This is a genomic window from Nostoc sp. ChiQUE01b, assembly GCF_034531255.1.
GTDB lineage: Bacteria > Cyanobacteriota > Cyanobacteriia > Cyanobacteriales > Nostocaceae > Nostoc.
Map to the genome: position 1 here is coordinate 1 of NZ_JAVRBM010000001.1, position 115,343 is coordinate 115,343.

Genomic DNA, 115,343 nt, shown 5'->3' on the forward strand with positions numbered 1-115,343 from the left:
GGAGTTCTGAGGTGGATTAACGAGTATCAAAGACTCATTAACGGAGTTCTGAGGTAGATTAACGAGTATCAAAGACTCATTAACGAGTGCTATTTTTACTAAATTTGTTAACTTACTACTTACTGACCCCTGCTACCCAATCCCCAATGCCCAATCCCCGCTTCCCTACACCATGAAACCAGAATTTTGAGCAATACTGGTACAAGAAGGAATATTTACACAAAAAAATCCCAAAATGACAATTCAACCTAGTGATAAGCCTTTACTAGAGTGGGCAGGCGATAGTTTGGCAATTGGATTATTTGAAGATGCAGTAGAGTTAACCGGAGAACTAGCTACTTTAGATCAAAAGTTTTCTGGGGTCTTAAAAGAACTGATTACTGAAGAAGAATTTAAAGGTAAAGCCAACAGTACAATCTTCACCCGTGTAAATGCTGGTAGCCCAGTGCGGAAATTGATTTTAGTAGGTTTAGGCAAACCAGAAGCGTTAAAACTAGATACTCTGCGCCGTGCTGCTGCGGCTGTAGCTAGGGTAGGAAAAAAGCAGAAAAGCAAAATTCTCGGATTTAGTTTTCCATTGTGGAACAACGATCCAGCCGCCAGTGCTCAAGCGATCGCAGAAGGTGTGGAATTAGCACTTTACCAAGATATTCGCTTTAAATCCGAACCAGAAGATAAAGGTTCACAAATAGAAACCGTAGATTTACTGGGTTTCGGTGGACAAGAAGCTGCCATTACCCGCGCCAATCAAATCGTTTCCGGGGTAAATTTGGCACGGCAGTTAGTGGCAGCGCCAGCCAACGCAGTCACACCAATTACTTTAGCGGAAACTGCTCAAGCGATCGCCAAGGATTATGGTTTACAACTGGAAATTCTGGAACGAGAAGACTGTGAAAAGTTGGGCATGGGTGCATTTTTAGGAGTAGCCCAAGCTTCCGATTTGCCACCGAAATTCATTCACCTAACTTATAAGCCAGAAGGTACACCCAAAAAGAAATTAGCAATTATTGGCAAAGGTGTAACCTTCGACTCCGGCGGACTCAACATTAAAGGTGCTGGTAGCGGCATCGAAACCATGAAGATGGACATGGGGGGTGCAGCTGCTACCTTGGGGGCAGCAAAAGCAGTTGCTCAAATTAAGCCAGATGTTGAAGTTCACTTTATTTCGGCGGCGGCTGAAAACATGATTAGCGGTCACGCCATGCACCCTGGAGACATTCTCACAGCATCAAATGGCAAAACAATTGAAGTGAACAACACCGACGCTGAAGGACGTTTGACCCTAGCAGATGCCTTGGTGTATGCCGACAAACTGGGCTTAGATGCGATCGTTGATTTAGCCACACTGACTGGTGCCAACGTCATTGCTTTGGGTGACGATATTGCTGGTTTGTACACTCCCGATGAAGGTGTCGCTTCCCAGCTCGAAAAAGCTGCCCAAACTTCAGGGGAAAAGATTTGGCGGATGCCAATGGAAGAAAAATATTTTGAAGGGTTAAAGTCTGGTATTGCGGACATGAAAAATACAGGGCCGCGTCCAGGTGGTGCAATCACTGCTGCCCTTTTCCTGAAGCAATTCGTCAAACAAACCCCTTGGGCGCACCTAGATATTGCTGGCCCAGTGTGGACAGATAAAGAAAATGGCTACAACGGCGCCGGGGCAACTGGTTACGGTGTTCGGACGCTAGTTGATTGGGTGCTGGGAAGCGGGGAATAAGGAGCAGGGGGAGATGAGGGAGATGGGGGAGATGGGGGAGCAAACAAATGATTATTATTCTTCCTCATCCTCCTCATCTTCCTCATCCCAATGCCCAATCCCCAATCCCCAATCCCCAAATTCGTGCTATCTTGAGCTTGCCAGCAAAAATTGTTGCAATAGTAACAGAATTAATTTGGCGGTCAGAAAATTAAGCTTTTTCGGGCATTGCCATCTGGTAAAATTTGTAAGGTTTCTAAAAGCTGTGAGCAATGGGATCGACTCGTGTACGGATCGCAATTGACGCAATGGGAGGGGATCACGCACCCGGTGAAATCGTTGCTGGCGCATTGCGAGCAAGAGAAGAATTGGGTGTAGATATATTTTTGGTTGGCGATCCCCAACAAATAGAAGCTGCCTTGCCATCAAAAACAAGTTTAGGGCAGGTAGAGATCGTGAATGCTGAGGAAGCGATCGCTATGGATGAGGAGCCTTTAAATGCAGTTAGACGCAAACGCAAGGCTTCTATTAATGTGGCGATGGATTTAGTCAAGCAGCAAAAGGCAGATGCCGTATTTTCTGCCGGCCACTCTGGAGCCGCTATGGCATCAGCTTTGCTTCGCTTAGGACGATTGCCAGGAATCGATCGCCCAGCTATTGGGACAGTTTTTCCGACAATTATTGCTGGTAAGCCAGTGCTGGTACTTGATGTGGGCGCAAATGTAGATTGCCGTCCCAAGTTTTTAGAGCAGTTTGGTGTTATGGGATCGGCTTACAGTCAGTATGTCTTGGGTACAACTGAACCGAAGGTGGGTTTGTTGAATATCGGTGAAGAAGACTCTAAAGGCAATGATGCAACCGTCCGCGCCCACCAACTGCTACGCGAAAATTCCCAAATTAATTTTATTGGCAATGCTGAAGGGCGTGATGTGCTTTCCGGTCGCTTTGATGTGATTGTCTGCGATGGTTTTGTAGGTAATGTATTGTTAAAATTTGCCGAAGCCGTCGGAGAAGTGATTCTGCAAATTCTGCGGGAAGAATTACCCCAAGGATTGCACGGTCAAATCGGTTCAGCACTCTTAAAACCCAACTTGAAGCGGATTAAGCAGCGAATGGATCACGCAGAACATGGTGGTGCTTTACTGCTAGGCGTGGCAGGAGTCTGTTTTATCGGTCACGGTAGCTCCCAAGCACCTTCAATTTTTAATGCAATTCGCATGGCAAAAGAAGCTGTTGACAACCAGGTGATACAACGAATTCAGTCGCAATATATCCTAGAGCGCGAGAGCGGTTAGTCATTGGTCATTAGTCATTGGTCATTGGTCATTGGTCATTGGTCATTTGCAAAGGATAACTGACAACTGACAAGGGACAAAGGACAAAAGACAAAGCGCAAAGTCTGAGCTAAGGCTTCCTTTGATCAGAACTTTGTAAGAGAGGATAAAAAGCTGAGAGCTTGGGAGATTAGGAGTGCAAAACTTAGGCGTAGCAATTACTGGAAGCGGCTCGGCAGTACCAGCAACTTCCCTACACAATCAGACATTGAGTGAACTAGTTGAAACATCAGATGAGTGGATTGCTACAAGAACGGGAATTCGTCAACGCCGATTAGCTCTGCCATCTGAGTCCTTGAGTGTACTCGCTACTGCTGCCAGCAGTCAGGCGATCGCCGCTTCAGGAATTAAACCAGAAGACCTAGACCTGATTCTGCTAGCGACTTCCACCCCTGATGATTTGTTTGGTAGTGCTTGTCATGTACAGGCGCAATTGGGAGCCACCAACGCAGTAGCCTTTGACTTGACCGCTGCCTGCTCCGGCTTTGTGTTTGGTTTGGTTACAGCAGCCCAATACATTAGAACTGGTGTCTATAGAAATGTATTGTTAATAGGGGCAGATATCCTCTCTCGCTGGGTAGATTGGGAAGATCGGCGGACTTGTGTATTGTTCGGTGATGGTGCCGGAGCAGTGGTGTTACAAGCTGCCAAAAGCGATCGCTTATTAGGATTTGCACTTAAAAGTGATGGTACTCAAAACCATTACCTCAACCTTGCTTATGCAGGTACTTCCCAAGAACTGCTGACTGATATAAATATCACCAAAGGCACTTACCAACCGATTACGATGAACGGCAAAGAAGTCTACCGCTTTGCTGTGCAAAAAGTGCCAGAAATAATTGATAAAGCCTTGTTTCAAGCCAACATCAGCGTTGACCAGATAGATTGGCTGATATTGCATCAAGCCAATCAGCGGATTATCGATGCCGTTGCCCAACGCCTGAATATCCCAGAACATAAAGTTATCAGTAATCTCGCCCACTATGGCAATACCTCAGCTGCTTCCATCCCTTTAGCTTTAGATGAAGCAGTACGACAAGGTAAAATTAAACCCAATGACATTGTTGCTACATCCGGCTTTGGTGCCGGTCTTACCTGGGGCGCGGCAATCTTTCAATGGGGAAGGTGAAGAGTGAGGAGTTAGGAGTTATGAGTTATGAATTTTAACTCCTAACTCCTAACTCCTAACTTCTAACTTCTAACTTCTAACTCCTCACTTTTCTGACTATTGACAAATGACAAAAACTGCATGGGTGTTTCCCGGACAAGGTTCCCAAACGCTGGGAATGGGAATGGACTTATTAGATATGCCGTCCGCTAAATACAAGCTTGCCAAAGCTGAGGATATTTTGGGTTGGTCTGTAACTGAAATTTGTCAAACTCAAGAAGAGAAGTTATCACAGACGCTGTATACTCAACCAATTCTTTATGTAGTTGAAAGCATTCTTGCTGACCTACTTCGAGAACGGGGACACCAGCCAGATTTAGTTGCTGGTCATAGTTTGGGAGAATATACTGCCCTTTATATAGCGGGTGTCTTTGAATGGTCAGCTGGTTTATATCTGGTGAAGCGTCGTGCAGAACTTATGGATAGTTCCGTCGACGGGATGATGGCAGCTTTGATGAACTTTGACCGCGAACAGTTAGAAAAAGTCATTTCTCAAACCCCTGATGTGGTGATAGCAAATGATAATAGTTCGGCTCAGGTGGTAATTTCAGGTACGACTGAGGCTGTACAAGCGGTGATGACTCAAGTTAAAGCAAAGCGTGCGATTCCCTTAAAAGTTTCTGGAGCATTTCATTCACATTTAATAGCACCAGCAGCTGCCGAATTCCAAGACATTTTAGAATCTGTGGAATTTCAGCCAGCTATCATACCAGTTTTGTCTAATGTAGAACCAATTTCCTCTATTGATGCCGAGATTTTAAAGGAACGCCTGAATAAACAAATGATTAGTTCTGTAAGATGGCGAGAAATTTGTCTGCAATTACCAGCTAATGGTATCGAGCGAGTAATGGAAATTGGCCCTGGTAAAGTCCTAACTGGCTTGATTAAACGTAATAGCCCTGATTTAATTTTACAAAACATCCAGAGGACTAGTGATTTACCTGTTTAATTTTTTTAGCTTCTATTGGGTAGGGTTGAGACACGAGAATCATTACTTGCAGTGCTATCTAGACCAGACAGATGTATATGCTACAGCGGTAGCTGAATCACAAATTCAGTACCCTCACCTGGTCTAGAGTCTACCTCGATCGCTCCTCCATGTTTTTCTGCGACAATCTGACGAGCGATCGCTAATCCTAATCCCGTACCTTTACCCACACCTTTCGTCGTAAATAAATTATCAAAAATCTTATGTTTGACTTCAGAAGTCATCCCATTTGCATTATCAGCAATGGTAATTTTCACGCCTTCATTTTCTACTAAGGTTTTAATTATAACTCGGTTCGGATTGGTCTTTATTTCTTCCAAGCTTCGCCCCATATTCGATTCTTCTAACGCATCAATAGCATTTGCCAAAATATTCATAAAGACCTGATTCAATTGTCCAGGAAAACAATGAATTTTAGGGAAATTACCATACTCAGTTATCACTTCAATTGCTGGACGTTGTTCATTAGCTTTCAGGCGATGTTTAAGAATTAAAATCGTACTATCGATACCTTCATGGATATTAAATGGTACTTTGTAATCCTTATCAGCACGGGAGAAAGTGCGGAGACTGGTGCTGATATTTTTCAGGCGATCGCAGGCCATTACCATTGAATCAATAATCTTGGGTAAGTCTTCTAAGCTATAATCTAAGTCGATTTCTTGGGCATGGTCGGTAATTTCATCACCTGGATTGGGGAGACTTTCTTGATAGAGTTTCAAGTGTTCAACAATATCTGTAAGGCTAGGTTTTGCTTGTTGAAGACTGGCATAAATAAACCCCAAAGGATTATTCATTTCATGGGCTACCCCGGCAACTAAGTTACCCAATGCAGACATTTTCTCACTTTGGACAACTTGTAATTGAGCTTGTTGTAAGTCTTCTAATGCTTGCCCTGCTTGTTGATAAAGTTGAGCATTTTCTAAAGATATTGCTGCTTGGGAAGAAAGCAGATTAATAACCCTGAGGCGATCGCTAGTAAACACTCCTGGAGTCAGTTTATTTTCTAAGTAAATAATCCCTACTAAATGCCCTTGATTAATAATCGGGGTACATAATACACTCTGGGGTTTTATTCGGTACATATATTCCCCAATTACACCAGGAATATCTGTTTGCAAGTTATTGATCGCAACTGTTTGTTGGGTGTTTTTGACGTAATTGATAATTGTTGTGGGAATATCTTGAGAAGTATCGAGTGCTTGTGAATTTAAAATGGTTTGTATGTCAATATGAGAATTTAATCCATGATTAATAAAGGTAATTGCCCTAACTTGCCAAGTATCTCCTTGAGGAAGAATTAGTACAGATTTTTTCGCGCCAGAGTTTTCTAGGATAATGCGAGTGAGACTGGTAATAAGTTGATCTATTTCTAAAGTACTGGAGATAGCTTGAGAGGCTTTGAGGACAGAGGTAAAATCTAGAACATCGGAAATATTAGTGTTACTAGTCTGAGTAGATGAAAAAGTCCCAGAAAAGCCAATAGTTTCTAGGGGGTTGAGGTTAATTCTTTGCTGTTGCAGGATGGGTTGCAACAGTCTGGGATAGTATTTTGCTAAGTCATCAGTTTTGGCTTTTGCACCCCAGCGGGCATAGCAGTAGTATGCTTCTTGCATATATGCTTGGGCGATTTTTTCTTTACCCCAGTCGAGGTAGAATTTGGCTGCGAGTTCGTTGCTCAGTCCTTCTTCTTGGATGTAGCCGTTTTGTTTAGCAAGAGAAATTGCCAGGTCATAATTTTTCATTGCTTCTAAATATTCACCAAAAACTCGATTTCGTTCTGCCTCTACTAGATAAAATTTGTGTAGATGATTCGTCGGGTTATGACTTGTCCATTTCTGCATATTTTTCTGATTAGCTGCGACTTGTTGCAGGATATTTTCTTGCTCAGATTTAGGATAGTTAGGCAAAACAGTTAACCAAGCCAGAGAAGCATAAAAATAGAATACAGGAATATTAAACATTCCTTTTCCCGCAGATGCATAATGTTTTGCCTGTTCGATATATTCAAGCGCTGCCTCAAATTCTTGAAAAAAATAACACAGAATTAACTTGTTCAAAAAGAAATGCCATAATCCTGTTTTGTCATCTGTCTGCTGATATCGTGCTAACAGTTCCTGTTCTTTATTTGCTTCACCAAGCAATAGAAATGGACTTGCCGTTTGACCAAGCAAATTGAGAATTGCCTGTCGATAAAGTTCATTGTAGTTGAGCTGCGTTTGCTGATTAATTTGTGACAATGCCTTGCTATAGGCTGTCATTTCTTGTTCTAGCTCGGATAACTCATAACCCATGAAATAGGCGTGGAAACCGTAACCCATAGCTGCGTAGCCCAAGTCCATTAAACTTCCACTTTCCCAACCACTAGAGTAAGCATTTTGCAGCAGCTTTAAGGTTTCTCTGGCATGAACTTTCCAATGAAGTATAAAAATAGACGTGACAAATAATACTCTAGCTTCGATCTTTTTTTCTTTGAATTTAGATAATAAATTCAACGCCAATTGACCAAATTCATAGCCTTGCTCAATATCGTCAGCAACAGCACAAAGAAATAATCCGTACTGAGAGTAACCTAATACAGAAATAGACGCATTTCCATAAGTCATTGACAAATTCATCTGCGTCATGATTATCAATGAATTGAGATTTGGTTTTGTCAAATAAGCAGGGACAGATATTTCATTGAGAATTTGCATCACTGCCAAAATTTGAGGGTTCGTCATCTCTGGCAGATTTAGCAGAGCCGTAGGTTTCTTATTACCTAAAAGAGCTTGTGTTTGTTGACTCACCCGTGCAACATCTTCTAAATCTGGTGATTCAGGGAGATCGATCTCAAATTGCTTTAATATCATCAATCCAGTGTTGATGGCTTTGAGTAGCTGACCCTGTGATGTGTACGCATTAATTCTCACACCATACACTTTGACTGTATCCAATGCTGTTTTTGCCTGTTGCAGTATCACTTCTGCAAGCTGTTCCATCTCATCTATATCAGTATTGAGATAGGCTGCCTCCACTGCTTCTACATACAATGCTAGTGTCAGGTTATACTGATTTTTCCAGCGATCGCCTGCTAAGAGATTGCGCCCGACACCAAAATATTTAACCGCAGCATTATAAGCAGTAGAATTTTTAGCTTTGCGCCCAGCGATTAAATTCAACTTTGCTAATTCCTCTCGTGCTGTCGGCTGTGCAATTAATTCAACAGCAATATTGATTTGATTAACAATCTCAAAAATTCGCTCTTCTTGTTCACTATCAGGTGTATTCTTCAATAACTGTTGACCAATCCGATGATGAGTTGTTTTCTTTTGCTCATCTGGAATCAGAGAATAAGCAGCTTGTTGGACGCGATCGTGCAAAAACTTGTATTTGACAGTCTGAGAAATTTCTTGAGTAACGGCTTGACTTTCTTGCCCGACATAAAATTTATAAATATTACCAGTAGGCAAAATCAACCCTTCTTGTAAAGCTTTCCACAAACAAGCTGCTGTTTCTATCTCTAATGTTTCCGAAACAATAGCCAAAGTTCCTAAATCAAAATGATTCCCAATACAAGCAGCTAATTGCAATATATTTTGAGTTGATGGCGGCAGTCTTCGCAATTGAAATGCCATAAAAGCAACAACATCATCTGTTAATGCTTGCTGAGTTACTCGTGTAATATCACATTTCCAACAGCCTGACTCAAAGCTGAACTCAATCAGTTCATCTTGATACAATGCTTTGAGAAATTGTGTAGCGAAAAACGGATTACCTTGAGTTTTCTGAGATACTAGTAAAGAAAGAGGCAAAGCTACATTTTCTGAACACTTAAGTGTGTCAGCAACTAAGTAGTTCACTTGCATTTGACTCAGTGGTGCTAAAGTAATCGTATTAATCGTGAAGAGTGCTTTTTTAATTTCACTCAAGGTTAACATTAACGGATGTGCTGGATTGACTTCGTTATCACGATATGCACCAATGATGAAAAGATACTCTGTATCAGTCATTAATAGCTGCATTAACTTCAACGATGCTGAATCTGCCCATTGCAAATCATCTAAAAATATTACTAATGGATGTTCGGCAATAGTAAAGACTTGGGTGAATTTTTGGAACAATAAATTAAAGCGATTTTGGGCAGCAGTTCCTGATAATTCGGGGGCTGGTGGTTGGATACCAATAATTTTTTTTAATTCTGGAATTACTTCAATAATTACCTGTCCATTTTCACCGACAGCTTCTAAAAGCTTACTTTTCCATTCCTGAATTTGAGCATCGCTTTCTGTAAGCAATTGCCCCATTAAATCTCGGAATGCTTGCACAAATGCTGAGAAGGGAGCATTTTGCTGAAATTGGTCATATTTACCTTTGATAAAATAACCACGTTGACGAACAATAGGTTTATGAACTTCGTTAACAACCGCAGTTTTACCAATACCCGAAAAACCTGCCACCAGCATTATTTCAGTTGCACCCAAGCTAACTCGCTCAAATGCTTGGAGTAGAGTTTCTACTTCTGTTTCTCGTCCATAGAGTTTATCGGGGATAATAAAACGCTCGCACACATCTGTTTGTGCAATTGGAAAACTTTCAATTTTACCAGTTGACTGAAGTTGAGTTAAACAAGTTTCTAAATCATATTTCAGTCCTAATGCACTCTGATAGCGTTCTTCAGCATTCTTCGCCATCAATTTCATCACGATATCTGAAATTGATTTAGGAATATTGAATAGCTCCAAAGGAGCAGGAAGTTTTGCAATATGACAATGCACCAACTCCATCATATCCTTGGATTGAAAGGGTAACTCTCCTGTGAGTAATTCGTAGAAAGTGATACCCAGTGAATAAAAATCAGTCCGATAATCAATCCCCCGATTCATTCTTCCTGTTTGTTCTGGAGAAATATAAGCGAGTGTCCCTTCTAACACATTGGGACTGATGAGCGTTTGAGTTTCCCGTGGTAGCAAGGATGCAATACTAAAGTCAATTAATTTAATTTGTTTTGTTTGTGGATTAATTAAAATATTCGCGGGTTTAATATCATTATGAATAATGCGCGAGCGATACAGTATATCTAAGATATTGCATAGGGCGATCGCTATCTGTAAAAACTCCATCAGAGATTCTACGCTTCCCTTCACTCCCCACTCCCTGCTTCCTACTCCCCATTCCTTCAAGGAAATTCCTCCAAAGTCTTCCATCACTAACATATAGCCATTTTGGTAAGGTTCTAGGCAGTAGGTTTGGATGATTAGGGGTGAGTTGAGATTTTTAGCAATGGTGTATTGATTACGAAACGACAAGAGTTCGCTGAAACTCGGATAAGGATTTTTCAGCAGTTTGATCGCTACAGGTAATGAGTCAGTTTCTCGATACCCCTGATAAACTAGGGTTCTCGAACCATTGTACAGTTCCTCGCTAATTTGATATCCGGGAATGCTCACTTTAGTGCTAACCATACTGCTAAATTTTTAAGACTTACAGATTTAGTGTTCCCGGATATATGCAGTTGTTTACCAACAATAGCAAAAGTTCATAGTGGAATTTCAATAAAAAATTCTGTCCCCTCACTCGGAACAGAGTTAAAACTCAATTTACCGTTGTGGATTTCTTCAACGATTTGACGAGCGATCGCCAACCCCAACCCCGTGCCTTTACCAACAGCTTTTGTCGTAAATAAATGGTCAAATATTTTGAATTTGACTTCTTCATTCATCCCCTTACCATTATCCATAATGGCAATTTTAACTAGATTATTTTGGACTGAGGTTGTAATTGTAATACAGTTAGGATTGACTTTAATTTCCTCAAAGCTGCGTCCGGTGTTAGATTCATCCAAGGCATCAATAGCATTAGCGAGAAGATTCATAAATACCTGATTTAATTGACCAGGGAAACATTCAATTGGAGGTAAATTACCGTAATTTGTAACAACTTCAATGGCGGGACGCTCAGGGTTAGCTTTCAGACGATGTTTGAGAATGAGAATGGTGCTATCAATGCCTTCGTGGATATTGAAAGGTACTTTGTAATCTTGATCGGCACGAGAGAAAGTACGTAAACTAGTACTGATATTCTTTAGCCTGTCGCACGCCATAGACATAGAATCAATCATCTTGGGCAAGTCTTCTAAGCTATAATCCAAGTCGATTTCTTCGGCGTGGTCAAGAATTTCCTCATTTTTGTTGGGTAAACTTTTTTGATATAGTCCGAGATGTTCAACAATATCAGTAAACGTTGGTTTAGCTTGTTTTAGACTGGCAGCAATAAAACCAAGGGGATTATTCATTTCGTGAGCTACACCAGCCACTAAATTTCCCAATGCCGACATCTTTTCGCTTTGAATCATTTGCAATTGGGTTTGCTGCAAGTCATGTAAGGCTTGCTCTAGCTGCTGGGCATAGGTTTGTGACTGCTCATAAAGTCGGGCATTTTCCAGAGAAATTGCCGCCTGAGCGCAGAGCATATTCAGGAGTTCAACGCGATCGCTCGTAAACGCCCCCGTCGCCAAATTATTCTCTAGATATAAAATGCCCATCAACTTCCCTTGATGCAAAATCGGGCTACACAAGATACTATGAGGCTGCTGACGAATGATATAGGGGTCACTGGCTAAAGTCCGATTTGTCGTCACATCCAGCAGCACAACAGTCTGCCTTTCGTGCTTCACTTTGTAAATTAGTCTGAGGGGAATGTCCTGGCTGTCCTCAATGGGAAGGCGCTGCAACACGACTGGCTCCGACCCCTGAATAATTGACCCTTTAATCAGCAGGCGTTCACCTTTGGTGTCGCGTAGCGAATCGTCTTGCAAGAGCATTAACACGCATTTATCAGCCCCCGCATTTTCGATGACGATCAAAAGTAATGATGAGAGCAGTTTTTCCAGTTCGATAACGCCAGAGATAGTTTGGGAAGCTTTGAGAATGGTAGCTAAATCTAAAGCCACAGAAACAGTGCTGCTGGAAGTGGCAAAACTGGTCGAGGTGGCACTCTCCCATGTGAAGATAGTTTCGTTAGTTGAAAACGGAGAACGGGTTTGTTGGAGGATGGGGGCGAGGAGTTGGGGATAACGAATTTCCAGATCGGCGACTTTGGCTTTGGCACCCCATCGGGTATAACAGTAGTAGGCTTCTTGCATATAACCAGCAGCAACTTTTTCTTTATCCCAGTTGAGATAAAACTTGGCAGCAAGTTCATTGGCAAGGGCTTCATCTTGAATGAAGTTGTTAGCTTTGGCGCTGCTAATAGCGCGATCGTAAACTTCAATGGCATCGGTTTTGTTTCCTAGCACGCGATATTGCTCGGCTGCTACCAGTTCCCAGCGATGCTGATGATTACTAGGAGCGAAGGTTGCCCAATTGTGCAATTTGTCTTGATGCTGTTGCACTTGGAAAAGAATTGTCTGACGCTTTTCTCTTGATGCTGCTGGATACTGGGTTAATTGAATCAGCGCATCAAAAAAGGAGTAGAGGGGAATCATAAACAGCCCCACGCCACCATCTAGGTATTGGGCAGTTTCAGCAGAGGTTTGAGCCGCCTCCCGCTCTTGTCCAAAAAGATAATAAAGAACGGCTTGGTTAATGTGCCACATGAACAATGCGCAGCGTTGATTAGCTGCTTGCAATTGGGAGAGAGATTTTTCCTGGTTAAAGATTTCTCCAGTCAGGAGATAAGGAACCTCAGCCTGCCCCAATAAATTAAGTACAGTTTGTTGATAAATCTCTTGATAATGGCGGGAAGCTGCGTGTTTGTATTGATAAATAGCTTGACGATAGGTATCTATTGTCCGAGCCAGTTCTGCTAATTCCTGCCCCGCATAATAAGCGTAATAACTGTAGGATGTCGCACTTAGACAAGCTGTCTCAATATCTCCGGTTTCTATCCCACTGCGGTAGGCTTCCTGCAAGCCAGGAACGATTTCAGATAGGGTGATTTTCCAATGTTTGATGAAGACGTGAACCACATACCAGTTGCGACTTTTGAAGGGTGTTAGTTGGAGTCGTTCTCGCAGGCTTAATGCTAATTCCCCAAACTCGTAACCGTTTTCGAGATCGCCAATGACACCACACAGGATTAAGCCATAATCGCCGTAGGCAAATACGGAAATGGGACTATTGCCAGATTGAATGGATAATTCGACTTGTTTGAAAATCAGCAATGGCATTAAGTTAGGATCTACGGTGTAGGCAGCAGGCACCAAAGCTGTCAAGATTTCCATCGCCGCCAAAAGCTGGGGATCGCGCATGGTTGGTAAATCTAGCAAACTGCTGGGTGCTTTATCTACCCATAGCCATCGCGTTACACCAAATGCTTGCCCAATATCTTCTTGGGTGGGTTGTTCTGGAAATTCAATCCCCAAGGAGTTTAACACCGACAACCCAATCTGAATCGCCTCTCGGAGTTGCCCTTGGGCTTTCGCTCCCAAAATCCGAGTTTGCTGAACTTCGCTCGTGTCTAGGAGGGTTTTGGCCTGTTGCAACACCACGCTCACCCACCGTTCCATCTGCTCAAAATCGGTGTTGAGATAGCTCGTCTCGGCAATGCCTTCATGGAGTGCCAGAGTTAAGGAATAATGGCTCTCCCAAGCATCTTTGGGTAAAAGCTCGATTCCCGTTGTAAGATAGGCACTTGCCACACTATAGGCGGTGGCGGTTTTCGCTTTGCGCCCTGCGGCTAGATTTAACTGTGCCAGATTTTCTCGCTCCTGGGGTGGTGTAATTAGGGCAATGCCAATATTTAAATGATTGACAATTTCAAATAATCGCTCTTCGCGATCGCTGGTGGAAGAATCGCGTAACAATAGCTGCCCGATTGACAGATGGGTGAGTTGTTTTTGCTCGCCTGGAATCAGAGAATAAGCAGCTTGTTGAACGCGATCGTGCAAAAACCGATAAATTGGATTCGCTGCGGCATCAGAAACCGAGGCACTGTCAGATTGAATAAAAAACTTATAGACTTCTGTATTCGGAATAATCAAACCTTCTTGCAAGGCTTTCCACAAATCAGTTGCGGCTGCTTCTAGGGACTTTTCTGAAACAATTGCCAATGTATTCAAATCAAACTGCGCCCCAATGCAGGCTGCTAATTTGAGAACCTCCTGAGTTGGGAGCGGCAATTTCTTCAATTGCACAGCCATAAACTCCACCACATCATCGGTGAGTGCTAACGCTTTGACTTCAGCAATATCGCACTGCCAATGTCGGATCTCCCAATCAAAGGTAATCTGTCCATCTTCATACAATGCTTTGAGAAACTGCGTGGCAAAAAATGGATTTCCTTGGGTTTTTTGGGACACCAATTCAGTTAATGGTTGAGCTAGGGATAATTCGCAATTTAGCGTATCCGCAACCAACTGATTCAGATCGACTAGACTCAACGGTTGCAGTGTAATCGTATTGACTACAGCCCCTGTTTTGACTATCTCATCGACTGTTAAGATAAAAGGATGAGCGAGTGACACTTCGTTATCCCGATACGCACCCAATATTAATAAATACTTGCTGTCCTGCATCAATAATTGCAGTAAGTTCAGAGAAGCCGAATCTGACCACTGCAAGTCATCTAGAAACATCACTAATGGATGTGATTGACTCGTGAATATTTTCACAAATTTCTGCATCAGCAGATTGAAACGATTTTGGGCAGCACTTCCCGATAGTTCCGTAGCTCTTTGTTGAGTGCCAATAATCCGTTCGAGTTCTGGAATCACATCAATTAAAACTTGTCCGCTGTCTCCAACAGCCTCTAAAATTTTAGTCTTCCATGTTTGCAATTGGGCATCACTTTCTGATAATAATTGCCCCATCAAATCTCGAAAGGCTTGGACAAAAGCAGAAAAGGGAATGTTGCGCTGAAATTGATCGTATTTGCCTTTGATGAAATAACCCCGCTGACGGGCGATCGGCTTGTGTACTTCGTTGACAACGGCGGTTTTTCCAATGCCTGAGAAACCCGCCACTAGCATTATTTCTGTATTACCAAGACTGACGCGATCAAAAGCATCCAGTAAAGTCTGTACTTCAGTTTTTCTGCCGTAGAGTTTTTCGGGGATGGTAAAGCGATCGCACACATCCCTACACGCAATTTCAAAGCCCTCAATCGAACCCGTTTCTTGGAGTTGAAATAAACAATTTTCTAAATCAAACTTCAACCCCAAAGCACTCTGATAGCGGTCTTCGGCATTTTTCGCCATCAATTTACTGACAAGATCACAGAGAACTTGGGAAATCTCTTTTTCCTTTACCCTTTCCCTTAAATTGGATGGAAGTTTTGCAATATGACAATGCACTAACTCCATCGGGTCGTTTGAATTAAATGGTAATTCACCGGTCAGTAACTCGTAGAATGTCACACCTAAAGAATAAAAATCAGTTCGATAGTCAATCCCCCGATTCATTCTGCCTGTTTGTTCTGGAGAAATATAAGCTAGTGTCCCTTCTAACACATTGGGATTGATTAGTGTTTGCGTTTCCCGTGGGAGTAAAGATGCAATACTAAAGTCAATTAATTTAACTTGTTTGGTTTCGGGATTAATTAAAATATTGGCGGGTTTGATGTCTTTATGAATAATCCGCTCTCGGTAGAATATATCTAAGGTATTGCATAGTGCGATCGCTATTTCTAAAAACTCTTGCAGGGACGCGATATATCCCCTCTCTACGGCAGCAAAATATTCTTTTAGGGAAATCCCCCCAAAGTCTTCCATCACCAGCGCATAGCCATTTTGATAGGATTCCAGGCTATAGGTTTGGATAATTAGAGGTGAGTTGAGATTTTTGGCAATGGTGTACTGATTGCGAAACTGTACCAGTTCGCCCAAACCCGGATAAGGATTTTTCAGCACTTTAATTACTACAGGTTTGTGGTCAGCTTCTCGATACCCGCGATAAACTAGGGTTCTCGAACCATTGTATAGTTCTTCGCTAACTTGATACCTGGGAATAGTAATTAAATTGCTAACCATACTGCTAAATCCTGATAGTTTCCAGATTTAGTGTTCCCAGATGGGTGAAGTAATTCATATCTATAGCTTTTTTGCGTTTGATCTGGGTGTTGCGATCGCTTATGCTAAATTCAGTTTGATTTGCATTATCTTCTGTGGACAAAAACCGCGAACCGTCGATCAGTCTGGCACTTTACCACGCCTTTAAATGGTCAGTTGTCAGCCCCATGCTTCACGCTTACTTTCGGGGCCAGATTTATGGTGCGGAAAATGTCCCCAACTCAGGGCCGCTACTAGTAGTCAGTAATCACGCTAGTTACTTCGACCCGCCGATTGTCTCTAATTGTGTACGTCGTCCAGTGGCGTACATGGCTAAGGAAGAGTTATTTAATATTCCCATTTTGGCGCAAGCGATTAAATTGTATGGTGCTTACCCAGTGAGTCGGGAAAATGCCGATCGCAATGCCATCCGTGCCGCCCTAGAATATCTCGATAATGGTTGGGCTGTCGGTGTTTTCTTGCAAGGGACTCGCACCCCAGATGGTCGAATTACAGACCCCAAAAGAGGCGCATTGCTGCTGGCGGCGAAAGCAAAAGCGCCAATATTGCCGGTGAGTGTCTGGGGTACTGAGAAGATTTTACAAAAAGGAGCGTCCCTACCTCGCGCAGTTCCGATCACAGTCAGAATTGGTAACTTGATTGATGCTCCTAGTTCCAGTAATAAAGAGGAATTGGAAGGGTTGACACAAAAGTGTACCAAGATAATTAATGAGATGCATGATTTAGGAAGATGAGTTAGACACGCAAGAGATGTATGCTTTAGGGAGGTAGCGATCGCTATTAGGTTACTCTAATCTTAAAGTCAATTCACTCTAGCAATCAACTAAGGGACTTCCAACAAATAAATCATCCATCTTACAGGGTGGGCAACTTTCTGATGCTACACAACTAGCTTTTTTACGTCTTAATTATGAATTACGAATTATTATGAGCGGCTTTGAAGCCAAGAATTTTTGGCAGCGATTAAATAATCTAGCATTAGTTAGATTTTTGCTTTTAGTTGCTTCTGGCTGGGCAATTGTACAACTTTTAGCTTACTTTGAAGCGGTCATTGTTATTTTTACCTTTGCGGCAATTTTAGCTTTTTTGCTCAGTTATCCTGTACAAGGGCTGCGGCGTTTTTTGCCCCACGGTATAGCTGTTGGTGTCGTTTTCTTGCTCAGTATTGTAATTATAGGCGGTGTGATAATTACTGTGAGCTTAACGGTTTTATCTCAAGGACAACAATTAATTGATAGTATCACTGCATTTTTAAATTCTTTAGTGCCTTTATTAGAGGGACTAGAAGGTTTGTTAAAAAACCGTAATTTACAGATAGATTTAAGTTTTATTCAAGAACAATTGCGGAATCAAGCTGTATCAAGTCTTGTGACTAGTTTAGCTATTTTACAAGGGTTTATGACGAACTTTGTAACTTTTATCTTGATTGCAGTTGTGGCTTTTTTCATGCTATTAGATGGAGATAAACTATGGAATTTTATTTTAAAAATAGTACCAAGACAGCGCCGTAATAGATTTACAAATATAATCAGAAAGTCTTTTTTAGGATTTTTTAGAGGTCAATTGTTATTAAGTGGATTTTTAACAACTTCGACATTCCTAGTTTTTGTAATATTAAAAGTACCTTTTGCTTTGATATTGTCAATAATAGTCGGAATTGTTGATATCATTCCTGGCATAGGGGCGACATTAGGAGTAAGCACAGTTACTCTATTTGTTTTGTCTCAAGGTGTTTGGTTAGCAGTGAAAGTATTAATAGCTTGTATCATCCTTCAGCAGATACAAGATAACTTGATTGCGCCCAGAATTATGCAAGGGGCGCTAAATCTTAATCCTGTAGTGGTATTTTTTGCTTTACTAGTAGGGGCTAGAGTAGCAGGATTATTAGGTGTTTTTATATCTATTCCCATCGCTGGAGTAATTGTGTCTTTATTTGAAATTGATGAAATGAAATCTGAAGTTTAGTTAGGAGTTAGGAGTTAGGAGTTAAGAAGTAGTAATTAAGGTAAAATAGTTTGTTAGCCAATAAAAATTGGGAAATGATGTCGGATTTAAGAGCGGAATTAACAGAAATTTTGGATGAGGCAGAGTGGGAGTGGCTAATTCCTCATGTACAACGAGATGCAGTAATTTTGGTGGCGCTTGAGCTAAATTTGGTGGATGTTGGAGTAGCGATCGCCAGCGATAACATACCATCAGTGGAACAGTGGATTGATAAACAATTGATTACCAAACCCACAACAGTACAAGTGGGAGAATGGAATGGCGATCGCAGTAAGCGATTTAATACTCTCATCGTTCAACCTTACGTTCTGGCACAAGAAATAGCCGCCACTTAATTAGTTTATGTGTTGTTTTCGATACTGTACTTCGTGGTTAAATTCATTTTGGTTAGACTTAACATTTTGAAAAAAAGTCGAGCTTACAAATCCCAACTTATGCAATAAAGCAATAGAACGATGATTTTGGACATCAACGTAAGCACAAAAATCCAGAATTTGGTATGTCTCAACTAAATAATTAATCATACACGTCACAGCTTCGCGTGCATAACCTTTTCCCCATGAATTAGGGAAAAACACATAGGCAACGATTGCGCTTTTATTTACAGTAATTGTTGCTTGAACGTATCCAACGTAGTATTTCTCTACAAGTGACCAGACAGCCCAATTCAACCAAATCTCCGTTCCATCTGGTGATTGACGACGCGTCAATACCATGTAGCGTTCGCGGAGCAATTCAACACTTTGTGGCGGCACATCTTCGATAAAGTCGTATATATTGGCACTCTGTAATCCATCAAAGAGCAGTTCGGCATGATACGTTTCTAGTGGTTCTAAACAGAGTCGTTGAGAGTACATTTTCATTTTGTGATCTAGCCCTACACTAAACAAGTCGCACCGAACACTTTTGACTAACTCATCTTCAACATGAACTTTTATATCTGAAAGTCTGTTCCAAGATCCGGAGAGTGCGTCGGCTTAAGTGTCGGCGCAAGTATCAGACTAAAATCCAAAATGGATTGACTATTGACTAAAGGAAAATTTTCTCCTATAAGATTTAGCCATCTAGGAGCTAGAATTGTTACCATAATTTCAGATTAGATGTTGAAACCTTGATCCAATCTGAAACCTTAGAATTATTAGAATGGCATCGCCTTTGCCAGCACCTTGCTACCTTTGCGGCAACAAAACTGGGAGCGACAGCTGCGCGTCATCTGAAAATACCTGATTCTCAGACCCAAAGCGAACAGTTGTTAGAGCAAACCAAAGAAATCTACCAATTGGAAAATCGCCTGACCACGGGACTCTCATTTGAAGGAATTCAAGATATTGGCGATTCCTTAGAACGGGCAGAACGCAGTGGAGTTTTGGCAGGAGATGAACTGTTAGCCATCGCTACCACCCTCGCTGGTGCCAGAAATTTGCGCCGTGTCATCGACAATCAAGAAGATTTGCCGATATTGACTGATTTGGTTGCCGATTTGCGAACTTATCCAGAACTAGAGCAAGAAATTCACCGTTGTATTGATGAACGGGCCCAGGTAACTGACCGCGCGAGTCAAAAACTGGGCGAAATTCGCACAGACTTGCGGCGATTACGTAGTCAAATTACCCAAAAACTGCAAAATATCTTACAAGCCAAATCTGGAGCAGTTCAAGAACAGCTGATTACGCAACGGGGCGATCGCTTTGTTATCCCTGTAAAAGCACCCCAAAAAGATGCCATCCCCGGTATAGTCCACGATACCTCTACCAGCGGTGCCACCCTGTATGTGGAACCGAATTCAGTAGTACCTCTAGGCAACCAACTGCGGCAGATCATCAGAAGAGAGCAAGCCGAAGAAGAAACGATTCGCCGCATTTTGACAGAACTTGTAGCCGCAGTCAAACCAGATTTGGAGAGATTATTAGCGATCGCTACCACTTTGGATTTGGCAACCGCTAGATCGCGATATAGTTATTGGCTAGGAGCGAACCCCCCACGATTTATCCAGCGAGAAGACAGGGAAATCATTACCTTACGGAATTTACGGCATCCTTTGTTAGTCTGGCAGCAACAACACGAACAAGGGCAACCAGTAGTTCCTGTAGATTTACTGATTAGTCCGCAAATTCGGGTAGTGACAATTACCGGGCCTAATACTGGCGGTAAAACTGTAACCTTAAAAACTTTGGGTTTAGCAGCATTAATGGCCAAAGTAGGTTTATTTGTCCCTGCCCGCGAACCAGTAGAAATACCTTGGTTTGATAAAGTGTTGGCAGATATTGGTGATGAACAATCCTTACAGCAGAGTTTATCCACATTCTCTGGACACATCCGCCGGATTAGTCGGATTTTGGAAGCATTGGGGGATGAGGGAGATGAGGGAGATGGGGGACAATCCAATGCCCTATGCCCCATGCCCAATTCCCTAGTTTTACTTGATGAAGTCGGCGCAGGAACCGATCCAGTAGAAGGTAGTGCTTTAGCGATCGCTTTGTTGCAATATCTCGCCAACCATGCCCAGCTAACTATTGCCACCACTCACTTCGGCGAACTAAAAGCCCTGAAATATGAAGACGATCGGTTTGAAAATGCCTCTGTAGAATTTGACGAAAGTACTCTCTCACCTACTTACCGTCTCCTGTGGGGCATTCCCGGACGTTCTAATGCCCTGACAATTGCCCTGCGCTTGGGATTAAAACCAGAAGTGGTACAACAAGCAAAAACCCAAGTTGGAGAAGCCACAGATGAAGTTAACCAGGTAATTGCTGGCTTAGAAGCGCAACGCCGCCGCCAAGAAACCAAAGCTGCGGAAGCCCAAGTTTTGGTGCAGCAAGCTGAACGTTTATACAAAGAAGTATCCGCAAAAGCCGCAAGTTTGGAGGAAAGGGAAAGCAGTTTGCGGGCTTCACAGGAAGTAGCAGTGCAACAAGCGATCGCTCAAGCAAAAGGTGAAATTGCCCAAGTAATCCGCCGTTTGCAGAAAGGTACGCCCACAGCCCAAGAAGCGCAGCAAGCAACCAATGCTTTAAATCAAATCGGCCAGCAATATCAGCCAGCAACGCCAGCAAAACCAAAAGCTGGGTTTATGCCCAAAGTAGGCGATCGCATCCGCGTTCCCAAACTGGGACAGATAGCAGAAGTGATCGCCGCCCCCGATGAAGATGGTGAGTTAAGCGTTCGCTTTGGGCTAATGAAGATGACTGTGAAGTTGCAAGACGTAGAATCTCTAGATGGTCAAAAAGCCGAACCAATCGTCAAACCCAAACCAGCCCCAGTAGCAGTAGCCCCGCCATCGCAAAGTGTCCCAGAAATTCGGACTTCCCAAAATACCATCGATTTGCGTGGTAAACGGGTGGCTGATGCCGAATACATTTTAGATAAAGCTATCTCGGAAGCTACAGGCCCAATCTGGATTATTCACGGGTACGGTACTGGTAAGCTGCGACAAGGAGTTCACGCCTTTTTGCAACAGCATTCTAGAGTGAACAACTACGAACCAGCAGAACAAGCAGATGGCGGCAGTGGTGTTACCGTCGCTTACATAAAATAAAGAGCAGGAATGCTATAGGACTCCTATTTGATTGCGTGAAAAAACTCGGTACAACTCGAAAAGGCTGATTCCCTACTCCCTACTCCCTACTCCTTACTCCCTGCCTATCGTATGTTACTTGAACTCAATCAACTAATTGTTAGAGCCGGTCATCAGTTGTTGATTAAAGATATCTCCTGGTCGGCATACAAACGTATTTTGGCAGAATTGGGGGACAATCGCAGTTATAGGATAGGTTACAATCAAGGGGTGCTGGAAATAATGGCTCCATTACCAGAGCATGAAGTAGCTAAAGTTCTTATTGGAGACTTGGTAAAAGTTTTATTAGAAGAACTCGATCTGGAATTTTGGAGTTTAGGTTCTACAACTTTTGATAAGGAAAGTATGGATGCTGGGGTAGAACCCGATGATTGTTTCTATATCCAAAATGAAGCTAGAATTAGGGGCAAAGATAGAATCAATTTAGAAACCGACCCACCTCCAGATTTGGCTATTGAAATTGATATTACCTCTCGGACTCGTTTTAATAATTATCAAGCTTTGAGAGTACCAGAACTATGGCGGTGGAATGGAAGTAAGTTAGAAATAAACGTGCTTTTCGATGGTAAATATGTAGAATCAAATACCAGTTCTATTTTCTCCAATCTCCAAATTTCCCAAGTGATTCCAGAATATTTGATGCTTAGTAAAACCAATGGCAGAAATGCAACAATGAAAGCATTTCGTGCGTGGATAAGACAGCAAATTAGTAGCCCGATTTAGTTGAAATTGTCAGAAATAGCTACTCAAAAATGTTGTAGTTAATGGGAGAAAAATAGTGATTTTTTGCACAGATAAAATAAAGTGGTAATAAATGTAATACCAATTTGAAAAAAGAATGCGACAAATAGACAATTTGTAAAGACGCGATTCATCGCGTCTTTACCGAAGGATGTGTTGCTTTATTGAATGTACTATCAGATTGATTTGAATCAGAAACAAACAAGATTAGGAAGTTTTCTACCTGTGGTAGTTTAATTTAATTAATTGCTTTTTATTCAAGATAAAAGCTACACCTACCGCCATTAAAATTCCACCCGCACCTTGATGTTCGGGAATAGAAGTAGAGGCGGCGCTAAATCCATACTTAGCCAAAATTTCTTGCCCTTTTTGTGACAGGATATATTCAGCTAATTTTTCACCATCAGGATCGGCGTTTTTCAGTGTAGTCAATCCATAATTAGCTTTCGTTGCTAAATAGTCGGGTAACTCTACTATTTGCAGATTGTCACCACCTTCTGTTGCTTGGGCAGTCTTCGCACTGGTGTAATAAGCTAAAAATATATCTACCTGCTTTGTTTCTTGGAGAAAATAGACTAAACTATTTTTGCCATTAGGAACTATAGGAGCATTCGGATTACCACCTACTAACTGTAAAGCTTTATTCTTCAGAATTTGGGAATTACCAGGTGTCACCCGATCAGACTTGTCAAATATTTGCCATGCATAATCACCAGATGGATCTGCTATAGGCGTTGAAGTTCCCACCTTGATTTCGGGTTTTAGCAAAAAGTCCAACAAATTATCTGATGTGATACCAAGTCCTAATCTGACAACAGCAGTCATGCGGTTGCTGGTGAAGTTGACTACAGGTTCACTTAAACCTTCTTCAAACAATGTCTGAGGATTACCAATATCTGCACTGGCAAAAACATCTGCGGATTTTCCCGTTTTGGAAAATTCTTGTTCTATAAATTCTCGTGTTAGACCAGATGGGCCAAAGCGCGTTTCTACTGGAATTCCATATTTTTCGTTAAAAGATTCAGCTACTTCTGTGAGACTATCACGCAAACTTCCAGCAGCGTATAGCTTAACTGCAAATGCCTGAGTTGGTAAAGTCACACCGACAGCACAAGCTATCAGTGAAAAGGCAAAAAAATGCTTTTTCATAGTTGTTATATTATTGCGTTGCTATTCCTACTGAGTGAATTATCTGTAACCCACACTGAAGCATGGGTTTTGGTAAATATCTAAAGTATTACCTCTGCCCATTAACTTTATAAATGAGTTCTGATATGTGCGTAGTTTGCGGTTAGAGTTATAGTACCAACTAAGTTGGAATAAATCAATCGCCCAACATCTTCAAAGGCTGACTTTATCAAATTTTTAAGTTTGTCATCAGTTTTATTCATGGAGGCGTCAATCGTCCTGATGTTGCCCAGCCTATACTGAAATAACAGGCTGCACAATTAAAACTAAGTTGGGATAATGTCCAGCAGCAAAAAGTACCTTGAGCAAACAGGTAAAATATTTGTAGAGTAATTATGTATACATTAAGACCAAGTAATAAATATCAAGAAATTTCAAAATTTAAAACTGCGAACAAATTAGGAGGTATTCTACATAATTACTTAGCGATCGTTAGCGGTTAGCATTTAAAACAATAGTTTATTTATACTCTGATACGGAGTTAACAGCGAAAGTCGGGAAAACCTTAATTAGAATTGATAATTTTTTACTTTGTCGAAAATAAATTTTCCTCTAGAGTAGGACAAAGATACCTACTGTTTACCACATAAAAAAGCTAGCTGAAGCCTCTGGCTCGTAGCTATGGGAAACCAAGCTTGATTCTTAAGAGTCTGGTTTCAAAATGGGTAACAGCAACATCCTCTATCAGCTCGATCACCTATGCTAAAAGTTATGCACTCGGCCGCCAACTCAGCCACTCCAAATTCCCAGTGGGAGGATTTAATCAAGCTTCCAGCCCCAAACACAGTTCAATGGGACAATATCAAAACCCAATTAGACTTGGTGCTGTTGGCGCTAGAAACCTTAACTGGGATTGGTTCAGAGGCAATGCTTTCGGCGGCAACCGATCTGAATTTAGAGTCAAGAGTGCCAGACCGCGTAGCTTTATGGCGATTGCGCCAATCAAATCCTCTACGCAAAGGTCAAGGAGGGCGAAAAAAGCTAGATGTCGAAGAAGCGCGATCGCTTGTTTTGATTATCTGCTATCTAGCCAAACAGCACCAGGAATTGATTCGCCGTGCTGTCGGTCTGTTAGAACAAATGGCAGAAAATAACCGGGAACCTCACCAGGCTGCTTTACTTGGAGACTATATTGATGCTTTTTGCAACACCTACCAAGAGCGGATGGAAGAGGACGAGCAAATCTCAACGGATTTACTAACCAACCTGGCCCTAAAACTGCTTGTAGATTTACTTTTTTACAGCGCTCCTGGTGGGCATCGCCGTCTCTGGCTAGCACTTATAGACCGTTCAACAAAATTTTAGATTTGAAATTCTTCAACCAAAATTCGTTTTGAAAAGTTTGCTAGGTAAGGATTCCTTTTTGATGGTCATTAGCTCTTGGCAATGCACTATCAGCAATGCTTCCTCCTTGCACGCCAGTTTGAATAACGGAAGGAACCTGACAAATTTCTGAGTGGAAAAATCCACCGTTCCAACTTTTCTTTGCAAGCAACTGGCTCAATTTTTGCAAAATCCCAATATAGTCTTCTTCGCAGTTCCTGTCATGCCTCTATCAAATTCTGTTATTCGTTGCTACACACCACCGACTTGCACGCTAGAAGTATTCGCGCAAAGCTCATCTCTGTCTCGTTGGATGGGGAAAACTGTCCTCAAACATCTGAGTTTTGAGCTACGTTTTGACGATCCTCGACTACCAGAAGAACACAGAGTTCCAATTCGGGGCGATCGCGAGCAACTCGAAGCTTTATGTGATGCTGTCACCAACTATGTACAGCAATTCCTCCAACAGTCTCCAGAAAGCTTTTGGGTCAGTTTCTCCAGTACCCAAAAGTCAAGCACAGCACTGGATGAGCCGGAATTAAAGTCTTCAACAAAAACATTAAATGCCTTTAGTGACCAGATTCCAGGGGCAAATATCTACCTAGAACCAAGCAGCTATTTAACTCACAACCTATTTCTCGGTTCTCTTGCCAACCATTCATCTGGCCCCGTAATTCAACTCAGTTTGCTGCAACTATTCGATTTGGCAAGTGCTTTAGATGAATACTCAACTGATGTCATGGCACTTCCAACTCTCAACAGCACGAGTTCGACTCTGAGGTTCCCTGCTTGGGCACCTGTTGCCGCAGTTTTAGTATTAGGTATAGGTTTTTTACCAGTTACTTGGCAATATGCTAACAATATTAGAGAAAAGCAACAGCAGACAGCCAAAACATCAGATTCAGCAGTAAAGACTGCTCTAGAACCTTCATCCTCACTAAACTTTCCCACGCCTGAACCTGGGCTAACCTCTCCATCAAATAATTTGCTAGGTTCTACCCCTCCACTTTCCACATCCATTTTACCCCAAGCACCTCTAACAGCCCCTAGTTCTAGTAGTTTCTCTCCACCGCCACCAAATACATTGACAATACCTCAAGGGACGACTGCAACCCTTCCTAGTAATCGAGCGATTGCACCATCCAGCAAAATGCCAGGCCAGGAAATTGCCATATTACCAAATCCTGGACAGAATCCAACCGGGTCAAGTCCCCAAGCCGGTGCTATCCCTCAACTGCGGAATTTGCCACCCAGACTATCTTCTAACGCCAGTAGCTTACCAACTAATATCTCACCAGTCCTTCCTCCATCTCTTGACACCATACCCAATAATAATCGTGTCAATACCCCAACCCAACCCTCCCCACTAACCTCACAACAGCTAGACGAAAGAATCCGCTCCTTACAGCAATCTTCTGTTGGAGAGAAACCTACTTCACAACTTCCCTCCTCTAGAACTGCTGCTAATAATCCATTTATCGATCAATTAGGGGACACAGGTAAAAACCCCACATCTAGAGAAGTAGCTACTGGCACATTATTTGACACACCTCAAATAGCAGAAGCTAGAGAATACATAACAAAGCGTTGGCAACCACCTACTGGACTGGGACAAACATTAGAGTACAGTTTGATAGTTGGTGTTGACGGCGCAATTGAACGAATTTTTCCCCTTAATAAGGCAGCAAGAGAATTCGTTGATAACGCTGGGATGCCTGAAGTTGGTAAACCTTTTGTTTCCGCCAATAAAAGTGGACAAAATGTCAGAATTCGAGTTGTTCTCAGTCCTGATGGCAAGGTACAGACTTTTCCAGATGAATAAGTAAACTTATCTTTTTAATGCCACTTGTAAAACTGGTACAGATATTGTGCCAGTTTTTACTTATAAAATTGCTCTTAAGCTTACCTGTTGAAGTCCAGTTATGAAACTGGTCTTACTATTAATACCAGTAAACCTACCAATAAATATAATTACTCTTAATATCAATTCTCCAAAACTAAATTATAGATATAAGTCTGGAAACTCAGATGAAATCTTACGCTTTTTAATTACAAATCAAGAATTGATCTTAATAAATCATATCAAAGGTAGGAAATATGCAAACAATTGGTACCCAAAAAGACAGTGCAGCTTGGGTTATTCAAACTTGGGCAGCTTTTGTGATTTCTATTTCTATGACCACCTTCGGCATTGTAAACTTACCTGTAAATGGCTGGGTGAAAGGCTTTATGGGTATGGGTATGGCTTTCTCTGTTGGCTCAACTTTTACTTTGGCAAAAACTACTAGAGACTTGCATGAAACTAGAAGATTAACTGCTAGGTTAGACGAGGCAAAAGTAGAAAAATTACTTTCACAACACGATCCTCTAAATTTCAAATGAAGCAAGTTAACCCTTACAGGGAATTTCAAATTCCAAATTATCCCTGCATCAGAAATTAACTACATAACCAAAAACAAAAGGACTGGATATACCAGTCCTTTATTATATTGATTTAACGTTTTTATCTTAATAACGGGATTTTTTGTTTTTTAACTTTTGCTTTTTACGCCGATATTCGCTAGCAGCAACTGCATATTCCACCGGATAACCCACTATAGGAATTACCTGATATTTGCGCTCGTCTTCTAACTTTCTCAGTTCAGTGTAATCAACCCAATGAATGCAATCAACCGGACAAGTGTCAATTGCTTCTTGGATAATTTCCTCAGCGTCCCCATCTTGCCGAACCACGCGCGATCGCCCGTAATCTGGTTCAATATAAAAAGTGTTACGGGCAACATGAGCGCAATGCTTGCAACCAATACAGGTGATTTCATCAACATAAACACCATTTTGGCGTAGTACACCACCCAATTCCGGTTCTAAACCAGAACGTTCTGGGGCATCCCGTAAAAAACCCCCTAATTCTGGTTCCAAACCGGAACGGTTATCTTCTTGCTCTTCCGGCGACGGCAGAAAATCAGACATTACGCACTCCAGCGCTGTACTACCAGGCGAATTGAACCATCTTTATTTTTTTGTTGTTCAGAGACTTGAAAACCAACACGAGCGGTTTCTTTCACAACTGTTTGATAAGCATAGCGCTGTGTTACTTGGCGCAAAAATCCATCTACAGAAAGGTTTTGCTGCCAATATTGCAAGTCAGCCACCAATTCATATTCTTTGCCATTCCATCTAAAACCGATGTCATAGCCATTTTCCTGCTCAATACTAACTTCCGCAGGATGGGTTTGACCGCGATAGCCACGGACTTCGCGTGGGCCGGGTTTCCAGTCTACGCCCAATTCAGTCAAAGCATCTTTCAAAGAATCAAGGTTACGGATTTGAGTCTTAATTTGGCTAAAGTGTGACATGGTGGTTTGAATTAAATGACACTAAACTACTGTGAAAACTTACCAATCGCTGTAAGTGGTGTGCGTATTCGCCACGTTCGATTGCTGCACCTTCGCGGCGAAGTATTCTGAGGTTGGCTCATTTTTAAGTACTTGCCCCAGCTGCGCCTCTATTGCTGCTGTAACCTCAGCGCAAGAAGCACCCACAATGCCAGTGACTTTCTCTTGTACCCGACCGTCTGGATAGATTATGAACTCTAATGTCTCCATTCTTTTGGCCAACCAGGATAAGTACGCTTAAATTGTACTGCCTTAGCAGAAGGCTACAAATATAGCCGTAGGAACATATTTAGATACAAACTTGCCATTTGTTAACTAATGTTCCATGTTTCAACATATATATCTCATAATCTTTACAAAACTTATTAATATTATAAGTACAGACATCAGTATTTAGTTAGTTTCTCTTAACCTCATTGATTAGTCAAGCTAACAACTGGAGTTAGCGAAGTAAGCTGCAAAAGTCCTAAAAATAAGCATTAGAGGTCGTATGGCCAGCAAAGCAATTCACAAAAATATAAAATTTATTGAAAAACTTTATTCTTAGCATTCGATCTACCTTATTATTCTCCAGGTAGGTTTGATGTAGCGCAGTCTCAGCCGACAACAAGATAGTGGGGTATACCTACGTAGGCATTGCATTAAGTGTTTGATTAGTAACTTTAGCTTGTATTGGGTGTAAAGGGATTTTTAGACTGCGTTCGCCCAAAGCGTTGGCGCAGCCATCGCTATTTTCTGCCATTGGTGAGATTTACGAACCTTGACTCTAGACAGTTAAATATGTACAAGTTTGCCCCCGCGTGGGAGAAAGAGCAAATAGTCTTTGGTGCTGCGCGACCTGGATACACTGATAAGAATGTTCAGGATTGGATAGAATTCATGAAGCGCCAAAATATCAAGGGTGTTTGCTGTCTTCTTGATGAACAACAGCTAGCTTTTTACTCCGATCTTCTAAACATATATAAAGATGAATTTGGGAATAAGCTAGTTTGTTGGGCACCAATTAGAGATTTCCATTTATCTGATTTAGAAACCCTCACACAAAAAATACTTCCTTTATTAATAGAAGCTGATAAACAAAATGAGAAAGTTGTTGTACACTGTTCTGGTGGAATTGGACGTACTGGACATGTGTTAGCGGCATGGCTAGTTAGTGTCCGAGGATTATCAAATCAAGCTGCAATAAATGCTGTAAAAAGAACAGGTAGAAATCCTTACAAAGCTGCGATCGCTGCTGTGTTTAGAGGTAGAAATCCCTTGACAGTTGTAAAAGAACTTGACGTGCTTCTGAATGATTGCGGTTTCGCAGTGAATAAAACATTTTAAGTTACTCTTATCCTCTTTAATCAGTCTATTTACGAGGTAAATCTATGGCAATGATTTTAGATAAAGTAGTTCCTTTTGGGAGGTCAATGGATGAATATATAAAAATATTCAATTTAACAAATGCAGATTTAAATAAAAGCATCATTGGGATTGGGGATGGGCCAGCAAGCTTTAATGCAGAAATGACACGTCAGGGTAAAAGTGTTATTTCTGTTGATCCACTGTACCAATTTTCCGGTGATGAAATATTGCAAAGGTTTAATGAAGTTGTAGATAACATCATTAACCAAGTCAAGGCTACATCGAATGATTGGGTATGGAGCTATCATAAATCCCCAGACGATTTGCGATACAATAGAGTCAAAGTTATTCAAGAATTTCTGTCTGATTATGAAACTGGCAAAAATAGCAACAGATACACAGTCGGTGAATTGCCAAAATTGGCTTATGATAATCAAGAATTTGATATAGCTCTTTGTTCGCATTTATTATTTTTATATTCAGACCATCTTGATTACGATTTTCATCTAAATTCAGTAGGTGAGATGTTGCGTATTGCTAAAGAAGTCCGAATATTTCCCCTTTTAACTTTAATGTGGAAACATTCACAACATTTAGATGAAATAGTTAAATATTACACTTCAAAGGGTTATAACATAGATATTCAAAAGGTTGAATACGAACTACAGCCTGGTGGAAACAAGATGTTAAAGATAACCAGAGATATTATATAATTCGAATTCATATAGAATTGGTATAACCATTGCGATGGAGTCTCATAACCATCAGGTGTATAGAATTATTAAGCATATTATTCAGCAAACATTTCAGCTAAGGTATCTAAAACTGCTTTTTGTTCGTCAGAGTCAATCTGACATAGCTTTTTGACTAATAGATTTTTGTCAACTGTACGAATTTGATCCAGAACTATTTGCCCATCCTTGCCCTGAAATTGACAAGCAACACGAGTCGGATAAGACTGTCCTTTAGTTGTCATCGGAGCAACAATAACCGTGGCAATATATTTGTTCATCTCATCTGGTGAAATTACTACACAGGGTCTTGTCTTCTGAATCTCACTGCCAATTGTCGGGTCGAGATTAACCAAAAACACATCAAATCGATTGACTACCACTCCCACTCTAAATGCTCCCACTCTGTAGTTATCGGATCATTGAACAGTGTATCGTTGTGTTGCTTCGCCATAGTTGCAAATGCTTCCTCCCACCCCTGACGCGATTGAGAGGCAGCACGGACAATTAGGTGACAATCTTGAATTTCAATTTCTACCTCTTCACCAATACCACTTTGTTCCAACAGAAGTTTTGGAATACGGATACCTTGAGAGTTCCCGATTTTAACAATACGGGTTCTAATTGCTGTTCTCATGAGGATATTTATCCTTTTTTGTAATTACATTGTGATTACTAAAAAGGATTTTGTCAACAAATGCTCAATTTTTGGATCATCTTTAATGCGATGCCGAAGGCAGTAAACTACGCGCTTTCAAGTATATGTGTAGTATGCGTAGGCTTAGATAAATCCAAGCATTCCTCTCAGCATGACCATCGCTGATGCTCCGTTTCTGCAAGGATAATCTGAGATAAAAAACAATAAATAGCTTTAGTATAGTCTTGAAGTATGCCAACAATTTTAAGAATTGGTGTCTACCGCTTCTACTTTTACAGCCATGATCTTAATGAGGTGTCGAAACTACATTCCGTCCCTGGAAGAAAGGCGATCCGATTATCGAATCTACTGGTGTCTATCGGCTGAATAATGGGCAGTTGCTATTAAGTCAAAAATGTTCTTAATTTTGGATAAAGTCGAGCTAAAATCATGACGGAAAGAAGCCTATAACTCCTAAATATGTGTCTTTATACAAGATGCATACATGGTTCACACACATGATAAAAATTACAAATTTCAACAGTGCCGGTAAACTGACCGCTTTTTTGTTCCTGATAACTCTCTTTCTCACCCCTTGTGTGATTGTAAATGCAGGAGAACGTGGTGTATTAATGAAATTTGGCGAAGTACAAAACCAGATATTAGGAGAAGGACTTCACTTAATTATTCCTGTAGTCAATACTGTGAAAAAGTTGAGTATTCGAGTCCAAAAACAGGAAATTTCTGCTGAGGCTTCTTCTAAAGATTTACAAAATGTTTTCGCCGATATAGCCCTCAACTGGCATATTATTCCCCAGGAAGCAAATGCCCTTTTTCAGGAAATTGGAGATGAACAAAATGTAGTTATTCGGATTATTAGCCCAGCCGTTGAAGAAGTACTCAAAGCAGTAATAGCAAAGTATACTGCTGAAGAAATTATTACTAAACGAGGAGAAGTCAAAAGTGGAGTAGATAATGCATTGTCCACACGACTGGGTAGCTATCACGTTACTGTTGATGATATTTCTCTAGTCCATGTGCATTTTTCAGAACGATTTGGTGAGGCGGTGGAGGCAAAACAGATTGCTGAACAAGAAGCAAAACGAGCAGAGTTTATTGCACTGAAAGCAACAAAAGAGGCTGAGGCAAAAGTTAATTTAGCCAAAGGAGAGGCTGAGGCACACAGATTATTACGTGATGGTTTAACTCCAGAAATTCTACAAAGGCAAGCAATAGAAAAATGGAATGGTAAGTTGCCATTAATTGTAAGTAAGGAGCCTCCAAAATTGTTGAATTTAAGTGAATTTTTAAAATTTGACGAAAATTGATCTTCTTGCTAGCTGATTTGCTCTCCATCCAAAGACTTAGAACCAAGATTTCTTGAATAAGTCAGTTTTTTTGGTCGTAACTCCTCCATCTATTGCTATATCTGCTATAGCAATCCGATTTGATTCAGAGAATTACTCGTAGAGACCGGGGACTGGGGACTGGGGATGGTGGGGCCCCCTCTGGGGATAAGGGGTAATGGGGACTGGGAAGAAGGAATAAAGGTGTACTGAGTGTTTTTCAAAAATCAAATATGAGTCCTATATATCTATATATATAGTATAGGTGGATAGATATGCACCCATACTATCGATTCCTTGTAGAAAAGTGATAAACTAAATTAACTGTTGAAGAATAAAATAGGAGAATCAAGAATCTTCAACTGGATCAACAGCATAATCAATAGGGTATAAACTGTCGAAGAAATTAAACCTGTGAATAATTCTTTTTTGAGGTTATGCTCTTGAGGCTCTTTTTGAAAAATGTCCTTAGAACCGAATTGCATCAAGAGAATTCCCACAATATTAGAGAGCCAGTATCCGATAATTGAACAAGGTAGAAGCAATTTTGGGGAAAGTAAACTACATGCATACCCCAAACCATAAGCTATTGGCAAATTGAATAGTAAGTCATTCCACCAACATAATGGTGATAATAAATATCCTAGTACTAGAAAAAATCCACCTCTGAGTTTTTTGAAAATGTCTTTTTTGATCTCTACTGGTGTAAACTGTTGTAATTGCTCTAGTCCTGTGTCTCTTGTTACATTCAACTCTTGACTAACGTTTTGGACGCTTTCCATAAAAAAACCACTATTCCTATCGTCTTAGTGTAGTTTAATATATAAACTAAATTAATGTCTAGTACACGAGTGATGACATTTTGGCTTTTTAATGCTGAAAGTTTTACCACTGCATAGTCTCAGCAAAATTGTAAAAAGCAAAATTGAGTTTAAATCAACTGCAACTTCACGATATCTGAATTTCTGCTAGAGACACATCAGTTAGTTCGCTTCTTGCAGAATCTAGGTTTTTCCTTGAATATCTGAGTGAGATAGAACAATTTATACACAATTGAGACAATCAACGCTATTTATCTGCTAAATGAGTTTCAAAATAAATATATATCTTCGTAAATCATAGCACACGATGAGTTCCAAGACCGATACTGCAATAGCCAGAGCCTTATTAGGTTGGGGTGAATATTGAGTTGCAAAATTTTTATGTTTTTGCATATCGCAGGGGCAGAAATTTGAACTAATAATAGCTACAATAAAAGTGCTGAGGTATCTTAATCGAAAAATGACAGATTTAACTCCAAACAGCACCTTTTTAATAGTAGGAATTGTTTTTATAACGATTGCTGTCATCGGGCAATCTAAATTAGCTTTTATTGAAATCAATCCTGGTTGTTTTGGGAGAATTTTGGCTTTAATTATTGGTATTTCGATCCTATTATATGCTTTAGGACTACTCAATTTTTCAACAGTAAATCTGGATTTATTAAGAACTTCTCTGACAGAACAAATAAAACAGAGTGTAAGTTCAATTAATGACCTTTTGCAAGGTTCGTAATAGATCATAAATGGATGCAAAATTTGCTCAACAATCGCTGCCAAGCTAGTTCTTTTGTTGCTTCATCCCAATGCCACCGCAATAAATTAGCGGCTTGACTCTTGGCAATTCTAGGCAAACCAATCGCTTGTCTAGGTGCATCTGTAGCTAGTAAAATAGCGGTCTCTACATCACAAATCCCCCATTTTACCAAATTCTGCACTCCCACTAATAAGGGTAAAGTCGTCCCCGATAAAGTGCCATCGGCTAGTCGTGCTGTACCGTTTTGAACTCCAATTTGCCGACTGTCCCAAGGATAGATGCCATCGGGTAGCCCTAGAGGTGAAAGAGCATCGCTAACGAGGAACAGCCCTTTTTCTTGATAACTAGCGCGGAGTAATATTTGTAGCATCGTGGGCGAAACGTGTTCACCATCAGCAATAAAACCACACATGACATCAGGATGGGTAATTGCTGCGCCTAATAATCCTGGTTCGCGGTGATGCAATGGTGGCATGGCATTGAAAGCATGAGTTACCATCGTTGTACCGAGTTCAAAAGCAAGTTGCGCTTGGGCTGATGTTGCCTGAGAATGTCCTAAGCTAACGGTAATCCCTAAAGAACGCAAATATGGAATTACTTCGTTTGTGGGATCTAACTCCGGCGCTAGGGTGATGACTTTTACAACATGGGCATAATCACCCAAAACCCGCTTTACCTCGTCAATTGTTAAGGGTAACAAGTACTCTGCTGGGTGTGCGCCGCGCTTTTGGTAATTCAAAAATGGGCCTTCTAGATGTACGCCGAGAATCTTGGCAGATGATCTTACCCCCAACCCCTCTTTGTTGAGAGAGAGGGGAGTAAAATTAGCAATGACTGCTAGCGATCGCTGAATCTTTTCTACTGAAGTTGTCACAAGTGTCGGTAAAAATCCATCTACCCCGACATCCCACAAAAATTGTGTTATTTTCTGGAGTACATGAGCATTTTCAGCCGTTAAATCAGGAAATGCCAAACCCAACGCACCGTTAATTTGCAAATCAACGCCACCCAATGAAATCCAGTCACCTGCAACATCTATCACGGATGCACAGATGTCCTTCTCTACTGTACCCATTGGCAAGATTTGCTCAATTATGCCCTCTTGATTAACCAAGAGCATCTGCAAATCTTTGTAACCAGGTACTCTAGCATTGATAATATCTACAGGATTTTGTGTTGCTTGGGTCATCACACTGACGAGAAGATAGCTAAATCTGATTTTAGATGCAACTAACATCAATGAATCAATTCAAACAACGCCAATAGATGAGATGATGATCCGCATTACCTAGCTTCCATAAGCTAGCTCAAATAATTTTGAATTTTAAATTTTGAATTTTGAATTATTATGACTCCCCTAGTTGGTATTATCATGGGCAGCGATTCCGATTTGCCCACTATGAAAGATGCGATCGCAGTTTGTAAAGAATTTGGTGTTGAGAGCGAAGTGGCGATCGTTTCAGCTCACCGTACCCCAGAACGCATGGTACAATATGCTCAACTTGCACATCAACGCGGTATTAAGGTAATTATTGCAGGTGCCGGTGGTGCTGCCCATCTACCTGGAATGGTAGCGTCTTTAACTCCCCTTCCTGTGATCGGTGTTCCTGTACCCACTCGGAACTTACAAGGTGTAGATTCTTTGTATTCTATTTTACAGATGCCTGGTGGTATTCCTGTGGCAACAGTAGCGATCGGTAATGCCAAAAATGCCGGACTTTTAGCAGTACAAATCCTCGCAACTCATCAACCAGAATTGCTAGAAAAAGTGCAACAATATCGCCAAACCTTATGTGAATCTGTAATTGCCAAGCAAGCAAAACTAGAACAACTAGGCTATGAGCAATATTTACAGCAGATGTTTTAATAAATATTAATACCAGAGCAGCAGAAGAACAGAGGAGCAACGAAAGAATTTCTAACTCTTGACTTAAATGACCAATGACAAATGACAAATGACAAATAACAAATGACAAATGACAAACCAAACTATTCGCGTAGCTGCCCGTGTTATTGCTTTGCCTAACAAAGTAGAACAACTAAAAGCTGTACTGTTGGAATTGATTGAACCAAGCCGTCAGGAACCAGGTGCGATCAAGTATGAACTTTTGCAAAACCAGGACGACCCAACAGACTTTACTTTTGTAGAGGAGTGGACTTCTCATGAAGCCCTGAATACTCATCTAGATTCACCTGATTTCCAAGCGGGAGCAGCTAAACTTGAAGGTTTAGTGACTACTGCACCAGATATCCGCCGCTACCATCTTTTGGCATAGTGTCATCTTGCTAACTAGAAGCAGACTCTTTATGAAAAGAATAAGGTTGAAAACCTCGCCCCTTGTAGGCGATAGCTCCCTTGCTCCCTTGCTCCCTTAGTTGAAGCTTCACCCGCAAGTGGCGTGGTTTTTCTCCCCTGCTCCCCTGCTCCCTTGCTCCCCTGCTTTTCACTTTTGGGGATCATTTGGAATATCTCAGCCTTAAATTCTCAGATTGAAGCGATCGCTCCAGAATCAATGCAGCATTGTGAAGTATCTTGATCTTGAGACCTTAGTCAAAAATTGAGAGCTAATGTGCCAATTGCTCGGAATGAATTGCAATGTTCCAACGGATATTTGCTTTTCTTTTGAAGGGTTTTCTGCACGGGGAGGAAAAACGGATGACCATCGCGATGGTTGGGGTATTGCTTTCTTTGAAAGAAAGGGATGTCGAATGTTTTTAGATGCCCAACCTTCTGTTGCTTCTCCGGTAGCGGAGTTTGTGCGGAGTTATCCCATCCACTCAACCCATGTCATAGCCCATATCCGCAAAGCTACTCAGGGTGAAATTGCCCTGCACAACTGCCATCCTTTCCGCAGAGAATTGTGGGGTCAGTATTGGGTGTTTGCCCACAACGGTAATTTGCCAAATTTTGATCCAGAAAATTTGGGTTTTTATCAAGCCGTAGGTGACACCGATAGTGAAAAAGCATTCTGTATGATGCTAGAAACATTGCGATCGCGCTTTCCGAAAGGTAAGCCTGATATAAAGGAACTGTACTCTGTGCTGCAAGAAATTACTGCTGTAATTGCGAAAGTGGGTATATTTAATTACTTATTATCAGATGGAGAATACTTTTTTGCTTATTGCTCAACTAATCTCAGCTACATTATTCGCCAAGCGCCCTTTGCCGCTGCCCATTTAATTGACCAAGACATGACCGTAGATTTTCGGGAAGTGACTACTGAACGCGATCGCGTTGCTGTCATTGCTACCACACCCCTGACTGACAACGAAGTATGGACGAAAATCCAACCGGGAGAATTACTAGTTTTTCAGGATGGACTGCCCCTGAAATATGCATTCACTTAATAATAAGTAGTTAGTCGATTTCTCCCATTTAGATAATTTCTAGATGGGTTTTATTTTTTATGGTGTTCATATTGAGTAATTTATAGCTATTTCCAGATAAATAGGACTGTTAGAGCAAGTCTATTAATTTGCTTTTTCGTGAGAGGATCAGATCCTCGACTTCTTGAAGAAGTCGGGGATCTTTTTGTTACAGATGTATATCACTTTTGTAATTTACCAATTTATATAATTTTTTCCAACTTAGTTGTTACAAACTTATATAAAATACCGATTTTTTTGGTATAAAATTTATACCTTTACACTGAACTCTATCTATATTAAGATAGCCAATAAAATGCTGTAACTTATGCTAAACAAGAATTTCAGATATTTTTGTTTACTGCAAACATCATTACAAAAAATGTATTGCTAACAACATAAAAATAAAATTCTCTGATGAATGCTATCCAATTACTCCTCCTCATTGCAATTTTCTTTCTCACAAGTATCATAAGTGTCATTACAGGAAGTACTTCTTTAATTACCGTCCCTGTAATGTTGCAATTGAGTATTGAACCGCGTATTGCTCTTGCCACTAATATGTTGGCATTAACCTTTATGAGTGTTGGTGGTACATTACCTTTTATTGGTAAAAAAACAATTGACCGCAGTCGTTTGCCAATCCTGATTTCCCTAACGCTTTTAGGCTCAATTATTGGTGCATTACTTGTTTTAGTTGTACCATCAAAATCAATGCCTCTAATTATCTCAATTCTGATGATTGTGGTTGCCGTGTTTTCAATCACCAATCGGAAAGCTGGAATAGTTTCAAGAATAGGGAAACCATCACCAATAGCAGAAATTGGTGGATATGTGGCAACTTTTGTGCTTGGTGTTTATGGTGGTTTCTTTAGTGGTGGCTATGTCACTATGCTCACAGCAGCTTATGTCAGCCTATTTCGGATGACATTTGTACAGGCGGTAGCAAACACAAAATTTATCAACATTTTTTCTTCGCTGATTGCCACTATTATTTTCTTTACGCAGGGAATAGTTGATTACAAACTAGGTATTATTCTGAGTATCACTATGTTCATTGGTGGAATTGTCGGATCGCAGGTTGCCCTCAGACTTAGCAACTTCTGGTTACGGCGTATATTTCTCACCACAGTAATTGCTCTTGCACTCAAGACTTTATTTGATTTTGCTGTATATTCACCAAAAATCTAAATACTTAACAAGCTGTTCATAAAAATTGCACTTATGAACAGTTGTTGAATAAAAATCTAGATCAGAAAGGCGATATTAGCGTTGCCCACTTTGTATTTTGTCGAAGATTGCGCCGTCATCAAAAAACTTCTTCTGAACAGTATCCCAGCCTCCCAAGCTCTGAACGTTATAAAGCTTAGAAATTTTGGGAAATTTATTCTGTACTTCTTTTGTTACAGCAGAATTAACAGGTCGAAAACCAACTTTGGCAAACTCACGTTGAGCTTGTGAAGTAAAAAGAAACTTGACAAAAGCTTCCGAAACCTCTCTGGTGCGGTGCTTATCAACATTTTGATCCACAACTGCTACTGGGGCATCTATAGAAATGTTTACCTGGGGAACCACATAAGAAGGTGAAGTTTTTCCTTGTTGTGCTGCTAAGATAATCTCGTTTTCGTAGTTAAGCAGAACATCCCCTTGACCTTTTTTGTAAAAGACATCGCTTGATTCCCGCGCATCTTTAGGTAATATAACACAGGGACATTGCGAAAGACTTGGGTAACATAGTTAAGAGCTTGGGCTTCACTTCCACCATTTTTGGTGATTGCACCCCATAAAGCCAGGAAGTTCCACCTTGCACCTCCTGAAGTCTTGGGGTTGGCTGTAATCACCTTGACGCCTGGTTTGCTTAAATCACTCCAAGTTTGGATCTTTTTCGGATTACCTTCACGCGTTTCTAGGGCAACTACTGAGTGAGTCACAATTGAGTTATTTGGTGCTTTCTTCTCCCAACCTGGTTGAATCAGTCCGGCTTTTTCAATTTTTTTGGTATCCAAAGCCAGCGCCAAAGCTACAACATCTGCTTCTAACCCGTCAATTACTGCACGGGTTTGAGAGCCAGAACCACCATAGCTTTCCCGAATCGCTACATTTTGACCTTTTTCGCGTTTCCATTTCGCTACAAATTGAGGAATGATTTTCTGGTAAGCAGCTTTGGTGACTGCGTAGGAAGCTAGAGTTATTTCAACTGTCTTACCGCCTTGACTAATCAATTGAGGCTTCTGGTTAACAGAAATAGTTTTATTAGCGCTGCCCGCAGCATAAGCAGGAATAAGGACACTTAAGCTCAAGCCAGTTGCTAATAATAACGCAGAGGTTTTAGTTGAGGTGAGCTTTAATTGCAGAAATAGCTGTCTGCCTGGGCGGGAAACTTGTAACTTTTTGGCTTGCAGATGTGTCATGGAAGCTGAATGTTGTGTAGTTGCTTGAGCAAACAACGGTAATCCGGTCTAATTACCGTTGTTTAACTTGAGAAAGAGATTATCAGATTAATTCTCAAAATTCAACTATTTTTTATACTAAAAAGTTTTATTTCCACTCGGAAAACTCGTACTCAAAATATGTAATACCGATTATCTGTGAGCTTGTATAGAACCAGTTGCTCAAGCCTATTGTCTTACCAAGGTTGATTTTGTACAGTTTCAGACAGAACTGGTATAAAGTATCTGACTACTGTTTCATTGGAGCACGAGAGCAAGGGGAAATAAGCTATTAAATAGCAAGTTGCTTGATGTAATAGGTATCGAATTGCGATGCCTATGGCGGGCTGCGCCTACGCAACTTGATAGTTGAAAGTAAAAGTATTTGTAATTCCTCACAAAACTGGTAAAATCACCATATTCTTGATAAAGAATGTGAGGTTTTTTGGTGTTTGCAACTAGATACACGGAATCATCCAGTATTATAAACACTATATAACTGTATTCCCATCAATTATTTGTAGATTTAGTGGAGGAAGGAGAATGAGTTTGTGGCAACGCCCACTGAAAAGATTACAAGCGATGTCTTACGACAAGCTGCTAGCCTACGGCAACGCCAAAGGCGAACGCATCTACGCGTTCAATAGAACGTATCGGTTCAGACTAAATTCGCTCAAAGGCTTTGTATCACTCTTTTTGGTAGGTACTGTATTGAGTGTAGCCCTTGCCGCCTGCTCTGGTGGAGGAACTGGGAATAATTCTGCCTCTGAAACCCCTGCTGCTAGTGCCAGTCCTGTGGCTGTAAGCAAAGATAATGTTGAATTAACTCTAGTTTCCTTTGCAGTTACTAAAGCAGCTCACGAAGCAATTATTCCTAAGTTTGTAGAACAGTGGAAGAAAGATCATAATCAAGCTGTCGTCTTCAAGCAAAGCTATGGCGGATCTGGTTCCCAAACTCGTGCTGTTATCGATGGTTTGGAAGCAGATGTTGTTCACTTGGCACTAGCTGGAGACACCACAAAGATTGAGAAGGCTGGATTGATTCAGCCAGGATGGGAGAAAGAAGTTCCCAACAATGGTATTGTTTCCAAATCTGTTGCAGCATTAGTCACTCGTTCCGGCAATCCTAAAGGCATCAAGAACTGGCAAGATTTAGCCAAAGATGGTGTGAAATTGATTACTGCTAACCCCAAAACTTCCGGCGGTGCTAAGTGGAATTTCTTAGCACTATGGGATTCTGTAATTAAAACAGGTGGCGATGAGGCTAAAGCTACTGAATTTGTGACTAAAGTTTACAAAAATGTGCCAATCTTGCCTAAAGATGCGCGGGAAGCTACTGATACATTTGCCAAGCAAGGGCAGGGAGATGTCTTAATCAACTACGAAAACGAAGTTATTTTGGCACAGCAAAAGGGCGAGAAGGTTGAGTATGTCGTTCCTGATGTGAATATATCCATCGACAATCCCATCGCTGTGGTAGATAAAAACGTCGATAAGCACGGAACCCGCGAAGTTGCTGAAGGTTTTGTGAAATACCTCTATAGCTCAGAAGCACAGCAAGAGTTTGTCAAATTGGGATTCCGTCCTGTGGATGAGACTTTAGCTCAAACCAAGGAAGTCACAGACAAATTTCCCAAGCTGAAAACTCTGGGTACAGTTGCAGACTTGGGCGGTTGGGAAGCAATTGATAAGAAGTTCTTCGCAGATGGGGGCGTGTTTGACAAGATTCAAGCCAAAAAATAATTCGTAATTCTTAATTCGTAATTCGTAATTATGACTTCACAACTTTCTTTTCTCCAGAATTAAAAGTAGTTGGTCTGTGCTGGAATTACGAATTAGCAATTACGAACACTAGCAAAAAGCTCCTTGTGAATTTTAAATTTTGAATTTTTCACTATGACAACTGTATCTCCTTCTGTGGAAGTTGAACGCAAAACGCCATTCTGGAAGAGATTGGGGCGAGTTCCTTGGACTTGGCGAATCACCATTGCATACCTGACGGTGATGTTGTTTGTCCCGATAGCTGCTATGTTTCTGAAAGCAGGTACAGAACCTCCATCTAGGTTTTGGGCGATCGCAACCAGTGATATCGCATTGGCAACCTATAATGTCACTTTTGTGACGGCAATATTTGCTGCCTTACTCAATGGGATTTTTGGTACTTTGATTGCCTGGGTCTTGGTTCGCTACGACTTTCCCTTAAAGCGCTTGATTGATGCCACAGTAGATTTACCCTTTGCACTACCAACTGCGGTAGCAGGGCTAACCCTGGCAACAGTTTACAGCGATAATGGCTGGCTAGGTTCGCTACTAGCACCACTGGGAATTAAGGTATCTTTTACCCGCACGGGAGTAGCGGTAGCAATGATATTTATCTCACTACCTTTTATTGTGAGAACTGTGCAACCCGTACTTCAAGAAATGGAACATGAGATTGAAGAAGCTTCCTGGTGTCTGGGTGCTTCTCAATGGCAGACCTTCTGGAAAGTGATTTTGCCACCTTTATTTCCCACGATTTTGACTGGTATTGCCTTGGGTTTCTCTCGTGCAGTTGGAGAGTATGGTTCGACTGTGATTATCTCTTCTAATACACCATTCCAAGATTTGATCGCACCTGTGCTGATTTTCCAACGGCTAGAGCAGTACGACTATTCTGGTGCAACAGTAATTGGCATAGTTTTACTATCAATTTCGTTGGTACTGTTATTGGCAATTAATTTTTTACAAGCATGGGCAAGGCGGTATGACAGTAGATAAACCAAGTTTTCACTCATCTACATCTGTATCAGATACAGCCAAGCCGAAAGAGCAGAAGAGTTGGGTGCCAATAGTTTTGATTGGGATAGCGATCGCCTATTTAGCCCTAGTTCAATATATCCCGGCAATCAACGTTTTTTTCCAAGCCTTCAGCAAAGGTGCTGGGCCGTTTTTGTCCAACCTGACGCGACCAGCTTTTCTTCATGCAGCTTGGCTAACGCTGTTGTTGGCTGTGATTTCTCTACCTTTAAATACGGTATTTGGTTTATGTGCAGCTTGGGCGATCGCTCGTCATAAATTTCCTGGACGCGCCGTAGTTTTGAGCATTATTGACTTGCCCTTTTCAATTTCGCCCGTAGTTGCAGGATTAATGATTGTGCTACTTTACGGCCGGAATGGGTGGTTTGGCCCTTGGCTTTTGGCCCATGATATCAAGGTTATCTTTGCCTTTCCAGGTATGGTGCTAGCTACAGCCTTCGTGAGTATGCCCTTTGTGGCGCGGGAAGTGATTCCGGTTTTAGAAGAATTTGGTAAGGATCAAGAAGAAGCTGCTAGAACTCTCGGTGCGAAAGATTGGCAGATATTTTTGCGCGTCACCCTACCTAGCATCCGTTGGGGTTTACTCTACGGTTTAATTTTGACCAATGCCAGAGCAATGGGTGAATTCGGCGCGGTTTCGGTGGTATCTGGCAACATTGCTGACCAAACCCAGAGCCTACCACTGTTTGTAGAAGATGCTTACAAACAATACGAAACTGAAGCGGCTTTCTCTGCGGCTGTATTGTTAGCGTTGCTAGCAGTAGTAACCTTGGTGCTAAAGGAGATTCTAGAACGGAAAACCCGCATTAAAGATGTTGAATAAAATCCCCAGAGAGTTACTCGCTGAAGCAAGAATCAGTCAAAAGAAGCAGGGGAGCTCTTAGCAGGGAGCAAGGGGGAAAATACCAGACTTGAAAGATCCCTCAATCTCCTCCCCTTGCTAAGGGGAGGTTTTGCGTCAGCAAAGCCGGAGTGTGGTAAAACGCTTGTGGGACAACGGTTTGAGCTTAAGTTGACACCAATGAGCAATGTTCCCTACGATAGAACTTTACTGGCTCGTACTAAATCATGAGGAATAATCACAATGGTTCAATCAGCCCCAAAAATTATAACCGTTGATGAATTTATTAGCTGCTACAGTGAGTGCGATCGCTATGAATTAATTGATGGTGAATTAATTGAAATAGAACCAACTGGGCCACACGAGCAAGTATCTGCATTGATTGGGCGAAAACTGAATGTAGAAATTGATCGTCATGATCTAAGCTACTTTATCTCCCATCGTTGTTTAATTAAACTATTAGGAACAGAAACAGCTTTTCGTCCCGATGTGATTGTGTTAGACCAAACTCAATTAATTAATGAACCATTGTGGCAACAAGAACCTGTAATTACATTAGGAAACTCAATCAAACTGATTGCTGAAGTGGTCAGCACAAACTGGCAGAACGATTATGCCCGCAAAGCTGAAGATTATGCCTTGTTAGGAGTGCCTGAATATTGGATTGTTGATTATCTGGGCATTGGTGGCAGAGAATATATTGGCAAACCCAAACAGCCAACGGTGACGATTTGTACACTAATAGAGGATGAGTATCAAAAACAGTTGTATCAAAACAACGATCAACTTATTTCCTCAATCTTTCCCAACTTGCAACTAACGGCACAACAAGTTTTTACGGCTGGGCGATCTATCATTCAGTGAAATTGTATATATAGCAGTCCGATTTGATTTCTAAAAAAATCTCACTATCTGTAGGGTGGGCTATGCCCACCATTACCGAGATATGGTGGGCATAGCCCTGATTATTCCGTAGCGGTAATTCATGAATTACCACTACTTTCGTTATGTTTTGCGTAAGTCCTATACCCCTTTGAGTCGTTCTTGGGTGTCAACGGTAAGCCAGTTATTGAATATAGGACTTACGCACACTCTACGAATTCTTCTCTACGAGACGCTGCGCGTTGGCAGAAGCCTCTCCAAGAGTTGGCGGTTCGATAAATTACAGCGTTTTTCAAGTAATTGAACCACACCACGCCCTACTCCCTTATCTCCCTCATCCCCCTCATCTCAATTGTGATCTAAATACCTAAAAACTGCTGTAAGCTTTTGGGCGATTTTTGCGTAAGTCTTACTTATGCCGAATTAGCCTGTGGCAGTACGTCTTAACCGACGTGGAAACCGACATGACAGATGTTAATCCACCGTTGAAATCCTCAAAGTCTGTATTTGCTTTCAACTGTGAAAACGCTTAATTAGTAGCAGCTTATATAATCAATAGCTGCATAACCGCCGCGAGAAGTACTCCAAGTAATCGAACAGGTTTTTCCTGATGAATAACCCTCAAGAAGTAAATTAGTAACTTCTTGGTACAAAGCATTATCCTTCCACAAACATAGCCAACCGCTAGCAGTTGGTAATGTAGGGTTCATTTTAATACATACACCCCTTTGTGCTACCTGACTATTTAGATGATATTCACTAATTGTACCAGATGCACTTGCAGCCAGAGATGGTGTATTGCCTAGCATAACTAAAGCACAAGGTAAACCCAAAAATTTAAAAAGTTGTGCTTTCATGAACTTTCACTCTCTTGGTATGTAATTAAATGTCTAGAATAGACAAAACAAACGTTTAATTTTAGACCCAAAGTAGCCTTGGTTACGCAAATCAAGCCAGATGAGAGGATGTCTGAAAAGCAAAAAAGGTATCCCGTAAAACTACTAAACTAGTCTGAGAAAGTTGCTAGAAAATTTACTTTTTCAGATTACAATGCCGATAAAAAACAAGTAAATATTATCAGAGAATGTTTTAAAAGTATTGGGGTATTGGGCGAATCTAATTCTCTACTACACAACAGAAGTCCACTTTTGTGGACTAATGCAAAATCAAGAGTTTGTTAATCTGCAAAGACAGGTTTCAGCAGAGATTTTTATATTCAGCACCTAATTATTATCATCTTTACGCTTATCGTAAGGTTCACCTGTAAAAGGTTGTACGCCTGTAGCAGGATAAGCGTCATCATTAGGCCCAAAAATCCGCATTGCAGCTTCAGAAATATACTTGGTTATGTTCGCAATGATGTTGGAAATAGCCATGATATTTGACTCCTTATTTTCGAGTCGCTATATAAGTGATACCTATTACTTTAATGCTGATATTCTTTGGTGGCTTGTGTTCTCAATATATTGAGATTATATGCAATGTTTATTCAGATAACTTCGCAATACTTTAGCTTGTCAGAAAGCCAAATTTTTCTTATTAATTCTAATTGTAACTTAGCCGTTTTTTCAACCCCAGTCTGGGAAAGAAACTCGTAAATAAACTTGCCTGACAGGATATTATTTCTTTTCATTAGCCGCCTTATCCCATTAACATTATTGCTAGCTATTACTATTAAAAAATGTTAAATATTTTATAAAGTTAGTATTAATTTGCCGATAAATCTACTGTGATACGGCAATTTCAGAAAATATACTTGCCGATAGTTGACATTATTTATGGTAAATATTACCATAAATAGCAGAAGCATCTTGTAAGGAAGCTCTTGCATGACAACTTTGGCAGATTTGGACTACGTACATAAACAGCAAAGCCAGCAGAACCAGGAACTAAACCTATCTGCCGATGACTACAGCTTGCTGACCGACCTTTACCAGTTGACGATGGCAGCTTGTTACACAGGCGAAGGTATAGAACAACGACGGGCAAGCTTTGAATTGTCTGTCAGGCGATTGCCAGAGGGTTTTGGTTATTTAATTGCAATGGGGCTAACGCAGGCATTAGAATATTTAGCCAAAATCCGCTTTAGTTCCGCGCAGATTGCGGCATTACAAGCAACAGGAATTTTTGCTCATGCTGGCGATCGCTTTTGGTCACTTTTAGCTGAGGGAAAATTTACGGGTGATGTTTGGGCAGTACCAGAAGGGACAGCTGTGTTTGCCAATCAACCACTGTTGCGAGTAGAAGCACCCCTTTGGCAAGCGCAACTAGTGGAAACTTACCTCCTAAATACGATTAATTACCAAACTTTGATTGCCACAAAAGCAGCCCGGTTGCGGGATGTAGCGGGGGAGTCAGCAACACTTTTAGAATTTGGCACAAGACGAGCATTTAGTCCTCAAGGGTCTTTGTGGGCGGCGCGGGCGGCGTTGGCAGGTGGATTAGATTCCACTTCTAATGTGTTAGCAGCGCTACAACTGGGACAAAAGCCAAGTGGTACAATGGCACACGCCTTGGTGATGGCATTGTCAGCAATAGAAGGCACTGAAGAACAAGCTTTTAGTGCATTTCATCGATATTTTCCGGGTGCGCCATTGCTGATTGATACTTACGATACCATTGCTGCTGCCCAGCGCTTGGCCGAAAAAGTAAATTCCGGAGAAATGCAATTAACAGGAGTGAGATTGGACTCAGGAGATTTAGTTACCTTATCAAAACAGGTGCGATCGCTCCTTCCCGGTGTGCCAATTTTTGCCAGTGGCGACTTGGATGAGTGGGAAATTGCCAGATTAAAAGCTGCTGGCGCCCAAATTGATGGTTACGGACTGGGAACGCGACTAGTTACAGGTTCGCCCGTAAATGGAGTTTATAAACTTGTAGACATTGATGGTATCCCAGTCATGAAGCAGGCGAGTGGTAAAGTTACTTATCCAGGGCGCAAGCAGATTTTTCGCTCGTTTACCGGAGGTAAGGTAAAAGCAGATAGGTTGGGACTTTTAGATGAAAGTTCTGTGGAAGAAGAACCTTTGTTGCAGTTGGTAGTGCAAGAAGGTGAACGGATACAGCCTTTGGAGTCGTTGGCAACAATTCGTCAGCGTACCGCCGCCTCAGTTGCCAGTTTGCCACAACAAACACGGCGTTTGGATCATCCTGTCTCGGTGCAAGTGGAAATTTCCGAGGGATTACGGGTGTTGGCTGAAGAAACTAAGCAACGTAGACGCCCTAGCGGCTTGCCGCAGGCTACCGCAGAGGCGCTGAGTACACAGAGGTAATAATTAATCTTTCGATATCTCTTAATTACGAACTACGAATTACGAATTACGAATTATTATGAGAGTTGCTTTGTTTGGAACTAGTGCCGATCCGCCAACTGCTGGACATCAAAAAATTCTGAGTTGGTTGTCTGAGCGTTATGATTGGGTAGCGGTTTGGGCGGCGGATAATCCATTTAAGTCTCATCAAACACCCTTAGAACATCGGGCGGCAATGCTGCGACTGTTGATTGCGGATATAGACGCGCCACGGCATAATATTGCTTTGGAACAAGAATTAAGTAGCTTCAGAACGCTGGAAACAGTAGAAAAAGCCAAACTTACTTGGGGTGAGGATGCTGAATTGACGTTGATTATTGGTTCAGATTTACTGAGTCAGCTACCACGTTGGTATCGCATTGAAGATTTGTTACAGGAAGTGCAACTACTGATTGTACCGCGACCGGGATATGCAATAGATGAATCTAGTTCAGAGGTAGTGCAAAAGTTGGGAGGGAAGATTGCGATCGCTAGTCTGACCGGTCTAGATGTTTCCTCAACAGCGTACCGCGAACATGGAGATCCCCAAGCCCTCACAGCCCGTGTAGTTGCCTATATTAATCGAGAGCATTTGTACGAATGCCAGGACGTTCACCAAAAAAGATACCAACTCCGTTAAACCAACAACCTTTGGCCGATTTCAAGGTTGGTGTTGATAATGTAATTTTTTCTGTAGATACTGTACAAAATCGGCTGTTAGTTCTACTAGTAATGCGACAGCAAGAACCATTTTTAAATCATTGGAGTCTTCCCGGTACTTTGGTACGTCCAGGAGAGTCTTTAGAAGATGCCGCCTATCGCATTATGGCGGAGAAAATTAAGGTCAACAATCTCTACTTAGAACAACTATATACATTTGGCGGGCCGAATCGCGATCCACGGGAAGCAACTGATAGTTATGGTGTGCGTTATCTATCAGTTAGTTACTTTGCCCTAGTGCGATTTGAAGAAGCCGAATTAATTGCCGATCGCATGACTGGCATTGCTTGGTATCCAGTCAAACAAGTGCCACAATTAGCTTTTGACCATAATGAAATTTTGGCTTATGGCCATAGGCGGTTACGAAATAAATTAGAGTATAGCCCAGTGGCTTTTGAAGTCTTGCCAGAAATGTTCACCTTGAATGATTTATATCAGTTATACGCCACAGTTTTAGGTGACAATTTTTCCGATTATTCTAATTTTCGAGCGCGTCTACTCAAGTTAGGTTTTTTATGCGATACCGGAATTAAAGTATCACGGGGCGCTGGTCGTCCAGCTAGTTTGTATAAGTTTGACGCCGAAGCTTTTGCTCCCTTAAAAGATAAACCCTTGGTGTTTATTTAATCAATTGTTACCCAAAGTCCAGAGTTAAACCAATTCGCAATTCGCAATGACGCTCTCTACGAGACGCTGCGCGAACGCGGACTCGCTCTAAGCGAAGCCATGCCGAAGGCTTTACGCTGCGCTAACGCAATTCGCAATTAAGTTTTGTAATGGGGATTTAGACCCCACCACAAAACTTATTGGTTATAGAACCGGGGGACTTAAACCCACCGAATTTGTTAAAAGTCTCAAGTCCAGAGTAAGTTATTTGAACATTTACCAATGACTCTTGACAAATGACAAATGACAAATGACAAATGACAAATGACAAATGACAAATGACAAATAATATGAAAATTGCGATCGCTCAAATTAATCCGACAATTGGTGATTTGCTTTTAAATGCCCAAAAAATCCTGGAGGCGGCACAACGAGCAGCATCTAGCGGTGCGCGTTTGTTGTTGACACCAGAACTTTCTTTATGTGGCTATCCGCCAAGAGATTTATTACTAAATCCTAGTTTTGTGGAAGCGATGGGCATCACTTTACAAAACTTGGCTCAGGATTTACCACCAAATTTAGCTGTATTGGTAGGAACTGTTGAACCGAATATCAAAGCACATATTAGTGGCGGTAAAACTTTATTTAACAGCATGGCTTTGTTAGAGAATGGCCAGGTTAAGCAAGTTTTTCACAAGCGACTTTTGCCTACTTACGATGTCTTTGATGAACGCCGCTATTTTGAAGAAGGCTTGCAAGCTAATTATTTCACTCTCGATAATATCCATATTGGCGTAACTATTTGCGAAGATTTATGGAACGATGAGGAATTTTGGGGCAAACGTAGTTATACAGTGAATCCGATTGCTGACTTAGCAATTTTGGGTGTAGATTTGATTGTAAATTTGTCTGCTTCGCCCTACACTGTAGGCAAGCAGCAGTTCCGCGAAATCATGCTCAGGCATAGTGCAATACGTTTTCAACAACCGATGATTTACGCTAATCAGGTTGGCGGAAATGATGACCTAATTTTTGATGGACATAGTTTTGTCTTAAATCGTCAAGGTGAAATTATGTCTCGCGCTCGTGGTTTTGACACCGATTTAGTAGTTGTTGAATTTGACGAGATACAAAGGGATTTTCAATTAGGTTCTGTAGCACCTGTCTATGAATCAGAAGATCAAGAAATTTGGCAAGCGTTGGTTTTGGGAGTGCGAGATTATGCTCGTAAGTGCCGCTTTTCTAAAGTAGTGTTGGGTTTAAGTGGCGGGATTGACTCTGCAATAGTAGCAGCGATCGCCACCGCTGCACTTGGTAAGGAAAATGTCCTCGGTGTTCTCATGCCTTCCCCTTACAGTTCTGAGCATTCCATCAGTGATGCTGTGGCATTAGCTGAAAATTTGGGGATTAAGACTAATCTTTTACCAATTGGCGAGTTAATGCAAGGCTTCGATCGTACTTTAGATGATTTGTTTGCGGGTACAGAGTTTGGACTGGCTGAAGAGAATATCCAATCTCGGATTCGCGGTAATTTGTTAATGGCGATCGCAAATAAATTTGGCTATCTGCTTTTATCTACTGGTAACAAGTCAGAAATGGCAGTTGGTTACTGCACTCTCTACGGCGATATGAACGGCGGATTAGCAGTGATTGCAGATGTACCTAAAACCCGTGTGTATTCACTTTGCCATTGGTTAAATCGCAATAATGAAATCATCCCGGCAAACGTCTTGACTAAAGCACCCAGCGCCGAACTCAAACCAGGCCAAGTAGATCAAGACTCTCTACCGCCTTACGAAATTTTGGACGATATTTTGCAACGCCTGATTCACAATCACCAATCAGCAGCCCAAATTGTTGCAGCCGGTTACGATGCGGTGATTGTAGACAGAGTAATTCAAATGGTGGCGCGGGCTGAATTTAAACGGCGACAAGCACCCCCTGGCTTAAAAATCACCGATCGCGCCTTCGGAACCGGTTGGCGAATGCCAATTGCTAGTAACTGGGTTGGTGTCAAAAATGCTTACCAGACTAAAAGCATAGCTACACCTACCTTAGTCTGTTGGGATGGACAAGATGCCCGTCCGCAAATCAAGTAATTAATTATCAAACCTCTTCCTACTTTAAACCGCTGATGACACAAATCACGTATAAAATTGAAGCATTTTGGGATTCAGATGCAGAAGTTTGGGTAGCAACTAGTGATGACGTACCTGGATTGGTAACAGAAGCTTCTACGATTGAGGTTCTGACGCAAAAGCTGCGAGAAATAATTCCAGAACTGATCATTTTGAATAAAATTGTCCCTCCTGACTATGTGGGTTCTATCACCTTTGAGTTAACCAGCCATCGACAAGAGTTGATTAAGGTGGCTTCATAGATGGGTGCGTCGTTTACTCCTGAGTTGAAAAAGATGCTTTCAGAAGTTGGGTGCTACTTTGAACGGCAAGGCAAAGGAGATCATGAAATCTGGTACAGTCCAATCACAGATCATCGGTTTGTTGTAGACGGAACCATCAAGTCACGCCATACCGCTAACGGAGTTTTGAAACAAGCTGGACTTCCCAAAGCCTTTTAGGGGGATAAAATTACATATCAATGTATTGGAAATGGGGCTTTAGACTATTAATTGTATTCTTTGGGCTGTGGCTACTCCTGGATCTGGGTTCTCGTCTGGGAGCAGAAATTTTTTGGTTTCGGGAAGTCGGCTATCTCCAAGTATTTTTGTTGAGGCTGCTGACTCGTGGTATTTTGTGGCTAGTCGTGGCTGGAATAACTGCTGCCTATCTACTACTAAACCTGGCTTTAGCACAACGGCTAAAATATTCCCAGTCTCTAAAGATTGAGCAAGCAGAACTCAACAGTGAATTAACAAATTTTCTCAGTCCTAATTATCCAAGACGCAACGAAACCCCGATATTTGGGCCACAACGTTTTCAATCATTAAAATTGCGCTGGTTATTACCCTTAACTGTGGTTCTAAGCTTGTTGATTGGGTTAATGCTGGCTCACTATGGTCAAATTGCTCTTTTCTACTGGCATTCTCCAGTTAATCAGGCTATTCTACCTGTTCCCGCCCTATTCCGACCGGAGACAATCTGGCAACTCTTGAGGCAGATTGTCTCTCAAGTCTGGTATCTCGGTTTAATTGGGGGAGTAGCGATCGCCATCTTAATCTATCCTCAATTTTTACTCACTGCGATCGCAATTCTCTCCAGTCCCATTTTTGCCTTCATCATATTCCGACACTGGCCCAAGGTACTGCAATATTTCCACCCCACCCTTTTCAACAGCACTGAGCCTTTATTTGGTCAAGATATCAGCTTTTATGTATTTTCCTTACCCTTTTGGGAACTGTTAGAACTCTGGCTGATGGGATTATGTTTGTATGGCTTCGTCGCCGTTACCCTCACTTATCTCTTGTCGGCAGATAGTTTAAGTCAAGGAATTTTCCCTGGTTTTTCGCCCCAGCAACAGCGTCATTTATTCGCTATGGCTGGCTTGTTGATGCTGGTAGTAGCTTTGAGTTATGGGCTAAGTCGCTATGAACTCGTGTATTCTAGCCGTGGAGTTAGTTATGGTGCTAGCTATACCGATGTGACAGCCCAGTTGCCAGCTTACACCGTTTTGGGCATTGTGGCAGTTGCGATCGCCTTTTATCTACTTTGGCGAACGTTTTTCTGGAAACCCAAATCTCAGTATCGTCGCTTTGTATTTTACGGGTTAGGAGTTTATCTAGTATTAGTTGTAGCTGCTGATGTTGTTTTACCTACTGTGGTGCAATATTTAATTGTTCAACCTAATGAGTTGCAACGAGAGCAACCCTACATTCAACGGACTATCGCCTTAACTCGCCAAGCATTCGATTTAGAGGCGATGGATTCTAGAAGCTTCAACCCGCAAGGAACATTGACTGAAGCTGATATTCAAAAGAATGACTCGACAATTCGGAATATTCGCCTGTGGGATGAGCGACCACTGTTAGAAACTAACCGTCAATTGCAACAAATTCGCCCGTATTATCAGTTCCCCGATGCCGATATCGATCGATATACTCTCAAAACAGATGAACCTTCACCTCGACCACCTGACCCCCAAAAGCCGCCACTCACGCAACAGCAAGCAGTTGAATCAACAGAACGGCGGCAGGTACTGATTGCCGCACGAGAATTAGATTACAGTGCCGTACCACAGGAAGCTCAAACATGGGTTAATCGCCATTTAATTTATACCCACGGTTTCGGGTTTACTGTTAGTCCAGTTAATACAGTTGGGCCGGGTGGGCTACCAGAATATTTTGTTAAAGATATTAGCGGTAATAGTAGCGCCCTCACAACTTCTAATGAAGCCGTTCGTCAAAGTATTCCGATTGGGCAACCCCGGATTTATTACGGTGAGATTACTAATAGTTATGTAATGACTGGCACAAGAGTTAGAGAGCTAGACTATCCTAGCGGTAGTGATAATGTTTACAACTCTTACGAGGGTCTAGGTGGTGTTGAAATCGGTTCGGTATGGCGACGGTGGCTATTTGCGATGTATTTGAAAGATTGGCAGATGGTGCTGACGCGGGACTTTTTGCCAGATACAAAAGTGCTACTGCGACGAAATGTCAAGCAAAGAATTCAAGCGATCGCACCCTTCCTAAAATTTGACAGCGACCCTTATTTAGTGGCTGCTGCTGCTAATCAAGATTTGCCAAGTAATCCCAGTTATCTTTACTGGATTGTAGATGCTTACACAACGAGCGATCGCTATCCCTATTCAGACACTGGTAGCGATGGTATCAACTACATTCGCAATTCTATCAAAGTAGTGATTGATGCCTATCACGGCACTGTGAAGTTTTACATTGCCGATCAAAGCGATCCAATCATTACCACTTGGTCAGCGATATTTCCCGATATGTTCAAACCACTCAGTACAATGCCAGTCAATCTCCGCAGTCATACCCGATATCCAGAGGACTTTTTCAAAATTCAATCTGAGCGGTTGATGACGTACCACATGACCGACCCCCAAGTATTTTACAACCGGGAAGACCAATGGCAAATTCCGAATGAAATCTATGGTAGTGAACCCCGTCCAGTAGAGCCGTATTATTTGATTACTAGTTTACCCACCGTAGACTTTGAAGAATTTCTTCTGTTTTTACCCTATACTCCCAAACAACGGACTAATTTAATTGCTTGGTTAGCAGCGCGATCGGATGGCAAAAACTACGGTAAGTTGGTGTTATATGTCTTTCCTAAAGAACGCCTGATTTACGGAACAGAGCAAATCGAGGCGCGGATTAACCAAGACCCAGTAATTTCTCAGCAAATTTCCTTGTGGAATCGCCAGGGTTCGAGAGCTATTCAAGGTAATCTACTAGTAATTCCCATTGAGCAATCGCTGCTGTATGTCGAGCCAATCTATCTAGAAGCCACACAGAATAGTCTGCCAACCTTGGTACGGGTAGTAGTGGCTTACGAAAACCGGATTGTGATGGCGCAAACCTTAGAACAAGCCTTGCAGGGAATCTTTAAACCAGAAGTTACACCAGCCCCGGCAATTATCCGTCCCTTTGAAGAAGCAGCCCCACCAGGTTAAGCGATTTTAAGACTAAAAAGTTATACCAATTTCAGTAGACCGAAAAGTTTTGCGATCGCTAAAGTTTAAAGTGTAATATCGTGTCCGGTGAAAGACTTATCATTAAGACTGCAAGGGAGCAGGGGGAGAAAGAGTTTTCAGGTTTTTGCACAGATGTGGAAATTATAACTAATTAGGCGGACATGATATGAGCGATCGCCTTGAGCAAGAAAATTGGAAAAAAAACTGAATTTTGTTGCTGAAATTTCTTCAAGCTCGATATCCAAACGCTGAAATTGAGGTTTGGAGCATGGACGAACTAGACGCCAAGGGCGAACGAGCGTCATTGCGAATTGCGAATTGGTTTAATCTCTGGTCTAACTTGCTACCGCTGGCGGCCAAAAATAAGGGCATCTTAATTATAAGTGATTATCCGAACTTGATATTACGTAAAAACCCTCAAACTTTTATTCCTCCGTGTCCTCTGCGCCTCTGCGGTTTGATTTTCCATTATTTATTTGTTTATAAGTCCTGTTAAACAATCTAAAATCTAAAATCTAAAATCTAAAATCTAAAATCTAAAATGGTATGACTTATGAATGCATTTAGAATAGGGGTTGCTGGCCCGGTGGGTTCGGGGAAGACGGCTTTGGTGGATGCTTTGTGTAAGGGATTGCGTGAGCAGTATCAGATTGCGGTGGTGACGAATGATATTTATACTCAGGAAGATGCTCAGTTTTTAGTGCGTTCTCAGGCGTTGGCTAGCGATCGCATTTTGGGTGTAGAGACTGGTGGTTGTCCTCACACTGCTATCCGCGAAGATGCTTCGATGAATTTAGCAGCAATTGAACAATTAGAAGAACGTTTTATCGATTTGGATTTAGTATTTTTGGAAAGTGGCGGTGATAATTTGGCTGCTACCTTTAGTCCAGAATTGGTGGATTTAACAATTTACGTCATTGATGTTGCGGCTGGTGATAAAATTCCCCGCAAAGGTGGCCCCGGTATCACTAAATCTGATTTGTTAGTGATTAACAAAACTGACCTAGCGCCGTATGTCGGTGCAGATTTAAGTGTGATGGAACGAGATGCTAAAAAAATGCGCGGTGATAAACCTTTTATTTTTACTAATTTGAAAACTCAGTCTGGACTTGCAGATATAATTAATTTTGTTTGCACAAATATCTGTTGAAAAGAATTTTATAACCCACAGAGGTGGGTTTTGCCTATGTAGACGCGATTTATGAGCCTTTGAACTCGGCAGTTGAGCCTTTGAACTTGGAAGTTGAGCCTTTGAACTCGGAAGTTAATGCTTAATTAATATCATGTCCGCCAAATTACCCATAATAAAAGAACCCCTCCCCTTAGCAAGGCAGGGCTGTTTCATTCGATCTCTTAGATATTTTGTCAAGAGTATGAGTCAGAAATTTGCTTGATTTGGTCATCGAAAAGCTACCACCTCAACGAGTAAATTTCAGTGCGTTGGCGTTGGCGTAGCCTCTCGTAGAGAAGCCTTGCCGAAGGCATCACGATTTTCTTGGCCAATCAGATTTTTTAGTCACCTGACTTTTTTGCTTGAAACGCTTGTAAATCAGAGCCTTTTAGGGAATGAAATAGCCCTGCCTTTTTAAGGGGTTGGGGGATCTTTTGTGCGTAAGTCCTAAGAAGAAAGAAATACTTAACTGATCTGTATTGGTTTCTAACCGCCCTTTCTATAAAGCTTTCTGATGACGACTTCGTACACGTTCAGCACTACCAGTAGGAATCGCAGCAATTAATTTTTGTGTGTATTCCTCTTTGGGTTGTTGGTAAATGCTTTCGGCTGTACCTTCTTCAACAATTTGACCGCGATTCATAACTAAAATGCGATCGCTCATAAATTTCACTACACTTAAATCGTGAGAAATAAAAATATAAGTAAGCTCAAAGGCTGACTGTAATTCTTTGAGAAGATTTAATACCTGCGCCTGTACTGAAACATCCAACGCTGAAACTGATTCATCGCAGATGATAAACTTAGGATTCAATGCCAAAGAACGAGCTATGCAAATCCGTTGGCGTTGACCGCCAGAAAACTGATGAGGATAGCGGTTAATCGCATCTGCACTCAACCCCACCCGTTCTAAGAGTTCGACTACTCGCTGGCGTCGTTGTTGTTTTGTTTTCCCAACAGCGTGAATTAACAACGGTTCCATTACCGCGTCCCCAACCTTCATCCGAGGATCGAGGGAACTAAAAGGATTTTGGAAGACTATTTGCATTTCCCGCCGCAGTTTTTGCAACCGTTCTCCTTTGAGGCTAGTAATATCTTGTTTCTCAAAGATAATCTGACCACTCATCGGTTCAATTAATCGCAGCAAGGTTCTGCCAAGGGTAGTTTTACCGCAACCAGATTCTCCCACCAATCCTAGAGTTTCCCCTGGTTTGACATCAAAGGAAACGCCATTAACTGCCATATTGTAGCGTTTTGTCCCACCAAACACCCCGCGCACCGGAAAACCAACTTTTAGGTTACGGATTTGCAGTAGGGGTTCCTTTTCATTGAAGTTTGCCAATCTTTCAGCAATTTCTTCAGTAGTGACTTCTGTGGGTTGTGCGGGTTCTTTTGGCTGAATTACTACTTGTCCCGTGGGTGTCTCTTCTGCACTCATATAGTCAGAAACGGTAAGTAATTTTTGGGGACGACGGTTGAGTGTGGGGCGACAAGCTATCAAACCTTTAGTATATGGATGCTGGGGATTGCTGAAAATTTGCCGAGAAGTACCAGATTCGACAACTTTACCTTTATACATCACCGCTATTTGGTCAGCAATTTCTGAAATAAGCCCCAAATCGTGGGTGATGAAAATCATTGCCATATCACGGCTTTGCTGCAATTCTCGCAACAAGTCCAAAATAGTCGCTTGTACGGTAACATCCAAAGCTGTCGTTGGTTCATCGGCAATTAAAATTAATGGGTTACAAGAAATTGCCATTGCAATCATCACCCGTTGCAACTGACCCCCAGAAAGTTGATGAGGGTAGCGTTCCAGCATGGCTTCTTTGTGTTCTTTAACCAACTGTGCCAACTTTGATGGATCTGGTTTCGATGAATTGGCGTTGTTTTGATGCCAATTTTCGATATACTGCTGTTGGATCTCTTCATCGTTAGGTAAAAGTTTTACCTCTTGCAGACCTGCGATCGCAATTTGTCGTGCTTGGGCTGCTGAGACATTTTGATGCCGCATAATCGCTTCTGTTAGCTGAAACCCGATGTTATAAACCGGATTAAGCGAACTCATCGGTTCTTGAAAAATCATGGCGATGTCACCACCCCGGTGTAACTGCATTTGTTCACGAGGCAATGTTACCAAATCGATGGGGTTGCCATTCTCCTGCGGACGAAACCAGATTTCACCGCCAGTAACTATACCAGGAGTCTGCAACAAACCCATCACAGCTAAGGCTGTCACTGATTTACCACTCCCCGATTCTCCTACTATTCCTAGAGTTTCACCTCGACGCAGCGCAATGGAAATACCATCCAAAGCTCTGTTAATGTTGCCATCACCGGGAAATTCAACTTGGAGATTGCGAACCTCTAGGACAGTTTCTCTCATAGGAGTTGGGTATGAATATTAACTTAAAATTATTTGGATTTTAACAAGAGTTTTGATGTATGTGTGGGTAAATTTGGTTTTTACACTTCTTGGCAGTTTTTCACGTACTTCCACAATATACACGCATTTGCGATATGGAACTGTCTGTGATCTCTGCAAATTGCGATCGGCTCATGGTATCCTCTTTTTTCAGAGTTCCAGTCTTTACATAACAGCATTAACTACAAAAAATTGCCACCACGAACAAAACAGCCAGGAGAACAAATCCGTAAATTGGTTAAGGAGCGTCGCCAGTCTGCAATGCTGAGTTATGCTTTTGCAGTGCTTGTTTTAATGGGAACAGTACTGTTATTCAGTATATTCAGTACTTCTTTTGTGGGGATGTTGCTCTCGCTGGGGGCATTGGTAGGCTCATACTACCTGTATAGTAATGGGCAACACTTAATGAAAAGAGCGGGTGATGCTCAACGTGGTGCTACAGCCGAAACTGAAGTAGCTATATTATTGTGCCCTTTGGAACATCGAGGATGGCAAGTAGAATACAACCTCCGAATTAGGAGATGGGGAGATGCAGATGTGGTGCTGCATTCTCCTCAAAATAACTGGTATGTAGTCGATGTTAAATCCCATAGCGGCACTAAAGTTTACGAAAGTCGTCGTCTGCGTAAACGCTACGGCAGAAATACCTTTGATTTTAACGAAGGCGATTTGATACGCAAAGTTAAAGGTCAAGCAACAGAAGTAAAACACTTAAAAAGTGCGCGGTGGGTGACTGCACTGCTTTGTTTTACAAAAGGTAATGTCGATATTCCTAGCAATGAGGTTGGCGGTGTTTATGTTGTAAATGCCAGTGATTTAGTTAATACTTTGTTACATTTAGATAAATAATAGATATTCTCTGTAAAATCACTTAAGCATCACTTACATACATGGAGTTAAATGAAAGTGAGCGATAAATTTACTCACGGTTATGCACTATTAATTGGTGTAGGAGAGTCTAAATATAGTAAGCTTTCGCTGCCAGTAACAGTAAAAGATACTCAAGCAATTTATGCTGCTTTAATTGACCCGCAACTATGTGCCTATCACGATGATAAAGATCATATTCGGGTGCTGAATAATCAAGAAGCAAATAAAGCCGCGATTTTAGATGGATTGAATTGGTTAAAAGAAAAATCAGCTGCAGACCCACATGCAACGGTATTTGTTTATTATTCAGGACATGGCTGGATAGATAAAAATACACAACATTATTATTTACTACAACATGATGTAAAGCCAAATAAACTTCCTAGCTCTGCACTTGCAGCTGAAACTTTCACTGATGCATTAAGGCAAATAAAAGCAGAACGTTTATTAGTTGTGATTGATAGTTGTCATGCAGCAGGAATGGCAACTTCTAAAGAGGCTGATTTGGAATTAGAAGAAGAATTTGAGGATTTTATTCGAGTTGCTCCATCTAAAGATTTGATTAATGATTTGAAACAAGGCAAAGGTAGAGTAGTTTTTACTTCCTCTGAAGGTGAGCAACAATCTTGGATAAAAGATGAATCAAGTAGCATCTATACTTATCACTTTCTCGAAGCTTTGCAAGGTGCTGGGAATCAGCCAGGAGATACAGAAATTCGAGTTTCTAATTTAATGAATTATCTGGGCAAAACTGTACCTGAAAGTGCCTGTAAGCTTTACTACAATGCTGAACAAATTCCGCATTTTGACATGGATGCAGGAGATTTTGTAATTGCCAAACTTAGGGGTGGTAAAGGTTTACCTGATAAGGGATGGGATGAAATCAAGCCCCAAGCTACACAAAATATTAATAAAATTGCCGAGACGATAAAACAGTATGGAAAGTTTATCACGAATATTAATAAAGCTAGTGATATCCATATTGGTGATATTTACAATAAATAACTGCTGCAAAACTATAAAGGGATAATTGATGACTACCCCAAATGAATTGAAGGATATTTTTGAAAAGATTGCAGTCGGTACTCCTATCTTATTAGACTAATAATAATACATAGAAAACTCAAGCTTGCATCACAACCTGGAGGTACTTTTGAACACAGCCAGCAAGGTAGATAAAATTCTCAATGCGTGGTTCGATTACATTGCATTGGATGATTACAGTAATGCCAGAATTGAAGCTAACAGTGATAAAGTCAAACAGCGTGGTGTCAAGCTAGTATGCGACCATATATTAATTGATATAACCACTTTTTCAGAACTACAAAAAAAAGTTAAACAAAGGCAAAAATTTCAACAAGAAGCAGCGTGGGTTTTATCTTTTCCACAAGTTTTAGATGTAGAAGAGAGGAAATCTTATCTTTGTCCTCTGTTTAGCTTGGATGTTACATCCATCCTCAAGGGAGAGTATCAAGAGCAAGGATGGAACTTAGATAGCTTGACACTCATAGAAGCCGGAGACAACTTAGCCACATTCCTTAAATTAGATGATGAACAGTGTGAACAATTGATTACTAAAGATGGGCTACGACGGTTTCTTGAAACAACTTTTGGGCTAATATTTAATAGCTATCAGGATTGGATGGAGCGAATTATTATACCTCGTCGCTCTCGTGACCCAATTCAACGTCAGCCCTACTTATTTGAGTTTACAGGCGGTAGATTTACTGGTAATCTCCGGCAAGACTTGAAAGATATTAAATTAGGCTCGAAAAATTGGTCAAAAGGACATCCAGCTTATGAATATTTGTTCGGTGTGCCTAACTCTGCAAAAGATGAACTTATTTACATGGGAGCTTTCCCAACTCATGCACCTACTAATTCACAATCAACAGCACTAAAACACGCTCAAAGTGAACCTATAACAGCTGTACAAGGGCCTCCTGGTTCGGGAAAAACTACTCTTATTCTTCATCTTATTGCTCAACAGGTAGTCAACCGCGCACTCAGCTTAATTGAAACTGGTAAGAACATCAATAACCTGACAGTAGTGAGTAGCACGAATAACAAAGCAGTTGATAATGTTATTGAAAAGCTAGATAAATTTTTCAAAAATGAATTATTTTATCTAAAAGGAGGAAATAAAAATAATATTCAATCATCTAGTGGAGCCATTGAGCAACTGCGGCAAGCTATTGATTTTTTACAAAAAAACAGCTTTGATGAACAACTATATAATTCCTTAAAACAGAGTATTAAAGCAATTAAAGTTGAAATATTAGCAGAAGAGTCTAAATATTTAGAACTACGTCATCAACGAGATTTAGATGAAAAACGACACCAACATCTTTCCGAGAAAATTCAAACACTGCAAAAGTATTTAGATGAAATTATAGCTGCCATAACCCCCTTTCAAAGAGGAGCAAGAGCTTTATCAGAGTATAATCAACTACCAATCCAAGCTTATCGGACAATAGAGAAGCACTTTAATAAGGCTGAATCACTGCTATCTGAAGGAAGATTAATTTGGTGGGTTCGTCTATGGCGTTGGCTGACTGGTAAAACAGAAGAACGTATTTTACGTGATGTCAATTCAGCTTGCCAATCAGCAATAGCACAAACATCTGGAACTAGTTTTCCTATAAAACCACCTAGCACTCGTGCTGATTTAATTCAACAAGTGCGATTAGTTAGAGAAAGAATATATAAGGCAGATGAGTTAAAAAATGTACAACAAATATTAGAGCAAAAGTATAACGATAGAGACAACACAAAGCGACAAAGTGATGATGCTTTTAAGGAATTCCAAATATTAGAAGTTAGCTTGGCAACTCCACTAGAAAATTTTTATGCTTCGTTTCATCAAAATTTTCATGACAAGCACCAAGAGCTATTTAAGTTATCGTCGCAATTTATTATTCAGCAAGCACTATACAATAAAGACAGAGGAAAACAGACTTTAGAACTATATTCAAGTGTTCTCTCAGGATATAGGAAAGATAAAGATAGGATGGCAGAAAACTTAGATGAACATATCAAATATCTGAGTTTAATTTTTCCTGTCATCACTACTACCTTACCCTCAGTGCGAAATATGCTTCCGTGGATTGGGGAATGTGTTGACCGTACAATTGTAGATGAAGCTGGAATGATTGATCAGCATAAGACTTTTCCGTTATTGGTGCGATCGCGCAAAGCTATTATTGTTGGTGATCCTCTACAAATTGAACCTATTATCACTCTAAGTCAGCAGAGACGCGATAATTATCGCCAAACAGCGTTTCTTGGCAGAGGATTAACTGAAATTGATTACCATCGTTACAGTCCAGAAGAAGAGTATAGCGCTACTACTTATCATCGCGCCGCTGGAGCAAGTGGAGAAAATAATGATCGGGGCCACGGAATTTTTTTGAAGGAGCATTATCGTTGTGAGCCTAGTATTATTCAATATTGCAACGCTATTACTAACTATGATTTAGAAGTAAAAACAGAGTCAGTAAATTCTTTAGTAGATACACACTTAATTGCTTATGATGTTGAGGGAAATATCCACAATAGTGTAAATGAGGAAGAAGTTACTGCTGTAGGTGAGATAATTCAGCATTTGGTTAAGCAAGGTTATTCATTAGAAGATATAGGTGTTATTTCACCCTTTAATGTTCATGCTGCTGTTTTAAAAGAACGATTAAAAAATAAATTCCCTCAACTAGACTCAAAATCTGTTGGAACAATTCACAAATTTCAAGGTTCTGAGAAGAGAGTAATTATCCTGTCTACAAAAGTATGCCGGCCGCAAGATAATGTTTACTGGATTAACAAACGCCCAAATCTTTTGAATGTGGCTGTATCGAGAGCAAAAGAACTATTTATTTTGGTTGGCAATCTTTACAAACTAGAAAAAGGAAATCTGACGCGTCAGCTAGTTGAACATATTCGGGAGCATGGGGTTGTTTTGGAATACAAATCTGAGGCTGAAATTCCCAAGGCTGAACCTGGAAATGTTCTAATCTATGATTGTGAGCATTTACAGATTTTTAGAGAAGCTATTGAGCAAGTTGAAGAAGAATTGATCGTTGTCACGCCTTGGATTCGAGGCTCTGAATCAAAACGGTTTGTTAATGATGTTGTTTCAGCATTGGAAAGAGGAGTGAAAGTAACCGTAGTTTATGGAAATAAAGGCAGCGAGGAAAATGATTATAATGATGCTGTTATTGAGAATAATTTGAGAGATTTATTCTCACAATATTCAGGTTCACGATTCAGTCATTTAGGTGAAGGAATACATATAGAAAGTAGGGGAACAAATGCAAGAATTTTAGTTTGTGATACGAAACTTGCTGTTATGGGCAGTTGGAATTGGTTGTCTCATCCTTACAGAAAGCAGTGTAGCAGGTCATCAATGAATATTAAGCCTCAAATTCGCCAAGAGACAAGTATAAAAATTTCTGACATATCATCTATTGAAGATGTCAAAGCAAGTATTTCTCGACTAATTACACCATAATAAAAAAATTATGTCAAATTACAAACAACCCGAAAACCAAATCTACTATCAGTAACGCTTGCCATTTCAGAAAAGCGAGATGCAGAACGACAGCAGCTTGGAGAAGAATCCCAAGAACCACCGCGCAAAATTCGATATTCTTCATTGCCATCATTTAACCATACACTCCCATCTAAGGGTGCGCCTTGATAGTCTTCGTGTTCGTAGTCATCACACCACTCCCAAACTAGCCCGTGCATATCGCATAATCCAAAAGCATTCGCTGGAAAATTACCAACCTCTATTGTCTGCTGGTGATAAAAAGCATGAATATTTTCTTTGTGTCCACAATAATTTGCTAAATTAGTCGTAATTATTTTGCCAAAATGGAATGGAGTTGATGTTTGGGCACGACAGGTATATTCCCATTCAGCTTCGCTAGGTAAGCGGTATTTTCTTCCTGTTTCTCGTGAAATTCGCTCACAAAACTCTTGTGCATCATACCAAGATACTCTTTCTACAGGTAAGTTATCTCCTTTAAAACAAGATGGTTCTAGTTCAAGACGGCGTTTAATTTTTGGAAGCTTTGCAATAACTCTCCACTGTGCTTGAGTAATAGGATACTTACCTATAAAAAAGGGATTTAAAGCTACTATGTGCTGGGGACGTTCATCTTCAAGTGATTCAAATTCATCTTGAGGTGCGCCCATTTGAAATTTACCACCAGCAATAGAAACCATTTCCAATATGATGCCATCTGCTAAATTTTCTATAAAAGACTCAGCTTGTTTAAGACAACGCTTAGTTTCTATTCCTTGAGTATCTATAGTTACAACTTCAAACTCGAATTTTGTGATAGCTGGTATTGTTGCAGGAGGAAGCAGTGGTGTTTGTGCGTTAGTTGTAACTATAAACTTTTCATTTGTAGCCGGAGGAGAAATGTTAGATATAAGAGAAATCTGGGAATTTGCCTGTGTGGCTGTTTCAATGCCGATTTTCTTGAGTATTTCTTGTATCTGTCGAAGAATTGCGATCGCTTCTTCATTAATGCCTTCGTTGACGATGTTATCGCCGATATGAATATTGTTGCTATCAGGGGTATTAACTATATATTTAGCCGACTGCACCAAATTTTGATTATTACTATTTTCTAGCCATTGTCGCAGTAGAGCAATATCCTTTTTATCTTTTTTACCATCTATGATGCGGTCAAGTATCGTGATTAACTCGTAAGGTGTAGTCATTCAATACCATCAAGTCTTACAAACATTTATTAAAAAAAAATAGTGTAACTTTCTCTATCTCTAACTCACTCGATAGCCAAACTAAGTGATGTAATGTATTACGACAAGATGCAAAACATCAACGCAGACAAAAAAATAGCACACCCTAAAGAATGGCTATTTGTAAAAATTCTCTAATCGTAATGTTAATTAGCAAATTGAATTGTTAATTAGCAAATTGAATACACGCTCAACTACCAACTTTAGAACGGAATATCATCTGGATCTGGTTCTTCCTCTTTCACTGCTGGATAAGTGGTTCGCTCATAATTTGTGGGTTGGGGTACGGGTTCGTAAGTTTTCGCTTGGGGAGCAACGCCAACAGGATTTGTAGCCGGGGTAGGCGCTGGACGTGGTGACTCGTAAGTGGGAACGTCTTTCTGTGCCGGACGAGATGCTGAAGATGGTTGTTGGGGAGCAGTTTCAGTGAATGATGGAGTTATGGTTGCTGAGGGTAATGGATCGGTATTAAAACTACCTCCAACAGATTGAATTTGTTGCACTGTCAATTCAGCGCGTTTTTCTTTAAAACCTTCTTGACGATCAACAGTATTCATAGTTAAACGTCCTACCAGGATGACGCGATCGCCTTGGTGGTAGTTTTGCTGAATTTCTGTTGCTAAATTCCCCCAACCGACAACTTTCAGGGTGGCTGGCGGATCTTCTGGTTTCTGAGAATTGGGAAACTGTACCAGCATTTCCGTAACTCCCAGATTATCGGCTGTATAGCGGAGTTGCGGCTCGTTAATAATTTCCGCCATCAAAACGCAGCTGTTCATTAAAATTACTCCTGACTGCAAAAAGTACTGATTGAAAAAGAGGGGGTTTTTGTATGTAGTGTCAATTAATATCTAGATATGTTTAATTGTTTGCATTTTTTAATAATGCCTGAGTTTTTAGTCCTTTCTAGCATAAAAGCCAAGCGATCGCTTTGAACAGCATTGAGTATACTGTTCGCCACCCTCGCTTGACTAAATTGAGCATTCAATTCTGCATAGAGTAGTATAATTGTACCATCTATTGATTAAATAGAAAAAATTCTTGGCAAAAATTAAGCCTTGACGTGAACTGGAAAAACACCCAAGGCGATCAACCTGGCTGGAAGGTCGCGCAAGATGGGTAAGCGCAAAAACGCAGGTGGTACAAAGGGGCGATTTGAGGTGAGAACCGGGGCCAATATCCGCTTTTGGATCAAAGTTTGAAACGCCTGAATGATGCGTGTGGGCAACTCGCGTTGACGCTGTACTTTTGCTAGGTCGCTAAGTTCTACTTGTCGGTTCTTGAGCGGTTTGCTGAGTATATTCGCCGCAACTACAGCATCTTGAATTGCGTAGTTAATGCCAACTCCACCAACGGGGGACATTATATGAGCTGCATCACCGATGAGTAACAGTCCCGAACGATACCAACTTTTGACACGGCTGGACTCGACTGAGAGAAAAGCTATTTGTGACCAATCATGTAAATTTTGAATGCGTTCCTGGAATTCTGGCACTACTTCGACAACAGATTTTTTTAATTCCTCCAAACCCGCAGCCCTTAGTTGTTGATAGCCTCCTTTAGGAATAATATAGGCAACTTGCCACTCATCACCACGGTCAAGCATAGCAATGATGTTACCTTGCCCAAACCGCCCCATTCCCCCCTCTGAGTCTTCTGGCTGACGCGGTAGGCGAAACCAGAGGACATCCATTGGCGGCGAAGTTTCGATGGACTCAAACTCACCCAAGTGGCGTAAACGTGAGTGGCGACCGTCTGCACCCACTGTCAGTATTGCTCGGATTTCATGCCAACCACCGCCTCCCCGATAGCGGACACCTTGAATTACATCATTTTCGGTAATTAATTCCTGTACATTCGCACCCATCACCAGATGGAAACTAGGATATTTTTGGGCTTCTTGGGTGATGAACTCCAGGAATTTCACCTGGGGAAGCATTGTAATGTAGGGATAATGGGTTTTCAGATGGCTAAAATCTGCGAATGTGACAGTATCTTGAGGAGTTTGAATACTAATTTGGCGCATTTTGGTATGGGGGAGTTTTAGCAAGCGATCGCTAAGTCCCAATTCTTCCATAATTTCCATCACCGATGGATGAATCGTATCGCCACGAAAGTCGCGATCGAAGTCTTTGTGTGCTTCCAGCAGCATCACCGAAATGCCTTGACGCGCTAACAACAGCGCCAATACTGCTCCTGCTGGCCCCCCACCCACAATGCAACAATCTGTGGTTTGTACGTCTACAATGTCATGAACAGGGTTAATGCTTGGGTCTTGGGAAAGATTTTTAGGTACATTGGTAGTCATAACAACACCTCCTAACAGCCCTAAAATTTAGAATAGTTTGCTTTTTATAGTGAAAGCTATTTTTTTAACTTTTCGTATTTACATAGAACGTGTATTATGATGGGCGCTAAACTGTCATTGGTCATTGGTCATTAGTCATTAGTCATTAGTCATTGTGTCCCAAGTTGTTTTAGAAAACGTTTATAAAAGTTTTTCCCCGCGTAAAGGGGAAAGTGTGACTTCAGACAACCAATCTTCCCTCACGTCTGGGGAGAAAACTGATGCAGCGCAAGAACGTGGGGGAAGTGTAAACGTCTTGCGGCGGATTAACCTGACGATCGCAGATGGTGAGTTTATGGTGCTGGTAGGCCCTTCCGGCTGTGGTAAAAGTACCCTGCTGCGGTTAATCGCTGGTTTAGAAGTGATGACTGGCGGTAATATTTGGGTAGGCGATCGCTTAATCAATGACCTACCACCCAAAGAACGCGACATCGCAATGGTGTTTCAAAATTACGCCCTCTATCCTCACATGACGGTGTATGACAACATCGCCTTTGGGTTACGCCGCAGGAAATTAGGGAATAGGGAATGGGGAATAGGGAATAGGGAAAATCAGCATTCCCCACTCCCCACTCCCTACTCCCCACTCCCCTACTGGGCAGAAAATCTCTTCGTCGGGGCGACCAGAAAGTTACCTAAAGGATTACGCTACATTTCTGACAAAGAACGGGCGGTGAATGAACAGGTGCGTAGTGTTGCTCAATTGTTGCAAATCGAAACATTGCTGAATCGCTTACCCAAACAGCTATCTGGGGGACAAAGACAACGGGTTGCATTGGGGAGGGCGATCGCGCGTGACCCTCAAGTATTTTTAATGGATGAACCGCTTTCTAACTTAGATGCCAAACTGCGGGCGGAAACCCGCGCCCAAATTGTCAAATTGCAGCGCCAATTGGGGACAACGACAATTTACGTTACCCATGACCAAACAGAAGCGATGACAATGGGCGATCGCATTGCGATTATGTCTGAGGGTAAAATTCAGCAAGTCGCTTCTCCTCTAGAACTTTACAACCGCCCTGCCAATCTTTTTGTCGCAGAGTTCATTGGTTCACCACCGATGAATTTTATTCCTGTAGAATTTCATGCCCCACAGTTGATTACTCGTTCCCAGTTTCGTTTCACCCTCCCAGAAGTTTGGGGAAAAGCTTTACAAAAATATGATGGGAAAACTCTAATTTTAGGCATTCGCCCAGAACACTTAAATTTGAGTATGCCTGCAACCAAAAATCTACCAGTACAAGTAGATTTAGTAGAGAATTTAGGTAACGATTCCTTTCTCGCTGTTCAGATTGCCGAACCAGGATCTCAAAGAGCTGCTACAGCTAATTACCTACAAGTGCGAATACCACCAGACCGATTTGTACAACCTGGGGAGCAACTTTGGTTATCGCTAACTCCAGAGAAAATTCACTTTTTTGATCCGGAAACTGAGTTAGCGATATTTCCTTAAGAAATCAATTGCCTAGTTGATATTTTCAGAAGTAGCAAAGTGGCGTAGGCGTAGCCCGTCGTAGACATCGCTTGACTTACCATGAATCCCTTGAACGTAGACGCACATTGGCTTCCCATATATCCTCAAGAGAGAATAAAGTATGCCAGAAATTAGGCGTTTTTTTGGGATGATTGTCACTATGTATTACAATGACCATCCGCCTCCACATTTTCACGTAAGATACAACCAACAAAAAGCTATTATTAGCATTGAAACCTTAGAAATTTTAGAAGGTAAACTTAGCTCCAGAGCTTTTAAACTTATATTAGAATGGGCGACTTTACATCAAAATGAATTGATGGAAAACTGAGAACTAGCTAGAGACAATCAAATCCTCAATAGCGTCTTACCATTGGAGTAGTAAAATATGTTAAAAGACATTATTGCAGTAGAACTAAGGGAAAATTATCAACTATATATCCGTTTTGAAGACGAAGTGGAAGGAATAATTGATGTTAGTAAGCTGATTAAATTTACAGGTGTTTTTGCACCTTTACAAGATCAAAAATACTTTGCTCAAGTTGAATTAAACCACGAATTAGGCACAATCCAATGGCGATCAGGAGCCGACCTCGATCCAGATGTTCTCTATGCAGTGATTAGCAATCAGCCTATTCCTAAATATAAGTCACTACGGTTCACTTAAGGATAATTGTAGCGACTGTCTTGATTGTCAAGTGCGTAGCTTGCCGCCGTAGGCATCGCCTGATGTTGTAGCGACCCGTTAAAAGTCAAGCGACGCCGAATAGCCCGTCGTAGACATCGCTTTGTTTGTGGAGATTTATGAAAGCGATCGTACTGTGTACTTGATCGCGGTGCGACTAAGTTTGAAGTACCTCAACACGACTTTGAAGTACCTCAACACGACTTTAAAGTACCTCAAAACGACTTTGAAGTACCTCAACACGACTTTGAAGTACCTCAAAACGACTTTGAAGTACCTCAAAACGACTTTGAAGTACCTCAACACGACTTTGGAGTACCTCAACACGACTTTGGAGTACCTCAAAACGACTTTGGAGTACCTCAAAACGACTTTGGAGTACCTCAAAACGACTTTGGAGTACTTCAACATGACTTCGAGGTATCTGTTGCTTATATAGCAGTCCTAAATCATTCGTGAGAATTTGAGATCGTTTTAACCCCCTTGTAGTCCTGTTTTGTTAAGGGGGGACGGCTCAGACATTGAGATCAAAAGTGCGATGCCTGCTCTGGGCTACGCGATCGCTTGATATTGTAGATTGGGTTGTAGCTTGCTTCTCCTAATTGCTAAATCAAAATTTTCATAAACTTATGAGAGAAACTCCAGCCTTTAAGCCGTATATTGTGTCTTAATTGACATATTACCTGAGTATTGCCCATGTAGTATATAATTATGAACTTGCCTGTTCCCCAAGATTATCAATATCAATTTGGTGGTAGTCTTCCTGCAAATGCACCTACCTACGTCACACGCAAAGCTGATGCAGATTTGTATCAGGCTGTAAAAGCTGGAGAGTTTTGTTTTGTCCTCAACTCTCGACAAATGGGTAAATCCAGTCTGCGTGTCCGCACAATGCAAAGCTTACAGGGTGAAGGAATTGCTTGTGTATCTATTGATTTAACTGCAATTGGGACATCAGAGCTAACGTCTGAACAATGGTATTCTGGGATTATTGATACTATTGCTGGTTCTGAAAGTTTAAAGTTAGGTGAGCAGTTTGATTTAGATGAGTTATGGGAAGAAAATTCCCGATTTTCTGATGTGCAGATTTTTGGAAAGTTTATTGACAAATTACTAAAATTAATTTCCACACAGATTGTTATTTTTATAGATGAAATTGATAGTGTTCTCAGTTTAAAATTTCCGGTTGATGATTTTTTTGCTTTAATTCGAGCTTTCTTTAATCAAAGAGTTGATAATTCTGAATATCAACGTATTAATTTTGTGCTTTTGGGAGTCGCCACCCCTTCTGAGTTAATTCAAGATAAAAAACGTACTCCTTTTAATATTGGTAAAGGAATTGAATTAACCGGATTTGAATTTGCAGAAGCTTTACCTTTAATTAACGGATTATTTGGACAAACTAGCAACCCCGAAGCCGTACTAAAAGCGATTTTAGACTGGACTGGGGGACAGCCCTTTTTAACTCAGAAAATCTGTGAATTTGTCCGTAAATCTGCAACTGTAATTTCCCCAAGTAAAGAAGCTATTTTTGTAGAGAATTTAGTCAGAGATAAAGTGATTCAGAATTGGGAATCTCAAGATGAACCGGAACATTTTAGAACCATTCGGGATAGAATTTTAAAAAGAGATGAACAGAAAGCAGCATACTTATTAGATTTATATCAACAAGTATGGCACTCAGGCGGAATTGATATTGATAGTAGTATTGAACAGAGTGATTTACAGTTAGCGGGAATCGTTGTTAAAAAGGAAAGTAAATTAAAAGTTTATAACCTGATTTATCAAACTATTTTTGACAGCTTATGGATTGAGAAAAGTTTAGCCAGTTTGCGTCCTTATGCAGAAAATTATCGTCAGTGGATTTTATCAGGAAAACAGGATGAGTCTCGGTTATTGCGGGGGAAAGCTTTAGTAGAAGCGTCAACTTGGACAAAGGATAAAAATTTAGGTTTTCAAGATTTAGAATTTTTAGCAGCTAGTCGTAAACGAGAGCGAGAAGAGGAACTAGCAGAAACAGAAGTACAGGCAGAATTAGAAAGAGAAAGGAAAGAAAAGGAAGCAGCAGAAAAGGCTAGACAAATTGAAGCTGAAGCTAAACAAGAAGCAGAAAAACAATTAGTAACTGCTAGGAAAAGAATACGTTTTGGAGTAGTGGTTTTATTTGTTACTTTAGGTGTATCTATAATAGTGGCATCTATAGCTGGTAAGCAAGCAATACTTGAAGAACAAAAAGCTAAAAAGGCTCAAGAAACTGCTAACAATGCTCAAGAAGAATCTCAAAAAGCTACCCAAGAACTTAATCAAACAAAAGGCGAATTAGCAAAGCAGCAGCAGAAATCAGAAAACTTCAAACAAGAAGCAAATACTGCTCAAAGACAAGCTAAAAAAGCTAAAGCAGATTTAGATAAAGCTCAAAAAGATAAAAATAGTTTGGAAGTAGAAAAAAACAAATTAACTAATGATACTAACAAACTACAAGGAAAACTAAAATCTAAATCTGAAGAAATTAGTCAGGTTGAACAGCAAGTTAGAAAAAAGCAACAAGAACTTGAAACTGCTGACAGAAATACAAGTGAACTTAAAAATTCTATTGCTAAAATTACAGAATTATCAGCAGTTGCTTCTCAACTGCAACAAAAAGGGAAAACAAACGAAGCGAATCAGTCCTTGAATATTGCAGGGTTGGTTTTGCAAGATAAAATTAAGAATCTCAAGCTAAAAGAGGTTTTATTAGATAGTGCGTTGGTTTTAGGGTATCAATACCTAGCTGATGAAGAAAAAGAGCGAAATCAAACTTATTTTAGAAAGAAAACCGAGATTTTTGCTAGAAGTATAAAAGAATTATCAAAAATAGAAACCAAAATTGATAACGCTCCAACCAATTTGGCTACTTTAGTTTATATATACTATGTTAAAGGTCGCTTAGATAAATCTAAGGCTTTAGAAGATTACAAGAAAGCATTTGAGCATCTCAAAATTCTAAAATCTAAGTTTCAATCTAATGTTGATTTATTTACCTTAGACCTAAATATTCTCTACAATCGCAATGCTGATATTGTGGCTTTGCTTTATCGTAAACTTAAAGGATTAGACGGCTCCAATCCAGTTTATGATGAATCTTTAAAGAAACATTTCTTGAATGAATTAGAGTATTTGATGCAGCAGCAAAGATGGAGGGAAGCAGATGATAAAAATTGGCAATTTCTTCTCTATTCAGCAGGAAGCGAAACAGAAGGTAATCTAGATTTAACTAATATCAAAAACTTTAGTTGTAATGAATTGAAACAACTAGATACACTTTGGGTAAATAACTCTAAGGGGTATTTTGGTTATAGTGTCCAGAAAAAAATATATTTGGCTACTGGCAATTCTCTCGATTTTGATTGGGAGAAGGGAGAATGGAAAAATTGGAGCGAGAAAGGGTATAATGATTTTACGAAAAGAGTGGGATGGAAAGGACAGGACGGGGAGTGGAGAAGATATGAGGAATTACCCATGAACCTGAAGGATGAGGGAGGAGTATCTATATCTAAGAAGGGAGAACTCCCGTTAAGGGAGGTTACAACGGTTATTTTAAAGGAGACGGTGTGGGATAATGCGATTTGGCGACGAAGCTCTCTTGACGCGGAAGAAACGGCGAACTCTTATAAAGGTCATCTTCTCTTCTTGCAGAGACTTGTAAATTGTACTAAAAAAGACATTTTTACTGATAAATAGAGACACTGCTCCTATCTTCATCTCAAATTATTGACTGCGATCTCTAAAAATCATCCCTGCAACTTGCGGATTGTAACAATTAGCAAAAATAAATTTCTCAGCCACATCAACAATTTCTGGATTACTTGCTTCCCAACTATCCCAAGGCAATCGCATCTGTCCTGATGATGTTTTTTTACCTTTGCCTTTAATTACTTTAGGCAAAAATTGATTACCCCAAAAATACCGTTTTTCTGTTTTCGCTTTTGTTTTGTACTTCTTACAAAAAAACCGATATTTAGCAGCGCATTCATTTAAAGTTTTACCCAACGCTAAAAAAGCCGGATGCCAAGTTGTTAAACCATCATCCCCAAGTCGGTCATAGGTTCCATAATTACTAAAATCATAGAAAAAGCCTTCTTGCATTCCCGCCGCTTTCGGATTCGCATGAATATACCGCAGCGTATTCAATGCCCGTTGATAGTCACTTTGCTCAAATCCTGTGCTGTGATAACGTTTTTCCCAAAAATGTCCTGTACGGTTCAACATTCGGTTAAAACACATTGCTGTGTACCAATTTATCCAGTGCATGATTTTGGGTAAATCGTTCGGTTGTGCTGGCTCAAGTAGATAATGGACATGGTTAGACATAATACATAGGGCATAAAGCTTAAATTGGAACTTAGCCAATGCCTTTTTTAGAGCATAGAGAAACACCTGACGGCATTCGTGACGCGTTAATTTAAACTCGCGGTTATTGCACCGAGTAGTGACGCGATCGCTGTATCCTAGTTTTAAGTCGCGCTGTGGCCGTGGCATAAGAAGAATTTGTCATCCTCTAATTCTCCCCATAATATCTATGCCCTTTAAAAATTTTTTTAACATTTTTTTTGGTAAAACCCCAAAACTTCAACCCGCAGAGATGACTGGTTTAATCAAAATATCAGGATGTGACAACCCTAAGCGGTGCGGGGATGTGATTTTTATTCACGGGTTAGGTGGTCACGCACGAGGAACTTGGCATCCACAAGAACGACGCGACGATGATAATTTCTGGTTAACGTGGCTTGCACAAGAAAGGCCAGATTTAGGTATTTGGTCTTTTGGCTACAAAGCTGAACCCTTTGAGTGGAGAGGGTCAACAATGCCACTCTTTGATAGAGCTAGTAATTTACAAGAATATTTAGAAGTTTCTGATATTGGAAAATACCCAATAATTTTTATCGCTCATAGTATGGGTGGATTATTAGTCAAAGAAATGCTGCGTAATGCTCAGACTTTTCAAAAAAAAGCAGTTATTCAACAGACAAAAGGCATTGTATTTCTCTCGACTCCTCACACTGGTTCTCATCTTGCTAACTTAGTCGATAAAATTGGTATTTTGGCACGAAGCTCTGTTAGTGTTAATGAATTGAAATCACATATTCCCCAACTGCGTCAACTTAATGAGTGGTATCGGCAAAATATTGATTCTTTGGAAATTACTACAAAAGTTTATTTTGAAACGAAACCCACTCAAGGTTTTTTAGTTGTAGACCCAGATAGCGCTAACCCAGCTATCAAAGATGTTCAACCTACCGCTACAGATGATGACCATCTTTCTATCACCAAGCCAACATCAACAAATAATTTAGTCTACAAGGGAGTTAGTCAGTTTATTAAGCAACAATTGCTAATTAATCTAGGCATTGTTGAACAATCAACACCAAAAGTAAAACAGAACAACTCCTCAGTGATTTTTGAAAATACTGATGGTCAAGTTCCTCTTAACTCTCCCTTTTATATCGAGCGTCCAGAGGTGGAAATTAAATGTTATGAGTCCATCCTGCAACCAGGGGCGTTAATCCGCATCAAAGCGCCGCAAAAGATGGGTAAAACTTCTTTAATGAGCCGCATTCTTGAGCATAGTAAACAAAAAGGTTATCGCACAGTTTCTCTTAATTTATGGAGTCAAGAAAATCTTACCGATCTCAATAATTTCTTACAAGCATTCTGTGCAACTCTGAGTTATGAATTAGAGCTAGAAGATAAAATAGATCAATCTTGGAAAAGACGCTTAAGCAGTCAAGTTAACTGCACTAATTATTTAAAAGACTATTTATTAAAAAATATTGATGTTCCCCTAGTATTAGGCTTAGATGATATTGATAAAATTTTTCCTTATTCCGAAATTGCTCAAGAATTTTTTGCTCTACTCCGAGCTTGGCATGAAAACGGTAAAAACGAAGAAATCTGGCAAAAATTACGTTTAGTAATTGCTCATTCTCAAGAAGTATATGTTTCTTTAAATGTCCATAAATCACCATTTAATGTGGGTTTACCTATTGAAATAGGAGAATTCAACGCTACACAAATAAAAGAATTAGTCGAACGACATAAATTAAATTGGTCAGATACAGAAATCGGACAATTAAGGGGAATGATTGATGGTCATCCTTATTTATTAAGAACTGCTCTTTATCAAATTGCCACAGGTAATTTAACTTTAGAAGAATTTCTGAAAGTTGCTGCCACTGATGAGGGATTATTTAGAGGCTTTTTACATCCCTATCTTTCACTGCTGGAAGAAGACAAATTGTTAAAAGCAGCGTTTCAAAAAGTTATCAAGAGTCATATTCCCGTTCAATTAGACTATACACAAAGTTTTAAATTACGCAGTCTGGGCTTAATTAAATTTAAAGAAAATAAAGTTCAATGTCTTTGTAATTTATATCGCTTTTATTTTCGAGAACGCCTATCCGAATGATTACACCTAGCTTGAAAGGATGAAGCATCAATCATTAGTGGTAAAATGATTAGCGATGTCTACGACGGGCTATGCCTACGCAGCGCCAACACCAAAGGCGATCGCACTCTTGTATCTCACTGAACGATTAATCATTTTACTAATTTGTAGAAGTGCTAAAAGATAATGCAGATGCTTCTACCAGATGCGGATGGTGGTGTTGCCAAAAACTCAAAATCTCTTCGCCAACCTCTTGAGGATAGAAATAGTGAAAAAAATGATACCCTTGTGGGCACTCCCAGAGTTTATCTTCTGGCTTGAACCAATTCAACCAATCATGTAATGCAAGTGGATTGACTACAGGATCGCTCTTGCTACCACATACCATCATTGGCATAGAAACTCCACCCTTGGGTAAATAAACCAACTTAAATAAAGAATGTGATGATGGAGATTGTTCTAAATCTTTATCTAAGGCAGCTACTAACTTTTTAGTGGTATGAGGTGGTTGATTTCCAAAAAGACTGCGAACGCTGCTTGCCAAAACTAACTCACGGCTAATGCTAAAAAGTTGTCGTTGAAAGTAATAGTGAGCTTGCCAATTGTTTGCAGGTTGAGCTGCAACAGCCAGCAGGGTAAGCGATCGCACTTTTTGCGGAAATCGGCGAGCAAAGGTTAAGGCGATCGCACCACCCATACCATGTCCTGCTAAATGCACGGGGCGATCGCGCGATTTTAAAAAGTCATACACCAAATCCACAGCTTGATCTATGGAACTGGCTTCATCTTTGGTTTGCTGGTATTCCCACTGGGCGACATTTATATACCTAGATAAATGTTCAAGTAATGGTTTATCAAAACGCTGTAAAACAGGACTGGCACTTAACCATAAAATATCAAATGAATCACACATAAATACCTATAACTTCTAAATTATCAATTGCAGTAAGGGTACACAGATGTGCATTGGTGTCAACTTCAGCTGAAATCTTCTGACTGGATAAGTTTTTTTCTCACTCTCAGCCTCTTTCCCAATTTTGGCAGAGAGGAAAGCAAATTCTCCAGTTCCCCTTCTCCCAGCTTGGGAGAAGGGGTTAGGGGATGAGGGCAATAGAACGCTTTCTCTTACCTAACTTCTACGTTAAGTTGATGCCAATAACAGCTCTGCGCCCTTAATCTCTACAAACTAAATTCTGTCTTCAACTGAGCAACCCAAGTTTTAATTCGCTCATCTGTTAGCTCAGATTGACTACCTTCATCGAGTGCCAATCCGACAAACTTGCCATTTCTTAAAGCTCTAGAATTCTCAAAGTCATATCCCTCAGTTGGCCAGTAACCAACAGTTTTACCACCCCGCTGGGAAATTTTTTCTTCCAGAATTCCAATTGCATCCTGGAAGTTATCGCTATAGCCATATTGGTCTCCATCACCAAAATAAGCAACCAGCTTCCCACTAAAATTTATGTTATCGAGATCGGAGAAAAAGCCTTCCCAATCGCTCTGAAGTTGACCAATATCCCAAGTAGGAGAGCCAATAATCAGCAAGTCATACTCATCAAAAGTGCTGGTATCCGCTTCGTAAATGGGATGTAATGTCACAATATCATCACCAAACTCATCCCGAATTTTTTCAGCATCAGATTCAGTGTTGCCAGTTTGAGTACCGTAAAACAAACCAATTTTTTTTGACATATTGACACCTGATAAATAAATAGTTGTGTGCTCTGCTGAAAAGTCGCCTTGAGAGGTTGGTTAATCCAGCGTTCCCTGCCCATCAAGGCATCGACTCCAGTGTTTGAACAGCCACGCTTGCTTGTCATGGCGTTATCTTTTCAGAAAGTTTGCAAATAGCTGAAATACATGTCCCACTTAAATGAGTATTAGTCTCAATAACTCTGAAGATATACTACCAGACTTATTGAGAGTCTTTTTCATTTATTTAAGTAAACTTTTGTTAAGTATTTCAGAAAACAAACTGAAAACTAGACGAGGAAGCAACAATTCTCGTACCTTGATTGGTCAAAAACCTTGCACTTACTCGAATAGGAGTAGTGAGATGAACGCCTGAACAAAAAGCATTTCTCAGTTACTGGAGTTTAGACTAAAAACGATACAAGACTTGATCTTGGAAGAGTTATGTGATATTTCTCTTTGGCTGATTTAAATACGGTAATTCTGTCGATTTACCGTATTTTTATATTAAGAGTGAACAACTCACTTTGCAAGAGGATAGTTTAAATCAAACGGAAATTGCCCCTTATCCCGCTGCGCCGCCTGTGGGGTGCTTCTGAGAAACTCTTTGCTCCACACTTACAGGTTAGAAACGCTAAAAATGGTGAAAATTTCTATATTGCATAAATTTTCACACATCAAAATTGCCTAGAATTAATCTGAACTCTAGGGTTAAATCATAATGAGATCCCTGACCTGGGCTGGTTTTATTAGATAATCTTCTGAACGGGATAGTGGCTTTGGCCACTTCACCAATATAGTAACCATAAAAGCCCAGAACCACGCTTTCAAGCAGGCTTAAAAGCACTACTGAGGATTCGGTTTTAGCTGTCAGGGTACTTTTCATTATAAAAGTTTCTCTACATCAGTAACGGGTGGCGATCGCTGCCGGTGGGGCGCTTTCAAGAAACACATTCGGTGGGCTGAGAAATGGGAATAAGTTCCAAACCAAGAGCCTGAGCTTTTTGGCTGCGTCCTTAAGAGTTAATTTCATTTTTTCGCTTAACATTGCTTTAATGCTCACTCTACTCACGCAGTTGTTCCTATTTAGCCTAACTGGTATCTTATTTCTCTGCTGTTTTATTAAAAATTCATATACTTTTTGCTTTAGTTAGTTAAATATGCGAGTGAGAGTTGATGTTATCTAAATCAGTTTTTTAAAAACTTCAGTAATATTCCTCTTTTCTGAGAAAGTTAAATATAAATAGAATATTAATAGTTGTGCTGGCTTAGTTGATTAAAAAACGTTAATTATTCCAGGTGTATCTATTTGCTAATTCTCTTTTAGTCAGATTCAGTAGTCTTAAAATAACCACTCTCTTTCTTTTTAAAAAATAGAGTTTAGCTTCCTCTTGATTGAGAGAAGTTAGATTGTTGTTAGCGAATTAATGTACTAAGCATTAATATTCTGTTCATTTGGAAATCGCTGTGTTCAAGTTTGATTGGACAACAGCGTCATGATTTCTATGGGAAAATTGCAGTTTTATTTCTAACTGAGAACAAACACAACTTCTTTAAGCTTTGAATATTTATCAATCCATTTTACCAATCCCTATGCAACACTATATTTCTCATTTGCTGGTACTGGTTTTAGGAACAAGTTCAACTTTCCTAGTTACTCCATCTCAAGCTCAAACTCCGGTAAAAACCAATAGTCAAAATCCTGAGAATGTTATCTCCATATCTTCAAGTTCACCTTCGGCTACCCAATTGAGTGATTTTGCCAATTCTACTAATAGCAAACCACCTCTCCTTTCTGAGGTAACTAATAACTCTTCCGTTACTAATGCCAATATAACAGCAAATAAACCTCGTGCACGGGTTCCTATATTCAGCAGAATTTTTGCCACACCTTCGATGCAGCAATAATTAGTCGCATACTAAAAGCCTCACCTTATACCAATTCGCAATTCGCAATGACGCTCGCGGACTCGCTAACGCTGCGCTAACGCAATTCGCAATTAATAAATTCAGATGGTGTCTGGGTTTCAAAGTTTTAATCTGTTGCCGGATTTTAGAGAATTGGTATTAAATCCCTCTCCCAAGCTTGGGAGAGGGATTTTGAAATTGGCTCCCCTTCTTCCAAAATTGGGAGAAGGGATTGGGGGATTTAGCAAGATCCCGCAGGGTGAGCAAATTTTGCATTTGTGCAAGAGACTCCATGAACAGAGTCCACAACGAAGTAATAAAAATATCTCTTTCTCAGTCCTCATTACCCCTTATCCCCAGAGGGGCCCCACCATCCCCAGCCCCTATTTTCAAGCTAGGTCTAATGCTTTATGCTTGCAGCTGACAGAGCATTAAGCCAAACCATTGATTTGGATCTCTCCACACATGAAGAGGTAATAAACCTTGTCCAGTTAGTTGCTGTTTGATATTATTAAGGTCAAATTTGCGGGAAATTTCAGTGAGGATAGTCTCATCTCGTGCAAAATTAACCTTAAGATTAAGAGCGCGTAATTCTACAATTTGCGATCGCAGGCTGCATAAATGCATTTCTATTTGATGCTCGCTTTCATTGTAAAATGCTTGGTGTTCAAACTGGGTTGTGTCAAAGTTACCCTCAAATCGCTGATTTAAATGTTCCAGCATATTGAGGTTAAATGCAGCTGTCACTCCCTGGCTGTCGTTATAAGCTGGTTCCAAAATCTGTTTTGGCTTTTGTAAATCTATCCCCAATAAAAAATACTCACCTACTTGTAGAGCATTGGTAATCTGAGAGAAGAACACATCACACTCATCAGGGGTAAGATTACCTAAACTGCTACCAATAAAACAAATCATCCGACTGGGTAATTGCGTCGGTAGGAGTTTTGCAAGGGCTAATTCATAGGTTCCCGCTAGTGCATAAACTTGGAGTAAGGGATAATCTTCTAATAACTGCTTGGCACTACTTTCCAATATACCTGCACATACATCAATTGGTAGGTAATGCAGAGGATAGCTTAGTTGCTGGTAAGCATCTAGTAAAATGCGGGTTTTACTAGAACTGCCACTGCCAAGTTCTACCAATTCACAAACGCCAGTTATCTCGGCAATTTCACCAGCATACTGCTGTAAAATCGTTGTTTCTGTGCGTGTAAGATAATATTCTGGTAAATCACAGATTTGCTCAAATAGATCGGAACCACGGTCATCATAAAAGTAACAAGGGGGTAGAGATTTAGGTGTTTGAGTTAATCCCTTCACTACATCACTCCCAGCACTAGGCGCAACTATTTGAGTTGCTTCTACCAAACGCTCTATCAACAAGCGTTTTTCAACGCTGCTTTGAGAAGTAACGTTGCTGTTAACAGCTTTGGATATCGACATGAAACCTCCGTTTGCTCGGCGTAATAGGTTACTTTGATAGCAGACCTTTACTCCAATCAGTGAAACACATAGCCATAGTTAATAAAACCATGCCTGAGCAATATAGCTCAAGCTTTAAAGCTATTTTTCACCATTTTCCCCTTAGAATAATAGCAAGTAAGCACCTAAGTGCTATGTTCTAGCAGCGATAAAGACTCGATATAGGCAATATGCCCCAAGTGCCAGCCAACAGGACTAAAGTCAGGATGAGGTTGACTAAAGAATGTGGCTTCGTCCATATCTTGCAACAGTGCAAAAGTTTTCGAGCGGCATTTATGGAAGACTTGAGAAATAGCCTCTTTTATACTAGATTTGCTCAATTTTGATCTCACAGTCTGCTCCCACACTAATGATGCTATTTTCTGGGCAAGCAATCCAATTACCTATAAATAGAGGTTCGGACGCAATAATTACGGATTTTGGGAAAGTCGGATCATCTCGTATCCAGTAAAGAGATGGAGGCCGTGAAGTGGTAGCAAAACGAGAGGCTATTAAGCGATGTCCGTCACTAGAGATTATATTGAGTGAGGCTTCTACTTGATAGCGTTTTGCCATCTCTAAAAGCGTTAATAATGTGGTGCGTAAAGCATACTCTGGAGGTCGATGTTTGTTAATTTGACTTTGCGAAAGTAACAATGCAAAAATGTGTTCGGAGTCAGTACTGCCATTAATTTTTTCGTAAAAATCTTGGGTTAAAGTGCTGCGGATTTTTCTGTGTAATGTTTTCTGGAAATTTTCGATTCGTCCATCATGAATAAATAGCTGTTGTTGATGGCTAAAAGGCTGACAATTAGCAAAATCTAGGGCTTGGACTGGTCTAGCACTGCGGACATAAGCAAGTACGCACTTCGATTCAACGTAACGACTGAGACTGGGTAGGTTTATATCATTCCAAATAGGCAGGGTATTTTTGTAGATAAAAGGGCTAGTATCTTTTTGAATATGATACCAACCCACACCAAAGCCATCTGCATTTACTACCCCAGAGGTCATTTCACGGGGTTGATAACTCTGGACTATCAATGAGTGTTCTGGTTTATACAGAAGATGTTCTAAAGAAACAGGCGAACCGAGGTAAGCAAGTAAACGGCACATTATGAATATTCCACCTTCTATTAACACAATTATTGGGCAACAGCCTTACCCGCTTTTATTCACTATCATTAGTGGTTCCCACTTATATGGTTTTCCTTCACCTGATTCTGATTATGACTTACGTGGTGTGCATATTTTACCAGTTCAAGAAGTAGTGGGATTAGAGACTGGGAATGAAACCATTGAAGTCTCAGAATTTCGTGAATCTTTAGAAATTGATTTAGTGACTCATGATATAAAAAAAATCTTTTTAATGCTACTTAAAAAATGGTTATTAACTCTTCAATTTTAGCTTTTTAAAAAATAAAATTTTCCAATATTAATTTTTGATTAGGCGTTGACTATAGAGTAGCGGTACTAATTTGTTTGTGTCTTAATAGGTAAGACGATTACAAACTCTGTTCCTTGTTCGAGTTCAGATATTACTTCTATTTTACCTTGATGTTTGTCAACTATCTGATAAGAAATACTTAAACCTAACCCAGTACCTTTACCCACTGGTTTAGTTGTAAAAAAAGGGTCAAACAGTTTATTTTTAATCTCTGATGGAATTCCAGAACCGTTATCTCTGATTGCTACTTTGATATAAATATCATCTATATTTAATGTATCTATAATAATTTGTTTACTTTTAACTGAATGAGCTTTTTGATCTAACAGAGCATCTATCGCATTACTCAGAATATTCATAAACACCTGATTGAGTTGTGCTGGGTAACACTCAACTAAGGGTAAATCTCCATATTTTTTAATTACTTCAATTTCTTGTTGAAGTCTGTGATTTAGAATTAACAGGGTATTATCAATTCCTTCATGAATATCTACTTCTTTCATATCAGCTTCATCTAATCGGGAAAAGTTCCGCAAAGATAACACAATTTCCCGAATGCGTTGAGCACCCATTTTCATAGAAACAAGTAGACTAGGCAAATCTTTATGAATAAAATTTAAATCAATTTCTTCAATATTTTCTTCTATCGAGTAGATAGTATTTGGATATTCTTGCTGATATAAACTTACCAGATTAAGTAAATCTTGAGTATAATCACTGGCACATTCAATATTTCCATAAATAAAGTTAACAGGATTATTAATTTCATGAGCTATACCTGCTACCATCTGCCCAAGAGAAGACATTTTTTCTGTTTGGATTAATTGCCCTTGAGCTTCTTTTAAGTCTTGTAGGGTTTTTTGAAGTTCTTGAGTTCGTTCTTCTACACGTTGCTCTAAACTTTGACGAGCTAGTTCTAGTTCTTGGGTTCGTTCTTCTACCCGTTGCTCTAAACTTTGGCGAGCTAGCTTTAGTTCCTGGGTATAATCTCCTACCCATTCCACCAATTGATTCAGGGAGGTAGCTAATGTCCCTACTTCATCATTACTTGTGACATTAGCTCTCAATTGAAAATTTGACTCTTGCGTGATTTTTCTGGCAACGTTAGTAACTATTTGCAAGGGACGGGCAATTAATCTACTGGTATATAATGCTAGTATAGCTGCGATCGCAGCTGATAACACCATACTTCCAATAATAACTTTAATTCGTAGGTTTTGGGCACTCTTAAAACTAGCATTTGCTTGTTTTTTTTTAATTTCTGCATGTCTGATAATCTGAATTAACTCATCTGAAAGTTTCTCAAATTCAACAGAACTCTTGACTTCTTTTTTGAAAAAAATTAGTAACTCTTCCTGATCGGCTTGTGTTGTTTTTGATGACAATTTATGTTGTTCAATCTGTTGCCAAAAATCTTGTACTATTTGAGTATATGTTTTTGTACTTTTTTTATATTTATTCAATAAATTCAACAAATATATATTATTTATTGTTGAATCATGAGCATAGGTATTTGTAAAAGTTTCTAGTTTGAATAACTGCTGATTAACTTGACTCATTTCATCGAGAAATCTATTTTTCTCAAATTCTAACCAAATAGAGTTTTCTAATACAGTAACTAACCTTTGTGGATGTAGTCGCACTCTAGTTATTGATGTTTCTAAATCTTTTAATAGAGATTGTTGTTGATAAGATAAATCTAACTGTTGCTGGGCAAGTGTTTCATAGCGGTATGCAAGTAATAAACCACTTGTTGTACCTATGAAAGCAATACTAACTGCTAGAGTATAGCCATAACTAATCTTTTTAGCGATATTCCAGTTATTGCTTAAATTACTAAGTAATATAAAAATCCTTTTAGCAGAATGTTTCGTAGCAGCTATCATTTATTTATCGACTATAGTATTATAAAAATTTTCCTTGTCCAATTTTTTGATAAACTTCACGAATCATATTATAATCAGCATCATTTGCTATAACTAATTTGCTTCCTTTATACTTTTGGTTCGCTTTAGCAGTCACCAAACTTTGAATGAGTTTATCCTGATACTTAATCATGCGCGATCGCATATCTGTTATAAAGCTAGATGCCAACTGGTTACTAGCAACAAATACATCACCAGGAAGTAATGGCCCTTTAAAAATTATAGAAAAATCTTTCTCAAGTAAGCCCTCAGATTCGAGAATGTTTTTGTATCTGTCAGATGCAGTCGCCCAAGCATCTACCTCACCTTTTTTTAAGGCTTGTACTCCTTTATCATCCAACATGACAGTTTTGAAATCAGTTTTTGGATCTAATCCAGCATCTATCAGTAGCTTTGTGGGAGCAAGATGTCCAGAGGTTGAGCCAATTTTTCGCATGGCAATTGTTTTGCCTTTTAATTGAGATAATAATTTAATTTTGCTATCTGCACGGACTACAATAATCGAATGGTAGTTTGTGCGCTCAATCGCAATTATCGGAATAGCCTTTGCTCTAGCATTCAAAATCAAGTATTCTGAAGGCCCTGCAAATACAATATCCACCTCTCCTGATAACAGTGCTGGTGCTGCTGCTGTCGAATTTTCTACAGGAAAAAACTCAATTTTTATGTCTAATATCTCTTCTAATGTGGTGCGAAAAAGTCCATAATCTCGTTCTAAGTCTTTAATTCCAGTAACATCTGTAACTGCAAATTTGAGATTTTTTGGTGCAGTTATTGCCATTTGATCTGAGCTATTAGTAGTAGAATTTACTCCTGTTGTGCAACCAGCAGTAAACAGTAGCGAATACCAAAGAAAGTTGCGCCGTTTCATAAGTTGGAATGATATTATAAATGTAAAATTTCTTAGTTGTTATTTAATAATATACTTATGCATTATGAAGTTTATTGCTTTTTTGTATTTGTGGCTTCTGTAATATTACGTAAATAAGTTTGATGAATTTGGCAATCCTGTTTATTGGAAAATATCGGGTGCGTCCCACTTGAGAAAAAATACCTAACGATTAAACATCTCCATAAACTAAATATGCATCACGTTAAAAAAGAGGAAATTGAGCCTTCAACAAATGGAGTTAAGAATTTTTCACTCCTAACTCCTAACTTTTTTACAACTTCAAATTCCAAGCGGCAAAAGCTAAAGCACCCCAACCAGCAATCAAGGCTGTGCCCCCAAGTGGTGCGATCGCTCCCAAGGATTTAATACCGGTTAAGCTAAGGGCATACAAGCTTCCTGAGAAAATAGCAATGCCAATGATAAACAGCCATCCACTGGCGATAAGAGTAGGTTGAGGGGACTCGGTACGACTAATTAGTATTGCTACTAAGAAAAGTGCTAGAGCATGATACATTTGATAACGAGCGCCAGTTTCAAAAATTTCTAGCGATCGCTCACTAATCTTTTCTCGCAAGGCATGGGAAGCAAAAGCACCAGCAGCAACTGACAAACCGCCTAAAATGGCAGCAACGCTCAAAAAAATCTGCGTCATTACACCTAGCCGTAAGTTGGTAAAGTCGTCATTGGTCAGAGACGCGATTAATCGCGTCTGTACAATGGTCATTAGTGAATAACAAGTGACAAATGACAAAGGACGAAGGACAAAGAACAAAGGACGAAGGACAAAGAACAAATGACTAATGACAATTAGACATCAAAATGATATGATACAGCCCCTTCTTCGTTCACCTTAAAGTTTGCATTGAATTCTTTAGCTTTTTGATCTAAATATTGTCTGGCGTGGGCTGCGGGTAGTTGTGACTGCATGGCAAAACCTAAAACAGTTACGCGCCCGTGATTTTCTTGTAGCATCTCATAAAAAATCGATTGCAGGCGATCGCTAACTTGTTGATTAATCGCCTTTTTCTCCTGCCGACTTTGACGGTACAATCCCAATGCCAACCATGTGCCCAGTGTTAGGGTAGGGACACCAAAAATTAGACCACCAACAGCAGCATTATTATCTTCATAAGTAGCATTTGGTGCGTTAAACTCATACTCACCCACGGGTATTATGATGGCTTTACGTGTAGCAAATTTTTCTAATGCCGCTGTTGCTGATAGAGTTACAAACATGAATCCGAGTGTCAGTAGCCAACCGGCAGCTAATTTTTCAGCAGTTTTCATAGTTTCACTTCAGATTTACACTTTGCTTGCGATTTTAACCTGACTTTCATAAAGGTTCCAATATCTCAATCTACTCCCAGCAACAGTTTTTTAGCTTTTGCACAATATTTTTTTGCCTACATTGCTTAATTAGTGCAGCGTTGGTTAATACAATGTCACCCGTTATAATCTGAAATTAGGGAATTAGAGAAACTAGATAAACAAGAAATTAAATACACCTATAAAACCCTTGGAGTCAGCATTCCCAGAAGTTTGATATCCGCTGTTGAAGCTTCAAAGAAGAAGTTTTATCTGAATAAAACGTAAATGTAGTTATTTGCTTTCACTATTCTCTTGGGAGCAGCTGCGATCGCTCGGTTATTTAGAGAAAAAACAAAGTTTGATGCCAACGGCAATATCTATCATATCTCAGGTTTGAGATTGTTAAATCGCAGCAAGATGTTTATTATACCTTTGCTGCGACGATTTTAACCTTAATTGCGTGTAGCTTCCAGTAGCCGAGAAAAATAGAAGCGAGTCTTCGTCATTGCCCGTCGTTGCAATGAAAAACCATTACTTTCCAAGATTTTTACCACATCAGCCTCACGATGCAAATATGCACGAGTGGCTTTACTTGGCCCAGGAAAGAAACTGCCAATTTTCTTGAGTATACTCAGGGCGCACGTCTTCGGCGCAAAACTGAGAATTATCCGCGACTGTGCCAAAGAACAGAGGTGAGATATCATCTCATCAGCTTTTTCTTGAGGGTAATGGATGAGAACATCTAGGCAAATAACGGTATGGTAGCTACCACTCAATGATTCCAAATCCTGCACAGCAAAAGTGGGATTTTCGGCATTTCCCAAAGTTTGCTTTGCTCTATCCCTGCCTTCTTCTACCATTTTTTCTGAAATATCGGTGGCATAGACTTTAGCACCATCTACTGCTAGGGGAATGCTGAGACTACCGACACCACACCCAGCATCACAAATTGATAGCTCTGGTAAATTGTTATCAGCCTTCAGCCAACCGAGAACTGTATCCACAGTTTGCTGGTGTCCATTGCGGATGTCTAATTGGACTTTGTTGACTTCGCCATCACCGTAGATTCGCTTCCAACGGTCAAATCCTGTGGAATTGAAATACTCGCGAACAATCGTTTTGTCGTCGGCTGCGTTCATAAACTTTGATTTTTAGGGGTTCCCAATGCTTAAAATTATCATTGATAGGAACCCATAAGAGCGGTCTTCCAGATTTTTCCAGATGATAGTTCGCCGATAAGCAAGGATACTTACGTACATAAGTAGCTGGGTGGGAAAATTTATCGTTGAGAGAAGGCAGGAGGCAGGAGGCAGGAGGTAGAAACTATTTTTATCTGATGTTGAGTCTTGCATTTTGTACCTCATTTACTTGCAAACTGCTGTATTTGTTTATTTAAATGGAAACTGCTATTTTTCTATGGTTTCACAATTCACGATCGCTAAATACTATTTATAGCTATTTAAATATCCATGATTTTTGCAACCTCAAATTTCCTCGAAATTTATATCTATAGATATAAAAAATACCTCTTTAAGATAGAATTAAATTGCAATCGCAACATTTATGCTGTTAAAATTTTGATTATCTGTAAACAATGTGTTGTTGAAAGAGGCTCATTCGTGATGTGCAAGTCAACGCCAGTAAAAAGGGAAAAGTAAAAATACTTGCGGCAAAAAATTACAAAAGTTCAATATTTAATATTCGTTATAATGCTGGTAATACTGTTTAAAAAGCAAGTAGAGCCTGCAATTTGCAAAAAAATAGGGACAAAGAAATGAAAAACTTTAAATATATTTTGATGGTAGTTGTATTACTCGCAAGTTTAGTATTTGCTCAACCTTCGCTAGCCGATCGCCCGAAATATAGCAAAAATCCTGATTACATAACACTGACTCAACAAGTGAATGTTTTGAAAATGGCGGAAAAAACACAAACTCAATTAGAGGGCTATACACCAGAGCAAATCGACCAAAAAATCAACGAGTTAGAGTTGCAAAAATATGCCTTTGAGTCAGGAATTGATTGGGGTCAGTGTACTAATCAAACAGGTAAGACTCTAGCTATCTACGGGCCAGAACCAGATATTGACGATGATGAATATTCCGAGGGGGCTGCACTGTATTTTCTGGGTAATGGCCAGACAACTAAAGATAGATGGAATTGTAAAGGAGTTTATCTAGCAAATGACTCTACAGCCCTTACTTTGGGAAGAGACAAACAAGGGCAAGAATTGGCGGGTGGCTTTGTGATTAAGGTTCCAAATGGAACTAACTTGGTTTTGAAGACAAATCCAGATACTGGGGTGATTGAATTCAATCAAGCTGGTACTAAAATCTTGAAAAGCGGTGAAGTGAATTGGTTTATCCCGAATGTATCGCAAAACATTATAGATGCACGAGCGATTAATGCACCTACCAAAAAAGCATAGAAGAGATAGGGAGCAATGCGATTTTGTGAGATGGGGAAGCAGGGGAGGCTCTTGAGGCAGGGGGAGAGAAAGAAATAAGTGTATTCATTTCTATTTAAGTAGCAAAAATTACTAAACTATTCTTTTTCTCCCCCTGCTCCCCCTGCTACCCTTGCCTCCCCTGCTCATTTCACGATATTCACGTATTCAAAATTAAGAAAGCCAGATATTACAAGAGTTTATGCGTGTGTATCTGTCGCATTCTTTTTTCAAATTGGTATTACTACAACTTCTTTCTCCCCTGCACCCTTGCTTCTCCCCCAATCCCCAGCGCTCTAGAAGGCAAAAGTAGTGCGAAGTGCGCCTACAATTGCTGTGTCATTAGCACTAAAGCCTTCAGGGCTGAAGATGAAATATACACCAGGGGTAATAGAGATATTGTCATTGACCCGATAGTTGTAAAACGTTTCTAGATGGTAGGGAGTCGCGTCTTCTGGACGAGAAGCAATTCCTGCTACAGATTGCCGATAAAGCGGCTGTCCAAAAATGACGGCTGCGGTGTTTCCTTCATGGAATATGTCTCTAAAATGCAACCCAGCCGACCAGCTACTAAAGGTTGTAGAGGCATCTACATTCAAGAGATTAGCAAAAAGCAACGCACCTGATAATGAGATGGATGTTTTTGGCGCAAACCGCCACGTTACTGTTGCACCAACAGAATTTACATTGATTGGCTCATCAAGAGTTGCTAATGTCGCGTCACCACCAAACCTCGCCAGTTGTGCTGCATTGGGAGTAAATCGAATAGAAGCAATATCAGCGCTACCCAAGCCTGTACCTAGAATGTTAATTGTGTGGTAGCTGTGTGCATAGTTGATGCCGATATCAATAGTTGAGATTGGTTTGAGGGTCAGTTGTGCAGCAATTGCTTGTGTACCGTTAAAGACACCTGCTCCCAAAGGTGTGTTCAAAAGACCACCATCTTCTGATATTGGAGCTGAACCACTACCATAGATAACTCCAAGTCCCACTTGTTTTGAAGGATTCCACAAGAAACCAGCACCCGCTAATAAACCCGTACCAGAAGTGCCTCCTGTCATTCTGACGGCAGCGTTATAACCTGCAAATCGAGAGATTGCACCTTGACTATCGCTAGCGTAGGGAGTGATGGCAGGAAAAACATCTGTAATCTCTGCATTTGTGCCACCAAAAACCACAAATTTCTGAGACAACGGTAAGACGTAAGCTAGTTTGTAAAGACTAACTGAATTTGCTCCGCCATCGGGTTGTAATGTCTGGGGGTTAAAACCAGGAAATTGAGGTTCAAAGCTTAACTTGGTTGAGCCTGCACCAAGAAAACTTGAATTCGGCAGTAATTGGCCTTGAATGGTTCCTCTTTCATAAAATGAACCGCTCGATCTGAAGTTGTAAGCTTGAAGTCCAACAATAAACAAATCACTGCCGTTAAAGCTGCTGGTAAGATTGAGCCTGACGCGATTATTGAAGGCTAATTTAGCATCTTGGCTACCTGGTTCTCCACCTGTCGCTGTGGACAAAGAAAAAATTGCTTCGCCATTAAGTTTAGTTGTGGTAGAAAACTGTTGCTTCTCTAAAGTAGCTGTGTGAGTTTCTAAAGCATCTACTCGACCCCGCAATGTCGCAAGTTCAGATGCAAATTGTTCTTGAAGTTTTTGGAGAGTAGTTAAATCTTCTTTCTTAACTAAGTCACTAGTGCTAGTAGCAATCAGTTCGTTGATTCTATCTAAGCAAGCATTCAATCCGGCAGCAAATTCATAACGGCTTAAGGCACGATTCCCTTTATAAGTACTGTCAGGATATCCGACAATGCAACCGTAACGCTCCACCACTGATTGCAGTGCTTGAAATGCCCAATCTGTTGTCTTAACATCAGATAATTGAGATACTGAGTTTACTTGAGCGATCGCATTAGATTCTAGAAAATTAGAATTAGTTGAAAATCCGCTACTGTTGTCTTTATCTGCGCTCTCAAAATTGTTTACAGGATTGTTAGCATTTAGTTGAGCAGTTGCAGGAGATGTACCCAGCAAAATAAAAGCAGTAAGTAAGCACAGCCAACTGACTCTTTTCGTACAGATTAACTTATAGTAATTCACACCCATTCCTCACACACAAAATAAAATACCACTGTTCTTTGTGAATACTAATTATTCACAAGTTAAAGCTAACCAGCAAAGGCAATCTTTCAAGGATTAAATACTCTTTTTGTTAAGAGCTGCGGATTAAATATGCAAATTTATACCGCACCAAATTACTTGGTACAGAATTCACGAATATCTCAGTCGATACATCGGCTGAGGATAGTTGCAGCTTTTATCAAGCTAAAAATTGTAATTTTAACAATTACTTAGCCACGAGTAAAGACTTCATTGCTTGAAAAAATACTTTTTGAAATTGTTAAACTACTTAAAGTTTATAAATACACTATAGTTTTGATAAGTAGTACTTTACCATGTCTTTTTTACAAAAATAAACATTTTTAAAGTTTTTACTTTTTAAATATATACAAATAACATTAAGTATTATTGGATATTATAATAAATAGCCTTTTGATAATATTAAAATATTATATAATCCGCTCGTTCGTGCAATTAATAATGAGTTTATTGTCAGCCGGAACAATAGACTTCTTGCATAAATCCAAAATAAGAACCCCACCCCGCCTTTGACTTACATCAAAGTCTCCCTGCCCCTAATCCCCAGAGGGGGCCCCGAGTTCCCCGCAGGCGGGGAGGAGTTGGGGGTGGGGTTTAGGGGACTTTTGCAAGAGGTCTAATCGCATTGTCAGCCGGAACAATCGCATTGTCAGGCGAAACAATCGCATTGTCAGGCAAAACAATCGCATTGTCAGGCAAAACAATCGCATTGTCAGGCAAAACAATCGCATTGTCAGCCGAAACAATCGCATTGTCAGCCGAAACAATCGCATTGTCAGGCAAAACAATCGCATTGTCAGCCGGAACAATCCCGTTGAAACTCTAAAAGACTTGTGTGTATACCGTAGCTTTACAAACAAAGAGGTTTTTTAGACAAGAGTGAACAGTCAACAAGAGGACAAGAGGCAGGGGGCAGGGGGGAGAACCTCATGCATAAATTCCGGTGGCTCTGAAATAAGGACGTATTATTTCTCTCTGCGAGACGCACTCGCGTTCGCGCTTCGCGTCTTCTTCATAAATGTTTTTACTTTGAGCATAAATAAATTTACTTGCTCTGTATTCTTTTTGGCAGGGGAATCCTAGAATCCTTCTCCTCTGCTCCCTGCTCCCTGCTCCCTGCTCCCCTGCCTCTTCTGTCAGGTTAATAATAGCTGCCAGATTTCCGATGTTCCAAAGCCGTGACACCATCATTTTCCAACACTTCACCGCCATCGATGACGGCATAAATTAACCATCGATCGCCACATTCAAGCTGATTTTGCACTGTACATTCTAAATAGGCTAATGCCTCATTCAAAATCAAACAACCATTCAGAGCAGTTTTTGTGTCAAGATTTGCAAAGGGATTATCTCCTAAAGTGCTATGACGAGAAAAATAGCGGCGCACATTTCTTCCTTCTTTGAGGATATTTAGCACAAATTTATCGCCGGGGTGATGCATTAACTCTGCATTTTGCTCGTTAGCGATCGCAATCATAATCCCTGGCGGGTTAAAAGTTGCCTGCGATACCCAAGAAGTTAAAACGCCTTTGTGAGTTTCTTCATCGCGAGTTGTCACAACACACAGAGAACCAACGATCCGCCCCACCGCTTGTTCGGTACGATCTACATGGGTTTCTGTGACAATCTGGCGGGAAGAACGCAGTTTTTTGGTTTTCTTCAAGTTTTGGGCAAAAAAAGCACCGGCTTCTTGAGACTGCTGGAGAATCTCAGGAGTCGGACTGAAACGCACCCGAATTGTTTCAAACCCTAGTTGATAATTAGCATCTTTGAGCTTGCTTTCGATTAAATCTATTGCCTCGCCACTCCAACCGTAGGAACCAAACACCCCTGCTAACTTAGTTTTAGCTGCCACCGAGAGAACTATTCCTAAAGCAGTTTGAATTTGAGTCGGTGCATGGCCGCCTAAAGTGGGTGAGCCAATAATTAAGCCATCGCAGGTTTCTACAATGCGGTTAATCTGTGCAGAATCGGCTAGTTCACAGTTGATTGATTCTACATTAACTCCATTTTGGATCAAACCTTGAGCGATCGCATTGGCCAGAATTGCTGTATTTCCATAAGCAGAAGCATAAAGCAAAGCAACACTCAACTCTTGAGATTTTTGCCCTTGACACCATTGACGGTAATCATAAGTAAAACGGCTCAGGCTGTAACGGACAACCGGGCCGTGTGCTGGGGCATAACATCTAGCTCCCAAAACCGACAACTTATCTAATGCGACTTCAACTTGTTTGGCTTGGGGCGCATGGAGACATTCAAAATAGTAACGACGTTCCGCATCTAATCCCTTCCAATCTTCATCAAACAAGGTATCTTCGCAAATATGAGCGCCGAAAAGTTTGTCTGTGTAGAGAATTTTTGTGGCGGGATCGTAAGTACAAAGTCCATCCACCCACCGGGGAGTTGGTACGGTGACAAATGATAGAAGATGTCCTTGCCCTAAATCTAGAGTATCCTGCGATCGCATCGCTTGAATAGGTGATTCAAATTCGGGAAAGGCAGTTTTTAGAGCATTAGCGGCGGGGCGAGAACAAATTAGAGTCGCTTGAGGAACCAGAGAGAGTAATACTTGCAAGGTTGCTCTGCGGTTCGGGTTGACATGACTAAGAACAATGTAATCTAGGGTGATGAAATCTAGATTTTGTGCTAGTTGCTCAAGGTAAATTTCGGTAAAAGATTCGCCGGGAGGGTCAATTAAAGCCTTTTTATCAGCTTGAATCAGATAAGAATTTGCTGTAGTTCCCCGTTGGCGGGAATACTCCACCTCAAATTTTAATCTGTCCCAAGTCCGCGATCGCAAAATCAGAGTATTTTTACCAATTTCAGCAACTTGTACATCTCTGCTATGGTTGGGCGTTAATGTTGCAACAGACATAATAACCTCTCTTAATTGGGCATGGGGCAAAATAGTTCCGAGTTCCGAGTAAAGAAGTGAGATTTCCCACTCAGCACTCCTGAAGGGCATTGGGCATTGGGCATTGGTTATTCTCCTTCTCTTCTCTGTGCCTATTCCCTATTCCCTACTCCCTATTCTTAATGACTATTGGTTTGTGTTAATTCAGACTTAACTCGGCTTCTATAGCGTTTAGATACTTCTTGTTCCGGGTCGATACCTTCAAAGGTAGGGGGTAGCCAAACTCGGAGAAACTGTAGTACTCCCAGGACTAATAAAAAGGCACAAGTTGCTAAAACTTGGCTCCAACTTGTTTCTAGAACACCTTTAACAATGACTTCTCGCAAGGCAGAAACGATAGAAACTTCAACAGCTACCCCAATAGATACTCGATGTTCCTGTAGGTAAATAATCAGCAGTCGGAATAGCTCAACTAAGATAAGTAAAAAGAGGATATCGGCAGTAACAGCATGAAAATCTAAAGGTGGAAGTAAGGAGAGAAACATATCTCTCACCTGAAACACCATGAAACTAAATAAACCGATACACAGGGAAATCACAATTACATCTTGGATAAATTCCAAACTTCGCACGACGCGCCCGCGATTGATTTCGTACATGCTAATTGAGGTATTTTCAGGAGATTTATACATAGTTGTTTGGAGTGGGGAGTGGGGAGTGGGGGAGATGGGGGAGATGAGGGAGATGAGGGAGATGGGGGAGCAGAGGAACAGGAGGAAGAATAATAAAATTACCTCTTTCCCTCTGCTTCTTCCCAATGACAAATGACCAATGACAAATGACAAATGACCATTTAATAATGATTGCCCATTTTGCGGTGATGGGCGGCTGTAAGTGCATGTAGGTTGGCAACTCTTCCAGTTTGGACTGTGCTATAAATTACCCAATGATCTCCACAGTCCATGCGGCTAGTAATTTCACATTCCATGTAAGCTAAAGCTTCAGCTAAAACGGGCGATTCATTTTTCGCTGGATATGTTTTCACTCCGGCAAATCTATCTGCACCAGGAGCAAAACGTTTCAGGAAGTGTTTCATTAATCCTTGATATTTGCCTTCTTCTAAAACATTTAAAACGAAGCGATCGCCAACGTGCATCAAGGATTCAATTGCCCGATCTTTGGATACTGCGATCGCTACTCCCAAAGGCTCAAGACTCGCTTGTGTCACCCATGAAGCAAACATTGCACTCTGAATTTCTCCTTTTTTGGCGGTGATAATATACAATCCTGTACTAATCCGCCCTAAAGCTTTTTCTAGCTCAGTATTGATAGATTTGATTTGTTTAATGGTGCGATCGCGGGTCAACCATTGACCCATATCTGTCCCCGCTTCATCACAAAGTTGTTCCGTTGCTTGGGTAGGAATTTCCTTAACTAAGATAGGAGGAAAAGCTTCAGTTAATCCCAGTTCTTGAAATTTATTACGTAAAGGATAAACGGGTTCATCTTCTCCACCTCCCGACTCTAATAAACCAATTGCCTGCTTCTTGTGAACAGCAGCTAAAATCGTACTTAAAGCAGCTTGAGCCATCACTGAAGATTGGGCTGGCATTGCAATTACTAAACCAGAAGATTGTGTAACTAATTCTCGAACTTCTTGAGGTTCAGCACTATTGAGGTCTACCAATTCTACTGCTACGCCTGTTTTCGCGCACCCATGTGCTATGGTACGGACTAAATGCTCGCTATGCCCGTAATCTTCAACATAAAATAGAGCCACTAATGTCTCTGTTTTTGCTTGTTCTAAACTCCAGTTTTGATACCGTCCGAGCCATTCGGAGATATAGTCTTGTAATAAAGGGCCATGTCCCGTAGCAACTGTTCTTATTTCTAACTTTTCAATCCGCTTTAAAGCTGCCAAGACAGACCGAGCATTGGGGCCCATGAGACAATCATAGTAATAGTGAAAATCTTCCTCTATTGAAGTAATATTTTCATCATAAGTGTGGTCATCACAGTAATGCATCCCAAACACATCACAGGTGTAGAGAGTGCAAGTTTTGTGGTCATAAGTCAAGATTGTGTCAGGCCAGTGTAAGTTAGGTGCAGAGATAAATTCTAATTCGTGTCCGTTGCCTAAATCTAATCGCTCTCCACTTTTCACCTGCATTGATTTAAAAGGCTGGTGAACCATATTTTCTAAAAATTGAATAGCTACCTTTGCACCAACAACAGTAATTGAGGGAGCTAATTGCAAAATATCTTTCACTAAGCCACTGTGGTCTGGTTCTGTGTGGCTAATAATCAAGTAATCTATCTTAGTTGGATCGATTAATCCCGTCACTACCTCAAGATATAATTGCTCAAACTTGCGGTGAGATGTGTCAACTAAGGCAATTTTCTCTCCTTGAATTAAGAAAGAATTATAGGTTGTACCATTCCGTAAACCAAACTCGATGTCAAAACGTTCTCTATCCCAATCGAGACAACGGATAGCTGTCGTTTGAGGGGCAATTTCAACAGTTTGAATCGTCAAACGTCCTGGGCTGGGAGTAACTTGAGTAAGCTGTGTGAGTGCAACCATTTCTTTTCTCCAAAAAGAATATTATCTGGAGTGAGTGTTATGTTTCTTATATTTACCTGAAACACTCAATTAGTAAAATGCCAATTTCTAAAGCTAATCATTAGAAAGATTTATTCATCATTTTGATTGATTTACCATTGAATTACTCAATGTTTATCATTACTTTTATGTTCAATAATGAACGTGAGAGAATGCAAATTCTAAGTTAGAATGTTTACGCATGTCGTTAACCTTTCTTCCTCCTCCTCTACAACAAATCAACAGCGAAATCGCCCGTTACGCAGGTGTTGATCTGTATGTGCTGCGCCTCGATCTCATGCATCCGTTGGTTAACGGCAACAAGTGGTTTAAGCTAAAATACAATCTTTTGGAAGCTAAGGAGAAAAATTTCACAACGCTGCTTACTTTTGGCGGCGCTTATTCCAATCACATCTATGCAACTGCGGCGGCTGGTAATCTTTTCGGTTTTCGTACCATTGGTGTAATTCGTGGCGAGGAGAGGCTACCGTTGAATCCTACGCTGAGTTTTGCTGTACAACAGGGTATGCAGCTTGTGTACCTGAACCGTGAGATGTATCGACAGCGCAACACACCAACACTACAGGAATATCTGCGACAACGTTTCGGTGAGGTGTTTATCATTCCCGAAGGTGGGAGTAATTTAAATGGTGTGCGCGGTTGCACAGAGATAATTGATCATGCGATGCCTACGGCTGGCTACGCCTACGCATTTAATCATATATGCGTAGCCTGCGGTACAGCTACCACAATAGCAGGTATTGCGCTTTCGTTACATGAAGACCAAAGAGCGATCGCTTTTCCAGTATTGAAAAATGGGGCATTTCTCGCACAAGAAATCGAAAGTTTATTGACAAATTACCTCACCTCTGATTTACCCATACCATATAGTTCTCCCGCTTCCTGGGAATTGGTATGTGATTACCACTTTGGCGGTTATGCAAAGGTGAACAACGAGTTAATACTGTTTAGCCAACAGTTCACACAGGAACATGACGTACCCCTCGATTACGTATATACCGCCAAAATGTTTTACGGAGTGATGGATTTACTAAAGCAGAGATTTTTTTGTAAAGGCGATCGCTTGTTGCTAGTACACACAGGCGGCTTACAGGGCAACGTGGGCATGGAAGAAAAGTTGCAGAGATTTTCTAAAATCTGAGTTGCCACTTAATTAAATATCAGTTAACCTTGTATGGAATTTTACTCAAATGATTAAAATTTACACACCAATCTTGATATTTACTCAAAGTTAAGTAAGGTTAATTCAATGTTTACATACGCTGATCGCATTAAGCCAGATGGTTTTAGTATTACTACCTATTTAGATAATCTCCTAGCTAAAAGGTATCAAATTCCAACTTTTCAAAGAGATGTGGTCTGGGAGAAAGAGAATGTTAAAAAACTCTGGGATAGTATTTATAAATTTTACCCTTTAGGAAGTATTCTAATTTGGAAAACTAGCACAAAATTAGAAAGTCATAGACAAATAGGAGGGATCAAATTTGCTGATGATTTTCACTCTAATGAATACCAATATATTTTAGATGGGCAACAAAGAACGACTGCTCTTTTAACATCAATATATGGAGGAAAGATTGAGAAAAAGGAGAACTTTGATCCAACACTATATATAGACTTGACAGTTGAATTCACTGATATAACAGATGATACAAGTTACACAAAGCGATTTTTATTTTGGGATGACATCGATGATAATGGTGGTCAAATAAAAGCAAATAGTGGCAAGAAAAAACGTTACGAAGAAAAACTCATTGTTAGTTTAAGAGATATTATTAAAAGCCCTGGAGAAATAGAAAGAAATCTTCACAAAAATGGATATGGTGACTTTGAAAATCCCTATATGCAACAATTAAGAAGGATTAGGGAAGCCTTATATAGTTATCAAATTTCCTTCATTGAATTACGAGGTATTGAAGTTGCAGAAGTATGTCAAATATTTGAGCGGATTAATCAAGCTGGTAAACCCTTAGATATCTTTGACATTGTGGTTGCTAAGACTTTTCGGATTGAGGACAAAAAGAATAATATTCCTGGGTTTTACCTTCGGGATTTAATTAATCATTTTAGAGAGTCTATTGCTACCAGTCAATATACGAGGGTTGATGATTGGACATTACTCCAGATGTTAGCTGTAGTAGTAAAACTTGAATTTCCCAATGCAGGGATACAAAATATTACTGACAGGTATCTGAATGAGCTAAAAACAGAGCATATTGAAGCTGTCTGGTCTAATTTTAAAATAGCAGTTGCGAAAACTTTTGATTTTTTTGATAATATTTTGCATATTAAGGGTGGAAGATTAATTCCTTACCGATATTTATACCTGACTATCACAGCATATTTTTATCGGAATGATAAACCAGATTATAGTTTTCTAGGTAAGTATTTTTGGTATTATAGTTTTCATAATGCAGACTTACTAACAAACACTACTCACCTCTGGCAACATATAGAGTTTGTTAATCACCAAAAGGCTAATAGTACTTATTCATTCAATCAATTTGATATTGATAAAAATTCGCTCAGAAAATCTTTCTACAGTTATAGAGGTCGCTTATCCAGAGCGATACTATCACTTTATGCAAATCACAAACCGCAAGATTGGGCAAAACCTCATAGAGATGTTTTGTCTGATGTTTATTATCTGCTAACAGATAAGCCTAACCTGCACCATATATTTCCAGTTAACTTTATTAGGCAGAGTGGCATTGCTAGTCAAATAGAATCTGATAGCTTGATGAATATAGCCTATCTGTCTCAAATAACTAATTTGAAAATTAGCGATAAAAATCCATTACATTATCTAAAAGAATATGACGAGCCAGGTTTAGAGACAGTCCTACGCTCTCATCTTATACCTACAATCATTCTTGAATGGTCAAGAGGGGATGCACTTCCAGAAAATGCCCTAACTATTTTTATCGAAGAAAGGGTAAACCTCTTATTAGAAGCTTTGAGGCTGAAGTTAGACGGGATTGAATTTAATGTTTTTGATATGGGCGATCGCACAGATAATATCTCTTCCTAAATATAGGATTGCACAAAAAAGAGGCTCTGCTGGCTTTCATGCTTACCGCTTATTTTGTAAACTTTGAATGGTAGCGATCGCATGTTTCGCCACAATATCAATCTCTTCTTCTGTATTAAACCTGCCAATACCAAACCGCACCGAGGCATAAGCTAGCTGTTGGGTGTGTCCCAGTGCTGTAAGAACATGGGAAGGTGCAGTAGTTGCTGACGAGCAAGCAGATCCAGAAGAAACTGCCATTACTGGCTGTAATCCTAGCAAAAGTGCGGCTCCATCCACTCCTTCAACACTGATATTCAAGTTTCCCGCCAATCGCTGTTGAGGATGTCCGTTGAGATGAATTCCTTTAACTTGCGATAGCTGTTCCCATAATCTTTGTCTTAACTGGGTGAGGCGTTGGGTTTCTGTCTCTTGTTCAGCCAAAGCAATTTCTACAGCTTTGCCAAAGCCGATAATTTGCGGTGTATACAATGTACCAGAACGCATTCCTCGCTCATGTCCGCCACCGTGCTGCTGGGGAGCCAGTTGTACTCTGGGATCACGTCTGCGGACGTACAGCGCTCCAATGCCTTTGGGCCCATATACTTTATGTGCTGTTAGCGACATCAAGTCAACTTTCATCGCTTGCACATCTAACGGAATTTTACCAATAGCTTGGGCGGCATCGGTGTGGAATAAAATTTGGTGTTCATGGCACATTTCCCCAATTTCTGCTAAAGGCTGTAACACGCCAATTTCATTATTTGCAGCCATCACCGATACTAAAATTGTCTCAGGACGAAAAGCTTTTTTTAACTCAGTTAAATCAATCAATCCATCTATTTGGACAGGGAGAATAGTAATTTCAAAACCGAGACTTTTTAAATAATTACAAGGATCGATGACTGCACTATGTTCAGTGGCAACAGTAATAATATGCTGACCTTTTTTAAAATAAGCTTCCGCAACACCTTTTATAGCTAAATTATTTGCTTCTGTTGCCCCACTCGTAAACACAATTTCTTCTGGTGTGGCGTTGATTGCTGCTGCTAAAATTTCTCGCGTTTGTTTAACAGCAGCTTCTGCTTCCCAACCATAAACATGACTAATACTTGCTGGGTTGCCAAAGTTTTCTGTGAAGTAAGGAATCATTGCTGCTAATACCCGTTCATCTACGGGTGTAGTAGCGTGGGAATCAAGGTATATAGGACGAATAGACATAATTATTAACTCAAAATTTGACTTAATTTTTTTAATACACTTAAAACCTGATACAGTTCACTTTCTCGTTTCAAAAGTGTAAATTGGTCAGATATAGCATACTTTTGCTGATTTTCTTTAGCAAGTTTAAGAAAAATAAAATTACTACCATTAGTAACTAATCCAAACACAGGTTTATCTGGATTAGGATTGCCCAACATATAAGCCAGTGCTTGGGGTATGCCTTCTAAAAGGGAAAAGCTAGCCCTTTTAGATTCAACTACTAACAACCACAATTTTTCTTGAATAACTAGAACATCAATGCGCCCTTTGATAATTTCTTCTTCATCCTCCAAAGCAATTTCTATAGATTCTTCAGTACTGATAAAAAATGGCTCTCGATAGAATCCTGCCAAATCTAATAAAGGAGACAACACTATCATTTTGACTGCATTTTCTAAGATCGGTGGGTGTTTTATCAATCTCATAAAATTAGTTTTAACCCTGTCTAGATATTGCTTTTCTATATCTGTGATTTCTGGGAGAGTGTCAAACCACTCTGTAAAAAAATCTTCATTTTCAGCTTGTTTCAGACCAAACTTTGCTTCTAAATCAGCAAGGCTGACATTATGCACTTGGATGACTTGAACCATAATATTATTCAACTGGATATACTACTATCTAACAGTTTGAGTTGTTACTTCGATGATAACGTTACTGGTTTCTATATCGATTTGACCAATTTGACTCACTTGGGATTTTACGTGGTTGCTAATTCCTGTAATTTAGTTAAAACTGCCTGAGCATGACCTTTAGTTTTTACATTAGGCCAAGTATAGGCAATAATTCTATCAGGTGAAATTAGAAAAGTTGATCGAGTAACACCCATATATTCTTTGCCCATAAATTTTTTCAATCGCCAAGCGCCGTAGGCTTCGATTAAAAAATGTTCTGGGTCGCTTAAAAGGGTGATTGACAAGTTATGTTTGCTGATAAATTTACAATGAGACTTCCCCAAATCTGGACTTACACCTAAGATTTTTGCTCCCAGTGTGCTGAAGTCTTGATACAATTCGGTGAAGTCTTTCGCTTCGGTGGTACAACCAGGGGTGTCATCTTTGGGGTAGAAGTAGAGGACAACCCACTGACTGCTGAGGTCGTCGAGAGTAACTGCATTGCCATTTTGGTCAAGTGTGGAGAAATCTGGCGCTGGTTGTCCAATTTGGGGAATGTTGCTCATGATAATGTGTGAGAAATTGTCTAGGCGTAGCTCGTCGTAGATATCGCTTTAGAATTGTACAGTACATATATTGAGCGATGCCTACGCACGTAACCATTCATATTTGCTGATAATGCCTAAAGATATGCAACGCCAATTTACCAACCGCGATGAGTTGGTAGCTTACCTGCGCGAACAATTCCCAGGTGCAGCAGAACGCGATGACCACATCAGCGAAACTCTGGGGGGACGGAAAGCGGCACAAACAGCGCTGCAAAAAATTGACCCAGTTCGCTACGCTCAAACACGTAATTTCTTCGCAGGTGCGGTCACGCGTCTTTCTCCTTATATCCGCTATGGGGTTTTGAGTTTGCGAGAAATTCGAGATTACGTCCTTGACCAAGTACAAAACCAAGATGAAGCTACGAAACTAATTAACGAGTTAGGTTGGCGCGACTATTGGCAACGATTGTATATAAAGTTAGGGGATGAAATTTGGCAAGACCAGGAAGAGTACAAAACTGGTTATACTGTGGGCGAATATGCACCCGAATTGCCGCAAGATATCAGAGAAGGAACTACAGACAGAGTTTGCATTGACAGTTTCAGTCGTGATTTGAGAGAAACTGGCTATTTACATAACCATGCACGAATGTGGCTAGCGGCTTATATTGTCCATTGGCGGCGTATTCGTTGGCAAGCAGGAGCCAAATGGTTTCTCGAACATCTTTTAGATGGAGATCCTGCTAGTAATAATATGTCATGGCAGTGGGTTGCTAGCACTTTTAGTCAGAAACCGTATTTTTTTAACCGCGAGAACTTAGAACGCTATACCAAAAGCATTTATTGTCAGAAATGTCCCCTTTACGGTCATTGTGATTTTGAAGGCAGCTATGAAGAATTAGAACAGCGACTTTTTCCCAAAGGCGAATTTAGCAAACAACCTAATAGCCAAAGTTGGCAACGTGGAAAGAAAGGGAAGGGGAGCAGGAGGAGTAGGGGAGGACAAGGGGGACAAGGAAGAGAATAATAACTCTTGTACAGACGCGATTAATCGCGTCTCTACTCTTGACTAATGACTAATGACTAATGACTAATGACTAAACCAATTGTTTGGGTACATGGAGATTGCCTCAGTCCAAATAATCCCACATTGCAAAAATACCCTGATGCCCCAGCTATCTGGGTATGGGACGAGGCGTTGATAGAGGAATGGCAATTGAGTCTTAAACGTCTGACTTTTATCTACGAATGTTTGCTAGAGTTACCTGTTGTTATTCGTCGTGGTAATGTGGCACAAGAAATTTTAGCTTTTGCTCAAGAACATGATGCCAATTTAGTTGTCACAGCCGATAGTCCCAGTCCCCGGTTTAATGATATCTGTAATCAAATGCAGCGTTCTATAGTATTGGAAGTGTTACAGGTAGAACCATTTTTTGACTATGACGGCTATATTGACTTGAAACGGTTCTCGCGCTATTGGAAAGTGGCTCAAAATTATCTTTATCAAAAGCCCTCACCATAAATCCCTCTCCCAAATTGGGAGTTGACACCAATGAGCAATACTGTGTCCCTACGATAGATGTGGTTTTTCTAGCCCCCCATACTTTGTATTTTGCGTCAATGGGTAAATCCGATAAGTAAGATTAACTCATAAGTTAATTACAACAAGTGCTGCAATCATTTAAACGTTTCTTATACATAGAGGAGAAATTGTTGCAAAGTATTAAGCATTTCCAGCAATTGTTTATATATTTCTAGGAAATACTTAAACCTTTCTTATACATGGAGGAGCAATTGTTGCAAAGTATTAAGCATTTCCAGCAATTGGTTATATATTTCTGGTAAATACTTAAACCTTTCTTATACATGGAGGAGCAATTGTTGCAAACGCTTCAATTTTGGCAACTAGTCTTGCAGGTTAATGGAGTTACGAGTGCTGAGTTGCAAGTGAGATTTTTCACTCAGCAGTATTGAATCTATTGAGGTTTGTAAATAATTTGTATATCTGCAAGGAATATTCCTTTAGACTGAGTTTCAACTTAAAAAATGTGGGGATAAACACAAATGCATTCGTTAAATATATTTTGTCACGAATTTGTAGTTGCTGTTTCCTTTGTAGCTTGCATTATTGGACTGTTGTTACTGTGGAATAGTAAGGAACAAACAAATGAAATGGAAGAAACAGAGCGGATTCTGTTTAGGATGAGCTTTAGTTACTGGCTAGTTTACTGTGTAGCTTTTGGCATAGAAAAAATAGTTTTACCCGATTGGGAATCTGTAGTCATGACTTTGAAAATAACTACGGCTCTGTCATATTTCTTAACTTTTTCTTGTATTCTTAGTCTGCCGCTACACAAATTTGCAGTACATCGGGTTGAGGAATAGTTATTGGGCATAGGGCATTGGGCAAAACAGTTCCGAGTTCCCAGTCCTGAGTAAAGAAGCAAGATTCCCAACTCAGCACTCATAACTCAGCACTCTTGAGGGGCATTGGGCATGATTAACATCTCATGGCGATCGCTAATGCAGTTTCTAGTTGATCCTGGGACAAAGTTGTTAAAATAAAGACTTCTTGTACCGTTTTCCCCTGCCGTGCAATGACTTTATAGCCGCCGCGAATGGGTACTGAAACGCGTAGTTGCATTTTTGGACAGTGACCCTTTGACCGCCCAATCACCCCTGGTGTCACAGTTTGGATACCATCTTGCTGACAAAGACGTTCTAAAATGGGGATAAGACCAGAAAGATGTGTTGAGTGATTCCAAACCAGTCTGGCAGCTTTTTGTGAAGCCGTGCGGAGGGGATCTACGGAGGGTTTGCCCATAATAATTAAGCTTAAGCTGCTTCTAGAGGTGCCATTGTCAAACCTGCTCGGCGCAGTTGCTGGTGATAGAGTTCCGCAGGTTCTTGGGGCCCGACCCAGACGATCGCTTGACCTTCATAGTGTACCTGATTAGTTAAATCCCACGCGCGATCGCCACTCATCCCCGGAATATATTTCATCAAACATTCAGCCACGTGTTGGAATGTATTAAAATCATCGTTTAATACAATCACTTTGTAATTCGGATAAGTCTTACGGATAACTTGATTAGACCGTTCAGGAGCTATAGTTGGTGCTGTGGACATCCCGTAAACATCTGCTGAAAGTGTCATAACCATAAAAAAATTAGTCAAGATAATTTTACAAAACTACACTATTGTCATTAGTCATTAGTCATTAGTCATTTGTCCTTTGTCCTTTGTCTTTAATCAATGACCAATGATATCGTGTCTGGCTAAAGACTTATGATTTAGACCGCAGTTCTTGCTGGGGGCAGGGGAAAGAGGCTTTTGGGATTTTTGCATAGATTTGGTAATCATAAGTTGTTAACCGCACTCGATATAACTAATGCCCCATGCCCAATGCCCCATGCCCCATGCCCAGTCCCTATTTCCAATTATCCCAGTTTTCGTTAAAAATAGATGTATCTGGGAAAGCAGTGGGGTTGCCATTTTGTTGCAAAAGCCGTTTGAGTGCTTCTAGTTGTGGCTCTTGTTTAGGTAAGTTATCAACTAGTTGGTAAGGTGCGATCGCATTTTTGAGTGCAAAACTAGCAACTGTTCCCGCAGCTGCGCCAGCCGACCATTCAAAGGAATGTACTCGATAGGCAGCAGCAGCAATGTGACTAGTCGCAATACTTTTACCACCTACGAGCAAATTATCAATTTTCTGAGGAATCATCGCCCTCAAAGCAATTTGAAAGGGATAGGCAAGACCCGCACCACGTCTTTCGCCGGGACGTTCTGTGTTACCAGGGGCTTCTGGGGGACTATTCACCATGCAAGGATGGAAATCTATGGCGTAGTGACCAATACCCACAGCATCGGGAAAGATGGTAGAACGAGTCCGTCGCATTGCTTTGTCTGGTGGAACTTTACCGTCAATTACTGATATTGCTTCTAAACCTGCAACTGCTGCTCGTAGCCGACGATACATATCTGCTGGCAGAGTCTTTGAGTAATACTCATCATTATAATCTCGGCGGGAAATATCAATTTCGCCAATACTAAAGCCTTCAGATTGCCCCCAACTGGGGCGGCCAATGATCCGCCGTCCTTCTCGCATATAGGGATATTTTGATAAACCATGCGCTGTCCCCATTGGCGAATTTAAACCGGAAACAAAGCGGTTATTAGGTTGCTGCTGCTTGACACCATCCCCTAGTTGAGAATCTGTAGTCCCAGCTACCAACCAGTAATAGAAAGAGAGAGCATTTTCCTCAGCCTTGCGGAGGGTTTCTGTGCGCAGTCCTCCCATCCACCCTCCTGGCTCTAACTCTCCAGTCGCTTGTAACTGTTGGCGGGTATAAATTAGGTTATCCTGGGCTGTTCCGGGGCGGTAGTCGTTACCCCAAGTCCAGTTTTGCATCGAGATATCCCCTGGTGTAGCCGCAGTAAAACTTACACCGCCGAATTTTGCTGGTTTGCCTTTGTTTGGACTCCAAATGCGACGATAGGTAAAAACTAAATCAAAGTTAGCCAGTCGCTTCAATTCATAGCTGAAATATGGCGCATATTCTGGATAAAATGCAGGCATTGTCTGCGGTTGCGGTTCCTTAGTGGCCTCCATTGCAAAGGTGTAGGTAAAGCCTTGAGGGCAATAAGGGTCGTTGTTGGCGCTGGAAGCAGAAGGTTCTAGGTAGGAACGGGCATCAATACCTAATCGGTAAGGGACATCAGCAAGGGCGATAATTTCTCCAGTTTCGCTAGCGTCTACGACATACCATTTAGGAGCATCCTCTTTCGTTGCTTTGGGGATGAAACGGACAATAGTTTTAGTAAACCGAGATGAATTTTCGTAGCGATAAGCATCTTCAATGCTTTGAGATAACGTAAAAGTATTGAGAGGTGGTGCGCCTTTTGGTGGTTGATGTTGAATTGCGATCGCACTATTAATTATTTTGCCATCAGCAGCGATTTCCAAATCCTTAATTACTGTGTTGGGAAACCATTGCAATTTCCCTTTGCCCTGCTTTTCGGCATCTTTAAGCATCCGGGTCAAAATAGTGTGAGCATCGCGGGGAAGAAAACAAGATTCACTTACCCAGCAGTCACCGGGGTTAAGCTTACCGTATTTACGCCCAATCCGGTTTCGCAATTCTAAATAGCCGCGAGAATAGAATTTCAGAGCTCGTTGAGTTGGACGTTCATCTAACGCAGATGTCCCTTGAGCAGAAATTTGTCCTCCCAGCCAGTCAGTAATTTCTGTCAGACAAACTGTTCGCCCTGCTAGCAACCCCTCATAAGCTGTGGCTACACCAGAAAGTCCACCACCCACAACTAAAATCTCGCAATTTACACTTTTGTCTGGGGTTCTCGGTGGTGCGGCGTTCGCCTTTGGCGTTGGCGAAGCCATCGCCTGATCAAATACAACTAAGCTAGATATTAAATTGAGACCAATCAACGATGTCAAGCTAAAAGCTACTTTGTGTTTATGCTTCATAGTAAAAAAAACCACTCCAAATCTTGTGTCACCTTGTAGACGTTAGCATTTAAGAAATGTCTAACTCAAAAAATTTTCCAGAGCAAGAGACACGATAAATCGCCGTCTCTACTTTTTGATGATTTATGAAAAAAAGTTAGGTTTAAAACCTTGCCGCTCGTGGGCGAAAGAATCCTTGTATCACGAGGCAGGCTGAAACCTCACCCCTTGTGGGTGGCTTGATTTAATTGCGAATTGCGAATTGCGAATTGGTTCATCACATTTTTGTGGTCTAAAATTTTCATCAAAAAACCTGAATCGAATCGTATTGTAATCACTTCCGCTAACAGGGATGAAAACGAAAGTTGGCATAATAAAATCCCCCCTTCCTACATTCACTAAAAAGGAAGAATCAGGTTAGAGGGGATAACTCAGGTAATGTTAGCTTTCGGAAGTTTCCTGAGAGAACTTCTTATGAATAGTTTTTGGGGATTCCCCATCAGCAGCTACCGTTATCAGATAGTCCATTAAACCATCTGAAAAGGGGAGACGTAGATGGAAAGTACCATCGGGTTTAATTTTGATGGCATGTCCACCAATGTTTACACTGGTATTTGGTTGAGTTGCTCCGTGAATAATTAACTCAGCATCAGCCACAAACCAGAAATCTCCGTAGGCACGACTGAATACCCGGACGTTAGCGGAACGGGCGATCAGTAACCAACGTAGTTTACCGCCGTAGGCATCGCCATCAGCAATATAGCCAATTTCAACCATATAATCGCGATCGCTCACGGGAATAGCCACAAAGCGATCGCGTGCTACTTCTTCAGATTCATACTGTTGGACAAGCTGGGGACTTTGATGACTCAAGTCAATGCCAGTCACATCATAGAGCCGCACTGCTAATTGGGAACCGCCCTGTTGATGCAGTGCTTCAGATTGAGCTTTGGAAATGTGCCAAGAGACATAAGCCCACTTGGGAGTGCGGGGTGTGAGGGAAATACTGCTTTCTTCTGGGGCAGTTTCTGCTTCTACATTTGCCCAGCCAAAAGCGGTTTCGCTTACTAACGCTACATTTTCAACGGTAGGATCTGTTGTCGAATCTGTAGGCGCTGGAGTGGAGATACGAACGATCGCAGAACGGGCAATGAATAACCAGCGACCGCCATCAGCGACATAGCCAATTTCAGCTATGTAATCGCGATCGCTGATGGGAATTTCCACAAAGCGATCGTGTGCTGTCTCTTCACATTCATACTGCTGTACCAGCTGCGGAGTTTGATCACTCAAATCAATGCCAGTCACATCATACAGCCGCACTGCCAATTGAGAGCCGCCTTGTTGTTGCAGCGCTGCTTTTTTGGCTGCGGAAATCTCCCAAGAGACTTCAGCCCATTGGGAAGTGCGGGGTGTGAGGACAATACTGCTTTCTTCTTGGACATCAACCAAATCAACATCTGTTTGATCGGCGATTGCAAGATCATCAACTACGGGATCTGGATTTACAGGACTGAAGACACGAACAATTGCAGAACGGGCGATGAATAACCAGTGTTCGCCATAAGCGAGATAGCCAATTTCAGCTAGATAGTCGCGATCGCCCTGGGGAATTTCTACCAAGCGATCGTGTGCTGTTTCCTCAGATTCATATTGCTTTACTAGCTGTGGACTTTGATAACTCAAATCAATGCCAGTCACATCATACAGCCGCACTACCAATTGAGAGCCGCCTTGTTGCCACAGTTCTGCTTTCTTGGCTGGGGAAATCTCCCAAGATACATGAGCCGATGTATAAGTATGTGGTGCAAGCACAATACTGTTTTCTTCTTCACCGATCTCTTCTTGAGTATCTAGCAAACCAATAGCTGTTTGATTCGCGTTCGCCAGATCATCAACTATCGGATCTGGATTCACAGGACTGAAGACACGAACAATTGCCGAACGGGCGATAAATAACCAGCGTAGTTTACCGCCTTCGGCATCGCCATCAGCGACATAGCCAATTTCAGCTATGTAGTCGCGATCGTTGCCGGGAATTTCTATCGATCCCTCATTTGCTGTTTCCTCAGATTCATACTGCTTTACTAGCTGTGGACTTTGATAACTCAAATCAATGCCAGTCACATCATACAGTCGCACGACCAATTGCGAGCCGCCTTGTTGCCGCAGTGCTGCTTTCTTGGCTTCGGAAATCTCCCAAAAGACATTAGCCGATGTATGACTATCTGGTATGAGCACAATACTGCTTTCTTCATCTGCATCAACCAAACCACTGGCTGTCTCGGCTACGTTCGTCTGACTTTCAGCATCCGATCCGAAAGTGCTAGCCCAAGCACCAACTCCTGCACCCGCAGCTAAAGCTGCCGCTGCGGCCAAATCTGTAGAGTTAGCTTCCCCGACAGTCGGCTCGGCGGGAAGTTCTTCCTCTGGCAAATTCAAAGTGGGTTCGGCTGCGTCCGCTACCACATTTAATACATCTTCAGTCAATAAATCTTCTGTAAATTCAGGTAAATCGAGCAGTGAAGATGTATCTGTTGCTGATGCTTCCACGTCATCTGCCACTTCCTCAGACTCCGCTAAGGGCAATTCATCTACTGAGGCTGTATCTTCAGTTGAGGTGATACTCTCTAGCCAGTTCAATTCTGCCTGAAGTTCCTCATCTACCTCATCTTCACTAATTGCTGTGTCCCAATAGTCAAAATCAGCTGTTACTTCTGGCACATCTGGTAATTCTGGGAGTGGGGCTGTCACCTCAGATGAAGACAGTTCCATATCAGATACCTCTTCTGGAATATTACCCAGGTGAGGATAGGAAGTATTGACTACAGCTGCCGGGGCTTCTATATCCCATGCAACGTCATCAGATTCAGGAGTGTTTGTCTCCGTATAATTATTTGTCTCAAGTGTATCATCAATTGCGTTTGCTTCTGTTTCTTTGTTGCTAAAGCTAGACCAGGTAGCCGCCCCGATGCCTGTTGCTATAGCCGCACCACCTAAAGCTGCGGCTCCTAAGTTGTTATTTTCTGAGCCATTAGCTACGCCTGATGTCGTGCCTTCATAGAGGTTAGAAGTACCATTAGTTGTCTCTTGTACTAAATTTGCTGTCTCCTGAGTAGCATTTTGGTTCAGATCAGATTGTGTTTGAGCGTAGATGTTGAAAGAAGTGCGATCGGGGGTTTCTTGCTCTGATAAGTGCGGTACTACCTGCTCCTCCAGCGTTGCTCCATTCAGGGAGGAACCTGTGCTGGCTTCGACGAGCGTTGCTGTTTCTCCATCGGGTGGATGAGGATTTGATTCTGGTAAATTGTCTGTTGTCTCAGTGGGCAATGGGCGTTTTCTCAGAATCCACCATAGTACAGATCCACCTACAGTCAGAAAAAAGACAGGTAGCAGCAACCACAATGGTGTTTCTTTATTTACAATTGGAGTGCTTTGTGCCGGAGCAGCCACAAACGGCTGTTCACCAAATGCAGAACTAGTAGCACTAGGGGAAGGCGTAGGCGCAGGGGAAGCCGCAACAGCAGGTTGTAAGACGCTGGCTGCGATCGCCTCAGCTTCGGCAGTTCTACCTTGTTCTATAGCCTTCTGTCCTGCGGGTGCTAGGGTAAAGCCAAGAAAATCTACTGTGGTTAAACTCTGATTTTTTTTGTAAACGTAAACTAAAGGTTGCGAGAAAGGATATTTAGCATCATCTGGTAAAGCTTGATGTAATTGCAGAACTCGCACACCTTTCAACTTCGACACCTGATTAGCTAACACATAGCTGATGCCGTCTTTGCCCAGTTGTTTGATGATTTCTGCGGTATTATCGTCAGTTAGTTGGGTAGCATTAGCCCCTGTAGCAAATTCAGCAGTTTTGAAAGCTGGATATGTACGAAAAGTATTGCGAGTTTCACTCGTGTTCGGGCGATCGATGAACCGAATCTTTCCTGAAGGCCCTCCCAGTTGTGACCAATTTGTAATTTGTCCCCGAAAAATCCGGGCAAATTGCCTACTAGTCAAGCTTTCTTTGAAAGGATTATCTGCACCAACCACGATCGCAATCTTCTCACGCTCCAACCGAATTTGCTCTAGTCCTTGAGCTTTTTCTGCTGGCGTCAACCCGCGCCCCATTGCGACTATATCAATTTTGCCATCTAGCAAATCTTTCAGCGCTGTCTCAGTGCCGTTAGCAGCAACTTCAACCTTTTTACCAGTAAACTGTTTTTCAAAACTTTCTTTCAGGCTTTGGTTGATTGCACTCAAGCTACTGGAACCGTCAATCCGCACTATCGATTCATTCTGCCCTGTTTGTGGCAGTGGTGAAGAGGTAGCTTCAGGTGTAGATTGTGCCAGCATCGGTGCTGATACCACCAGGGATGCTGCCATTGGGGTTGTAGCTAAGGCAACCCATAATACCAGCCTGACTATCGAAGTATCTTTTTTTTCTTGTTGCCACATAAGCCCCTTAATTAAAGTAAAAAATAGAAAGCCTGCCAGTCCTAAATCGCGATCTTTATAAAGATTATGGAGGAGACGGGCTAATTATACATCTGAGTTATCTTTAGTTCTAATTACTTTAAAGTACTTATGCTGATTTATACTTCGCGGTAGCTTGGATAGCATGATAATTTATACTCTAATTGCCAAAGTCTGTTTACTATAAATTTTTCTAAGTTAGATTGCAACTTATAGCAAGTTGGTAACTTATGGTCACAATTATGAATTATTGAATGACTAAAACTGGTAAAGTGTAGCAAATTCAATATTATTTAACAATATTATTTTCAGTAGTGCTGAGTTTTGAGTGCTGAGTTTTGAGTGCTGAGTGCTGAGTGTTGAGTTAGGAGTTAGGAGTTAGGAGTGCTGAGTTAAGAGTTAGGAGTTTGGAGTTTGGGAACAATGAAAATACCTCTTTCCCAGTCCCCAGTCCCCAGTCCCCAGTCCCTATTTTCAAGGCAGGTCTAATAAATACTTATTGTTCAGCACTCATTTAAGATAACAATGACAATCTGGCTTATCAATCAGTGACTCAACCAAAGCATTTAAGGCAGTTGCAGCTAATGCGCCACCTCCCAAAGTGCCTTCAACTGTAATATAAGGTATCCCTTGTTGCATCAGTTGTCGCTTGGCTGCGGGAGCATGACTAAAGCCAATGGGCATTCCAATTACTAATGCAGGCTGAATTTTTTGGTTAGCAATGACTTCACAAGCTTCCAGAAGTACTGAGGGAGCATAACCAACTACCAGCACACAACCATTACTTACTTGCAGCAATTTTGTTCGCCATTCTTGATGTTGCCAAAAGGCGAGTTCTGCCTCTGTGGCGGTGGTAATATGGGGGTTATCAATTAAGGTTTCGGTGCGGCATCCCAAGTGAAGTAATCGGGTTTGATCCAAAGCAGCAGCAACTGTTTGGGTATCGACAACAATTTGACAACTTGAAGATAAAGCTTCTCGACTAGCTGCGATCGCATCTCGACTCAATTTAACAAAGGACACTAAACTGACATCGCCACAAGCCAAAACCAACTGAGAAATTAAGTGTTGTTCAATTTCCGAACGGTGAGACAAATCAGGTAGTAAGCGTTGTAGCGATTCGGTAAAAGCTTCTGAATGGGTATGAATTTCGGCATCCAAGCCACTCCACAAGTTTTCCAATCCTCCCAATCCGGCTTGAGTTTCGACATCGAGTAACTTGAGTTGTGCCAAAACTTCCGCCTGGATAATTTGACAATGGCGATCGCGCCCCAATAATCCTTCTAATGCTGATGCAGTTTGTCGCAGTTGAGAAATTTGTTGCATCACCGCCCGATATTGCTGCTGAAGTTGTCCCATGAGGTTAACCGTTGTATCGGCTTCTGGTTCCACTTCCAAAATATTGCGGATATGGTTTAGCTGGAATCCTTGCTGTTTAAGGGCGACAATCCGTTGCAACCGGAGGACATCTTTTTGGGTGTAGAGACGGTAATTACTAGGCGATCGCACTGGTTGCGGTAACAGTCCCAATTGATGGTAATGTCGTACCATCCGTGGAGTTAAACCGCCGCCTACCAAGTGCGTTAACTGCTTAATTGTCAGTTCGTTACTTTTGATTTCCACGAATTATGGTCTTAATAAAGATTAATTATTGTCAAGCGGGCTTTTAGAAAAGGCGATGTCTGACAACAAGCCAGTGCGTGTCTACGCTTTTAACCTAGCTTAGTTAAACTATCTGCTAACCAATAATTTTTTCTGTCTATTAGCTTCTTGGATAACGTTGCTGTTGCTCGTAAATACCTGAATATCTGGAACAACAGCATAATCCATATCATCTGTAATAATTTTAATTTTTCCTGCTCCCGCTCTGCTAATAGCTTCGAGAAGTAGTAAGTCATAGCCATCAACAGCTTGGGTTTGGAATCTGTTTAGTGCTGCATCAGTTGTTGGGTCATCTACTGTCAGATCAACAGGAACAGCAAGCGCCTTAATCTGACTCCAAGCTGACTGAACTTCGGCAACAACATTCATCCGTTCATTTGGGTAATTATGACGGTATTCTTTAAGTGGCAAAAACCTATGTGATTTTATATAAATGTTATATTCAGTTTTTTCAATGATATGAGCCAGTTCAGCCAAAATTAGCCCAGAATATGTCAGTGTGGCTCCATTTAAAAGAGCTTGATTGATATATTTAAGATAATTGCCGAATTTGGATGCTTTAGCACCAAACCCAGCATTTGTATAAGTCTGCCAAAACCAGACGTTGGTATCTACAAGGAAAATATCATCTTGCTGGGGATTATCAGTTTTGATATCGATGATATCAGCTTGGATGTTAAGATTGACCACCATGCTTTAAAAAGTTGCAGCCTGCTCTGCGATCGCTGCATCAACCGCATTACGAAATTGCTCATCGGAATAGTAATGCTTCGCATTGGCAATCACACGCTCAAGAACATTCCATCCCTCAGAACTTATAGCGGTAAACTCAACCAGCTGATTAAGGTTATCTGCTGAAATATCTTTTAAGAGATGACCGATTGCAAAGTTGAAAAAGGGAGACGCAAAGACCTGAACTTCAGTAAAATCTAATTCTACAGGGTTGCCAGCAAGCAGAACTGGATGAATCTGATCGTATACCTTCTGCCCACTCTCAGCGCTGATGGCGTATTTCCCAACAAGATCAAAAATTTTGTATGTCATTGCTCTATCTCCCTCTTTAAAATAACCGCTTCTTAAGTTGATGAGCTTCAGTTGCTAGGCAGTAGTAAGATTCATCACAGCGAAGTGCAATATTAATCAGAGTCCCTCTAAAATTAGTACATTTGTTCTCATATATAATATTATCGCCTATATTGACATATCCGTCATTACTAAAAATTGTAAGGTTTCCATGATTTTTTACGATAAACTCCTGCAATAAATTTAAGCCTGCGCCACGGGAGATACTGTCTTGCTTAGTGCTATTTCCCGGCTCGAACGCCCACTGTAGAGCCTCATTAGCAGTCTTGTCTGAGTTCTGAGGTAGAGAGCGAACATTAGTAGGGATACCAATACCAAAGTCGATGACCGTCAGATGAAGAAAACCAAGCTTAGGATAGTGCTGACCGCAACTGAACACCCCCACGGCAGATTGACTATGATCAAATGCATTAAAATATATTTCTAAGACTCGCCCTGTAATTGCATCTTGTAGTTTTGGACTGATGTTGACCCAACCTTTGCCCAGCCAATTATATTTCAGGTAATCTGCAATAGCATTAAAATCCTGATGAAGATGATTCCGGTAAGGTATGGAGTTACCGTCCCAGGGTTTCCTGTGATAACCGAAATCATACAGGAAGCCATTCTGAGCCAAGTTCATACTAATTTTCTCTGGAAGTGTATTCCAATCGAAAGCGAGAGAGCCGCCACGAGCTTTGATAAGACGGAATAGTCCCCCCAAAAAAGCAACCCCGTAGTGTCCCAAGAATTCGCAGTAGTGAAAATCTACCTTGATATTTAAGCAATCTTGCGGTATCTGCTCAAT

The 115,343-nt window shown here is 40.7% G+C and carries 95 protein-coding genes and 2 pseudogenes (1 of these 97 running past the window's edge); 50 read left to right on the plus strand and 47 right to left on the minus strand.

Annotated features, from left to right (window positions below; translation table 11 throughout):
* Window positions 1–235 precede the first annotated feature (235 nt).
* The 5 genes from RMY63_RS00005 to fabD all read left to right on the plus strand — a co-directional run bounded on the left by RMY63_RS00005 (window position 236) and on the right by fabD (window position 5,147).
* Window positions 236–1,717, plus strand: coding sequence for a leucyl aminopeptidase (locus tag RMY63_RS00005; RefSeq protein WP_322726721.1), 1,482 nt, complete (start codon window positions 236–238; stop codon window positions 1,715–1,717).
* Window positions 1,718–1,764: 47 nt separating this feature from the next.
* On the plus strand, window positions 1,765–1,911 hold the full coding sequence (locus RMY63_RS00010; RefSeq protein WP_322726722.1) for a hypothetical protein: 147 nt from the start codon (window positions 1,765–1,767) through the stop codon (window positions 1,909–1,911).
* Between the two features lie 57 nt (window positions 1,912–1,968).
* Window positions 1,969–2,991 carry a phosphate acyltransferase PlsX gene (gene plsX / locus RMY63_RS00015; protein WP_322726723.1) on the plus strand — a complete coding sequence of 341 codons (1,023 nt, stop codon included), beginning with the start codon at window positions 1,969–1,971 and terminating at the stop codon, window positions 2,989–2,991.
* A gap of 175 nt (window positions 2,992–3,166) precedes the next feature.
* On the plus strand, window positions 3,167–4,159 hold the full coding sequence (locus RMY63_RS00020) for a beta-ketoacyl-ACP synthase III (protein ID WP_322726724.1): 993 nt from the start codon (window positions 3,167–3,169) through the stop codon (window positions 4,157–4,159).
* Between the two features lie 106 nt (window positions 4,160–4,265).
* Window positions 4,266–5,147, plus strand: a complete 882-nt coding sequence (gene fabD, locus RMY63_RS00025) for an ACP S-malonyltransferase (protein WP_322726725.1) — start codon at window positions 4,266–4,268, stop codon at window positions 5,145–5,147.
* Window positions 5,148–5,227: 80 nt separating this feature from the next.
* Here fabD and RMY63_RS00030 read toward each other — a convergent pair whose 3' ends face one another.
* Together RMY63_RS00030 and RMY63_RS00035 are read right to left on the minus strand one after the other, a co-directional pair.
* The gene (locus RMY63_RS00030) at window positions 5,228–10,630 is read right to left on the minus strand and encodes an AAA family ATPase (protein WP_322726726.1); all 5,403 of its coding nucleotides are present in this window, start codon (window positions 10,628–10,630) and stop codon (window positions 5,228–5,230) included.
* A gap of 74 nt (window positions 10,631–10,704) precedes the next feature.
* Entirely contained in the window at window positions 10,705–16,134 is a 5,430-nt protein-coding gene (locus RMY63_RS00035) for an ATP-binding sensor histidine kinase (protein WP_322726727.1), read from the minus strand.
* 134 nt (window positions 16,135–16,268) lie between these two features.
* Between RMY63_RS00035 and RMY63_RS00040 the strand changes: the two genes are divergently transcribed.
* From RMY63_RS00040 to RMY63_RS00050, 3 genes are all read left to right on the plus strand, one after another.
* On the plus strand, window positions 16,269–16,907 hold the full coding sequence (locus RMY63_RS00040) for a lysophospholipid acyltransferase family protein (protein WP_322726728.1): 639 nt from the start codon (window positions 16,269–16,271) through the stop codon (window positions 16,905–16,907).
* A gap of 193 nt (window positions 16,908–17,100) precedes the next feature.
* Window positions 17,101–18,138, plus strand: coding sequence for an AI-2E family transporter (locus tag RMY63_RS00045; protein ID WP_322726729.1), 1,038 nt, complete (start codon window positions 17,101–17,103; stop codon window positions 18,136–18,138).
* Between the two features lie 77 nt (window positions 18,139–18,215).
* On the plus strand, window positions 18,216–18,512 hold the full coding sequence (locus RMY63_RS00050) for a DUF2288 domain-containing protein (RefSeq protein ID WP_322727029.1): 297 nt from the start codon (window positions 18,216–18,218) through the stop codon (window positions 18,510–18,512).
* Here the strand turns inward: RMY63_RS00050 and RMY63_RS00055 are convergent, their stop codons facing one another.
* Window positions 18,513–19,034 (minus strand): GNAT family N-acetyltransferase, encoded by a 522-nt coding sequence (locus RMY63_RS00055; protein ID WP_322726730.1) that lies wholly within the window; start codon window positions 19,032–19,034, stop codon window positions 18,513–18,515. It lies immediately after the preceding gene.
* Window positions 19,035–19,288: 254 nt separating this feature from the next.
* On the opposite strand from RMY63_RS00055, the gene RMY63_RS00060 reads away from it, so the two are divergent.
* Both RMY63_RS00060 and RMY63_RS00065 read left to right on the plus strand, forming a co-directional pair.
* Window positions 19,289–21,712: an endonuclease MutS2 gene (locus RMY63_RS00060; RefSeq protein ID WP_322726731.1), complete on the plus strand. Its 2,424-nt coding sequence runs from the start codon at window positions 19,289–19,291 to the stop codon at window positions 21,710–21,712.
* A 111-nt stretch (window positions 21,713–21,823) separates the two neighbouring features.
* Window positions 21,824–22,474 (plus strand): Uma2 family endonuclease, encoded by a 651-nt coding sequence (locus RMY63_RS00065; RefSeq protein WP_322726732.1) that lies wholly within the window; start codon window positions 21,824–21,826, stop codon window positions 22,472–22,474.
* Between the two features lie 237 nt (window positions 22,475–22,711).
* On the opposite strand, the gene RMY63_RS00070 is transcribed toward RMY63_RS00065, so the two are convergent.
* Window positions 22,712–23,641, minus strand: coding sequence for a molybdate ABC transporter substrate-binding protein (locus RMY63_RS00070; RefSeq protein ID WP_322726733.1), 930 nt, complete (start codon window positions 23,639–23,641; stop codon window positions 22,712–22,714).
* A gap of 738 nt (window positions 23,642–24,379) precedes the next feature.
* On the opposite strand from RMY63_RS00070, the gene RMY63_RS00075 reads away from it, so the two are divergent.
* Window positions 24,380–24,985, plus strand: coding sequence for a DUF3038 domain-containing protein (locus tag RMY63_RS00075; RefSeq protein WP_069069205.1), 606 nt, complete (start codon window positions 24,380–24,382; stop codon window positions 24,983–24,985).
* Window positions 24,986–25,025: 40 nt separating this feature from the next.
* Here RMY63_RS00075 and RMY63_RS00080 read toward each other — a convergent pair whose 3' ends face one another.
* On the minus strand, window positions 25,026–25,184 hold the full coding sequence (locus RMY63_RS00080) for a hypothetical protein (RefSeq protein WP_322726734.1): 159 nt from the start codon (window positions 25,182–25,184) through the stop codon (window positions 25,026–25,028).
* Between the two features lie 42 nt (window positions 25,185–25,226).
* Between RMY63_RS00080 and RMY63_RS00085 the strand changes: the two genes are divergently transcribed.
* Both RMY63_RS00085 and RMY63_RS00090 read left to right on the plus strand, forming a co-directional pair.
* Window positions 25,227–26,825, plus strand: coding sequence for a DUF4335 domain-containing protein (locus RMY63_RS00085; protein WP_322726735.1), 1,599 nt, complete (start codon window positions 25,227–25,229; stop codon window positions 26,823–26,825).
* 275 nt (window positions 26,826–27,100) lie between these two features.
* The gene (locus tag RMY63_RS00090) at window positions 27,101–27,385 is read left to right on the plus strand and encodes a YiaA/YiaB family inner membrane protein (RefSeq protein WP_094348435.1); all 285 of its coding nucleotides are present in this window, start codon (window positions 27,101–27,103) and stop codon (window positions 27,383–27,385) included.
* Between the two features lie 126 nt (window positions 27,386–27,511).
* On the opposite strand, the gene RMY63_RS00095 is transcribed toward RMY63_RS00090, so the two are convergent.
* The 3 genes from RMY63_RS00095 to RMY63_RS00105 are packed head-to-tail and all read right to left on the minus strand — an operon-like array spanning window position 27,512 to window position 28,608.
* A complete protein-coding gene (locus RMY63_RS00095) occupies window positions 27,512–27,973 on the minus strand; it encodes a ferredoxin (RefSeq protein WP_322726736.1) in 462 nt (153 codons plus the stop codon).
* Window positions 27,973–28,359: a DUF1257 domain-containing protein gene (locus tag RMY63_RS00100; RefSeq protein WP_322726737.1), complete on the minus strand. Its 387-nt coding sequence runs from the start codon at window positions 28,357–28,359 to the stop codon at window positions 27,973–27,975. Before RMY63_RS00100 ends, RMY63_RS00095 begins: the two co-directional genes overlap by 1 nt.
* Window positions 28,360–28,398: 39 nt before the next feature.
* Entirely contained in the window at window positions 28,399–28,608 is a 210-nt protein-coding gene (locus tag RMY63_RS00105) for a DUF2997 domain-containing protein (protein WP_073643060.1), read from the minus strand.
* Window positions 28,609–29,178: 570 nt separating this feature from the next.
* On the opposite strand from RMY63_RS00105, the gene RMY63_RS00110 reads away from it, so the two are divergent.
* Both RMY63_RS00110 and RMY63_RS00115 read left to right on the plus strand, forming a co-directional pair.
* Window positions 29,179–29,724 carry a protein-tyrosine phosphatase family protein gene (locus RMY63_RS00110; protein ID WP_322726738.1) on the plus strand — a complete coding sequence of 182 codons (546 nt, stop codon included), beginning with the start codon at window positions 29,179–29,181 and terminating at the stop codon, window positions 29,722–29,724.
* A gap of 44 nt (window positions 29,725–29,768) precedes the next feature.
* The gene (locus RMY63_RS00115; protein WP_322726739.1) at window positions 29,769–30,458 is read left to right on the plus strand and encodes an SAM-dependent methyltransferase; all 690 of its coding nucleotides are present in this window, start codon (window positions 29,769–29,771) and stop codon (window positions 30,456–30,458) included.
* 77 nt (window positions 30,459–30,535) lie between these two features.
* Here RMY63_RS00115 and RMY63_RS00120 read toward each other — a convergent pair whose 3' ends face one another.
* Window positions 30,536–30,859: a type II toxin-antitoxin system PemK/MazF family toxin gene (locus RMY63_RS00120; RefSeq protein ID WP_322726740.1), complete on the minus strand. Its 324-nt coding sequence runs from the start codon at window positions 30,857–30,859 to the stop codon at window positions 30,536–30,538.
* Window positions 30,853–31,113 carry an AbrB/MazE/SpoVT family DNA-binding domain-containing protein gene (locus tag RMY63_RS00125; protein WP_322726741.1) on the minus strand — a complete coding sequence of 87 codons (261 nt, stop codon included), beginning with the start codon at window positions 31,111–31,113 and terminating at the stop codon, window positions 30,853–30,855. The genes RMY63_RS00120 and RMY63_RS00125 overlap by 7 nt, the downstream gene beginning before the upstream one ends.
* A 518-nt stretch (window positions 31,114–31,631) precedes the next feature.
* Between RMY63_RS00125 and RMY63_RS00130 the strand changes: the two genes are divergently transcribed.
* Window positions 31,632–32,441: a prohibitin family protein gene (locus RMY63_RS00130; RefSeq protein WP_322726742.1), complete on the plus strand. Its 810-nt coding sequence runs from the start codon at window positions 31,632–31,634 to the stop codon at window positions 32,439–32,441.
* A 338-nt stretch (window positions 32,442–32,779) separates the two neighbouring features.
* Here the strand turns inward: RMY63_RS00130 and RMY63_RS00135 are convergent, their stop codons facing one another.
* Complete coding sequence (locus RMY63_RS00135; protein WP_322726743.1) at window positions 32,780–33,241, minus strand: hypothetical protein; 462 nt, start codon at window positions 33,239–33,241, stop codon at window positions 32,780–32,782.
* 499 nt (window positions 33,242–33,740) lie between these two features.
* Here RMY63_RS00135 and RMY63_RS00140 point away from each other — a divergent pair, with 499 nt between their 5' ends.
* Window positions 33,741–34,013 (plus strand): hypothetical protein, encoded by a 273-nt coding sequence (locus RMY63_RS00140; protein WP_322726744.1) that lies wholly within the window; start codon window positions 33,741–33,743, stop codon window positions 34,011–34,013.
* Window positions 34,014–34,017: 4 nt separating this feature from the next.
* Here the strand turns inward: RMY63_RS00140 and nagA are convergent, their stop codons facing one another.
* Window positions 34,018–35,223 carry an N-acetylglucosamine-6-phosphate deacetylase gene (gene nagA / locus RMY63_RS00145; RefSeq protein ID WP_322727030.1) on the minus strand — a complete coding sequence of 402 codons (1,206 nt, stop codon included), beginning with the start codon at window positions 35,221–35,223 and terminating at the stop codon, window positions 34,018–34,020.
* Between the two features lie 159 nt (window positions 35,224–35,382).
* Here nagA and purE point away from each other — a divergent pair, with 159 nt between their 5' ends.
* The 4 genes from purE to RMY63_RS00165 all read left to right on the plus strand — a co-directional run bounded on the left by purE (window position 35,383) and on the right by RMY63_RS00165 (window position 38,591).
* On the plus strand, window positions 35,383–35,901 hold the full coding sequence (gene purE / locus RMY63_RS00150) for a 5-(carboxyamino)imidazole ribonucleotide mutase (RefSeq protein WP_322726745.1): 519 nt from the start codon (window positions 35,383–35,385) through the stop codon (window positions 35,899–35,901).
* Between the two features lie 109 nt (window positions 35,902–36,010).
* Window positions 36,011–36,310, plus strand: coding sequence for a putative quinol monooxygenase (locus RMY63_RS00155; RefSeq protein ID WP_322726746.1), 300 nt, complete (start codon window positions 36,011–36,013; stop codon window positions 36,308–36,310).
* A gap of 292 nt (window positions 36,311–36,602) precedes the next feature.
* On the plus strand, window positions 36,603–37,382 hold the full coding sequence (locus RMY63_RS00160) for a class II glutamine amidotransferase (protein ID WP_322726747.1): 780 nt from the start codon (window positions 36,603–36,605) through the stop codon (window positions 37,380–37,382).
* Between the two features lie 435 nt (window positions 37,383–37,817).
* Complete coding sequence (locus RMY63_RS00165; RefSeq protein ID WP_322726748.1) at window positions 37,818–38,591, plus strand: sulfite exporter TauE/SafE family protein; 774 nt, start codon at window positions 37,818–37,820, stop codon at window positions 38,589–38,591.
* A gap of 75 nt (window positions 38,592–38,666) precedes the next feature.
* On the opposite strand, the pseudogene RMY63_RS00170 reads toward RMY63_RS00165, so the two are convergent.
* A pseudogene (locus RMY63_RS00170) lies at window positions 38,667–39,811 on the minus strand (sulfate ABC transporter substrate-binding protein).
* A gap of 561 nt (window positions 39,812–40,372) precedes the next feature.
* On the opposite strand from RMY63_RS00170, the gene RMY63_RS00175 reads away from it, so the two are divergent.
* From RMY63_RS00175 to RMY63_RS00190, 4 genes are all read left to right on the plus strand, one after another.
* Complete coding sequence (locus tag RMY63_RS00175; RefSeq protein WP_322726749.1) at window positions 40,373–41,572, plus strand: sulfate ABC transporter substrate-binding protein; 1,200 nt, start codon at window positions 40,373–40,375, stop codon at window positions 41,570–41,572.
* Between the two features lie 153 nt (window positions 41,573–41,725).
* Complete coding sequence (gene cysT, locus RMY63_RS00180; RefSeq protein ID WP_322726750.1) at window positions 41,726–42,586, plus strand: sulfate ABC transporter permease subunit CysT; 861 nt, start codon at window positions 41,726–41,728, stop codon at window positions 42,584–42,586.
* Window positions 42,573–43,448, plus strand: a complete 876-nt coding sequence (cysW, locus tag RMY63_RS00185; RefSeq protein ID WP_322726751.1) for a sulfate ABC transporter permease subunit CysW — start codon at window positions 42,573–42,575, stop codon at window positions 43,446–43,448. The genes cysT and cysW overlap by 14 nt, the downstream gene beginning before the upstream one ends.
* Before the next feature lie 261 nt (window positions 43,449–43,709).
* Window positions 43,710–44,330 (plus strand): Uma2 family endonuclease, encoded by a 621-nt coding sequence (locus RMY63_RS00190; protein WP_322726752.1) that lies wholly within the window; start codon window positions 43,710–43,712, stop codon window positions 44,328–44,330.
* 551 nt (window positions 44,331–44,881) lie between these two features.
* Here RMY63_RS00190 and RMY63_RS00195 read toward each other — a convergent pair.
* Window positions 44,882–45,205 (minus strand): hypothetical protein, encoded by a 324-nt coding sequence (locus tag RMY63_RS00195; protein WP_322726753.1) that lies wholly within the window; start codon window positions 45,203–45,205, stop codon window positions 44,882–44,884.
* A 366-nt stretch (window positions 45,206–45,571) separates the two neighbouring features.
* The gene (locus RMY63_RS00200; protein ID WP_167306193.1) at window positions 45,572–45,724 is read right to left on the minus strand and encodes a hypothetical protein; all 153 of its coding nucleotides are present in this window, start codon (window positions 45,722–45,724) and stop codon (window positions 45,572–45,574) included.
* 453 nt (window positions 45,725–46,177) lie between these two features.
* On the opposite strand from RMY63_RS00200, the gene RMY63_RS00205 reads away from it, so the two are divergent.
* From RMY63_RS00205 to RMY63_RS00235, 7 genes are all read left to right on the plus strand, one after another.
* Complete coding sequence (locus RMY63_RS00205) at window positions 46,178–47,620, plus strand: nicotinate phosphoribosyltransferase (RefSeq protein ID WP_322726754.1); 1,443 nt, start codon at window positions 46,178–46,180, stop codon at window positions 47,618–47,620.
* Window positions 47,621–47,678: 58 nt separating this feature from the next.
* Window positions 47,679–48,278 carry a nicotinate-nucleotide adenylyltransferase gene (locus RMY63_RS00210; protein WP_322726755.1) on the plus strand — a complete coding sequence of 200 codons (600 nt, stop codon included), beginning with the start codon at window positions 47,679–47,681 and terminating at the stop codon, window positions 48,276–48,278.
* The gene (locus tag RMY63_RS00215; RefSeq protein ID WP_163929288.1) at window positions 48,239–48,985 is read left to right on the plus strand and encodes an NUDIX hydrolase; all 747 of its coding nucleotides are present in this window, start codon (window positions 48,239–48,241) and stop codon (window positions 48,983–48,985) included. The genes RMY63_RS00210 and RMY63_RS00215 overlap by 40 nt, the downstream gene beginning before the upstream one ends.
* Window positions 48,986–49,314: 329 nt before the next feature.
* Window positions 49,315–51,063, plus strand: coding sequence for an NAD+ synthase (locus RMY63_RS00220; RefSeq protein ID WP_322727031.1), 1,749 nt, complete (start codon window positions 49,315–49,317; stop codon window positions 51,061–51,063).
* Window positions 51,064–51,098: 35 nt separating this feature from the next.
* Window positions 51,099–51,344, plus strand: coding sequence for a DUF1902 domain-containing protein (locus tag RMY63_RS00225; RefSeq protein ID WP_322726756.1), 246 nt, complete (start codon window positions 51,099–51,101; stop codon window positions 51,342–51,344).
* Window positions 51,345–51,542: a type II toxin-antitoxin system HicA family toxin gene (locus RMY63_RS00230; RefSeq protein WP_322726757.1), complete on the plus strand. Its 198-nt coding sequence runs from the start codon at window positions 51,345–51,347 to the stop codon at window positions 51,540–51,542.
* A gap of 20 nt (window positions 51,543–51,562) precedes the next feature.
* The gene (locus RMY63_RS00235; RefSeq protein WP_322726758.1) at window positions 51,563–54,556 is read left to right on the plus strand and encodes a UPF0182 family protein; all 2,994 of its coding nucleotides are present in this window, start codon (window positions 51,563–51,565) and stop codon (window positions 54,554–54,556) included.
* Between the two features lie 137 nt (window positions 54,557–54,693).
* On the opposite strand, the gene RMY63_RS00240 is transcribed toward RMY63_RS00235, so the two are convergent.
* Window positions 54,694–54,882, minus strand: a complete 189-nt coding sequence (locus tag RMY63_RS00240; RefSeq protein ID WP_322726759.1) for a hypothetical protein — start codon at window positions 54,880–54,882, stop codon at window positions 54,694–54,696.
* Between the two features lie 248 nt (window positions 54,883–55,130).
* On the opposite strand from RMY63_RS00240, the gene ureG reads away from it, so the two are divergent.
* Window positions 55,131–55,727 carry an urease accessory protein UreG gene (gene ureG, locus RMY63_RS00245; RefSeq protein ID WP_322726760.1) on the plus strand — a complete coding sequence of 199 codons (597 nt, stop codon included), beginning with the start codon at window positions 55,131–55,133 and terminating at the stop codon, window positions 55,725–55,727.
* A gap of 520 nt (window positions 55,728–56,247) precedes the next feature.
* Here ureG and RMY63_RS00250 read toward each other — a convergent pair.
* Window positions 56,248–58,134, minus strand: a complete 1,887-nt coding sequence (locus RMY63_RS00250; protein WP_322726761.1) for an ABC transporter ATP-binding protein — start codon at window positions 58,132–58,134, stop codon at window positions 56,248–56,250.
* 231 nt (window positions 58,135–58,365) lie between these two features.
* Between RMY63_RS00250 and RMY63_RS00255 the strand changes: the two genes are divergently transcribed.
* The 3 genes from RMY63_RS00255 (at window position 58,366) to RMY63_RS00265 (ending at window position 63,547) form a co-directional block, all read left to right on the plus strand.
* Window positions 58,366–59,022, plus strand: a complete 657-nt coding sequence (locus RMY63_RS00255) for an NERD domain-containing protein (RefSeq protein ID WP_322726762.1) — start codon at window positions 58,366–58,368, stop codon at window positions 59,020–59,022.
* A 51-nt stretch (window positions 59,023–59,073) separates the two neighbouring features.
* A complete protein-coding gene (locus tag RMY63_RS00260) occupies window positions 59,074–60,048 on the plus strand; it encodes a caspase family protein (protein ID WP_322726763.1) in 975 nt (324 codons plus the stop codon).
* A 148-nt stretch (window positions 60,049–60,196) separates the two neighbouring features.
* Window positions 60,197–63,547, plus strand: a complete 3,351-nt coding sequence (locus RMY63_RS00265; RefSeq protein ID WP_322726764.1) for an AAA domain-containing protein — start codon at window positions 60,197–60,199, stop codon at window positions 63,545–63,547.
* A gap of 8 nt (window positions 63,548–63,555) precedes the next feature.
* On the opposite strand, the gene RMY63_RS00270 is transcribed toward RMY63_RS00265, so the two are convergent.
* From RMY63_RS00270 to RMY63_RS00280, 3 genes are all read right to left on the minus strand, one after another.
* Window positions 63,556–64,770, minus strand: a complete 1,215-nt coding sequence (locus RMY63_RS00270) for an SUMF1/EgtB/PvdO family nonheme iron enzyme (RefSeq protein ID WP_322726765.1) — start codon at window positions 64,768–64,770, stop codon at window positions 63,556–63,558.
* A gap of 242 nt (window positions 64,771–65,012) precedes the next feature.
* Window positions 65,013–65,588, minus strand: coding sequence for a single-stranded DNA-binding protein (locus RMY63_RS00275; protein WP_322726766.1), 576 nt, complete (start codon window positions 65,586–65,588; stop codon window positions 65,013–65,015).
* Between the two features lie 272 nt (window positions 65,589–65,860).
* Window positions 65,861–67,117, minus strand: a complete 1,257-nt coding sequence (locus RMY63_RS00280; protein WP_322726767.1) for an FAD-dependent oxidoreductase — start codon at window positions 67,115–67,117, stop codon at window positions 65,861–65,863.
* A 154-nt stretch (window positions 67,118–67,271) separates the two neighbouring features.
* Here RMY63_RS00280 and RMY63_RS00285 point away from each other — a divergent pair, with 154 nt between their 5' ends.
* The 4 genes from RMY63_RS00285 to RMY63_RS00300 all read left to right on the plus strand — a co-directional run bounded on the left by RMY63_RS00285 (window position 67,272) and on the right by RMY63_RS00300 (window position 73,035).
* Complete coding sequence (locus RMY63_RS00285; protein ID WP_322726768.1) at window positions 67,272–68,609, plus strand: ABC transporter ATP-binding protein; 1,338 nt, start codon at window positions 67,272–67,274, stop codon at window positions 68,607–68,609.
* 142 nt (window positions 68,610–68,751) lie between these two features.
* A complete protein-coding gene (locus tag RMY63_RS00290) occupies window positions 68,752–68,961 on the plus strand; it encodes a DUF4160 domain-containing protein (protein WP_322726769.1) in 210 nt (69 codons plus the stop codon).
* A gap of 57 nt (window positions 68,962–69,018) precedes the next feature.
* Window positions 69,019–69,297 carry a DUF2442 domain-containing protein gene (locus RMY63_RS00295; RefSeq protein WP_322726770.1) on the plus strand — a complete coding sequence of 93 codons (279 nt, stop codon included), beginning with the start codon at window positions 69,019–69,021 and terminating at the stop codon, window positions 69,295–69,297.
* Window positions 69,298–70,026: 729 nt separating this feature from the next.
* Entirely contained in the window at window positions 70,027–73,035 is a 3,009-nt protein-coding gene (locus tag RMY63_RS00300; protein ID WP_322726771.1) for an AAA-like domain-containing protein, read from the plus strand.
* Between the two features lie 27 nt (window positions 73,036–73,062).
* Here RMY63_RS00300 and RMY63_RS00305 read toward each other — a convergent pair whose 3' ends face one another.
* A complete protein-coding gene (locus tag RMY63_RS00305; protein ID WP_322726772.1) occupies window positions 73,063–73,833 on the minus strand; it encodes a transposase in 771 nt (256 codons plus the stop codon).
* 40 nt (window positions 73,834–73,873) lie between these two features.
* Here RMY63_RS00305 and RMY63_RS00310 point away from each other — a divergent pair, with 40 nt between their 5' ends.
* The gene (locus RMY63_RS00310; RefSeq protein ID WP_322726773.1) at window positions 73,874–75,760 is read left to right on the plus strand and encodes an AAA-like domain-containing protein; all 1,887 of its coding nucleotides are present in this window, start codon (window positions 73,874–73,876) and stop codon (window positions 75,758–75,760) included.
* 139 nt (window positions 75,761–75,899) lie between these two features.
* Here the strand turns inward: RMY63_RS00310 and RMY63_RS00315 are convergent, their stop codons facing one another.
* The 3 genes from RMY63_RS00315 to RMY63_RS00325 all read right to left on the minus strand — a co-directional run bounded on the left by RMY63_RS00315 (window position 75,900) and on the right by RMY63_RS00325 (window position 78,317).
* On the minus strand, window positions 75,900–76,652 hold the full coding sequence (locus RMY63_RS00315; RefSeq protein ID WP_322726774.1) for an alpha/beta fold hydrolase: 753 nt from the start codon (window positions 76,650–76,652) through the stop codon (window positions 75,900–75,902).
* A gap of 266 nt (window positions 76,653–76,918) precedes the next feature.
* On the minus strand, window positions 76,919–77,431 hold the full coding sequence (fldA, locus tag RMY63_RS00320) for a flavodoxin FldA (RefSeq protein ID WP_322726775.1): 513 nt from the start codon (window positions 77,429–77,431) through the stop codon (window positions 76,919–76,921).
* 670 nt (window positions 77,432–78,101) lie between these two features.
* A complete protein-coding gene (locus RMY63_RS00325; protein ID WP_322726776.1) occupies window positions 78,102–78,317 on the minus strand; it encodes a hypothetical protein in 216 nt (71 codons plus the stop codon).
* 707 nt (window positions 78,318–79,024) lie between these two features.
* Here RMY63_RS00325 and RMY63_RS00330 point away from each other — a divergent pair.
* Window positions 79,025–79,339 carry a hypothetical protein gene (locus tag RMY63_RS00330; protein WP_322726777.1) on the plus strand — a complete coding sequence of 105 codons (315 nt, stop codon included), beginning with the start codon at window positions 79,025–79,027 and terminating at the stop codon, window positions 79,337–79,339.
* Window positions 79,340–79,747: 408 nt separating this feature from the next.
* On the opposite strand, the gene egtD is transcribed toward RMY63_RS00330, so the two are convergent.
* The 3 genes and pseudogenes from egtD to egtC all read right to left on the minus strand — a co-directional run bounded on the left by egtD (window position 79,748) and on the right by egtC (window position 81,916).
* A complete protein-coding gene (gene egtD / locus RMY63_RS00335; protein WP_322726778.1) occupies window positions 79,748–80,782 on the minus strand; it encodes an L-histidine N(alpha)-methyltransferase in 1,035 nt (344 codons plus the stop codon).
* Window positions 80,783–80,952: 170 nt separating this feature from the next.
* A pseudogene (locus tag RMY63_RS00340) lies at window positions 80,953–81,153 on the minus strand (DinB family protein); the annotation flags it as partial.
* A complete protein-coding gene (gene egtC, locus RMY63_RS00345) occupies window positions 81,128–81,916 on the minus strand; it encodes an ergothioneine biosynthesis protein EgtC (protein WP_322726779.1) in 789 nt (262 codons plus the stop codon). The pseudogene RMY63_RS00340 and the gene egtC, both read right to left, overlap by 26 nt.
* 1 nt (window position 81,917) lies before the next feature.
* On the opposite strand from egtC, the gene RMY63_RS00350 reads away from it, so the two are divergent.
* Window positions 81,918–82,208, plus strand: coding sequence for a DNA polymerase beta superfamily protein (locus tag RMY63_RS00350; RefSeq protein WP_322726780.1), 291 nt, complete (start codon window positions 81,918–81,920; stop codon window positions 82,206–82,208).
* A 65-nt stretch (window positions 82,209–82,273) separates the two neighbouring features.
* On the opposite strand, the gene RMY63_RS00355 is transcribed toward RMY63_RS00350, so the two are convergent.
* The 5 genes from RMY63_RS00355 to bchM all read right to left on the minus strand — a co-directional run bounded on the left by RMY63_RS00355 (window position 82,274) and on the right by bchM (window position 87,511).
* The gene (locus tag RMY63_RS00355; RefSeq protein WP_322726781.1) at window positions 82,274–84,133 is read right to left on the minus strand and encodes an ATP-binding protein; all 1,860 of its coding nucleotides are present in this window, start codon (window positions 84,131–84,133) and stop codon (window positions 82,274–82,276) included.
* A gap of 19 nt (window positions 84,134–84,152) precedes the next feature.
* Window positions 84,153–85,043: a phosphate/phosphite/phosphonate ABC transporter substrate-binding protein gene (gene phnD / locus RMY63_RS00360; RefSeq protein ID WP_322726782.1), complete on the minus strand. Its 891-nt coding sequence runs from the start codon at window positions 85,041–85,043 to the stop codon at window positions 84,153–84,155.
* 292 nt (window positions 85,044–85,335) lie between these two features.
* Window positions 85,336–85,716, minus strand: a complete 381-nt coding sequence (locus tag RMY63_RS00365; protein ID WP_322727032.1) for a DUF423 domain-containing protein — start codon at window positions 85,714–85,716, stop codon at window positions 85,336–85,338.
* Window positions 85,717–85,871: 155 nt separating this feature from the next.
* Window positions 85,872–86,351, minus strand: coding sequence for a hypothetical protein (locus RMY63_RS00370; protein ID WP_322726783.1), 480 nt, complete (start codon window positions 86,349–86,351; stop codon window positions 85,872–85,874).
* A 473-nt stretch (window positions 86,352–86,824) separates the two neighbouring features.
* Window positions 86,825–87,511 carry a magnesium protoporphyrin IX methyltransferase gene (bchM, locus tag RMY63_RS00375; RefSeq protein WP_104906499.1) on the minus strand — a complete coding sequence of 229 codons (687 nt, stop codon included), beginning with the start codon at window positions 87,509–87,511 and terminating at the stop codon, window positions 86,825–86,827.
* Between the two features lie 635 nt (window positions 87,512–88,146).
* On the opposite strand from bchM, the gene RMY63_RS00380 reads away from it, so the two are divergent.
* A complete protein-coding gene (locus tag RMY63_RS00380) occupies window positions 88,147–88,800 on the plus strand; it encodes a hypothetical protein (RefSeq protein WP_322726784.1) in 654 nt (217 codons plus the stop codon).
* A gap of 314 nt (window positions 88,801–89,114) precedes the next feature.
* Here the strand turns inward: RMY63_RS00380 and RMY63_RS00385 are convergent, their stop codons facing one another.
* A complete protein-coding gene (locus RMY63_RS00385) occupies window positions 89,115–90,914 on the minus strand; it encodes an iron uptake porin (RefSeq protein ID WP_322726785.1) in 1,800 nt (599 codons plus the stop codon).
* 726 nt (window positions 90,915–91,640) lie between these two features.
* On the opposite strand from RMY63_RS00385, the gene RMY63_RS41660 reads away from it, so the two are divergent.
* Complete coding sequence (locus RMY63_RS41660; RefSeq protein WP_416212478.1) at window positions 91,641–91,847, plus strand: hypothetical protein; 207 nt, start codon at window positions 91,641–91,643, stop codon at window positions 91,845–91,847.
* A 268-nt stretch (window positions 91,848–92,115) separates the two neighbouring features.
* Here the strand turns inward: RMY63_RS41660 and RMY63_RS00395 are convergent, their stop codons facing one another.
* From RMY63_RS00395 to RMY63_RS00405, 3 genes are all read right to left on the minus strand, one after another.
* On the minus strand, window positions 92,116–93,852 hold the full coding sequence (locus RMY63_RS00395) for a diflavin flavoprotein (protein WP_322726787.1): 1,737 nt from the start codon (window positions 93,850–93,852) through the stop codon (window positions 92,116–92,118).
* Window positions 93,853–94,010: 158 nt separating this feature from the next.
* The gene (locus RMY63_RS00400; protein ID WP_322726788.1) at window positions 94,011–94,523 is read right to left on the minus strand and encodes a phosphate-starvation-inducible PsiE family protein; all 513 of its coding nucleotides are present in this window, start codon (window positions 94,521–94,523) and stop codon (window positions 94,011–94,013) included.
* Between the two features lie 161 nt (window positions 94,524–94,684).
* Window positions 94,685–96,415: a diflavin flavoprotein gene (locus RMY63_RS00405; protein ID WP_322726789.1), complete on the minus strand. Its 1,731-nt coding sequence runs from the start codon at window positions 96,413–96,415 to the stop codon at window positions 94,685–94,687.
* Between the two features lie 220 nt (window positions 96,416–96,635).
* On the opposite strand from RMY63_RS00405, the gene RMY63_RS00410 reads away from it, so the two are divergent.
* Window positions 96,636–97,595, plus strand: a complete 960-nt coding sequence (locus RMY63_RS00410) for a 1-aminocyclopropane-1-carboxylate deaminase/D-cysteine desulfhydrase (protein WP_322726790.1) — start codon at window positions 96,636–96,638, stop codon at window positions 97,593–97,595.
* A gap of 108 nt (window positions 97,596–97,703) precedes the next feature.
* On the plus strand, window positions 97,704–99,485 hold the full coding sequence (locus RMY63_RS00415; protein ID WP_322726791.1) for a GmrSD restriction endonuclease domain-containing protein: 1,782 nt from the start codon (window positions 97,704–97,706) through the stop codon (window positions 99,483–99,485).
* A 42-nt stretch (window positions 99,486–99,527) separates the two neighbouring features.
* Here the strand turns inward: RMY63_RS00415 and RMY63_RS00420 are convergent, their stop codons facing one another.
* The 3 genes from RMY63_RS00420 to bcp all read right to left on the minus strand — a co-directional run bounded on the left by RMY63_RS00420 (window position 99,528) and on the right by bcp (window position 101,904).
* Complete coding sequence (locus tag RMY63_RS00420; protein ID WP_322726792.1) at window positions 99,528–100,685, minus strand: IscS subfamily cysteine desulfurase; 1,158 nt, start codon at window positions 100,683–100,685, stop codon at window positions 99,528–99,530.
* Window positions 100,686–100,690: 5 nt separating this feature from the next.
* Window positions 100,691–101,317 (minus strand): type I restriction endonuclease, encoded by a 627-nt coding sequence (locus RMY63_RS00425; RefSeq protein ID WP_322727033.1) that lies wholly within the window; start codon window positions 101,315–101,317, stop codon window positions 100,691–100,693.
* 107 nt (window positions 101,318–101,424) lie between these two features.
* The gene (bcp, locus tag RMY63_RS00430) at window positions 101,425–101,904 is read right to left on the minus strand and encodes a thioredoxin-dependent thiol peroxidase (protein ID WP_322726793.1); all 480 of its coding nucleotides are present in this window, start codon (window positions 101,902–101,904) and stop codon (window positions 101,425–101,427) included.
* A 112-nt stretch (window positions 101,905–102,016) separates the two neighbouring features.
* Here bcp and RMY63_RS00435 point away from each other — a divergent pair, with 112 nt between their 5' ends.
* The 3 genes from RMY63_RS00435 (at window position 102,017) to RMY63_RS00445 (ending at window position 104,271) form a co-directional block, all read left to right on the plus strand.
* Window positions 102,017–102,913, plus strand: a complete 897-nt coding sequence (locus RMY63_RS00435; RefSeq protein ID WP_322726794.1) for an FAD-binding domain-containing protein — start codon at window positions 102,017–102,019, stop codon at window positions 102,911–102,913.
* Window positions 102,914–102,979: 66 nt separating this feature from the next.
* The gene (locus tag RMY63_RS00440; protein ID WP_322726795.1) at window positions 102,980–103,408 is read left to right on the plus strand and encodes a hypothetical protein; all 429 of its coding nucleotides are present in this window, start codon (window positions 102,980–102,982) and stop codon (window positions 103,406–103,408) included.
* 542 nt (window positions 103,409–103,950) lie between these two features.
* A complete protein-coding gene (locus RMY63_RS00445; RefSeq protein ID WP_322726796.1) occupies window positions 103,951–104,271 on the plus strand; it encodes a hypothetical protein in 321 nt (106 codons plus the stop codon).
* A 115-nt stretch (window positions 104,272–104,386) separates the two neighbouring features.
* Here the strand turns inward: RMY63_RS00445 and RMY63_RS00450 are convergent, their stop codons facing one another.
* The 8 genes from RMY63_RS00450 to RMY63_RS00485 form a co-directional block, all read right to left on the minus strand.
* A complete protein-coding gene (locus RMY63_RS00450; protein WP_322726797.1) occupies window positions 104,387–104,710 on the minus strand; it encodes a DUF2103 domain-containing protein in 324 nt (107 codons plus the stop codon).
* An 11-nt stretch (window positions 104,711–104,721) separates the two neighbouring features.
* On the minus strand, window positions 104,722–105,048 hold the full coding sequence (gene clpS / locus RMY63_RS00455; protein ID WP_322726798.1) for an ATP-dependent Clp protease adapter ClpS: 327 nt from the start codon (window positions 105,046–105,048) through the stop codon (window positions 104,722–104,724).
* A gap of 268 nt (window positions 105,049–105,316) precedes the next feature.
* On the minus strand, window positions 105,317–107,371 hold the full coding sequence (locus RMY63_RS00460) for an FAD-dependent oxidoreductase (RefSeq protein WP_322726799.1): 2,055 nt from the start codon (window positions 107,369–107,371) through the stop codon (window positions 105,317–105,319).
* A 420-nt stretch (window positions 107,372–107,791) separates the two neighbouring features.
* Window positions 107,792–111,793 carry a DUF4912 domain-containing protein gene (locus RMY63_RS00465; protein ID WP_322726800.1) on the minus strand — a complete coding sequence of 1,334 codons (4,002 nt, stop codon included), beginning with the start codon at window positions 111,791–111,793 and terminating at the stop codon, window positions 107,792–107,794.
* A gap of 528 nt (window positions 111,794–112,321) precedes the next feature.
* On the minus strand, window positions 112,322–113,428 hold the full coding sequence (locus RMY63_RS00470; RefSeq protein WP_322727034.1) for a precorrin-8X methylmutase: 1,107 nt from the start codon (window positions 113,426–113,428) through the stop codon (window positions 112,322–112,324).
* Between the two features lie 114 nt (window positions 113,429–113,542).
* Window positions 113,543–114,166, minus strand: a complete 624-nt coding sequence (locus RMY63_RS00475) for a hypothetical protein (protein ID WP_322726801.1) — start codon at window positions 114,164–114,166, stop codon at window positions 113,543–113,545.
* A gap of 3 nt (window positions 114,167–114,169) precedes the next feature.
* Window positions 114,170–114,517, minus strand: coding sequence for an STAS-like domain-containing protein (locus RMY63_RS00480; RefSeq protein ID WP_322726802.1), 348 nt, complete (start codon window positions 114,515–114,517; stop codon window positions 114,170–114,172).
* 16 nt (window positions 114,518–114,533) lie between these two features.
* Window positions 114,534–115,343, minus strand: partial view of an ATP-binding protein gene (locus RMY63_RS00485; protein ID WP_322726803.1) — the 3' portion only. It continues 102 nt past the right edge of the window; only the last 810 of its 912 coding nucleotides appear in the window; the start codon falls outside the window, past its right edge; it ends in the stop codon at window positions 114,534–114,536.

What these genes read in the sequence shown, in the direction of transcription:
- RMY63_RS00270 (WP_322726765.1), bottom strand. Translation starts at nt 64,770, where the DNA reads ATGACTACACCTTACGAGTTAATCACGATACTTGACCGCATCATAGAT.
- ureG (WP_322726760.1), top strand. Translation starts at nt 55,131, where the DNA reads ATGAATGCATTTAGAATAGGGGTTGCTGGCCCGGTGGGTTCGGGGAAG.
- nagA (WP_322727030.1), bottom strand. Translation starts at nt 35,223, where the DNA reads ATGACCCAAGCAACACAAAATCCTGTAGATATTATCAATGCTAGAGTA.
- RMY63_RS00350 (WP_322726780.1), top strand. Translation starts at nt 81,918, where the DNA reads ATGAATATTCCACCTTCTATTAACACAATTATTGGGCAACAGCCTTAC.
- RMY63_RS00115 (WP_322726739.1), top strand. Translation starts at nt 29,769, where the DNA reads ATGGCAATGATTTTAGATAAAGTAGTTCCTTTTGGGAGGTCAATGGAT.
- RMY63_RS00445 (WP_322726796.1), top strand. Translation starts at nt 103,951, where the DNA reads ATGCATTCGTTAAATATATTTTGTCACGAATTTGTAGTTGCTGTTTCC.
- RMY63_RS00155 (WP_322726746.1), top strand. Translation starts at nt 36,011, where the DNA reads ATGACAAACCAAACTATTCGCGTAGCTGCCCGTGTTATTGCTTTGCCT.
- RMY63_RS00085 (WP_322726735.1), top strand. Translation starts at nt 25,227, where the DNA reads ATGCCTCTATCAAATTCTGTTATTCGTTGCTACACACCACCGACTTGC.
- RMY63_RS00065 (WP_322726732.1), top strand. Translation starts at nt 21,824, where the DNA reads ATGTTACTTGAACTCAATCAACTAATTGTTAGAGCCGGTCATCAGTTG.
- RMY63_RS00030 (WP_322726726.1), bottom strand. Translation starts at nt 10,630, where the DNA reads ATGGTTAGCACTAAAGTGAGCATTCCCGGATATCAAATTAGCGAGGAA.
- egtC (WP_322726779.1), bottom strand. Translation starts at nt 81,916, where the DNA reads ATGTGCCGTTTACTTGCTTACCTCGGTTCGCCTGTTTCTTTAGAACAT.
- RMY63_RS00090 (WP_094348435.1), top strand. Translation starts at nt 27,101, where the DNA reads ATGCAAACAATTGGTACCCAAAAAGACAGTGCAGCTTGGGTTATTCAA.
- RMY63_RS00465 (WP_322726800.1), bottom strand. Translation starts at nt 111,793, where the DNA reads ATGTGGCAACAAGAAAAAAAAGATACTTCGATAGTCAGGCTGGTATTA.
- RMY63_RS00480 (WP_322726802.1), bottom strand. Translation starts at nt 114,517, where the DNA reads ATGACATACAAAATTTTTGATCTTGTTGGGAAATACGCCATCAGCGCT.
- RMY63_RS00100 (WP_322726737.1), bottom strand. Translation starts at nt 28,359, where the DNA reads ATGTCACACTTTAGCCAAATTAAGACTCAAATCCGTAACCTTGATTCT.
- RMY63_RS00435 (WP_322726794.1), top strand. Translation starts at nt 102,017, where the DNA reads ATGCCTAAAGATATGCAACGCCAATTTACCAACCGCGATGAGTTGGTA.
- clpS (WP_322726798.1), bottom strand. Translation starts at nt 105,048, where the DNA reads ATGGTTATGACACTTTCAGCAGATGTTTACGGGATGTCCACAGCACCA.
- RMY63_RS00110 (WP_322726738.1), top strand. Translation starts at nt 29,179, where the DNA reads ATGTACAAGTTTGCCCCCGCGTGGGAGAAAGAGCAAATAGTCTTTGGT.
- cysW (WP_322726751.1), top strand. Translation starts at nt 42,573, where the DNA reads ATGACAGTAGATAAACCAAGTTTTCACTCATCTACATCTGTATCAGAT.
- RMY63_RS00215 (WP_163929288.1), top strand. Translation starts at nt 48,239, where the DNA reads ATGCCAGGACGTTCACCAAAAAAGATACCAACTCCGTTAAACCAACAA.
- RMY63_RS00175 (WP_322726749.1), top strand. Translation starts at nt 40,373, where the DNA reads ATGAGTTTGTGGCAACGCCCACTGAAAAGATTACAAGCGATGTCTTAC.
- RMY63_RS00190 (WP_322726752.1), top strand. Translation starts at nt 43,710, where the DNA reads ATGGTTCAATCAGCCCCAAAAATTATAACCGTTGATGAATTTATTAGC.
- RMY63_RS00140 (WP_322726744.1), top strand. Translation starts at nt 33,741, where the DNA reads ATGACAGATTTAACTCCAAACAGCACCTTTTTAATAGTAGGAATTGTT.
- RMY63_RS00075 (WP_069069205.1), top strand. Translation starts at nt 24,380, where the DNA reads ATGCTAAAAGTTATGCACTCGGCCGCCAACTCAGCCACTCCAAATTCC.
- RMY63_RS00440 (WP_322726795.1), top strand. Translation starts at nt 102,980, where the DNA reads ATGACTAAACCAATTGTTTGGGTACATGGAGATTGCCTCAGTCCAAAT.
- RMY63_RS00200 (WP_167306193.1), bottom strand. Translation starts at nt 45,724, where the DNA reads ATGGCTATTTCCAACATCATTGCGAACATAACCAAGTATATTTCTGAA.
- RMY63_RS00425 (WP_322727033.1), bottom strand. Translation starts at nt 101,317, where the DNA reads ATGGTTCAAGTCATCCAAGTGCATAATGTCAGCCTTGCTGATTTAGAA.
- RMY63_RS00355 (WP_322726781.1), bottom strand. Translation starts at nt 84,133, where the DNA reads ATGATAGCTGCTACGAAACATTCTGCTAAAAGGATTTTTATATTACTT.
- RMY63_RS00380 (WP_322726784.1), top strand. Translation starts at nt 88,147, where the DNA reads ATGAAAAACTTTAAATATATTTTGATGGTAGTTGTATTACTCGCAAGT.
- bcp (WP_322726793.1), bottom strand. Translation starts at nt 101,904, where the DNA reads ATGAGCAACATTCCCCAAATTGGACAACCAGCGCCAGATTTCTCCACA.
- bchM (WP_104906499.1), bottom strand. Translation starts at nt 87,511, where the DNA reads ATGAACGCAGCCGACGACAAAACGATTGTTCGCGAGTATTTCAATTCC.
- RMY63_RS00275 (WP_322726766.1), bottom strand. Translation starts at nt 65,588, where the DNA reads ATGAACAGCTGCGTTTTGATGGCGGAAATTATTAACGAGCCGCAACTC.
- RMY63_RS00280 (WP_322726767.1), bottom strand. Translation starts at nt 67,117, where the DNA reads ATGACTACCAATGTACCTAAAAATCTTTCCCAAGACCCAAGCATTAAC.
- RMY63_RS00055 (WP_322726730.1), bottom strand. Translation starts at nt 19,034, where the DNA reads ATGTACTCTCAACGACTCTGTTTAGAACCACTAGAAACGTATCATGCC.
- RMY63_RS00220 (WP_322727031.1), top strand. Translation starts at nt 49,315, where the DNA reads ATGAAAATTGCGATCGCTCAAATTAATCCGACAATTGGTGATTTGCTT.
- RMY63_RS00315 (WP_322726774.1), bottom strand. Translation starts at nt 76,652, where the DNA reads ATGTGTGATTCATTTGATATTTTATGGTTAAGTGCCAGTCCTGTTTTA.
- RMY63_RS00195 (WP_322726753.1), bottom strand. Translation starts at nt 45,205, where the DNA reads ATGAAAGCACAACTTTTTAAATTTTTGGGTTTACCTTGTGCTTTAGTT.
- RMY63_RS00400 (WP_322726788.1), bottom strand. Translation starts at nt 94,523, where the DNA reads ATGTATAAATCTCCTGAAAATACCTCAATTAGCATGTACGAAATCAAT.
- RMY63_RS00475 (WP_322726801.1), bottom strand. Translation starts at nt 114,166, where the DNA reads ATGGTGGTCAATCTTAACATCCAAGCTGATATCATCGATATCAAAACT.
- RMY63_RS00260 (WP_322726763.1), top strand. Translation starts at nt 59,074, where the DNA reads ATGAAAGTGAGCGATAAATTTACTCACGGTTATGCACTATTAATTGGT.
- RMY63_RS00300 (WP_322726771.1), top strand. Translation starts at nt 70,027, where the DNA reads ATGAACTTGCCTGTTCCCCAAGATTATCAATATCAATTTGGTGGTAGT.
- RMY63_RS00045 (WP_322726729.1), top strand. Translation starts at nt 17,101, where the DNA reads ATGAGCGGCTTTGAAGCCAAGAATTTTTGGCAGCGATTAAATAATCTA.
- RMY63_RS00460 (WP_322726799.1), bottom strand. Translation starts at nt 107,371, where the DNA reads ATGAAGCATAAACACAAAGTAGCTTTTAGCTTGACATCGTTGATTGGT.
- RMY63_RS00095 (WP_322726736.1), bottom strand. Translation starts at nt 27,973, where the DNA reads ATGTCTGATTTTCTGCCGTCGCCGGAAGAGCAAGAAGATAACCGTTCC.
- cysT (WP_322726750.1), top strand. Translation starts at nt 41,726, where the DNA reads ATGACAACTGTATCTCCTTCTGTGGAAGTTGAACGCAAAACGCCATTC.
- RMY63_RS00310 (WP_322726773.1), top strand. Translation starts at nt 73,874, where the DNA reads ATGCCCTTTAAAAATTTTTTTAACATTTTTTTTGGTAAAACCCCAAAA.
- RMY63_RS00165 (WP_322726748.1), top strand. Translation starts at nt 37,818, where the DNA reads ATGAATGCTATCCAATTACTCCTCCTCATTGCAATTTTCTTTCTCACA.
- RMY63_RS00365 (WP_322727032.1), bottom strand. Translation starts at nt 85,716, where the DNA reads ATGACGCAGATTTTTTTGAGCGTTGCTGCCATTTTAGGCGGTTTGTCA.
- RMY63_RS00450 (WP_322726797.1), bottom strand. Translation starts at nt 104,710, where the DNA reads ATGGGCAAACCCTCCGTAGATCCCCTCCGCACGGCTTCACAAAAAGCT.
- RMY63_RS00160 (WP_322726747.1), top strand. Translation starts at nt 36,603, where the DNA reads ATGTGCCAATTGCTCGGAATGAATTGCAATGTTCCAACGGATATTTGC.
- RMY63_RS00225 (WP_322726756.1), top strand. Translation starts at nt 51,099, where the DNA reads ATGACACAAATCACGTATAAAATTGAAGCATTTTGGGATTCAGATGCA.
- plsX (WP_322726723.1), top strand. Translation starts at nt 1,969, where the DNA reads ATGGGATCGACTCGTGTACGGATCGCAATTGACGCAATGGGAGGGGAT.
- RMY63_RS00105 (WP_073643060.1), bottom strand. Translation starts at nt 28,608, where the DNA reads ATGGAGACATTAGAGTTCATAATCTATCCAGACGGTCGGGTACAAGAG.
- RMY63_RS00250 (WP_322726761.1), bottom strand. Translation starts at nt 58,134, where the DNA reads ATGAGAGAAACTGTCCTAGAGGTTCGCAATCTCCAAGTTGAATTTCCC.
- RMY63_RS00410 (WP_322726790.1), top strand. Translation starts at nt 96,636, where the DNA reads ATGTCGTTAACCTTTCTTCCTCCTCCTCTACAACAAATCAACAGCGAA.
- RMY63_RS00370 (WP_322726783.1), bottom strand. Translation starts at nt 86,351, where the DNA reads ATGAAAACTGCTGAAAAATTAGCTGCCGGTTGGCTACTGACACTCGGA.
- RMY63_RS00205 (WP_322726754.1), top strand. Translation starts at nt 46,178, where the DNA reads ATGACAACTTTGGCAGATTTGGACTACGTACATAAACAGCAAAGCCAG.
- RMY63_RS00005 (WP_322726721.1), top strand. Translation starts at nt 236, where the DNA reads ATGACAATTCAACCTAGTGATAAGCCTTTACTAGAGTGGGCAGGCGAT.
- fabD (WP_322726725.1), top strand. Translation starts at nt 4,266, where the DNA reads ATGACAAAAACTGCATGGGTGTTTCCCGGACAAGGTTCCCAAACGCTG.
- RMY63_RS00125 (WP_322726741.1), bottom strand. Translation starts at nt 31,113, where the DNA reads ATGAGAACAGCAATTAGAACCCGTATTGTTAAAATCGGGAACTCTCAA.
- RMY63_RS00415 (WP_322726791.1), top strand. Translation starts at nt 97,704, where the DNA reads ATGTTTACATACGCTGATCGCATTAAGCCAGATGGTTTTAGTATTACT.
- RMY63_RS00305 (WP_322726772.1), bottom strand. Translation starts at nt 73,833, where the DNA reads ATGCCACGGCCACAGCGCGACTTAAAACTAGGATACAGCGATCGCGTC.
- RMY63_RS00295 (WP_322726770.1), top strand. Translation starts at nt 69,019, where the DNA reads ATGTTAAAAGACATTATTGCAGTAGAACTAAGGGAAAATTATCAACTA.
- RMY63_RS00010 (WP_322726722.1), top strand. Translation starts at nt 1,765, where the DNA reads ATGATTATTATTCTTCCTCATCCTCCTCATCTTCCTCATCCCAATGCC.
- RMY63_RS00325 (WP_322726776.1), bottom strand. Translation starts at nt 78,317, where the DNA reads ATGAAAAGTACCCTGACAGCTAAAACCGAATCCTCAGTAGTGCTTTTA.
- RMY63_RS00240 (WP_322726759.1), bottom strand. Translation starts at nt 54,882, where the DNA reads ATGACGCTCGTTCGCCCTTGGCGTCTAGTTCGTCCATGCTCCAAACCT.
- RMY63_RS00130 (WP_322726742.1), top strand. Translation starts at nt 31,632, where the DNA reads ATGATAAAAATTACAAATTTCAACAGTGCCGGTAAACTGACCGCTTTT.
- egtD (WP_322726778.1), bottom strand. Translation starts at nt 80,782, where the DNA reads ATGTCGATATCCAAAGCTGTTAACAGCAACGTTACTTCTCAAAGCAGC.
- RMY63_RS00050 (WP_322727029.1), top strand. Translation starts at nt 18,216, where the DNA reads ATGTCGGATTTAAGAGCGGAATTAACAGAAATTTTGGATGAGGCAGAG.
- RMY63_RS00070 (WP_322726733.1), bottom strand. Translation starts at nt 23,641, where the DNA reads ATGAAAAAGCATTTTTTTGCCTTTTCACTGATAGCTTGTGCTGTCGGT.
- RMY63_RS00230 (WP_322726757.1), top strand. Translation starts at nt 51,345, where the DNA reads ATGGGTGCGTCGTTTACTCCTGAGTTGAAAAAGATGCTTTCAGAAGTT.
- RMY63_RS00330 (WP_322726777.1), top strand. Translation starts at nt 79,025, where the DNA reads ATGCAACACTATATTTCTCATTTGCTGGTACTGGTTTTAGGAACAAGT.
- RMY63_RS00405 (WP_322726789.1), bottom strand. Translation starts at nt 96,415, where the DNA reads ATGGTTGCACTCACACAGCTTACTCAAGTTACTCCCAGCCCAGGACGT.
- RMY63_RS00035 (WP_322726727.1), bottom strand. Translation starts at nt 16,134, where the DNA reads ATGGTTAGCAATTTAATTACTATTCCCAGGTATCAAGTTAGCGAAGAA.
- RMY63_RS00290 (WP_322726769.1), top strand. Translation starts at nt 68,752, where the DNA reads ATGCCAGAAATTAGGCGTTTTTTTGGGATGATTGTCACTATGTATTAC.
- RMY63_RS00210 (WP_322726755.1), top strand. Translation starts at nt 47,679, where the DNA reads ATGAGAGTTGCTTTGTTTGGAACTAGTGCCGATCCGCCAACTGCTGGA.
- purE (WP_322726745.1), top strand. Translation starts at nt 35,383, where the DNA reads ATGACTCCCCTAGTTGGTATTATCATGGGCAGCGATTCCGATTTGCCC.
- RMY63_RS00395 (WP_322726787.1), bottom strand. Translation starts at nt 93,852, where the DNA reads ATGTCTGTTGCAACATTAACGCCCAACCATAGCAGAGATGTACAAGTT.
- RMY63_RS00235 (WP_322726758.1), top strand. Translation starts at nt 51,563, where the DNA reads ATGTATTGGAAATGGGGCTTTAGACTATTAATTGTATTCTTTGGGCTG.
- RMY63_RS00135 (WP_322726743.1), bottom strand. Translation starts at nt 33,241, where the DNA reads ATGGAAAGCGTCCAAAACGTTAGTCAAGAGTTGAATGTAACAAGAGAC.
- phnD (WP_322726782.1), bottom strand. Translation starts at nt 85,043, where the DNA reads ATGAAACGGCGCAACTTTCTTTGGTATTCGCTACTGTTTACTGCTGGT.
- fldA (WP_322726775.1), bottom strand. Translation starts at nt 77,431, where the DNA reads ATGTCAAAAAAAATTGGTTTGTTTTACGGTACTCAAACTGGCAACACT.
- RMY63_RS00420 (WP_322726792.1), bottom strand. Translation starts at nt 100,685, where the DNA reads ATGTCTATTCGTCCTATATACCTTGATTCCCACGCTACTACACCCGTA.